The organism is Comamonas sp. Z1 (assembly GCF_008121555.1).
Classification (GTDB): domain Bacteria; phylum Pseudomonadota; class Gammaproteobacteria; order Burkholderiales; family Burkholderiaceae_C; genus Comamonas; species Comamonas thiooxydans.
This window is the reverse complement of sequence record NZ_VOQT01000006.1, coordinates 114058-226471: the sequence shown is the minus strand read 5'-3', so window position 1 is coordinate 226471 and position 112414 is coordinate 114058. Positions and strand designations below refer to the sequence as shown.

General features: G+C 63.3%; 102 protein-coding genes, 1 tRNA gene and 1 riboswitch (2 of these 104 running past the window's edge). Of the genes, 57 read left to right on the top strand and 46 right to left on the bottom strand.

The window, feature by feature from the left end:
* From FSY45_RS13825 to FSY45_RS13805, 5 genes are all read left to right on the top strand, one after another.
* On the top strand, positions 1-752 hold the 3' portion of the coding sequence (locus FSY45_RS13825; RefSeq protein WP_046461756.1) for a helix-turn-helix domain-containing protein. The gene continues 142 nt to the left of window position 1, outside the view; 752 of the gene's 894 nt are visible here — the last part of the coding sequence; the start codon falls outside the window, past its left edge; the stop codon is at positions 750-752.
* 100 nt (positions 753-852) lie between these two features.
* Positions 853-1413: an RNA polymerase sigma factor gene (locus tag FSY45_RS13820; RefSeq protein ID WP_046461755.1), complete on the top strand. Its 561-nt coding sequence runs from the start codon at positions 853-855 to the stop codon at positions 1411-1413.
* A complete protein-coding gene (locus tag FSY45_RS13815; protein ID WP_046461754.1) occupies positions 1410-1997 on the top strand; it encodes a hypothetical protein in 588 nt (195 codons plus the stop codon). The genes FSY45_RS13820 and FSY45_RS13815 overlap by 4 nt, the downstream gene beginning before the upstream one ends.
* Before the next feature lie 48 nt (positions 1998-2045).
* The gene (locus FSY45_RS13810) at positions 2046-3257 is read left to right on the top strand and encodes a sulfite oxidase (RefSeq protein ID WP_046461753.1); all 1212 of its coding nucleotides are present in this window, start codon (positions 2046-2048) and stop codon (positions 3255-3257) included.
* A gap of 91 nt (positions 3258-3348) precedes the next feature.
* The gene (locus FSY45_RS13805) at positions 3349-3684 is read left to right on the top strand and encodes a cytochrome c (protein ID WP_034362057.1); all 336 of its coding nucleotides are present in this window, start codon (positions 3349-3351) and stop codon (positions 3682-3684) included.
* Between the two features lie 6 nt (positions 3685-3690).
* On the opposite strand, the gene FSY45_RS13800 is transcribed toward FSY45_RS13805, so the two are convergent.
* Positions 3691-4443 (bottom strand): class I SAM-dependent methyltransferase, encoded by a 753-nt coding sequence (locus FSY45_RS13800; RefSeq protein ID WP_003065259.1) that lies wholly within the window; start codon positions 4441-4443, stop codon positions 3691-3693.
* 197 nt (positions 4444-4640) lie between these two features.
* Between FSY45_RS13800 and FSY45_RS13795 the strand changes: the two genes are divergently transcribed.
* Both FSY45_RS13795 and FSY45_RS13790 read left to right on the top strand, forming a co-directional pair.
* A complete protein-coding gene (locus FSY45_RS13795) occupies positions 4641-5243 on the top strand; it encodes a tetratricopeptide repeat protein (RefSeq protein ID WP_003065258.1) in 603 nt (200 codons plus the stop codon).
* A 49-nt stretch (positions 5244-5292) separates the two neighbouring features.
* On the top strand, positions 5293-6120 hold the full coding sequence (locus FSY45_RS13790; RefSeq protein ID WP_046461752.1) for a hypothetical protein: 828 nt from the start codon (positions 5293-5295) through the stop codon (positions 6118-6120).
* Positions 6121-6204: 84 nt separating this feature from the next.
* Here FSY45_RS13790 and FSY45_RS13785 read toward each other — a convergent pair whose 3' ends face one another.
* On the bottom strand, positions 6205-7632 hold the full coding sequence (locus tag FSY45_RS13785) for an FAD-binding oxidoreductase (RefSeq protein WP_046461751.1): 1428 nt from the start codon (positions 7630-7632) through the stop codon (positions 6205-6207).
* A 299-nt stretch (positions 7633-7931) separates the two neighbouring features.
* On the opposite strand from FSY45_RS13785, the gene FSY45_RS13780 reads away from it, so the two are divergent.
* Together FSY45_RS13780 and FSY45_RS13775 are read left to right on the top strand one after the other, a co-directional pair.
* Positions 7932-8930, top strand: a complete 999-nt coding sequence (locus FSY45_RS13780) for a tripartite tricarboxylate transporter substrate binding protein (protein ID WP_012836571.1) — start codon at positions 7932-7934, stop codon at positions 8928-8930.
* Positions 8931-8945: 15 nt separating this feature from the next.
* Positions 8946-9917: a BMP family protein gene (locus FSY45_RS13775; RefSeq protein ID WP_046461750.1), complete on the top strand. Its 972-nt coding sequence runs from the start codon at positions 8946-8948 to the stop codon at positions 9915-9917.
* 24 nt (positions 9918-9941) lie between these two features.
* Here FSY45_RS13775 and FSY45_RS13770 read toward each other — a convergent pair whose 3' ends face one another.
* Positions 9942-10310, bottom strand: coding sequence for an EF-hand domain-containing protein (locus FSY45_RS13770; RefSeq protein ID WP_012836573.1), 369 nt, complete (start codon positions 10308-10310; stop codon positions 9942-9944).
* A 184-nt stretch (positions 10311-10494) separates the two neighbouring features.
* Here FSY45_RS13770 and FSY45_RS13765 point away from each other — a divergent pair, with 184 nt between their 5' ends.
* Complete coding sequence (locus FSY45_RS13765) at positions 10495-11061, top strand: cob(I)yrinic acid a,c-diamide adenosyltransferase (RefSeq protein WP_046461749.1); 567 nt, start codon at positions 10495-10497, stop codon at positions 11059-11061.
* Positions 11062-11082: 21 nt separating this feature from the next.
* Positions 11083-11991 (top strand): LysR substrate-binding domain-containing protein, encoded by a 909-nt coding sequence (locus FSY45_RS13760; RefSeq protein ID WP_046461748.1) that lies wholly within the window; start codon positions 11083-11085, stop codon positions 11989-11991.
* Between the two features lie 12 nt (positions 11992-12003).
* On the opposite strand, the gene FSY45_RS13755 is transcribed toward FSY45_RS13760, so the two are convergent.
* Positions 12004-13227, bottom strand: coding sequence for a D-amino acid dehydrogenase (locus FSY45_RS13755; RefSeq protein WP_046461747.1), 1224 nt, complete (start codon positions 13225-13227; stop codon positions 12004-12006).
* 280 nt (positions 13228-13507) lie between these two features.
* Between FSY45_RS13755 and FSY45_RS13750 the strand changes: the two genes are divergently transcribed.
* The gene (locus FSY45_RS13750) at positions 13508-14389 is read left to right on the top strand and encodes an amino acid ABC transporter substrate-binding protein (RefSeq protein WP_046461746.1); all 882 of its coding nucleotides are present in this window, start codon (positions 13508-13510) and stop codon (positions 14387-14389) included.
* Between the two features lies 1 nt (position 14390).
* Positions 14391-15119, top strand: a complete 729-nt coding sequence (locus FSY45_RS13745) for an aspartate/glutamate racemase family protein (RefSeq protein WP_003065239.1) — start codon at positions 14391-14393, stop codon at positions 15117-15119.
* Between the two features lie 140 nt (positions 15120-15259).
* Here the strand turns inward: FSY45_RS13745 and FSY45_RS13740 are convergent, their stop codons facing one another.
* The 4 genes from FSY45_RS13740 to boxC all read right to left on the bottom strand — a co-directional run bounded on the left by FSY45_RS13740 (position 15260) and on the right by boxC (position 20536).
* Positions 15260-15862 carry an HD domain-containing protein gene (locus FSY45_RS13740; RefSeq protein WP_046461745.1) on the bottom strand — a complete coding sequence of 201 codons (603 nt, stop codon included), beginning with the start codon at positions 15860-15862 and terminating at the stop codon, positions 15260-15262.
* A 138-nt stretch (positions 15863-16000) separates the two neighbouring features.
* Positions 16001-17302, bottom strand: coding sequence for a benzoyl-CoA 2,3-epoxidase subunit BoxA (gene boxA / locus FSY45_RS13735; protein ID WP_046461744.1), 1302 nt, complete (start codon positions 17300-17302; stop codon positions 16001-16003).
* Between the two features lie 108 nt (positions 17303-17410).
* Entirely contained in the window at positions 17411-18835 is a 1425-nt protein-coding gene (gene boxB, locus FSY45_RS13730; RefSeq protein ID WP_046461743.1) for a benzoyl-CoA 2,3-epoxidase subunit BoxB, read from the bottom strand.
* Positions 18836-18877: 42 nt separating this feature from the next.
* Positions 18878-20536 (bottom strand): 2,3-epoxybenzoyl-CoA dihydrolase, encoded by a 1659-nt coding sequence (boxC, locus tag FSY45_RS13725; protein ID WP_046461742.1) that lies wholly within the window; start codon positions 20534-20536, stop codon positions 18878-18880.
* 303 nt (positions 20537-20839) lie between these two features.
* Between boxC and FSY45_RS13720 the strand changes: the two genes are divergently transcribed.
* Positions 20840-22039, top strand: a complete 1200-nt coding sequence (locus tag FSY45_RS13720) for a threonine ammonia-lyase (RefSeq protein WP_003065229.1) — start codon at positions 20840-20842, stop codon at positions 22037-22039.
* Positions 22040-22061: 22 nt separating this feature from the next.
* Here FSY45_RS13720 and FSY45_RS13715 read toward each other — a convergent pair whose 3' ends face one another.
* The gene (locus FSY45_RS13715; protein ID WP_003065227.1) at positions 22062-22832 is read right to left on the bottom strand and encodes a slipin family protein; all 771 of its coding nucleotides are present in this window, start codon (positions 22830-22832) and stop codon (positions 22062-22064) included.
* A 302-nt stretch (positions 22833-23134) separates the two neighbouring features.
* Here FSY45_RS13715 and FSY45_RS27835 point away from each other — a divergent pair, with 302 nt between their 5' ends.
* Positions 23135-23272 (top strand): hypothetical protein, encoded by a 138-nt coding sequence (locus FSY45_RS27835; RefSeq protein ID WP_003059912.1) that lies wholly within the window; start codon positions 23135-23137, stop codon positions 23270-23272.
* A gap of 321 nt (positions 23273-23593) precedes the next feature.
* A complete protein-coding gene (locus FSY45_RS13710) occupies positions 23594-25450 on the top strand; it encodes a phosphoenolpyruvate carboxykinase (GTP) (protein WP_034351225.1) in 1857 nt (618 codons plus the stop codon).
* Between the two features lie 194 nt (positions 25451-25644).
* On the opposite strand, the gene FSY45_RS13705 is transcribed toward FSY45_RS13710, so the two are convergent.
* A complete protein-coding gene (locus tag FSY45_RS13705; protein WP_003065220.1) occupies positions 25645-26073 on the bottom strand; it encodes a hypothetical protein in 429 nt (142 codons plus the stop codon).
* A gap of 135 nt (positions 26074-26208) precedes the next feature.
* On the opposite strand from FSY45_RS13705, the gene FSY45_RS13700 reads away from it, so the two are divergent.
* The 3 genes from FSY45_RS13700 to FSY45_RS13690 are packed head-to-tail and all read left to right on the top strand — an operon-like array spanning position 26209 to position 28533.
* On the top strand, positions 26209-27189 hold the full coding sequence (locus FSY45_RS13700) for a LysR family transcriptional regulator (protein ID WP_046461776.1): 981 nt from the start codon (positions 26209-26211) through the stop codon (positions 27187-27189).
* A gap of 13 nt (positions 27190-27202) precedes the next feature.
* Positions 27203-28081, top strand: a complete 879-nt coding sequence (locus FSY45_RS13695) for a metallophosphoesterase (protein ID WP_003065216.1) — start codon at positions 27203-27205, stop codon at positions 28079-28081.
* 29 nt (positions 28082-28110) lie between these two features.
* Entirely contained in the window at positions 28111-28533 is a 423-nt protein-coding gene (locus FSY45_RS13690; RefSeq protein ID WP_003065214.1) for a universal stress protein, read from the top strand.
* A 161-nt stretch (positions 28534-28694) separates the two neighbouring features.
* Here FSY45_RS13690 and FSY45_RS13685 read toward each other — a convergent pair whose 3' ends face one another.
* A complete protein-coding gene (locus FSY45_RS13685; protein ID WP_046461741.1) occupies positions 28695-29609 on the bottom strand; it encodes a LysR family transcriptional regulator ArgP in 915 nt (304 codons plus the stop codon).
* 42 nt (positions 29610-29651) lie between these two features.
* Between FSY45_RS13685 and FSY45_RS13680 the strand changes: the two genes are divergently transcribed.
* The 6 genes from FSY45_RS13680 to gorA all read left to right on the top strand — a co-directional run bounded on the left by FSY45_RS13680 (position 29652) and on the right by gorA (position 35560).
* Positions 29652-31028 carry a D-amino acid dehydrogenase gene (locus FSY45_RS13680; protein WP_046461740.1) on the top strand — a complete coding sequence of 459 codons (1377 nt, stop codon included), beginning with the start codon at positions 29652-29654 and terminating at the stop codon, positions 31026-31028.
* A 113-nt stretch (positions 31029-31141) separates the two neighbouring features.
* Complete coding sequence (gene hpaR / locus FSY45_RS13675; protein ID WP_003065209.1) at positions 31142-31633, top strand: homoprotocatechuate degradation operon regulator HpaR; 492 nt, start codon at positions 31142-31144, stop codon at positions 31631-31633.
* 26 nt (positions 31634-31659) lie between these two features.
* Positions 31660-32301: a PolC-type DNA polymerase III gene (locus tag FSY45_RS13670; protein ID WP_046461739.1), complete on the top strand. Its 642-nt coding sequence runs from the start codon at positions 31660-31662 to the stop codon at positions 32299-32301.
* Positions 32302-32498: 197 nt separating this feature from the next.
* Positions 32499-33023 (top strand): flavin reductase family protein, encoded by a 525-nt coding sequence (locus tag FSY45_RS13665; RefSeq protein ID WP_046461738.1) that lies wholly within the window; start codon positions 32499-32501, stop codon positions 33021-33023.
* A gap of 131 nt (positions 33024-33154) precedes the next feature.
* Positions 33155-34066 (top strand): TauD/TfdA family dioxygenase, encoded by a 912-nt coding sequence (locus tag FSY45_RS13660; protein WP_046461737.1) that lies wholly within the window; start codon positions 33155-33157, stop codon positions 34064-34066.
* A 129-nt stretch (positions 34067-34195) separates the two neighbouring features.
* Positions 34196-35560, top strand: a complete 1365-nt coding sequence (gorA, locus tag FSY45_RS13655) for a glutathione-disulfide reductase (RefSeq protein WP_046461736.1) — start codon at positions 34196-34198, stop codon at positions 35558-35560.
* A gap of 124 nt (positions 35561-35684) precedes the next feature.
* Here the strand turns inward: gorA and minE are convergent, their stop codons facing one another.
* From minE to minC, 3 genes are read right to left on the bottom strand one after another with little or no spacing between them, the layout of a single operon-like run.
* A complete protein-coding gene (gene minE, locus FSY45_RS13650; RefSeq protein ID WP_003071985.1) occupies positions 35685-35951 on the bottom strand; it encodes a cell division topological specificity factor MinE in 267 nt (88 codons plus the stop codon).
* Positions 35952-35956: 5 nt separating this feature from the next.
* The gene (gene minD, locus FSY45_RS13645) at positions 35957-36769 is read right to left on the bottom strand and encodes a septum site-determining protein MinD (RefSeq protein ID WP_003069672.1); all 813 of its coding nucleotides are present in this window, start codon (positions 36767-36769) and stop codon (positions 35957-35959) included.
* Positions 36770-36827: 58 nt separating this feature from the next.
* Positions 36828-37562, bottom strand: a complete 735-nt coding sequence (minC, locus tag FSY45_RS13640; RefSeq protein WP_003069670.1) for a septum site-determining protein MinC — start codon at positions 37560-37562, stop codon at positions 36828-36830.
* A 149-nt stretch (positions 37563-37711) separates the two neighbouring features.
* Between minC and FSY45_RS13635 the strand changes: the two genes are divergently transcribed.
* Positions 37712-38461, top strand: coding sequence for an enoyl-CoA hydratase/isomerase family protein (locus FSY45_RS13635; RefSeq protein ID WP_003069668.1), 750 nt, complete (start codon positions 37712-37714; stop codon positions 38459-38461).
* A gap of 72 nt (positions 38462-38533) precedes the next feature.
* Here FSY45_RS13635 and FSY45_RS13630 read toward each other — a convergent pair whose 3' ends face one another.
* Positions 38534-40621 (bottom strand): acetoacetate--CoA ligase, encoded by a 2088-nt coding sequence (locus tag FSY45_RS13630; protein WP_046461735.1) that lies wholly within the window; start codon positions 40619-40621, stop codon positions 38534-38536.
* Between the two features lie 173 nt (positions 40622-40794).
* Between FSY45_RS13630 and FSY45_RS13625 the strand changes: the two genes are divergently transcribed.
* From FSY45_RS13625 to FSY45_RS13610, 4 genes are all read left to right on the top strand, one after another.
* Positions 40795-42705, top strand: a complete 1911-nt coding sequence (locus FSY45_RS13625) for a B12-binding domain-containing radical SAM protein (RefSeq protein ID WP_046461734.1) — start codon at positions 40795-40797, stop codon at positions 42703-42705.
* 232 nt (positions 42706-42937) lie between these two features.
* Complete coding sequence (locus tag FSY45_RS13620; RefSeq protein ID WP_003069662.1) at positions 42938-44260, top strand: solute carrier family 23 protein; 1323 nt, start codon at positions 42938-42940, stop codon at positions 44258-44260.
* 237 nt (positions 44261-44497) lie between these two features.
* The gene (locus FSY45_RS13615) at positions 44498-46012 is read left to right on the top strand and encodes an acetyl-CoA hydrolase/transferase family protein (RefSeq protein WP_046461733.1); all 1515 of its coding nucleotides are present in this window, start codon (positions 44498-44500) and stop codon (positions 46010-46012) included.
* A gap of 223 nt (positions 46013-46235) precedes the next feature.
* A complete protein-coding gene (locus FSY45_RS13610; RefSeq protein ID WP_034382695.1) occupies positions 46236-46709 on the top strand; it encodes a PaaI family thioesterase in 474 nt (157 codons plus the stop codon).
* Between the two features lie 769 nt (positions 46710-47478).
* Here the strand turns inward: FSY45_RS13610 and FSY45_RS13605 are convergent.
* From FSY45_RS13605 to FSY45_RS13575, 7 genes are all read right to left on the bottom strand, one after another.
* Positions 47479-48180, bottom strand: coding sequence for an ABC transporter ATP-binding protein (locus FSY45_RS13605; RefSeq protein WP_046461732.1), 702 nt, complete (start codon positions 48178-48180; stop codon positions 47479-47481).
* Positions 48181-48316: 136 nt separating this feature from the next.
* On the bottom strand, positions 48317-49087 hold the full coding sequence (locus tag FSY45_RS13600; protein ID WP_046461731.1) for an ABC transporter ATP-binding protein: 771 nt from the start codon (positions 49085-49087) through the stop codon (positions 48317-48319).
* The gene (locus tag FSY45_RS13595) at positions 49080-50174 is read right to left on the bottom strand and encodes a branched-chain amino acid ABC transporter permease (protein ID WP_046461730.1); all 1095 of its coding nucleotides are present in this window, start codon (positions 50172-50174) and stop codon (positions 49080-49082) included. Before FSY45_RS13595 ends, FSY45_RS13600 begins: the two co-directional genes overlap by 8 nt.
* 159 nt (positions 50175-50333) lie before the next feature.
* A complete protein-coding gene (locus tag FSY45_RS13590) occupies positions 50334-51203 on the bottom strand; it encodes a branched-chain amino acid ABC transporter permease (RefSeq protein WP_046461729.1) in 870 nt (289 codons plus the stop codon).
* A 154-nt stretch (positions 51204-51357) separates the two neighbouring features.
* The gene (locus FSY45_RS13585) at positions 51358-52521 is read right to left on the bottom strand and encodes an ABC transporter substrate-binding protein (protein ID WP_003069648.1); all 1164 of its coding nucleotides are present in this window, start codon (positions 52519-52521) and stop codon (positions 51358-51360) included.
* A 190-nt stretch (positions 52522-52711) separates the two neighbouring features.
* Positions 52712-54274, bottom strand: coding sequence for a benzoate-CoA ligase family protein (locus tag FSY45_RS13580; RefSeq protein WP_148748107.1), 1563 nt, complete (start codon positions 54272-54274; stop codon positions 52712-52714).
* 3 nt (positions 54275-54277) lie between these two features.
* The gene (locus FSY45_RS13575; protein WP_046461775.1) at positions 54278-55840 is read right to left on the bottom strand and encodes a 3,4-dehydroadipyl-CoA semialdehyde dehydrogenase; all 1563 of its coding nucleotides are present in this window, start codon (positions 55838-55840) and stop codon (positions 54278-54280) included.
* Between the two features lie 167 nt (positions 55841-56007).
* Here FSY45_RS13575 and FSY45_RS13570 point away from each other — a divergent pair, with 167 nt between their 5' ends.
* Positions 56008-56910: a helix-turn-helix transcriptional regulator gene (locus FSY45_RS13570; RefSeq protein ID WP_046461727.1), complete on the top strand. Its 903-nt coding sequence runs from the start codon at positions 56008-56010 to the stop codon at positions 56908-56910.
* Positions 56911-56916: 6 nt separating this feature from the next.
* On the opposite strand, the gene FSY45_RS13565 is transcribed toward FSY45_RS13570, so the two are convergent.
* The 4 genes from FSY45_RS13565 to FSY45_RS13550 all read right to left on the bottom strand — a co-directional run bounded on the left by FSY45_RS13565 (position 56917) and on the right by FSY45_RS13550 (position 61241).
* Positions 56917-58593: an acyl-CoA dehydrogenase family protein gene (locus FSY45_RS13565; RefSeq protein WP_046461726.1), complete on the bottom strand. Its 1677-nt coding sequence runs from the start codon at positions 58591-58593 to the stop codon at positions 56917-56919.
* A gap of 95 nt (positions 58594-58688) precedes the next feature.
* Positions 58689-59522 carry a M48 family metallopeptidase gene (locus FSY45_RS13560; RefSeq protein ID WP_046461725.1) on the bottom strand — a complete coding sequence of 278 codons (834 nt, stop codon included), beginning with the start codon at positions 59520-59522 and terminating at the stop codon, positions 58689-58691.
* Between the two features lie 37 nt (positions 59523-59559).
* Positions 59560-60477, bottom strand: a complete 918-nt coding sequence (locus FSY45_RS13555; RefSeq protein ID WP_046461724.1) for a DMT family transporter — start codon at positions 60475-60477, stop codon at positions 59560-59562.
* Between the two features lie 68 nt (positions 60478-60545).
* Entirely contained in the window at positions 60546-61241 is a 696-nt protein-coding gene (locus FSY45_RS13550; RefSeq protein WP_003069633.1) for an AraC family transcriptional regulator, read from the bottom strand.
* A 103-nt stretch (positions 61242-61344) separates the two neighbouring features.
* On the opposite strand from FSY45_RS13550, the gene FSY45_RS13545 reads away from it, so the two are divergent.
* From FSY45_RS13545 to FSY45_RS13535, 3 genes are all read left to right on the top strand, one after another.
* Positions 61345-62703 carry an MFS transporter gene (locus FSY45_RS13545; protein WP_223305695.1) on the top strand — a complete coding sequence of 453 codons (1359 nt, stop codon included), beginning with the start codon at positions 61345-61347 and terminating at the stop codon, positions 62701-62703.
* A gap of 124 nt (positions 62704-62827) precedes the next feature.
* Positions 62828-63577 carry a response regulator gene (locus FSY45_RS13540; protein ID WP_034363143.1) on the top strand — a complete coding sequence of 250 codons (750 nt, stop codon included), beginning with the start codon at positions 62828-62830 and terminating at the stop codon, positions 63575-63577.
* Positions 63577-64797: an ATP-binding protein gene (locus FSY45_RS13535; protein ID WP_012836609.1), complete on the top strand. Its 1221-nt coding sequence runs from the start codon at positions 63577-63579 to the stop codon at positions 64795-64797. Before FSY45_RS13540 ends, FSY45_RS13535 begins: the two co-directional genes overlap by 1 nt.
* A 52-nt stretch (positions 64798-64849) precedes the next feature.
* Here FSY45_RS13535 and FSY45_RS13530 read toward each other — a convergent pair whose 3' ends face one another.
* Genes FSY45_RS13530 through FSY45_RS13520 form a run of 3 tightly spaced genes read right to left on the bottom strand, consistent with a single transcriptional unit; the run spans position 64850 to position 68570 of the window.
* Positions 64850-66187: a UDP-glucose/GDP-mannose dehydrogenase family protein gene (locus tag FSY45_RS13530; protein ID WP_003069626.1), complete on the bottom strand. Its 1338-nt coding sequence runs from the start codon at positions 66185-66187 to the stop codon at positions 64850-64852.
* Complete coding sequence (locus FSY45_RS13525; protein ID WP_003069624.1) at positions 66184-67194, bottom strand: NAD-dependent epimerase; 1011 nt, start codon at positions 67192-67194, stop codon at positions 66184-66186. Before FSY45_RS13525 ends, FSY45_RS13530 begins: the two co-directional genes overlap by 4 nt.
* Complete coding sequence (locus tag FSY45_RS13520; protein ID WP_052263520.1) at positions 67191-68570, bottom strand: glycosyltransferase family 39 protein; 1380 nt, start codon at positions 68568-68570, stop codon at positions 67191-67193. The genes FSY45_RS13525 and FSY45_RS13520 overlap by 4 nt, the downstream gene beginning before the upstream one ends.
* A gap of 265 nt (positions 68571-68835) precedes the next feature.
* On the opposite strand from FSY45_RS13520, the gene FSY45_RS13515 reads away from it, so the two are divergent.
* Together FSY45_RS13515 and FSY45_RS13510 are read left to right on the top strand one after the other, a co-directional pair.
* Entirely contained in the window at positions 68836-69852 is a 1017-nt protein-coding gene (locus FSY45_RS13515; RefSeq protein WP_039049354.1) for a glycosyltransferase family 2 protein, read from the top strand.
* A 32-nt stretch (positions 69853-69884) separates the two neighbouring features.
* A complete protein-coding gene (locus tag FSY45_RS13510) occupies positions 69885-70784 on the top strand; it encodes a lysylphosphatidylglycerol synthase transmembrane domain-containing protein (RefSeq protein WP_187427560.1) in 900 nt (299 codons plus the stop codon).
* On the opposite strand, the gene FSY45_RS13505 is transcribed toward FSY45_RS13510, so the two are convergent.
* Positions 70775-72073, bottom strand: a complete 1299-nt coding sequence (locus tag FSY45_RS13505; RefSeq protein WP_046461722.1) for an O-antigen ligase — start codon at positions 72071-72073, stop codon at positions 70775-70777. The genes FSY45_RS13510 and FSY45_RS13505 overlap by 10 nt on opposite strands.
* Before the next feature lie 76 nt (positions 72074-72149).
* On the opposite strand from FSY45_RS13505, the gene FSY45_RS13500 reads away from it, so the two are divergent.
* Positions 72150-72914, top strand: a complete 765-nt coding sequence (locus FSY45_RS13500) for a glycosyltransferase family 25 protein (RefSeq protein WP_046461721.1) — start codon at positions 72150-72152, stop codon at positions 72912-72914.
* Here FSY45_RS13500 and FSY45_RS13495 read toward each other — a convergent pair.
* The 5 genes from FSY45_RS13495 to radA form a co-directional block, all read right to left on the bottom strand.
* Positions 72904-73983: a glycosyltransferase gene (locus tag FSY45_RS13495; protein WP_046461720.1), complete on the bottom strand. Its 1080-nt coding sequence runs from the start codon at positions 73981-73983 to the stop codon at positions 72904-72906. The genes FSY45_RS13500 and FSY45_RS13495 overlap by 11 nt on opposite strands.
* An 80-nt stretch (positions 73984-74063) precedes the next feature.
* The gene (locus FSY45_RS13490) at positions 74064-74273 is read right to left on the bottom strand and encodes a zinc-finger domain-containing protein (RefSeq protein WP_003059801.1); all 210 of its coding nucleotides are present in this window, start codon (positions 74271-74273) and stop codon (positions 74064-74066) included.
* Between the two features lie 144 nt (positions 74274-74417).
* Entirely contained in the window at positions 74418-75356 is a 939-nt protein-coding gene (locus FSY45_RS13485) for a branched-chain amino acid transaminase (RefSeq protein ID WP_046461719.1), read from the bottom strand.
* 81 nt (positions 75357-75437) lie between these two features.
* Positions 75438-75893 (bottom strand): hypothetical protein, encoded by a 456-nt coding sequence (locus FSY45_RS13480; RefSeq protein WP_012836619.1) that lies wholly within the window; start codon positions 75891-75893, stop codon positions 75438-75440.
* Between the two features lie 180 nt (positions 75894-76073).
* Positions 76074-77459 carry a DNA repair protein RadA gene (gene radA, locus FSY45_RS13475; RefSeq protein ID WP_012836620.1) on the bottom strand — a complete coding sequence of 462 codons (1386 nt, stop codon included), beginning with the start codon at positions 77457-77459 and terminating at the stop codon, positions 76074-76076.
* Between the two features lie 181 nt (positions 77460-77640).
* Here radA and FSY45_RS13470 point away from each other — a divergent pair.
* Positions 77641-77717 (top strand) — tRNA-Met (locus tag FSY45_RS13470).
* A gap of 207 nt (positions 77718-77924) precedes the next feature.
* Here the strand turns inward: FSY45_RS13470 and FSY45_RS13465 are convergent.
* Positions 77925-79232 (bottom strand): Glu/Leu/Phe/Val dehydrogenase, encoded by a 1308-nt coding sequence (locus FSY45_RS13465; protein ID WP_034363165.1) that lies wholly within the window; start codon positions 79230-79232, stop codon positions 77925-77927.
* 209 nt (positions 79233-79441) lie between these two features.
* Between FSY45_RS13465 and FSY45_RS13460 the strand changes: the two genes are divergently transcribed.
* The gene (locus FSY45_RS13460; protein ID WP_052951086.1) at positions 79442-80365 is read left to right on the top strand and encodes a fumarylacetoacetate hydrolase family protein; all 924 of its coding nucleotides are present in this window, start codon (positions 79442-79444) and stop codon (positions 80363-80365) included.
* A 154-nt stretch (positions 80366-80519) separates the two neighbouring features.
* Here the strand turns inward: FSY45_RS13460 and FSY45_RS13455 are convergent, their stop codons facing one another.
* Together FSY45_RS13455 and FSY45_RS13450 are read right to left on the bottom strand one after the other, a co-directional pair.
* Positions 80520-81629: a PPK2 family polyphosphate kinase gene (locus FSY45_RS13455; RefSeq protein WP_187427558.1), complete on the bottom strand. Its 1110-nt coding sequence runs from the start codon at positions 81627-81629 to the stop codon at positions 80520-80522.
* A 126-nt stretch (positions 81630-81755) separates the two neighbouring features.
* A complete protein-coding gene (locus tag FSY45_RS13450; protein ID WP_003069589.1) occupies positions 81756-82667 on the bottom strand; it encodes a LysR family transcriptional regulator in 912 nt (303 codons plus the stop codon).
* Between the two features lie 93 nt (positions 82668-82760).
* On the opposite strand from FSY45_RS13450, the gene FSY45_RS13445 reads away from it, so the two are divergent.
* The gene (locus FSY45_RS13445; RefSeq protein ID WP_003069587.1) at positions 82761-83264 is read left to right on the top strand and encodes a PACE efflux transporter; all 504 of its coding nucleotides are present in this window, start codon (positions 82761-82763) and stop codon (positions 83262-83264) included.
* Positions 83265-83373: 109 nt separating this feature from the next.
* Here FSY45_RS13445 and gltS read toward each other — a convergent pair whose 3' ends face one another.
* A complete protein-coding gene (gltS, locus tag FSY45_RS13440) occupies positions 83374-84612 on the bottom strand; it encodes a sodium/glutamate symporter (protein WP_003069585.1) in 1239 nt (412 codons plus the stop codon).
* A gap of 417 nt (positions 84613-85029) precedes the next feature.
* A riboswitch (S-adenosyl-L-homocysteine riboswitch) is annotated at positions 85030-85139 on the top strand.
* Positions 85140-85175: 36 nt separating this feature from the next.
* On the opposite strand from gltS, the gene metH reads away from it, so the two are divergent.
* Positions 85176-87935, top strand: coding sequence for a methionine synthase (gene metH, locus FSY45_RS13435; RefSeq protein WP_003069583.1), 2760 nt, complete (start codon positions 85176-85178; stop codon positions 87933-87935).
* Between the two features lie 75 nt (positions 87936-88010).
* Here metH and FSY45_RS13430 read toward each other — a convergent pair whose 3' ends face one another.
* The 3 genes from FSY45_RS13430 to cls form a co-directional block, all read right to left on the bottom strand.
* Positions 88011-88703 carry a GntR family transcriptional regulator gene (locus tag FSY45_RS13430; protein WP_046461133.1) on the bottom strand — a complete coding sequence of 231 codons (693 nt, stop codon included), beginning with the start codon at positions 88701-88703 and terminating at the stop codon, positions 88011-88013.
* Between the two features lie 8 nt (positions 88704-88711).
* Positions 88712-90052, bottom strand: a complete 1341-nt coding sequence (locus tag FSY45_RS13425) for a C4-dicarboxylate transporter DctA (RefSeq protein WP_003069580.1) — start codon at positions 90050-90052, stop codon at positions 88712-88714.
* A gap of 245 nt (positions 90053-90297) precedes the next feature.
* Positions 90298-91752, bottom strand: a complete 1455-nt coding sequence (gene cls, locus FSY45_RS13420) for a cardiolipin synthase (RefSeq protein WP_046461134.1) — start codon at positions 91750-91752, stop codon at positions 90298-90300.
* Between the two features lie 208 nt (positions 91753-91960).
* Between cls and FSY45_RS13415 the strand changes: the two genes are divergently transcribed.
* Together FSY45_RS13415 and FSY45_RS13410 are read left to right on the top strand one after the other, a co-directional pair.
* On the top strand, positions 91961-93193 hold the full coding sequence (locus FSY45_RS13415) for an ammonium transporter (protein WP_046461192.1): 1233 nt from the start codon (positions 91961-91963) through the stop codon (positions 93191-93193).
* Between the two features lie 26 nt (positions 93194-93219).
* Positions 93220-93540: a hypothetical protein gene (locus FSY45_RS13410; protein ID WP_003069574.1), complete on the top strand. Its 321-nt coding sequence runs from the start codon at positions 93220-93222 to the stop codon at positions 93538-93540.
* Between the two features lie 66 nt (positions 93541-93606).
* Here the strand turns inward: FSY45_RS13410 and FSY45_RS13405 are convergent, their stop codons facing one another.
* Positions 93607-94983, bottom strand: a complete 1377-nt coding sequence (locus tag FSY45_RS13405; RefSeq protein ID WP_223305652.1) for a glycerophosphodiester phosphodiesterase family protein — start codon at positions 94981-94983, stop codon at positions 93607-93609.
* 120 nt (positions 94984-95103) lie between these two features.
* Positions 95104-96306, bottom strand: a complete 1203-nt coding sequence (gene trpB / locus FSY45_RS13400) for a tryptophan synthase subunit beta (RefSeq protein WP_034389931.1) — start codon at positions 96304-96306, stop codon at positions 95104-95106.
* A 187-nt stretch (positions 96307-96493) separates the two neighbouring features.
* Here trpB and FSY45_RS13395 point away from each other — a divergent pair, with 187 nt between their 5' ends.
* Together FSY45_RS13395 and FSY45_RS13390 are read left to right on the top strand one after the other, a co-directional pair.
* Positions 96494-97942, top strand: coding sequence for a DUF2868 domain-containing protein (locus tag FSY45_RS13395; RefSeq protein WP_046461135.1), 1449 nt, complete (start codon positions 96494-96496; stop codon positions 97940-97942).
* Between the two features lie 2 nt (positions 97943-97944).
* Complete coding sequence (locus FSY45_RS13390) at positions 97945-99501, top strand: DUF3482 domain-containing protein (protein WP_148748106.1); 1557 nt, start codon at positions 97945-97947, stop codon at positions 99499-99501.
* Here the strand turns inward: FSY45_RS13390 and FSY45_RS13385 are convergent.
* Complete coding sequence (locus FSY45_RS13385; RefSeq protein WP_012836634.1) at positions 99476-100648, bottom strand: cell wall metabolism sensor histidine kinase WalK; 1173 nt, start codon at positions 100646-100648, stop codon at positions 99476-99478. The genes FSY45_RS13390 and FSY45_RS13385 overlap by 26 nt on opposite strands.
* On the bottom strand, positions 100633-101382 hold the full coding sequence (locus FSY45_RS13380) for a response regulator (protein WP_003069560.1): 750 nt from the start codon (positions 101380-101382) through the stop codon (positions 100633-100635). The genes FSY45_RS13385 and FSY45_RS13380 overlap by 16 nt, the downstream gene beginning before the upstream one ends.
* A 235-nt stretch (positions 101383-101617) precedes the next feature.
* On the opposite strand from FSY45_RS13380, the gene FSY45_RS13375 reads away from it, so the two are divergent.
* From FSY45_RS13375 to FSY45_RS13315, 12 genes are all read left to right on the top strand, one after another.
* On the top strand, positions 101618-103006 hold the full coding sequence (locus FSY45_RS13375) for an efflux transporter outer membrane subunit (RefSeq protein ID WP_046461136.1): 1389 nt from the start codon (positions 101618-101620) through the stop codon (positions 103004-103006).
* Positions 103003-104151: an ABC transporter permease gene (locus FSY45_RS13370; protein ID WP_003069558.1), complete on the top strand. Its 1149-nt coding sequence runs from the start codon at positions 103003-103005 to the stop codon at positions 104149-104151. The genes FSY45_RS13375 and FSY45_RS13370 overlap by 4 nt, the downstream gene beginning before the upstream one ends.
* A 10-nt stretch (positions 104152-104161) precedes the next feature.
* On the top strand, positions 104162-104917 hold the full coding sequence (locus tag FSY45_RS13365; protein WP_003069557.1) for an ABC transporter ATP-binding protein: 756 nt from the start codon (positions 104162-104164) through the stop codon (positions 104915-104917).
* A 2-nt stretch (positions 104918-104919) separates the two neighbouring features.
* Complete coding sequence (locus FSY45_RS13360; RefSeq protein ID WP_003069556.1) at positions 104920-105855, top strand: HlyD family secretion protein; 936 nt, start codon at positions 104920-104922, stop codon at positions 105853-105855.
* Positions 105848-106561, top strand: a complete 714-nt coding sequence (locus FSY45_RS13355) for an MtnX-like HAD-IB family phosphatase (protein ID WP_003069555.1) — start codon at positions 105848-105850, stop codon at positions 106559-106561. The genes FSY45_RS13360 and FSY45_RS13355 overlap by 8 nt, the downstream gene beginning before the upstream one ends.
* On the top strand, positions 106558-107466 hold the full coding sequence (locus FSY45_RS13350; protein ID WP_003069554.1) for a carboxylesterase: 909 nt from the start codon (positions 106558-106560) through the stop codon (positions 107464-107466). Before FSY45_RS13355 ends, FSY45_RS13350 begins: the two co-directional genes overlap by 4 nt.
* Positions 107459-107827 carry an EamA family transporter gene (locus FSY45_RS13345; RefSeq protein ID WP_003069552.1) on the top strand — a complete coding sequence of 123 codons (369 nt, stop codon included), beginning with the start codon at positions 107459-107461 and terminating at the stop codon, positions 107825-107827. The genes FSY45_RS13350 and FSY45_RS13345 overlap by 8 nt, the downstream gene beginning before the upstream one ends.
* 12 nt (positions 107828-107839) lie before the next feature.
* Complete coding sequence (locus tag FSY45_RS13340; protein ID WP_003069549.1) at positions 107840-108226, top strand: multidrug efflux SMR transporter; 387 nt, start codon at positions 107840-107842, stop codon at positions 108224-108226.
* 1 nt (position 108227) lies between these two features.
* Entirely contained in the window at positions 108228-109433 is a 1206-nt protein-coding gene (locus FSY45_RS13335; protein ID WP_046461137.1) for a DegT/DnrJ/EryC1/StrS family aminotransferase, read from the top strand.
* A gap of 211 nt (positions 109434-109644) precedes the next feature.
* Positions 109645-111276 (top strand): FAD-dependent oxidoreductase, encoded by a 1632-nt coding sequence (locus tag FSY45_RS13325; protein WP_046461138.1) that lies wholly within the window; start codon positions 109645-109647, stop codon positions 111274-111276.
* The gene (locus FSY45_RS13320) at positions 111273-111602 is read left to right on the top strand and encodes a ferredoxin family protein (RefSeq protein WP_003069544.1); all 330 of its coding nucleotides are present in this window, start codon (positions 111273-111275) and stop codon (positions 111600-111602) included. Before FSY45_RS13325 ends, FSY45_RS13320 begins: the two co-directional genes overlap by 4 nt.
* A gap of 14 nt (positions 111603-111616) precedes the next feature.
* Positions 111617-112414: the 5' portion of an ABC transporter substrate-binding protein gene (locus FSY45_RS13315; protein WP_003069542.1), read on the top strand. 207 nt of this gene lie beyond the right edge of the window; only the first 798 of its 1005 coding nucleotides appear in the window; the start codon lies at positions 111617-111619; its stop codon lies off the right edge, out of view.

Sequence of the window (112414 nt, the reverse complement as noted above, 5' to 3'; positions counted from 1 at the left end):
TCAAGCCGCACCGTCATCCCTGGGGGCAGCTGGCCATCTCCACCACGGGCACCATACGCCTGACGGTAGCGCAGGGCACCTATATCGTGCCGCCCTCGCGCGTGCTGTGGGTGCCGCCGGGCATGGAGCATGCCGTGACCATGGTGGAAAGCGCCGATCTGCGCACCTTGTACTTCTATCAGACCCAGGGGCGTTGCGGCCCCGATGTGGCCCCCGGCGAAGAGGCGGCCTGGCGCCAGTGCCGGGTGCTCAATGCCTCGGATCTGCTGCGCGCCGTGGTGCGCGAGCTGCCTACGCTGCCCGATGACAGCCAGCAGCTGTGCGAGCAGGACAGGGCACGCGAGCACCATCTGAGCCAGCTGCTGCTCGACGAGCTGCGCCGTGCCAGTGCCGTGCAGCTGGGCGTGAACCTGCCCCAGGACAAGCGCTTGCGCCTGCTCTGCGAGGCCGTGCTGGCCGACCCCACGCGCAACGAAACGCTGGAGGACTGGGCGCGCGATACCGGGGCCAGTCCGCGCACGGTGGCGCGACTGTTTCGCCAGCAACTGGAATGCAGTTTTACCCAGTGGCGCCAGCAGGTGGTGCTGGCCCATGCCGTCAGCCTGGCAGCGCGCAACTGGCCGATTCAGCGCATTGCGGCCGAGCTGGACTACAGTCCCAGCGCTTTCAGCGCCATGGTGCGCCGCACGGTGGGTATGCCGCCTGCACAGTTCTTTGGCATGCACACCAAAGTCATGGCCACCAGCGATTGATTGAAAAGGGCTGCAAGCCTTATCTCTATTTTCCGGGTGGCTCCAGAAAATATTTGCAGCGGCATGGAATGAAAGCAGCAGGCCTGCGCTCTTTAGCACCATGATCTTCTCTGCCGAGTCGCGCTACAACCAGTGGGTGCGCGAGCATTACCGCTTTTTGCTGCGCAGCGCCTGGGCGCTGACGGGCTCGCGCGCCACGGCCGAGGATGTGGTGCAGGATTGCTTCACCAGCGCCTGGCGCTTTCGCCACCAGCTGCGCGACCAGAGCATGGCCAGGGCCTGGCTGTTCCAGATCATGCGCCGTCATGCCTTCAGGCACTTCGATCCTGTGCAATCGCAGACCGAGTCTCTGGATGAAGCCTGTGAGCAGGGCGTGAATCACCACGATGCACTCGATGCGCAGCTGGACGTGGTCAAGGCGCTGAGCCGCATTGCCCCCATCCATCGTGAAGTGCTGGTGCTTTACTACTTTGACGACATGCCCACGGCCCAGATGGCCGAGGCGCTGGATATTGCACCGGGCACCGTGCTCTCTCGCCTGGCGCGGGCACGTGAAGCGCTCAAGACGGCACTGCAGGAGCCTGCGCGCCGTCCCGCCGGAGCCACCACCGAATCTTCCGCTGCTGCCGGCGTGATACCGCTGAAAAAGCGCGCACCATGAAACACCAAGACCGCCCCGAAGACACCGATTTCGACCTGCGTGCCCGTGCCGAGATGGCACTGGCTTTCGAGCCTGGCGAGCCGCCACCCCATTTGCTGCGCCACACGCCCTGGTATGCCCGTCGTGGCCTGCATGCACTGTGTGCAGCCGTGATGGTCGCCAGCGTCGCTGCAGGCAGCGTGCTGAGCCTGCGCCCGCCGCAGATGGTGCGCTCGGCCATCGAGCATGAGTATTACGAACGCACGCTGCGTGGCCAGTTCATCCCCGAGGCCGAGATTGCCAGGCATATGGACTGGCCTGCCGACCAGAAGCTGCCTGGCTATACCCAGCTCATGCGGCCCTGCGATATCGACGGCAGTCGCGCCTATCACCTGACCACTTTTTTTGAAAAAGGCGGCATCGTCACCGTGCTGGCCTTTGAGCAGCCCCAGCGGATTGCCGACGGCCAGGGCTGGTGGGCCAACAGCTACTGGCAGGTGGTGCGCTCGCGCGAAGGCCGCCCGCTGGTGCTGATCTCACAGAAGAAACAGGCTCTGGCCGTGGCATCACGCGCTCTGGGGGCCCCTGAGAAAGCCGATGGCTGAACCGGATTTTTCGCGCTGAGCATTCACCACAATTACCAAGGAGACACCATGCAACAACCCACATCCCTGCCGCGTCGTCGCCTGCTCGCCGGTAGCGCCAGCGCGCTGGCTGCAGCCGGTCTGGCAAGCTTTCAGAGCCAGGCCATGGCCCAGGCGGCTGCACCCGCAGCCAAGCCTCTACCCAGCTATGCCGGCTTCAAGAATGCCGATGCCGTGATCGTGCACAGCTCCACCACCATCGAGACCAAGCGCAGCGCGTTTGGCTCCAGCGTGGTCACGCCCACCAACCAGCTCTATGTGCGCAACAACCTGCCCACGCCTTCCGAGTCCATCGTGGCCGATCGCGATGCATGGGCGGTGCAGATTGATGGCGTGAAGAAGCCCGCCAAGCTGACCGTTGGCGAGCTCAAGAAGCTGGGCCTGGAAACGGTGACCATGGTGCTGCAATGCTCTGGCAATGGCCGCGCCTTCTTCCCCACCAAGCCCAGCGGTACGCAATGGACCGTAGGCGCTGCAGGCTGCGTGGTCTGGAGCGGCGTGCCAGTGCGCGAGGTGGTCAAGGTCCTGGGCGGCGTGGCCGACGGCATGGTCTACATGACGGGAACGGGCGGAGAGGTGCTGCCCGCAGGACTGGACCCCAAGAGCGTGCTGGTGGAGCGTTCCGTGCCTCTGTCGGCCATGGAGGACGCGCTGCTGGCCTGGGAGATGAACGGCGAGCCCGTGCCTCTGGCCCATGGCGGCCCGCTGCGCCTGATTGTGCCCGGCTACACCGGCGTGAACAACATCAAGTACATCAAGCAGCTGGCCTTTACCGTCAAGGAAAGCGAAGCGCACATCATGTCCCACGGCTACCGCATCTCGCCCCCCGGCAGCAAGGGCGACCCCAGCCAGCCTTCGGTGCAGGAAATGAGTGTCAAGTCGTGGATCAACAGCCCCATCCCCGAAGACGGCAACCAGGCCTCAGGCCTGGTGCAGATTCAGGGCGTGGCCTTCGGCGGCATGAACGCCGTCAAGGGGGTGGAAGTCTCCATCGACGGCGGCAAGACCTGGAAGCAGGCGCGCCTGATTGGCCCCGATATGGGCAAGTATGCCTGGCGCCAGTTCGTGCTGCAGGCACAGCTGCCCAAGGGTACCTACACCCTGGCCAGCCGCGCTACCGACGTCAAGGGCAATGTGCAGCCCGAAACGCGTGGTGAAAACCAGAGCGGCTACAACAACACCAGTTGGGCCGACCACGCCGTCACTGTCACCGTGGCCTGAGCGCCGCACTCGCTACCCATGCCGGGTGCCGAAGAAGGGGCGCCGGGCGATGGGTATCAAAACCCCTATGTATCGCATTTCACCAAGAACAATGATGAAGACAAAACCCACCCTCGCCGCCCTCTTGCTGACCGTCCTGGCGGGTACTGCTGCCCACGCCGATCAGGCTGCCCAGATGGCGCGCGGCAAAGAGCTGTTCACCACTGCTGCAGTCCCTGCCTGCGCGGTGTGCCATACCCTCAAGGACGCTGGTGCGGAAGGTGCCATAGGCCCGGTGCTGGACGAGTTGCAGCCCGATGCGGCCCGCGTGGCACGTGCTCTGAAGGACGGCATCGGCTCCATGCCCTCCTTCAAGGCCACAATGAGCGAAGCCGATATCGCTGCCGTTTCTCTCTACGTGAGCAAGGCCAGCGGCGGAGCCAAATAAAGCGCCTCAGCTGCGTTCTGCGCCATCCAGCGGCATGGCGTAGATCCATACCTTGTGGCGGCTATTGCCTTGCAGGCATGCCGTCGCTTCCACACCAGGCAGTTGGAAATCCAGGCTCACCAGCCAGCTGCCGGGCTGCATCTCGGTGGCAGCCTTGACAGCGGCGCGGCCCATGCTTTCGGGCCGCTGGAACAGATAGACCAGCTGATAGCCGCTCCAGTCGGCCAGCCAGATATCGCCACGCCGCACGCGTGCCCAGGGGCAGCGCAGGGCGCTGGCAATCGCCAGTGGCCAGCTCCATTCCAGACCATTGAGGCGGGCCTGCGGCAGCGCACTGCGCAGTGCGCGCAAGCCATCGCCCATGCCGCAGCCGGCATCCAGCACCAGCGCCTGCCCCGGCAACTGCACGACCTCTGCCAGTCCTTTGAGCGCATTGGACGGCGTTGGAAAGACGGGGGCATCACGCCAGGCATTGAGCGGGTAGATCAGCAGCAGCAAGGCCAGAGGCAGCAGCCAGCCCCAGGCGGGCAACTGGCTGGCGCTGAGCACCAGAAACGACAGCGGAAACCCGGCCGCAATGATGAGCCTGCGCCACCAGTTGGGCCCGCAGAGACTGGCCGCCGTGCTGAAGCTGCCGGCGACCAGCAAGGCCAGCCACCAGGGCAGCAGGCGCGCCAGACCCGCAAAGATCACCCAGGCGAGCAACCAGACGAGCAATGCAGGCAGAGGCCAGGTCGAGGCAAGCCATTTTTTTGTCATGAGTTTTGAAATGTATCCGTCAATCACAGGCTCCAGGACACCGCAATGCAGACAAGGCCTTGTCGGAGTTTTGCATTTTGTGCGTGATACCCCTCTTTGGTGGGGTATGCGTGTTGTCAACTCGTCGTAAAAATTACTGATTTTTGCTTATGTATACTTTTCGGCTTTCAGCGGCTGAGAATTCAGAGGAGACATCCATGCGCCTGCTCGCCCCCACCTTTTCATTGGCGGCTCTTGCATTGACAGCATGCGCGGTACAGACACCGCAGGAGCAGTTGGCACCTGCTTCGCCCACCGTGCGCCTGTGCGAAGGCAATAACTGTTCCGAGCTGCCGCGCAATGTCGCGACTTTCCGTGGCGAGCCCGTCAATCCCGAGGCAGAGCGCCGCCTGGCGGCACTGGTGCAAAAAGCCGAGGCCGATCCTCGCGCAGCCTATGACCTGGGGCTGCGCTATCTGCGCGGCGATGGCGTGGAGCGCAACAGCTATCAGGCCATCGAGTGGATGCGCAAGGCCGGCGATGCCGGTAACGGTCAGGCCCAGTTTGCATTGGGCCGTCTGTATCTGCTGGGCTTTGAAGAAATGGGCCCGGACCCCGCCGAAGCCGAGGCCTGGCTGTCGCGTGCTGCCGCCAAGGGCTTCAAGGAAGCCAAGCGCCTGCTGCCTCAGGCGCAGGCCGCCAAACAGAATGCACATGCACGCTATCAGGCCATCGAGGACGAGCGCAAGTCCTGGAACGGCTGGTATGTGGGCGCGCCCTACTACATGGTGTGGGGCTCGTCGGGTTGGTATTACCGCTGAGGCGCTGTGAGCGCAGCAGCATTTTTTATTTTTTAGAAAGCATCACACTATGTCCAAGAAGACAACGCTGCGTCTGGCAGCCATCGCATCGGCCCTGGCACTGGGCGGCTGCGTGACCCCCGGCGGCGGTACCATCTCCACGGGTACGGCTCCCACGGCTGCCACCGGCGCAGCGGGCGGCGCAACCAGCGTGAATGCGAACCCTACGCTGGAGCGTTGCGATGCCCCTCTGGGCACCTTGGCCGTGGATGACGGTCGCGGCAAGGAGTGGTATGCCAGCTTTGGCGCTGCCACCAAGATCACGACCATCGAGCCCCTGATACGTCTGGCCGTGCAGCAGTCCAACTGCTTTGTGATCACCTCCATCGGCAACAACCGTACCGAAAGCAAGATGTCGGCGATCACCGACAAGCAGCGCAACTCCGGTGAATTCCGCGCCGGCTCCAAGCAGCAAAAGGGCCAGCGCGTGGCTGCAGACTACTACATGGAGCCTTCCATCATCATCGACAACGATGCAACCGGTCAGCTGGCAGCGGGCGTGGGCGGTCTGTTCGGCAATGTGGGGACGCTGATCGGCGGCGCCATGCAGAGCAAGGCTTCGGTGGTGACGCTGAGCATGTTCGACATCCGTTCTGGCGTGCAGATCTCCATCTCCGAAGGCAACTCCACAGCCACCAACTTCGGCGCAGCCATGGGCGCGTTCGGCGGTGGCGTGGGTGGTGGTCTGGGCGGCTTCTCGCGCTCACCCGAAGGCAAGGCCACGGTCGCTGCCTTCATGGATGCCTACAACAATATGGTGATCTCGCTGCGCAACTACAAGGCACAGGAAGTCAAGGGCGGCCTGGGTCGTGGCGGTCAGCTCAAGGTCGGCAAGTAAAGCGCCGATCCGAGAACAGAAAAGGGCCTGCAACTGCAGGCCCTTTTTCATGGTTTGCGCGTCTTCAGCAAGTGCGAGCGAGGCTCACTGCAGCTGAAAGATCTTGCCCGGGTTCAGGATGTTCTTGGGGTCCAGAGCCTGCTTGATGGCACGCATCATCTGCACCGCACCGGCTCCCGCCTCTTCGAGCAAAAAGCCCTGCTTGTGGATGCCGATGCCGTGCTCGCCCGTGCAGGTGCCGCCCAGCGCAATCGCGCGAGCCACCAGCGTGTGGTTGAGTTGCTCGGCCTGCTGGCGCTGGGCTTCGTTGTCGGGGTCGATCAGATAGCCAAAGTGGAAGTTGCCGTCGCCCACATGGCCGACCAGGAAGTAGGGGATGCCGCTGGCATCGGCTTCGGTCACGCACTCCAGCAGCGCATCGGCCAGGCGGCTGATGGGCACGCAGGCATCGGTGGTGATGCAGCGGCAGCCGGGCACGCTGGAGACGGCCGCGAAATAGGCATTGTGGCGCGCGGTGAACAAGCGCGTACGGTCTTCGGGGCGCTCGGCCCATTCAAAGGCATTGCCGCCGAATTCATGGGCAATGTCCTGAACCATCTCGGCCTGCTCCTTCACGCCCGTGGGCGAGCCGTGGAACTCCATCAGCAGCATGGGCTCCTCACGCAGGGACAGCTTGCTGTAGGCATTGACCATGCGCACTGAATTCACATCGACCAGTTCCACGCGGGCGATGGGAATGCCCATCTGAATGGTCTGGATCACCGTGTGTACGGCGTTCTCGATGCTGGAAAAAGAGCAGATGGCTGCGCTCACCGCTTCGGGCAGCGGATAGATGCGCAGCGTGATCTCGGTGAAGATGCCCAGCGTGCCTTCGCTGCCCACCAGCAGGCGGGTCAGGTCGTAGCCGGCGGCGCTCTTCTTGGCGCGGTTGCCTGTACGCACCACTTCGCCGCTGGCCGTCACTACCTCCAGGGCCAGCACGTTCTCGCGCATGGTGCCGTAGCGCACGGCATTGGTGCCGCTGGCGCGGGTCGAGGTCATGCCGCCAATCGAAGCGTCGGCGCCGGGGTCGATGGGAAAGAAGAAGCCGGTGTCCTTGATGGCCTCGTTCAATGCCTTGCGCGTGATGCCGGGCTGCACGGTGATGGTCAGGTCTTCGGTGTTGACCGAGAGCACCCGGTTCATGCGGCTGACGTCGATGGTGATGCCGCCTTGCACGGCCAGCAGATGGCCTTCCAGCGAGGATCCGGCGCCATAGGCAATCACGGGCACGCCGTACTGGTCGCAGAGCTTGACGGCATCCTGTACGTCCTGGGTGGATTCGGCAAACACCACGGCTGCCGGAGGGGGCGCGGAAATCGCGCCTTCGTCGCGGCCATGCTGCTCGCGCACGGCCAAGGCCGTGGAGCACTGGCCGCCGAAACGTGTTTGCAGAGCCTGCAGAAATTCTTCGGGGATGGGGCGCTGCACGAAATCGGGCTGCAGCGAGGTATGGGCAACAGGTGCGTTCATCGGGGTCTCCAGAGGAGAAAAAGAATACCACCTGGCCCGGTCCGGGCGTGTACGTATTGGGTACTAGGCCATGCCGCTCAAGGTCGCGATCGCTACGCATGGCGCATGCCCATTGGAGCTGGCAGAGATCGCGGTTTCGTCGTGGCGCAGCCGTCTGGCGCGGGCACATAGATAAGTTCCGCCCTAGCTAATGAGAAATCAGTGTTTAGGGTTTGTGCCGGGTGTGCCTATATTAGCAAGCCTCATGGCGTGCGCTGCAGAGCTCGCTTCAAACCAAAAGCAGTTCGGAGGGCGGAGCTATGCGCGATACGGGTCGCAGATCATTCATACAAGGGCTGGCCGGGGTGTCGGCCGCAGGCATGCTGGGCGCGGCATGGCATGTGCGTGCGGCGCAGACCCAGGCCTGGCCGGCGCGGCCCATCAAACTGGTCGTGACCTTTCCGCCCGGCGGCTCCAGCGATATCGTGGCGCGGGTGCTGGCTCCCGCGCTGGCCGAGAAGCTGGGCCAGAGCGTGGTCATAGACAACAAGCCCGGCGCGGGCTCGTCGATTGGCGCGCAGATCGTGGCGCACAGCGCCAACGACGGCTACACGCTGCTGGTATCGAATTCGGCGGCGCTGTCGATAGCACCATCGCTGCTGCAAAGCCCTGGCTACGACCCCTTGCGCAGCTTCGAACACTTGGCCTATATCGGCGCCGTGCCTACGGTGTTTGCCGTGCATCCCTCGGTGCCCGCCAACAGCCTGAGCGAGCTGGTGAGCTGGATCAAGGAGCAGCCTGCCCCCGTGGCCTTTGGCAGCGGCGGCGCTGCCTCGGTGGGGCATCTGGTGGGCGAGCAGTTTGCGCAGACGCTCAAGCTGTCCATGGAGCATGTGCCTTACCGCGGCGCCGGCCCCATGCGTGCGGATCTGCTCAGCGGCCATATCAAGCTGGCCATCGATGCGCTGCCGCAGAACATCGCGCTGCACAAGCAGGGCCGGCTCAAGCTGCTGGCACTGACATCGCCACGCCGCGTAGCCCAGGCACCGGCGGTGCCCAGCGTGGCCGAGCTGGGGCTGGCGCAGCTGGTTTCCGAAAACTTCGTCGGCATTTCGGCTCCCGCCGGCTTGCCCAGGGCGCTGGCCGAAAGAATCGCCAGCGCGGTGCGACAGATCAGCGCGCGTCCCGAGTTTGCACAGACGCTCGAAGCCCAGGGATTCGTGACCCGGGATATGGAATCCAAGGCCTTCACCCAGCTGATTGCGGACCAGCATCTGGCCTGGGGAGATATCGCGAAAAAGACAGGTGCAAAACTTTAAGCAGAAGAGACAACGATGAGCAGCGAGAAACTGTATTCACCCCGTAAGCCACGCTATGCCGTGGTGCTGTTTGGCCCCGAAGGGCAGGGCAGTTTCAACGAGTCGGGACTGCGCGGAGCCCACAAGGCAAGAGATGCCGGCCACGAGGTCGATGTGCTCTGGGTGGCCGGCCAGTCGGCGCAGCAGCGCGCCGCCGAAATGTCCGCATTGTGCGGCGGCCGCTATGCGCTGATTCTTGCGCATGGCGGTCAGGGTGACGGTCCGGTGCAGATCCTGGCCGAGCTCTGGCCCGAGCAGGCCTTTGCGGTCACGCAAGGCAGCTGGGCGGCAGCCAATGTGGCGCGTTACGAGGTGCTGCAGGAGCAATCGGCATTCCTCGCCGGCGTGCTGGCCAGCCAGTGGAGCAAGACGGGCAAGGTGGGGCATTTTTCGGGCGAGAAAGTGCCGCCGGGTCTGCGTGGCCGCGCGGCCTATGCGGACGGTCTCAGGCACGCCGGTTTTGAGGGGCAACTCGTCACCCAGTTCTGCCGTCACCAGCATCGCCCAGGCTGGGCCCGGACCTGTGTCTCGGCAATGATCGAGCAGACGGGCCTGGACATTGTGTTTGCCATGCTGGATGGCGGCCGCCCCGGCGTCACGCAGGCCTGCCGGGCGCATGGCGTGGCGCAGATCGGCAATGTGCTGAACTGGGTGGAACGTGACCCCGAGGTGTTTGTGGCCTCGGCGATCTGCGATTCTGGCGAGGCCTTGTTTCGCGCCGTCGAGGACCATGCCCGGGGTCTGCTGCCGCTGGGTGGCTATCGTGCCTTTGGCCTCGAGGAGCCGAGCCTGGTGCGGCTGGAAATGGGAGGGCGGGTGAGTGCTGCGCAGCGCAGCCTGGTCGAAGACTGGGCGCAGCGCCTGCTGCGCCGCGAGTTCGAGATTCACCTGGACTATGCCGGGGCCGAGTTTGCCTTGCCGCAGGAGGAACTCGGCACTGCGGCGTGATCAGGAAAGCGCCGCAGCAAGGCCTCAATACTGCTGAGCACCCTTGTCGAATTCGGCGCGTGACAGCTGGCCGTTGCGGTCGCTGTCGATCTCTTCAAAGCGCTGGGAGATGACAGGCAGCTGGCGTGCTTCCTGCGCACTGAGTTGACCGTCGCGATTGGCGTCGGCACGCTCGAAGGCCGCTTGCACGCTGCTTTTTGCAGTCGGCGCCTGCTGCACGCCGGTGGCGGAACCCGACTGCACGATGCGCGCAGGCTCCTTGTTGTTGCCGGCGTTGCCGCCTCCGGTTTGCGCAAAAGCCATGCCCCCGCCGAGGGTGAGTGCGGAGAACAGCACCACGCTGACGACTTCGAATGACGAGACCTTGCAATTGAGCAGATTCTTCTTGTTCATGAATGGCATTCCTTCTCTATGCGATAACAGGAGTGCATTGCACCCTGTGAGGCGGCAAAGGGCCAGCACTTTTGCCTGCTGTTGCCTCAGACTACATTTGCCTGCGGGCTGTAACGCACAATGGCGGCCGTATCTGAGGGCCGCGCCGGCCCCGAAAATTCGCAGCTTTGACAAGGGATGACCCATGGGCAACCGCCTCACGCAAATCGCCACCCGCACCGGAGATGACGGAACCACCGGCCTGGGAGACAACACCCGCGTTTCCAAGAACAGCGGTCGCCCGCATGCCATGGGGGATGTGGATGAACTGAACTCGCATATCGGCCTGCTGCTGTGCGAGCCAATGCCCCAGGAGGTGCGCGACCTGTTGATCGACATCCAGCATCAGCTGTTCAACCTGGGCGGCGAGCTGTCCATGCCGGGCTATGAGCTGCTCAAGGACGATGCGCTGCTGCAGCTCGACAACGCACTGGCCCACTACAACGCAGAGTTGCCGCGCCTGCAGGAGTTCATCCTGCCGGCCGGCACGCGTGCTGCCGCGCAGGCCCATGTATGCCGCACCGTGGCGCGCCGTGCCGAGCGCCAGGTGGTGGCGCTGGAGCAGGCCGAGGCCATGCGAGCCACGCCGCGCCAGTATCTGAACCGCCTGTCCGATCTGCTGTTTGTGCTGGCCCGCGTGCTCAACCGCCTCGACGGCGGCGACGATGTGTACTGGAAGAGCGAACGCCTGGCGCGCGCCCAGTCCGAGTGAGGCGGTGGCAGGAGGCCGGGCATGCGTCTGCGACATATCGAAGTCTTCAATGCCGTGATGCAGACCGGCAGCGTCAGCGCGGCCGCGCGCCTCATCAACGTCACCCAGCCCGCAGTCAGCCGCACGCTGCAGCATGCCGAGTTGCAGATGGGCTTTGCGCTGTTCCAGCGCGCGCGGGGGCGGCTGACGCCGACCAATGAGGCACTGGCCCTGTTTCCGCATATCGAGAAGCTGTTCGAGCAGCTCGACGAGGTGCAGCGCCTGGCCGCCAACCTGCGCCACGGCCAGTCGGCCGACCGGCTCAATGTGCTGACGGTGTTCGCGCTCAGCCGCGAGGTGCTGCCGCGCGCCGTGGCGGGCTTCAGGCGCCGCCATCCACAGGTCCAGGTGCACGTGCAGGCGCTGCACACGCCGCAGGTGGTATCGGCCCTGCTGCTGCAGGAGGCCGATGTGGGCTTTGTGATCAGCTCCGCGGGTCAGCCCGCGCTGGAGCACGAGCTGCTGGCCGAAGTGGACATGTTCTGCGTCTTGCCCAAGGGACTGCTGCCGCCTTCGCGCGTGCGCGCCGAAGGCATGGAACTCAAGGACCTGGCCGATCTGCCTGTGGTCGCGCTCGATGCGCGCGACCCGCTGGGCATGCGCCTGGGCCAGGCCTGCCGCGAGCATGGCGTTGGGCTGTCGCCCGTGGTGACGGTGCAGACCTATCATGCGGCGCTGTCCATGGCCGAATACGGGCTGGGCGCGGCCATCATGGACGGCTGCACGGCCCTGGCGGCCGACCGGCGCCGAGTGCATGTGGTGCCGCTGCTGCCGCGCATCACCGTGGGAGTGAACGCGCTGAGCCTGCCCCAGCGCCCGGGCTCGGTGCTGGCGCGCGCCATGACCCAGGAAATGCGCAAGGCCCTGCAGGAGCTTCTGAGAGAGTCCTGAGCAGGCCCGCGCTCAGGCCGCGTGCATCTGCGCGACCAGCCGCTGTGCCGAGCCGAAAGCCAGCGTCAGGCCCAGCGCGCCATGCCCGGTCTGCAGCCACAGATTGCGCGGGCCGCCGCGCTGGCGGCCGGTGATGGGCAGGCCTGTGGGCGTGGCCGGGCGCATGCCGCTCCAGGGATGCAGCGAGCCCTGCAGCGGCAGCTGGGCAAAGACCTGCTGTGTGGAGCGGCGCAGGCTGTCGATGCGGGCCGGATCGATGCGTGTGTCGCGGCCGATGATCTCCACCATGCCGGCCACGCGCAGGCGCTCGCCCAGGCGTGCGAACACCACCTTGCGCGCGGTGTCGGTCACGCTCACGCGCGGCGCGGCCTGGTTGTGGTCGGATGCTATGTCCACGGTGATGCTGTAGCCCTTGAGCGGATAGACGGGAATGCGCAGGCCCAGCTGGCGCGCGTGGGCCGGGCTTTCCCAGCCGCTGGCCAGCACGTAGTGCTCGGCCTGAAGCAGGCCTGCGGCGGTGCGCAGGCCGGTGACGGCGTCGCCCTGGCGCTCGAAGCCCAGCACCTCGGTGTCGTAGCGTAGCTCGGCGCCGCGCGCGGCCAGCAGCGCCGCCAACTGCTCGCACAGCTGGCGGCAGTCGGCAGCGCTTTCACTGGGGGTGTGAACGGCGCCTGCCATGCGGCCCGAGTAGCCGGCCAGCGCGGGCTCCAGGCGCACGGTGGCGGTGGCATCCACCACCTGCTGGCTGGCGCCGCCAAGGCGCGATTGCAGGGCCACCTGCCGGGCCGCGGCATCCAGGCCCTGCTGCGTGTGGTACAGCACCAGCTTGCCCGGCGTGTGCAATGCGCAGCTCAGGGACTCCTGCGCTTGCAGACGCTCGAAAGCCTGCCGGCTTTCGGCGGCCAGCCTCAGCAGCGCTTGCGTGCCGGCCATGGAGGCGCGTGCATTGCAGGCGCCCAGAAAGCGCAGTCCCCAGGCCCATTGGGCGGGGTCGGCGCGCAGGCGCAGGGCCAGCGGCGAGTCCTTTTCCAGCAGCAGCTGCGGCAGCATCTTCCAGATGCCGGGATCGGCCAGCGGCTGCACGTAGGAATAGCTGAGCTGCGCGCCGTTGCCGCCGCTGGCGCCCGCTGCCGGGCCGGGCCCGCGCTCCAGGACCGTGACGCGGCAGCCCGCGCGCTGCAGCGCATAGGCAGTGGCCAGGCCGACGATGCCGGCGCCCACGATGCAGACATGCATTGATCGTTTCTCCATGCTGCCGCACTGTAGGCCCGTACGGGGCTGCGCAGCCATGGCATTTGGCATGCAGGGTATGCACCCAGGTTATGGTCTGCCTGCGCGATGTCGATGTATGCGTGCGGCCGGGCGGCCCTCGGTTGCGGTGTTTACCCGGAGCATGGCGGTGCCTGCGCAGCCACCCATAAACCAGGGGCATGGATCAGCCCGATATTGTCATCCTCCGGAGCCTGGCGCGCTTTCTACACTGGCGGCACATCCACCACCGAAGAGGAGACACCGCATGCAACTTCACTCCACCGTGCTTTGTGCGGCACTGGGTCTGGGCTTTCTGGGCGCTGTCCATGCCGATACCCTGGCCAAGGTGCGCGACAGCGGGCGCATCACGCTGGCCTACCGCGAGTCCTCCGTGCCCTTCAGCTACCTGGACAACGGCAAGCCCATAGGCATGACCGTGGAGCTTTCGCAGACGGTGGCCGAAGCCGTGAAGAAGCAGTTGAACCTGCCCGCGCTAGAGGTGCGCTGGCAGGCCGTGACCTCGCAAAACCGCATGCCGCTGCTGGCCAACGGCACCATAGACCTGGAGTGCGGATCGACCACCAACAACACGGTGCGGGCCAAGGAGGTGGGCTTTGCCATCAACCACTTCTACACCGGCACGCGGCTGCTGGTGAAGAAGAGCTCGGGCATCCAGAGCTATGCAGATCTCAAGGGCAAGACGGCGGCCATCACCACCGGCACCACCAATCTGCAGGTGCTGCGCAAGGCCAATGCCGAGCAGGGCTGGGGCATGAACATCGTCATGGCCAAGGACCATGCCGACGGCTTTCTGCTGGTCGAGAACGACCGCGCCGCGGCCTTCGGCATGGACGACATCCTGCTCTACGGCCTGATCGCCAACGCCAAGAATCCCAGGGATTTCCACGTCGTGGCCGATGCGCTGCAGGTCGAGCCCTATGCCTGCATGCTGCGCAAGGACGACCCGCAGTTCAAGCAGCTGGTGGATGGCGTGATCGGCGACATGATGAAGTCTGGCGCCTTCGCCAGGCTCTACGACAAATGGTTCATGCAGCCCATTCCGCCCAAGAACGCGGCACTGGGTCTGCCCATGAGCGAGCAGCTGCAGCGCAACCTGCAGGAGCGCGGCGACAAGCCGGCGTTCTGAGATGCAGGCGGTCGGCATTCTCGGCGGCATGGGGCCTGCAGCGGGCGCGGATTTCGTGCGCCTGTTCGTGCAGGCCTGCACCCGGCACCTGCAGGACCAGGGCCTGCCCGTGCATGACCAGGCCTATCCCGAGCACTGGCTGGTGCAACTGCCCATGCCCGATCGCACACAGGCGCTGCGCCGCGATCCGCAGTCACCTGAGGGCCCGGCTGCTCATCTGCTGCAGGGCGCGGGCCGGCTCGCGGCCCTGGGCGTGCGCAGCGTGGCCCTGGCCTGCAACACGGCCCATGCCTGGCATGGGCAGATACAGGCGCTTTTCCCGCAGCTGCGCGTGCTGCACATCGCGCAGCAGACGGCGCTGTACCTGAAGGCAGGCGGCGCGCGCCAGGCCCTGGTGCTGGCCACGGACGGCACCTATGACAGCGGGCTCTACGACGCAGCGCTGGCCGATTGCGGCATTGCCGCGCTGCGCCCCGGACAGGCGGGGCGAGCCCGGCTCATGCAAGGCATATACGAGGGCGTGAAACAAGGCGACATGCCGCTGGCCGTGCAATGCTTCGGCGAGGCGCTGGCACCGCTGCTGCAGCGCCATGGCGCCGTGCCCGTGATCATGGGCTGCACCGAGATTCCGCTGGCCCTGCCGCAGGCATCGCAGGCCCGTGGCGCCGAGCTGGTGGACCCGGCCTGGATACTGGCCTGCGCGCTGGCGCAGGACGCCTACGCACATTAGCGGCGAGGGAGGGCCAGAGCCCTGTAAAAAGATGAGCTGCAATCGCTTGCTGTACAACAGATAGGTATCGAATCACGGCCAGATCTGTTGATGGGTGTACGGTGTCAGCTCATCTTTTAATGGTGGTTTGCCGGCACGTGCTAGGACTTCCGGGCGTCCCGCATCTCCGAGCCCATGGCGGCCTTGTAGATGCTTTGCCGGGGCCGCTGCATCAGGCGGCGCAGCATGGGTTCGAACTCACTCAGGGGCAAGGTCTCGGCTCGGGGATCGAAGGCCGGGTTGTCATAGAGTTCGCAGAACTCGGCCGTGCGCTGGTAGTGCGGATGTTCCCGGAACTGCTCGCGCATGTCCCTGTCCAGGCCGATGTGATGGAAGAAATAGTGACCCTGGAAGATGCCGTGATGCTGGACCATCCAGTGATTGGCCTCGCTCACAAAGGGCTGGAGAACCGCTGCGGCTATGTCGGGGTGGTTGAAGGACCCGAGGGTGTCGCCGATGTCGTGCAGCAGTGCGCACACCACATACTCCTCGTCGCGGCCGTCGCGTAACGCGCGCGTGGCGGTTTGCAGGGAGTGGGTGTAGCGGTCCACCGGAAAGCCGCCATAGTCGCCTTCCAGCAGCTTCAGATGGGCCATCACCCTGTCTGGCAGGCCGCTGGTGAAGTGTGCAAATTCGCAGCCGATCAACTGCCAGTCTTCACGCGTGCTGTCTTGCATGCGCAGAAAGTTCGCCCGTGCATTCATGCCATGTCTTTCGTGGGTTATGGTCGTTGCACTGTAGGGCGCTGGCAGGGGCTGCGCTGTCAAGGGCATGACATGCAGCCGCAGCGTTGATGCGCGAATCCTGTTTTCCGTCCACAGGATTCGCGGGGGCTCGAGGCCTCAATAGGTTTCCAGGTGCAGACGTCCTTCGCGCTTGAGTCTGGCGCCCAGTTCCTCCCAGCCCAGGCCTGCTTGCTGGGCCACGTCACGCAGGGCCAGCACGACGCCGTCCTCCATGCTTTTGAGGCCGCAGACATAGATGTGCGTGTTGTCGTCGCGCAGCAACTCCATGAGATCGGCCGAGCGCTCGCGCATGGCGTCCTGCACATAGCGCCTGGGCTGGCCGGCCACGCGCGAGAAGGCGAAGTTGATGTCGATGAAATCCTTGGGCAGGTTTTGCAGGGGGCCGAAATAGGGCAGCTCCTGAGGCGTGCGCGCACCGAAGAACAGCAGCAGTTTCCCGCTGTCGAACTTGCCGCTCTTGCGCAGGCGGCGGCGCCATTCCGTCATGGCGCGCATGGGCGCGCTGCCCGTGCCGGTGCAGATCATCACGATGTGCGAGCGCGGGTGATTGGGCATGAGAAAACTGCTGCCGAACGGGCCTATGACTTGCACCTTGTCACCCACCTGCAGATCGCAGAGATAGTTGCTGGCCACGCCGCGCACGGGTTGGCCCTGGTGATCCTCGACCACGCGTTTCACGGTCAATGCCAGATTGTTGTAGCCGGGGCGCTCGCCATTGCGGGCACTGGCAATCGAGTACTGGCGCGCCACATGGGGCTTGCCGCCGGCATCCAAACCGGGCGGGACAATGCCCAGCGACTGACCTTCGAGCACCGGGAAAGGCATGGCACCGAAGTCCAGCACGATGTGGTGGGTCTCGTTTTCGAAGCCGGCTTCCGTGCAGTTCAGATTGCCCACCACCGTGGCCGTCACCGCAGCCTTGGGACCATGCAGATTGGTGTAGGCATGGGCGGCAGACCAGGGCGGTGTGGTGGCGCCATAACTGGCTGCGCGAAAGACTTGCGCAGCGCCGCTTTCGGCCAGACCGGCAGCGGCTGCGATCACGGCCTGGGCCTGGCTCAGATCCTGCACATCGCCAGCATTCTCGGCCGTCTGCGCGGCGGCCAGTGTATCGGCAGAAAGCTCTTCGGGCAGGCTCTCCCAGCCCAGCTGCTCGGCCACGCTGTAGGGCTTGCTTGCCGATACCAGTCGCCAGTTGTCGATGGAGCCGGTCGGGCAGGGCGAGATGCAGTCCATGCAGCCGTTGCACTTGTCCGCCATGACCACATAGTTGTTGTCGTCATGCGTGATGGCGTCCACGGGGCAGGTCGCCTCGCAGGTATTGCAGCGAATGCAGATTTCCGGGTCGATCAGATGCTGCTTCAGGATGCCGTTTTCAATCAGCGTGATGGTGCTCATTTCGTTCTCCAAACCGTGGCAACCCAACTCAGTGACATCGAGCAAGGGCCGCCCCGCCGCGAGGATGTCGTCCCCCTTGGGGGAAGCGGCTCAGCCGCTCAGGGGGGATCAAAATTTCACATACTCGAAGTCCACGGGCTGGCGATTGATACCCATGACCGGCGGGGCAATCCAGCCGGCGAACTTGCCGGGCTCCAGGCATGGCTTCATCAGCGATGCGACAAAGCTGCGGTCGTCGTCGCTGGCCAGCCACTCGTTCTTCCTGGCCAACCATTCCTGCTCGCTCACGGGACGGCCGTCGGGGCTGATGCGCACGCCTGCCAGCGCGCCGATCTGCCGGTTGAAGGCCTTGTGCGGCACCGTCAGGCGGAAGTCGATTCCGGCCTTTTCCATCACCTTGTTCCAGCGGCCCACACCGGCATTGCTGTCCTTGATGTAGTCGTCGCGCAGCACCTCGTTCAAGGCGTTGAGCATGGGCACTTCCTTCTCCTGCAACTTGCCGTCCACGACCTCCAGCACCTTGTAGTTCTGGTCGTGCAGCCTGTGGTCGTCCTCGCGCTTTCCCTCTTCGTAACGGCCCTTGAGGCCCGAGCTGTAGAAGGTGGCGGCATTGCTCGACTGGTCGGCACCAAACAGGTCGATGGTCACGCTGTAGTGAAAGTTCAGATAGCGCTGAATCGTGGGCAGATCGATGACGCCCGCGCTGCGCAGCTTGTTCACATCGTCGGTCTTGAGCTCGTTCATGACCTGGCAGGTTCGGGCCAGCACGCGCGAGACGCCGGACTCGCCGACAAACATGTGGTGGGCCTCTTCGGTCAGCATGAATTTGGTGGTGCGCGCCAGCGGGTCGAACGCGGATTCGGCCAGCGCTGCGAGCTGGAATTTTCCGTCTCTGTCGGTGAAGTAGGTGAACATGAAGAACGCCAGCCAGTCCGGCGTTTTTTCGTTGAAGGCGCCCAGAATGCGAGGGTTGTTTTCATCGCCGCTCTGGCGCTCCAGCAGGGCCTCGGCCTCCTCGCGTCCATCGCGTCCGAAATGCTTGTGCAGCAGGTAGACCATGGCCCAGAGGTGGCGGCCTTCTTCCACATTGACCTGGAACAGATTGCGCAGGTCGTACATGGACGGCGCGGTCAGGCCCAGGTGGCGCTGCTGCTCCACCGATGCGGGCTCGGTATCGCCTTGCGTGACGATGATGCGGCGCAGGTTGGCGCGGTGCTCGCCGGGTACGTCCTGCCAGGCTTTCTCGCCCTTGTGATCGCCAAAGTGAATGCTGCGTTCCTGATCCGCCGGGTTCAGGAAGATGCCCCAGCGATAGTCACGCATCTTGACGTAGCCGAACTGCGCCCAGCCCTGCGGATCCACGCTCACCGCGGTGCGCAGATAGACCTCGTGGTTGGTCGATCCTTCGGGGCCCACGTCGTCCCACCAGCGGATGAAATTGGGCTGCCAGCTCTCCAGGGCGCGCTGCAACGTGCGGTCGCCGCTGAGGTCCACGTTGTTGGGAATCTTCTGGCTGTAGTCGATGCTGCTCATGGGGTGTCTCCTGTGATGTTTTGCCGATTCAGGGCCGTTGGCTCATACCCTGTTGAAATCGAAGCCGGCTTTCTGTCCGGTGCCGTAGAGCTTCAGCGCCCCTTTTTCGCCCACCGCGTTGGGGCGGTTGAAGATCCAGTTCTGCCAGGCGGACAGGCGTCCGAAGATGCGTGTGACCATGTTTTCCTGGCTGGCAAACCGCAGGTTCGCTTCCAGACCCGTGAGCGCATCGGGCGACATGGCGGCGCGCTCTTCCATGGCGATGCGGATCTCGTCTTCCCAGTCGATATCGTCAAGCGCGGCGGTGACCAGTCCGAGCTGCTGCGCCGCATCGCCGTTGAGCGGCTTGCCCACCGCTGCGCGAGCGGCTTCCAGGGGCCCGGACTCCTCATAGAAGCGACGCTGCAGACGGCTTTGATCGTTGACCAGCGGCAGCAGGCCGAAGTTGAATTCATCGAGCTCGATCACGGGCTCACGCTCGGGTTCGTCGGGCAGCACCAGCATGTAGGCGCGGTCGGCGCAGAAGACCAGCTCGGCCAGCATGCCGGCAAAGCAGGAGCCAGGCTCGATCAAGGCGAACAGTGAGCGCGACGACACATCGAGGCGTGCAAAGGTACGGCGCAGCAGGCCTGTGGTTTGCTGCACCAGCCAGTGATCGCGGTACGTCACCAGGGTCTGGCCCGCCGCCAGCACGGCGCGTGCATCGCCCTCGGTCTTGAGAATCCAGGTTCCCACATCGAGCTCGTTGGTGCGCAGATGCAGTATGGCGTCGTCGAGCTCGCGGCCCATGGCCAGTGGCCACCAGGCGGCGCCTGCGCCTTCTATGGCTTCAAGGCTGGCGGGCTGTTCGCCACGGGGGGCCTTGACCGTGATGGTTGCACTGCGTTTGCTGCGATCGATCTGCACGCTGACGTGGCGATAGTGCAGGCCGTCCGGGCTTTGCTCGCGCTGCAGCCTGGCAAGCTGTATGCCCTGTGCGGAAGCCGGGCGCGGGCTGCTCTCGCCCAGGGCCGTGGCACGTTGCTGCACCACCTCGGCAAACTGTGCGGGCTTGGCAATCGCATCCACCAGCCGCCAGTCCACGGCGCGCTGGCCGCGCACGCCTTCCACGCTGGTGCAGAAGATGTCGGCCAGGTCGTGACGCACATGGCGCTTGTCGGTCACGCGCGTCAGCCCGCCCGTGCCGGGCAGCACGCCCAGCAGCGGAACCTCGGGCAGTGACACGGAAGAAGAGCGGTCGTCGATCAGCACGATGTCATCGCAGGCCAGAGCCAGTTCGTAGCCGCCGCCCGCACAGGCGCCGTTGACGGCGGCGACGAACTTGAGTCCGTCGTGTCGGGAGCTGTCCTCCATGCCGTTGCGCGTCTCGTTGGTGAACTTGCAGAAGTTCACCTTCCAGGCGTGGGACGAGACACCGAGCATGAAGATGTTCGCGCCCGAGCAGAAGATGCGCTCCTTGCCGCTGGTGACGATCACGGAGCGCACCTGCGGGTGCTCAAAACGGATGCGGTTGAGCGCATCGTGCAGTTCCACATCCACGCCCAGGTCATAGCTGTTGAGCTTGAGCTTGTAGCCGGGGCGTATGCCGCCGTCCTCGGCAATGTCCAGCTTGAGCCGGGCGATATTGCCATCCACTTCAAACGACCAGTGCCGGTACTGGCTGGGCTCGGTGCGGTAATCGACGTTGGTTTGCTGCTGCATGCTCGGCTCCTGCTGAGATGAAAGATAGTGCAGTTACTGACTCGGTGTTAGCACAATTATGCAGATTCATTGAAAAAAAGCACGTCGATTTAGGCACTATGTTGCATGTTTTGCTAAAACAAGGGAAATCCTTAGGTGCTCACAGTTCGCAGAACGGCGCAGGATTAGAAGTGTTTTGACGGCTATTCCTTTGCTAGGAAAGGACGAGTAGCTAGCAATTACTGAGCAAGTGATCCGGATGCCCTCGATTCGCAAACCCAGCACTGGCGCGGGGTGATGAGCTGCTTGCAAAATGGATCCACCATGCTGACCTTTGCAGATATCCAAGCCGCCGCTGCGCGCCTGAATGGCGCCGTCCTTCAAACCCCTTTTGTGGAATCACGCACGCTCTCGCAGATCACGGGGGCGCAGGTCTATCTCAAGTTCGAGAACCTGCAGTTCACTGCATCCTTCAAGGAGCGTGGCGCGCTGAACAAGCTGCTCATGCTCAGCGATGCCGAGCGCGCACGCGGCGTGGTCGCCATGAGTGCGGGCAACCATGCCCAGGGCGTGGCCTATCACGCTCAAAGGCTGGGTCTGCGTGCCGTCATCGTCATGCCGCGCTTCACTCCCGGTGTGAAGGTGGAGCGCACGCGCGGCTTCGGTGCCGAGGTGGTGCTGCATGGCGACACATTGGCTGAGGCGCGAGCCCATGCCTATCAGCTGGCGCAGGAGCAGCAACTGACCTTTGTCCACCCCTATGACGACGAGGCGATTGCTGCGGGCCAGGGCACGCTGGCGCTGGAAATCCTGCAGGCACAGCCCGATCTGGATGCGCTGATCATTGCCATTGGCGGCGGCGGTCTGATTGCGGGCATTGCCACGGCAGCCAAGGCCATCAAGCCCGAGATGGAGATCGTGGGCGTGCAGACGCAGCGCTTTCCCTCCATGGTCAATGCGCTGCGCCACACAGATCTTCCCATGGGGACTTCGACGATCGCCGAGGGCATTGCGGTGACCCAGCCAGGCATCATCACCCAGGAGGTGGTGCAGCGCTGCGTGGACGATTTGTTGCTGGTGGACGAAGGAGATATAGAGCAGGCCGTGCTCATGCTGCTGGAGATCGAGAAGACCTTGGTCGAAGGCGCAGGGGCGGCGGGCCTGGCGGCCTTGCTGCGCTATCCCGCTCGCTTCAAGGGCCGGAAAATAGGCCTGGTGCTGTCGGGCGGCAATATCGACCCCATGCTGCTGGCTGCCATCATCGAGCGCGGCATGGTGCGCTCCGGTCGTCTGGCGCGTGTGCGTGTCAGTGCGCGCGACGTACCCGGCGTGTTGGCCCAGATCACGGCCACGGTGGCCGGAGCTGGCGCGAATATCGAGGAAGTCCATCACCAGCGTGCCTTCACCATGCTGGCCGCGCAGAATGTGGAGATCGAGTTCGTGCTGCAGACACGCGGCCACGCCCATGTGAGCGAGGTGCTGGAGCAATTGCGCCGCGCAGGCATGGAGGCGGCCCTGGTGTGAGGCTTGAGCCTGCAGGCCTTGCTCAGGCCTGCAGGGGCGTGATCTTCTTGATCAGCGGGGTCACCAGATCCATGGGCAAGGGGAACACCACCGTGGTGTTCCTGTCCGCGCCGATCACGGTCAGCGTCTCCAGGTAGCGCAGCAAGATGGCCTGAGGCTCCTGCGCCAGAACTTTCGCTGCCTGAGACAGTTTTTCCGAAGCCTGCAATTCGCCTTCGGCGTGAATCACCTTGGCGCGGCGTTCGCGTTCGGCCTCGGCCTGACGTGCGATCGCCCGGATCATGGATTCGGTCAGATCGACCTGCTTGATCTCCACGTTCGAGACCTTGATGCCCCAGGTGTCGGTTTGCGCATCCAGCGCCTGCTGGATGTCCAGGTTCAGCGATTCGCGCTCTGCCAGCATTTCGTCGAGCTGATGCTTGCCCAACACGGAGCGCAGCATGGTTTGCGCGAGCTGACTGGTGGCCTCCAGATAATTGACCACCTGGATCACCGCCTTTTCCGCATCCACCACGCGCAGATAGATCACGGCATTGACCTTGACCGAGACGTTGTCGCGCGAGATCACATCCTGCGCGGGGACCTCCAGGACCACGGTGCGCAGATCGACCCGTACCACCTGCTGGATGGCGGGAATGATGAAGATCAGTCCCGGCCCCTTGACCTTCCAGAAGCGCCCCAGCGTGAAGACCACGCCGCGCTCATACTCGCGAAAAATCCGGATCGACGCCGTCCCCAGGCCAATCACCAGCATCAGCAGGATCAGCCAGAACAGGAAAGAAGCGCTAACCATAGAAGCCATCCTTTCAGCGAGGGACTTCGGCGCTGCGATCTGATGTTGGACGGTGCACATCGATTTCGCAATCGGCGCCGGGTCGTCCGCAAGCCCAGCATATGCTGTTGCACTCCGAGTGTGAACTTGCCTGCGCATGGTCGACATCGAAGAAGTGCTGTTCGCCATTGGCGGACATAGGGGCGGGTCTGAGCGCAAAAGGTGGCTATGGCTTTCCCTGAGCCATGTCGCCAGGGCTGTGCCTAGAATGGCCGCAGAGCTTGCTTGTTTCACCGCCTGCTTTCAGGAGGAGCATTGATCACATGTCAGATGATTCCGCAGTGAACCACGAGGCACAGGATGCGGCTGAAGCCGTTGTGCCCTATATCCCCATCATCATTCCCGCCGCTGGCGCCGTGATGATGTTCCTGCTGGCCTTTATTGCCGTGAACATGGCCTAGGCATTCCAACCTTCTCGAGCCCAACCCCGCGACGCGGGGTTTTTTTACGTCTGTGCAGGTTATGAATGAATGCGGCATGCATATATTGATGCGCAGAATGCATAGATATTGCCGGTGATTTGCTGACAAATTCAAGGCTCCTACCTAAAATCGATCTCCCGCTGCTATTCAAAACAAGGTTGTTTTGACTATTTCAGACGGATTTCAGGCGCCAACAAGCGCTAGGGAAAGCAGGCTAGACACCTTCAAAAGCCTTTTTTCAAAGACGCAGCCGAGGATGCTTCTTTGAAAAACTGGTTTTTTAATTGAAGGACTTCCCCCATGAACGCCGCTGTGCAAAGCCTGAACATCCAGGCTCCCGACTACGTCAAGAACCCCAAGCTCATTGCCTGGGTCGCCGAAATGGCCGCGCTGTGCAAGCCTGCCCAGATCCACTGGTGCGACGGCTCGCAAGCCGAATATGACGCGCTGTGCCAGCAGCTGGTGGATGCCGGCACCTTCAAGCCCCTGGCCAAGCGCCCCGGCTCCTTCCTGGCCTGGACCGATCCTTCGGACGTGGCTCGCGTGGAAGACCGCACCTATATCTGCTCCGCCAAGAAGGAAGACGCAGGCCCCACCAACAACTGGATGGAACCTGCGGAAATGCGCGCCACGCTGAACCCGCTGTTCGACGGCTGCATGGCTGGCCGCACCATGTACGTGGTGCCTTTCTCCATGGGCCCGCTGGGTTCGCCCATCGCCCACGTGGGTATCGAGCTGTCCGACAGCCCCTATGTGGCCGTCAACATGAAGATCATGACCCGCATGGGCAAGGCCGTGTATGACGTGATCGGCACCAGCGGCGAGTTCGTGCCCTGCGTGCACACCATCGGCGCACCCCTGGCCGCAGGCCAGAAGGACGAGACCACCTGGCCTTGCAGCAAGACCAAGTACATTGTTCACTATCCCGAAACCCGCGAGATCTGGTCTTACGGCTCGGGCTACGGCGGCAATGCGCTGCTGGGCAAGAAGTGCTTTGCGCTGCGTATCGCCTCCACCATGGGCCGTGACCAGGGCTGGCTGGCCGAGCACATGCTGATCCTGGGCGTTACCAACCCCGAAGGCAAGAAGTACCACGTGGCTGCGGCCTTCCCCTCGGCCTGCGGCAAGACCAATTTCTCCATGCTGGTGCCGCCCAAGGCCTTCGACGGCTGGAAGGTCACGACCATCGGTGACGACATCGCCTGGATCAAGCCCCAGGCCGACGGCTCGCTGCGCGCCATCAACCCCGAAGCCGGTTACTTCGGTGTGGCTCCCGGCACCAATATGCTCACGAACCCGAACTGCATGTTGAGCCTGGACAAGAACGTGATCTTCACCAATGTGGCCCTGACCGATGACGGCGACGTGTGGTGGGAAGGCATGGAAAAGGACCAGGGCAAGCTGCCCGATCACCTGATCGACTGGCAAGGCAAGGACTGGACGCCCCAGATCGCCAAGGAAACCGGCGCCAAGGCCGCCCACCCCAATGCCCGCTTCACCGTGGCTGCCACCAACAACCCTGCGCTGGACGAAGCCTGGGACGATCCCGCCGGCGTGAAGATCGATGCCATGATCTTCGGCGGCCGCCGCTCCACCACCGTGCCTCTGGTGACCGAAGCCCGTGACTGGACCGAGGGCGTGTACATGGCAGCGACCATGGGCTCCGAAACCACGGCCGCCGCCTTTGGCGCGCAAGGCGTGGTGCGCCGCGACCCCTTCGCCATGCTGCCTTTTGCCGGCTACAACATGAGCGACTATTTCCAGCACTGGCTGGATCTGGGCGCCAAGATCGAAGGCCAGGGAGCAACTCTGCCCAAGATCTTCACCACCAACTGGTTCCGCAAGAATGCCGAAGGCAAGTTCGTCTGGCCCGGCTACGGTGAGAACATGCGCGTTCTGAAGTGGATGATCGACCGTCTGGAAGGCCAGGCTCAGGGTCAGGAAACCGCCTTTGGCATTGCTCCCCAGTACGCCGAAATCAACTGGAGCGGTCTGGACTTCGACGCTGCCCAGTTCGACAGCGTGACCAATATCGACAAGGCGGCCTGGGCCGAGGAAATGAAGCTGCACGGCGAGCATTTCGACAAGCTGGCCTACAACCTGCCCAAGGCCATGCTGGATACCAAGGCCAAGCTCGAAGAGCGTCTGTCCGCCTAAGCCTTTGACAGAATAAAAAAGCCCTGCAGGCCGTTGGCCGCAGGGCTTTTTGTTTTTGAGCCGTTGTGTTGATAGCTGTTGGCGCTTGTCGGACAAGGGATGGGCGTTCATTTCATGACGCATGACGCGCGAGCGGGCATGAAAAAAGCCGCGGCCTTGTGGGCAGCGGCTCTTCGGGGGAGCAGTCCGGGCGCTTAGCGGCTCTGGCGATCCATGGCACGGGCCAGATCGGCCATCAGGCGGGCATCTTGCAGCGCGGCGTTCCAGACGCGTTCATCGGCAGCAGCTTGCTGGCGGCTCTTGACCCAGGCGCGGTAGCCGGTGCGCACCAGATTGATGGCACGGCGTGCGGGAGTGGAGAAGAGGGCAATGCTGGCAAAAGCCATGGCCCACAGAACCATCCAGGCAGCCATCATATGACCGTCGCTCCAGGTTTCGGTGGCCTGGAAGACGCCGGCGGCCAGGGCGGCCAGCACTACAGCCAGCACCATCCAGTACGACCTGGACTGGGATTGCGCCTCGTGCTCGGCGGCAATGGCGGCCATGCGTTCATCGCTGGCTTGATAGATACGCACCACACCAGGGTGCTCGACACAGTAGGAGTTGTAAATAAAGTTGCTCATGGCAGTTAACCCTTTGACCCACGCTTTTGGCGAATTGCCCGGGGAATGGGTGTAACTATAGGGATTACCCTAGGTGTGTTCAAATTTATATTTTGAATCTGTAGCATTCACAGCAGTGATGTATTGGGTGATGCCATGTCTTTGAACTTTCGTTCTCTGGATCTCAATCTGCTGCGCGTCTTCGACGAGGTCATGTCCGAGCGCAGTCTCACGCGTGCGGCGCACAAGCTCAGCATCACCCAGCCGGCGGTCAGCAATGCCATGCGCCGGCTGCGCGAGGTCCTGGGCGACGAGCTGCTGGTGCGCCAGGGACAGGGTGTGGAGCCCACGCCGCGTGCCCAGGCCCTGTGGCCGGTGATACGCGAGGCCTTGCAGCATCTGGAGGGTGCACTCGCACCCGATGAGTTCGATCCCGAGACGGCCGCCACCACGTTCGTGATCGCCATGGCCGATGCCACGGCCGCCACGCTGATTCCGCCGCTGTACCCGATTCTGGAGCGCGAGGCACCGGGCCTGGGCATACGCCTGCTGCCGCTGACCACGCGCGATCCAAGGCCCTTGCTCGATGATGGCGAGGCCGATATGGCCGTGGGCTATTTCCCCGCCGTACTGGCCGATCTGACGGCGCGTGCCCAGGCTGGCGGTCTGGTGGCGTTTGACAGCCGCCGTCTGTATGAGGGCGAGTACCTGTGCGTGATGCGCAAAGGCCATCCGCTGGCGCGTGTTCCGCTGACGCTGGACAACTATTGCGCGGCACGCCATATGCTGGTCAGCTTTTCGGGCCGCTCCTTTGGCTTCATCGACGAGGCCCTGGCCTCGCTGGGGCGTTCGCGTGAAGTGGTGCTCACCGTCAACCAGTTCTTCACCGCGGCGCGCGTGGTGCTCAACTCCGATCTGCTGACCATCTTGCCGCGCCATTTTGTGCCCGTGACCGGCATGAGCGACCAGCTGGAGCTGCGCGATCTGCCCTTCGATGTCACGCCCGTGCATGTGGATGCACTGTGGCGTCGGCGCGGCCCGCACCCGCAGGCCTATGACTGGCTGCTGAAAACGCTGACGCGCTCGGCCGAGATCACCTTTGCCAACGGTTCGGCCCAGGTCACTCACCATGGTTGACTAAACTAGCCACATGAAGATCCAGCTGCTGTCCGACCTGCACCTCGAAGTCCACCCCCAATTCGTGGCCCAGCCAGCCGCGGGCGCCGATGTGCTGGTGCTGGCCGGCGACATCGGCTCCTACCAGAGCAGCACCCAGGTCGACGGCGAGAACTTCGGGCTGGAGCGTTTCTCGCCGCTGCCGCAATACGCCAACTGGCCCACACCCGTGCTGTTCGTGCCCGGCAATCACGAATACGACATGCAGGACTTCGACGAGGCAAGGCTGCGCCTGCAGCGTGTGTGCGACAGGCTGGGCCTGATCTGGCTCGATCGTGAAACCGTGGTCATGGACGGGGTGCGTTTCATCGGCACCACGCTGTGGAGCGACTTCGACGCCATGGCCATGCATGAAGGCGTGAGCGATGCCACGCGCTTGCACAAGCTGCGCGAGAAGGCCTTTCGCGCCGCCAATTTCTATCTGCAAAAGACAGGCGGCAGTCGCCAGGGCGAGCCGTTTCTGGCCGCGCCCATGCGCGAGGAAAGCCTGCTCTGCCAGGACTGGCTGCGCGCTGCGCTGCAGCAGCCTTTTGACGGACCCACGGTGGCCGTGACCCACTTTGCACCCAGCCTGCGCAGTGCCGATCCGCGCTACGGCCTGGTACCCGGCACGGCCGGTTTCTGCAATGTGATGGACGACTTTCTGCCCCATGCCCAGCTCTGGCTGCACGGCCATCTGCATTGCGCCAGCGACTACATCGCGTGCGGCCAGCGCGATGACGGCAGCGAATGGCAATGCCGTGTGGTGGCCAATCCCCTGGGCTATGCCCGCAAGGGAGAGCAGGATGACTTTCTGCCGGCATCGACAATTGACTTGAGCCAAGTCAAGATGCTGACTGTCCCCAGCCCTTAGGCTTGAGACATCAACAAGGAGAAATTGGTATGAAGATCTTGCTCGCCGTGGACGGCAGTGCCTATACCCAGAAAATGCTGGCCTATCTGACCTCGCATCAGGAGATGCTGGGCACGGGCCATGAGTACACCATCATCACCGTGCAGCCGCTGCTGCCGCCTCGTGCACGCGCTGCGCTGGGAAAGGAAGTGGTGGAGCAGTACTACGACGAAGAATCCGCCAAGATCCTGCAGCCCGTGCTGGAGTTCCTGAAGGGGCGTGGCGTCGAGGCGCAAAGCATCGCCAAGGTCGGCCCCATTGCCGACACCATCATCCATGCCGCCCAGGACGGCAAGTTCGACCTGATCGCCATGGGCACGCACGGCCACGGTGCGCTGGGCCGTCTGGTCATGGGTTCGGTCAGCTCGCAGGTGCTGGCGGGCTGCACCATTCCCGTGCTGCTGATTCGCTGATTTTCATAGCTGCTTGCGCTTGATTTACATGCGTATCAGGCTTAATTCAGCTTCAAATCAAGGCTAGATGAGCGTCCACAGCTACAAAAACCAAAGTACCTCCGTTTGACATCAAGCTCTCAAGGCCGCGCTGCAAAGCACGGCCTTTTTTCTTGTCTGCATCAAACCGCTTGCAGCACCTGGCGGGCCTTGCCCAGCAAGGCCTGGCTGACACGGGCCAGCACGCGTGACTCCAGATTCCAGCAATGCCAGAACAATGCGATGGACAGCGCATGGCCTGTTGCTACGTCGATCAGCTCACCGGCATCCAGCGCGGGCTGCACCAGCAGTTGCGGCAGCACGCCAACGCCCCAGCCGGCACGTACGGCGCGCACCTGTGCCTCGCAGCTGGGCAGCAGGATCTGGTGCTGCAGCGACACATTGCGCAGGCCCAGGCAGCGCGCCACGAATTCGGCCTGCATATCGTCCTTGCGGTTGAAGGACAGATAGGGCAGCTGGTTGAAGTTCTTGCGCGTCAGCCCCTGCGGCAGTCTTTGCCGGGCAAACTCGGCCGAGGCCACGGCCACATAGCGCATGGCGCCCAGGGGCTGCACCGTGCAGCCGCGCAGGGCCTGGCTCAGCGTGGTGACGCAGCCCATGACCTGGCCCGAGCGCAGCAGCTCCTGCGTGAAGTCCTGGTCGTCGACCACCACCTCCACCGGCAGGCCGCTCTTCACCAGCTCGTCCAGAGCCGTCATGGCCCAGGTGGCAATGCTGTCGGCATTGATGGCGATGGAGACGATTTCTCCGGCCAGACTCTGCCCGGTTTGCGGTGCCAGCTCCTGCAACTCATGAGCGAGATCGGCGCGCAGCAGGCGCAGCTGCTTGGCATGCTTGAGCAGCAGCCGCCCGGCGCTGGTGGGCTTGACGGGACGCGTGCGCTCCACCAGCACCGAGCCCACCTGAGCTTCCAGCGCCCGCAGGCGCTGGGACACCGCCGACTGGGTGATGTGCAGCCTTTGCGCCGCGCGCTCGAAGCCGCCTTCTTCCACGATGGCGGCCAGGCATTCCAGTGCAACAGGGTCCCAGGAGCTCATGGCAACTTCATTAGCATTTCTGATGAAACTGCTGAAAATTTAATGCTGCTTTTGTTTGCCCGCAAGAGTGCAGACACTGGCCGCATGAACATCATCGTCCTGGGCGCCGGCATCATCGGCATCAGCACCGCCTGGCATCTGCGCGAGCGCGGTCACCAAGTCACCGTGGTGGACCGCCAGAGCGGTCCGGCCCTGGAGACCAGCTATGCCAATGGCGGCCAGATATCGGTCAGTTATTGCGAGCCCTGGGCGAATCGCCAGGCGCCCTGGAAGGCGCTCAAATGGATGTTCGACAAAGAGGCTCCGCTGCTGCTGCGGCCCCAGGCCGACAGCGCGCAATGGCGCTGGTGCCTGCAGTTCCTGGCCCAGTGCAACGACCGTGCCTTTGCGCGCAATGTGCAGCAGATCGTGGCGCTGGGCGCCTACAGCCATCTGGCGCTCAAGGACATGGTCCAGAAGACCGGTATCGAGTTCGAGCGGCTGGAGCGCGGCATTGCCCATTTCTACAGCAGCCCGCAGGCGTTTGCCGAGGCCGCCGAAGGCGTGGAGCTGATGCGGCAATACGGCGTGCAGCGTCGTCTGGTCAGCCGCGACGAGCTGCTTGCCATCGAGCCTGCATTCACGCCCTATGCCGCGCAGATTGCGGGCGGCACCTTCACTGCCACCGATGAGTCCGGTGATGCGCGTCTGTTCACTGAAAAGCTGGCCGGTCTCTGTGCCCAGGCCGGTGTGCAATTCCTCTACGGCCACGACATCCTGAGCCTGCAGTCGGCGCGCCGGGGCAAGCCTGCCCAGGTGCAGATTCGCGACGGCAGCGATGGCGCCCCGCGTATGCTGAGCGCGGATGCCGTGGTGGTCGCCTGCGGCTCCTACACGTCGTTGCTGCTCAGGCCTCTGGGCGTGCATGTGCCTATCTATCCGGGCAAGGGTTATAGCGCCACCTTGCCGCTGCTGCGGCCCGAAAAAGCCCCCATGGTCTCCACCATCGACGACAGCCGCAAGGTCGCCATGAGCCGTTTGGGCAACCGACTGCGGGTAGCCGGCACCATAGAGTTGGGTGGCTTCGATCTGAGTCTGGACACGCCCACGGCCAGGGCGCGCTGCGAGATGCTGGTCAGGCGCGTGGAGGAGTTGATGCCCGGCGTCTGCGACACGCGCCTGCCCGAGCAGGGTGGCGATCCGCAGTTCTGGTGCGGTCTGCGGCCAGCCACGCCCAGCAATATTCCCTGCATCGGTGCGACCCAGGCTGCCGGAATCTGGGTCAATGCCGGGCATGGCACCCTGGGCTGGACGCATGGAGCAGGCTCGGGCAAGGCCATGGCGGCGCTGATGAGCGGTGAGCGCCCGGCGCTGGATTTCCGGTTCTGGGATGAGCCGGCCCCCGAGATCGCACGCGGCGCGCGGATTGCGTCGGCCTGAGACAGGGCATAGGACTGCAGGACGAGTACGGGCTGGCTGACTCTTTTGCCCGGATTGACGGTATCGCTGCGTGGGGCTCTTACATACAATCACGCCAGCAACTCGTCCATGCCATGATCCAGCACGACATCACTCCTGCCCTTGAAACCTCACGTTCCTTCGCGCGCTCATTGCCCATGGCTTTGCTCAAGGCCCGCGAGGCGGTCATGGTGCGCTTTCGTCCCTCGCTGCGTGCGCACGGCCTGACCGAGCAGCAATGGCGCGTGCTGCGCATCATGTGGGTGGCCGACAAGCGCCTGCGTCCCATGGAGCTGTCGCAGCTGACCTTCATCAGCATGCCCAGCCTCTCGCGCCTGCTCAAGACGCTGGAAGGACGCCTGCTCATCAAGCGCGGTCGCCATGTAGCCGATCTGCGGGGCTCCGAGTTCGCCCTCACGCCAGCAGGCCAGGAGATGGTGGCCCAGATCGTGCCGCACTTCGAGACCATCTACACCGAGATCGAGGAGCAACTGGGCAGCGCCGAGAGCGAGCAGCTGTTCCGCATACTCGAGCATGTGGTGCAGAGCCTGGGTCTGCCCGGCGAAGACGAGCTGGGCCAGGACTGAGGCGCCGGCCACGGCACAATGAAGTGATGAGTGCTGCGATTGCCGTCATCGACTTCGAAACCACGGGCATGACGCCCGCCCAGGGCGCCAGGGCCACCGAGGTAGCCATCGTGCTGATGGAGCAGGGCCGTGTGGTGGACCGTTTCCAGAGCCTGATGCAGACCGGGGCCTGGGTCTCGCCCTTCATCACCGAACTCACCGGCATCACCAATGCCATGCTGCGCACGGCGCCGCCCGCCGCCGAGGTGATGCGCGATGCGGCCCGCTTTGTGGGCGCTGCGCCCATGGTGGCCCACAACGCATCGTTCGACAGCAAGTTCTGGCAGGCCGAGCTGGCGCTGGCGGGCGAAGCCGCCCCCCAGCTGTTTGCCTGCACCGTGCTGCTGTCGCGCCGCATCTACCCGCAGGCGCCCAGTCACAGCCTGGGCAATCTGGCGCGCTACCTGCACCTGCCTTCCACGGGCCGCGCCCACCGGGCGCTGGCCGATGCCGAGATGGCGGCAGCCCTGTTGGCCCGCATGCAGCAGGATTTGTGCGAGCGCCATGCCTTGCCCTGGCCCGAGCACGAGCTGCTGATGCAGCTGCAACGCTGCAGCAAAGCCAAGGTCGGCGGCTGGCTGGCGCAGCAGGCCGGTCAAGGGCTGCTGGCAGCTCAGACCCAGGATTGATGAAGGTTTAGGCCTGCAGGCCTTTGCATTACTGCGCGATAAGCTATCAAAATTGATGATTCTGGCCTTAAGCCCTTACGGATTGTGACCGGCAAGGTTCAAGTTGATAATTGATCAAGTCCTGCAGATGCTCTTTGGATCTGCTGATCTTGAACCGTGGCGCACCGTTGTGGTCGCTGACCTGAGCTCTGAATTTCGTGAACTCCGCCTTGCCTACCTCCGTCTTGCGTGCGGCCTTGCCTTTCTCGCAGCGCGAATTTCGCGATGCGCTGGGGCAATTTGCCACCGGCGTGACCATCATCACGGCGCGCAGTGCAGAGGGCCATGCGGTGGGCTCCACGGTCAGCTCCTTCAACGCACTGTCGCTGGCGCCCTCGCTGGTGCTTTGGAGCCTGGGTCTGAAGGCCAACTCACTGCCCGTGTTCCGCCACAGCACGCATTACGCGATTCATGTGCTGGCGGCTTCGCAAAAGCCGCTGGCCGAGCTGTTTGCACGCAAGGGCGCGGACCGTTTCAGCCATACGCAGCACCATGACTCCGAGCATGGCGTGCCGCTGCTCGAGGGCTGCAGCGCGGTCTTCGAGTGCCGCAATCTGCGCCAGCATGAGGAAGGCGACCATCTGCTCTTCATCGGCGAGGTGGAACGCTGCGAGCACCATGCCGACCGCGCGCCGCTGCTCTACCACTCGGGCCATATGCACGCCCACGGCTTCGTCAGGTAAAGCCGGCTGCCGACTGGGAACCCTACCTAGTCGGCTTGAACGATACCGATCTCCAAGGCCCGCCCTAGATTGCCCCCAGGCCTGCTGCGTCAGGCCCGAGGACAGTGGTTGCAACGCTTTGGAGACACATCATGATCGATTGCGAAGACAGGCCGGCCCATACCCAGCTCAAGGTGGCCGCGGCAAGCAGGACGGGTATCGAGCTCAGGCGCATCTCACCCGCCATCGGCGTGGAGGTTTCGGGCATAGACCTGCGCCAGCCCATGAGCGAGGAGCAGGCGCGCGAGCTGCGCCAGGCGCTGGTGGCGCACAAGGTGCTGGTGTTTCGCGAGCAGAACATCACGCCTGCCCAGCATGTGGCGTTTGCGCGCCGCTTCGGCGAGCTGGAGCTGCATCCGGTATTTCCCCATCACCCCGACCATGCCGAACTGGTGCTGCTGGGCGGCAACAGCAAGATCCCTGGCACCGAGAACGTCTATCACACCGATGTCTCCTGGCGCGAGACGCCTTCCATGGCTTCGGTGCTGCGCTGCGTGGAATGCCCCGAGGTCGGCGGCGACACGGTCTGGATCAATATGGAGCAGGCCTACGAGCAGCTGCCCGAGACGCGCAAGCAGCAGATCGCCGGCCTGTATGCCGTGCATGACATCCTGCCCTCGTTCGGTGCGCGCATGACGCCCGCAGAGCAGGCCCAGGCGCGTGGCAAATACCCGCCCGTGGTGCACCCGGTGGTGCGCACCCACCCCGAAAGCGGCCAAAAGATTCTCTACGTCAACGAGACATTCGTCACGCATTTCGCCAACTTCAGCTCGAACTTCGACAGCTTCCGCTCGGCCAACGAAATTCATGCCCAGCAACAGGATCTGATGAACTATCTGCTGCGCCAGCCTGCGATTCTGGAATACCAGATGCGCTTGCACTGGGAGCCCAACACCATTGCCATGTGGGACAACCGCTCTACCCAGCATTACGCAATTCAGGACTATTTCCCGGCCGTGCGCCGCATGCATCGCGCCACGGTCGTGGGCGACAAACCGTTCTGAGCCTCCCGCCAATCAAACTGGGTCGTGCAGGTGGTTTAACGCTGCGTTAAACCACCTGCGGCAGTCTTGTCTTGTAGAGTTCAAAGCAGCAAGCATCTGCTTTGAACCTCCCAAACAGCGAGACAGGACATGCAGCAACAAGACTTTGATTACGATTTTCTGGTCATAGGCGGTGGCTCGGGCGGCGTGCGCGCCAGCCGTGTGGCTGCCGGCCTGGGGGCCCGTGTGGCTGTGGTGGAGGCTGCCCAGTTGGGCGGTACCTGCGTCAACGTGGGCTGCATCCCCAAGAAGCTGCTTAGCCATGCCGCGCACTTCAGCCAGCTGACCGAGGAGGCCCGAGGCTTTGGCTGGCAGCTGGAGCAGCCGCGCTTCGACTGGCCCACGCTGATTGCCAACAAGGACCGCGAAATCGAGCGCCTGAACGGTGTCTACGGCCGCATGCTGGCCGGCGCAGGCATTAGCCTTATCCATGGCCGTGCGGCGCTCTCGGGGCCGCATAGCGTGCTGGTGAACGGCCAGACCATCCATGCCCGCCATATCCTGATTGCAACGGGCGGAACGCCCAGCCTGCCCGATATTCCTGGCGTGGAGCATGCCATCAGCTCTGACGAGGCCTTCCATCTGCCGCATCTGCCCAGGCGGGTGGTGGTCGTGGGCGGAGGCTATATCGCCGTGGAGTTTGCCTCCATCTTCAACGGCCTGGGCGCCGAGACGACTCTGCTGCATCGCCGCCAGCAGTTGCTGCGCGGCTTTGATGCAGACCTGGGTCTGCATCTGGGCCAGGAAATGGCTCAGCTGGGTGTGAACTTTCGCTGGGGTGAAGAAATCCAGGCCATCAGCAAGCAGGCGGACGGCCTGCACCTGCAGCTCAAGAGCGGCGAGCAGCTGGCGGTGGACTGCGTGATGTACGCCACGGGTCGCGTTCCCCTGATAGCAGGCCTGGGGCTGGAGGCTGCGGGTGTCAAGGTCAACGACAAGGGCGCCATCGAGGTGGATCAGCATTTCTGCAGCAACGTGCCCTCCATCCATGCCGTGGGCGATGTGGTCGATCGCATGGCTCTGACACCCGTGGCGCTGGCTGAGGGGACGGTGCTCGCCCATCATCTGTTCGGCCAGGGCGGCAAGAGCGCTCCCGACTACGAGCTGGTGCCGACGGCGGTGTTTTCCCATCCGCAGGTGGGCACCGTGGGCCTGTCGGAGGAGGTGGCGCGCGAGCGCTTCGGCGCAGTGCAGGTTTTCCAGTCCGGCTTCAGGCCGCTGACCAATCGCATGGGGGCCGAGCCCGAGAACGTCTTCCTCAAGCTCATCGTCTCCAAGGCCGACCAGCGCGTGCGCGGCGTGCATATGGTGGGAGAGGGCGCGGGCGAACTGATGCAGGGCTTTGCCGTGGCGCTGCAATGCGGCGCGACCAAGCAGCAGTTCGATGCGACCATAGGCATACACCCGACCGTGGCCGAGGAGCTGGTGACCATGCGCGAGCCGGTGCGCGAATGAGGAATGACACCCCGCGCTTTCGCAGGGTGCAGGGCCGCGCGGCGGCATCGCAATGAAAAATGGGCCTTTTCAGGCCCATTTCCTTGTCCATCAAGCGCTAGCGCTATGGATAAATGAGTTGGTATCAGCCGCGCGCGGCGTCCGGCAGCTCGATCTTGACTTCCAGAACCTCAAGGTTTTCCTGGCGCTCCAGCTGTACCTTGATGTCATTGGGGTTGATGTCCACATACTTGGAAATCACGGCCATCAGCTCTTTTTGCAGGGCAGGCAGATAGTCGGGCTTGCCACTTTCGCCGCCCACGCGCTCGCGCGCGAGAATGATCTGCAGTCGCTCCTTGGCGACCGAGGCGGACTTCTTCTTCTCTCCGAGCAGAAACGACAACATGGACATCAGGCTTACCTCCCGCCAAACATGCGCTTGAAGAAACCGGGTTTGACGGCTTCGGTAAAGCGCATGGGTTTTTCTTCGCCCAGGAATCGGGCCACCACGTCCTGATAGGCCTCTGCCACATCCGTGCCTTGCATGTGCACGGCGGGAATGCCCTGGTTGGAGGCCTGGAGCACGGTTTCGGATTCGGGGATCACGCCGATCAGCTCGATGCGCAGAATGTCCTGGATATCCTCCAGCGACAGCATCTGGCCGTCTTCCACGCGATTGGGGTTGTAGCGCGTGATCAGCAGATGCTCCTTGATGCGCTCGCCCTTGACCGCACGCTCCGTCTTGGAGCTGAGCATGCCCAAGATACGGTCCGAGTCACGCACCGACGAGACTTCGGGGTTGGTCACCACCAGGGCCTCTTCGGCATAGTGCATGGCCATCAGTGCGCCGCTTTCAATGCCGGCGGGCGAGTCGCAGATGATGAACTCGAAGTCCATGGCGGACAGGTCGTCCAGCACCTTCTTCACGCCTTCCTGCGTGAGGGCTTCCTTGTCTCGGGTCTGCGAAGCGGCCAGCACGAACAGGTTTTCGCACTGCTTGTCCTTGATCAGGGCCTGGTTCAGATTGGCTTCGCCCTGGATGACATTGATGAGGTCATAGACCACGCGGCGCTCGCAGCCCATGATCAGATCGAGATTGCGCAGACCCACATCGAAGTCAATCACTGCGGTCTTGTGGCCGCGCAGTGCGAGGCCGGATGCGAAGCTGGCGCTGGTGGTGGTCTTGCCGACACCGCCTTTGCCAGAGGTCACGACGACGATTTTGGCCATGTTTGCACGATTCCTTTAAGACAAATGGGGCAGGTTGATAGGGTGTCCGGTGTGTCTCTCATACCGGTTCGATAACGATTCTTTCTCCCTCCAGGCGCACCTTGGCAGCTTTGCCGGCGACGTCCTTGGGGAGATCGGTTTCAATTGTGCGGTAGATACCTGCGATGGAAAGCAGTTGCGCCTCCATGCAAGTGCTAAAAATTCTTGCGCTGGTGTTGCCGCTGGCCCCGGCCACGGCGCGGCCGCGCAGCGGCGCATAGACATGGACGTTGCCGTCGGCAATCACCTCGGCACCATAGCTGACCATGTCCAGAACCACAATGTCGGTGCCTTTGGCATAGACGCGCTGGCCCGAGCGCAGCGGCCGGTCCACGATGACGGCATCGGCCAGCGGAGCAGGCACCTCGACCTCCACTTCGCGAATGATTTCGTGGATTTCCGGCTCGGCGCGACGCGTCGGCATGGCATCGGGGGCTGCGCTCAGACCAAGGGCCTTGGCTGCTTCCATCTGGGCCTCGCTGCCGCTGCGCACGGCAACGGGCACTGTGCGGTGGTTGCGCAGGGCCTCGATCAGGGCCGGGAAGTCGATCTCTTCCTCTGCTTCGCGCACCTGGCTGAGGTCGATCAGCACAGGGTCGTTGTCGAAGAAGTCCGGGTCGTCGGCAAGACGGCGGGCCAGATCCTGGGCCAGCGCCTGCATGTCGGTGCTGCGAAGTACCACGGAAAGCACCGGCAGTTGTGCGCTCTTGAGGTCAAAGCTGGGGCGCTCGGCGCCGGTCGATTCAACAGACATGGATGGGATCAGCGCACATCAGGTGCTCTATGAGGACGACAAAGTGTACCTGCCTACCGGCAAAAGATATGGTCACCGAGTGTTTGCACTGCAACACTTGATGCACCTCAGAGGCCTGTGTCTGTGCAGGTCTGGATGAAAATACAGTCATGTCTCCAGAGCTTTTGATCCAGGGCGCCTGTGCCAGCATCACCTTGCGCCGTCCCGAAGTTGCCAACAAACTGCTGCCCGAAGACCTGATCGTGCTGCGCCGTCAGATCGACGAGGTCAACGCCAGCCCCGCGGTGCTGGTGCTGACGCTGCAGGCGGTGGGCAGGCATTTCTGCAGCGGTTATGACATTGGCGAGATCGCCAACAGCCAGAACGAGGGCAGCTCCTTCGGCGAGATGGTGGATGCCATCGAGAACTGCCGTCCCGTCACCATTGCCGCGATTCAGGGCGGCGTGTTCGGCGGCGCCACCGATATGGCACTGGCCTGCGACTTCCGCGTGGGCGGGGCCAACAGCCAGATGTTCATGCCCGCCGCGCGGCTGGGCCTGCATTTCTACCTTTCGGGCCTGGAGCGCTATGTGACCCGCCTGGGCGTGGATACGGCCAAGCGCCTGTTCCTGAGCTGCGAGAAGCTGCAGGCCCAGGCCATGAAGGACTGCGGCTTTCTGACCGATCTGGTGGACGGCACCGATATCGGCGAGCGCGTGATGCAGCTGCAGACCACCTTGGCCGGCATGGCGCCGCTGGCCTTGCTGGGAATGAAGAAACATCTCAACGCCATTGCCCGCGGCGTGCATGACAAGGCCGGCATCGATGCTGCCGTGCAGGCCACCATCGCCTCGGCCGATCTGAAGGAAGGCGGTGCGGCCTGGCGCGAAAAGAGAGCTGCCCGCTTTCAGGGGCACTGATCCCCAAGAAGGGACGGTAATCCTTTGCAAGGCGGTGGAGGCCACCCAGGCCCTCGCACCGCGCCTGCCGCGTCAGGACACTGTGCCTGCTTCTGTCCTGGCCAGATATTCCCTGGCAAAGCCTTCGTACCAGTCCAGGCAGCCTGGGTTGGACATGGCGTCCTTGTTGACCACCTTGGCCAGCGGCTGGCCCAGCAGCAGCTTCTTGATGGGCAGCTCCTGCTTCTTGCCGCTGAGCGTGCGCGGTATCTCGGCCACGGCAAAGATATCGTCGGGCACAAAGCGGGGCGACAGCGCCGAACGGATGGCCTTGTTGATGCGCTCGCGCAGCGCCGCATCGAGCTCCACGCCCGGACGCAGGGCCACAAACAGCGGCATATAGCTGTCCTTGCCCAGATATTCGAGATCCACCACCATGCTGTCCAGCACCTCGGGCAGGGCCTCGACGGCGCTGTAGATCTCGCTGGTGCCCATGCGCAGGCCATGGCGGTTGATGGTCGCATCGCTGCGACCGTAGATGATGCAGCCGCCCTCGCCAAGCAGCTTGATCCAGTCGCCATGACGCCAAACAGGCCCCATTTCGGCGTCACCATCGCCGCCGCCCGGTTGGCGGCCATGGCCGGCCGGGTACATATCGAAGTAACTCGACAAATAGCGCTTGCCGTCCGCATCGCCCCAGAGAAACAGCGGCATGGAGGGAATGGGCTGGGTGCAGACCAGCTCGCCGACCTCGTCCATCACGGGCTGGCCCTGCTCGTTCCAGGCCTCGACGGCGGCGCCCAGCTGGCGGCATTGCATGACGCCGGGCACCAGCGGCAGATCGCGGTTGCCGCCGATAAAGGCGCCCGCGAAGTCGGTGCCGCCGGATAAGTTATTCCACCAAATATTGGCGCGGCCCAGTTTCTCGAATTGGTCTGTACCCCATTGCTGAACTTCAGCAGACAGCGGCGAGCCCGTGCTGCCCAGCCCGCGTATGCGCGACAGGTCGCCGCAGCTGGACAGCTCAAGGCCGGCCTTCATGCAGTTGGCATAAAAGGCCGCGCCCGAACCAAAGCTGGTTACGCCGGTCTCGGCCGCAAAGCGCCACAGCGTGCCCCAGTCGGGCTTGTCCTTGCTGCCGCCGGGGCTGCCGTCGAAGATCACGCAGCTCGTGCCGCCCAGCAGGCCCGAGACCTGGGCATTCCACATCACCCAGCCCGTGGAGCTGTACCAGTGGTAGCGCTCGCCCCAGCTATTGGGCTCGTAGCTGCAGCCGATGTCGTTGTGCAGGGCCTTGAGCTGCAAGGCCACCAGCACCATGCCGCCATGGCCGTGGACTATGGGCTTGGGCAGGCCCGTTGTGCCGCTGGAGTAGACGATCCACAGTGGGTGGTCGAAGGGCAGCCACTCTGCCGTGAAGGCTGCCGTCTCCGCATCATTTCGTGCGGTAACGTTGGTGTAGTCTGCGGTGTCGGCTATCTTTATCGAGGTATCCAGATTGGGCACCAGCACCACGTGCTGCACGCTGGGCAGGCCCTGGCGCAGCTCCTGCAGGACCTCGCGGCGGTCTATGTCCTTGCCTGCGTAATGCACGCCGTCCACGGCGATCAGCGCCTTGGGCGCTATCTGCTTGAAGCGGTCGAGCACGGCATGGGTGCCCATGTCGGGCGCGCAGATGCTCCAGATGGCGCCCAGACTGGCGCAGGCCAGAAAGGCGACGATGGCCTCGGGAATATTGGGCAGATAGGCCGCGACGCGGTCGCCCTTGGCGACGCCCTGGGCACGCAGATGCAGGGCCAGGGCCGCCACCTGGCGCTGCAGCTCGGGCCAGCTCAGCTCGCGCTGCAGACCCTGCTCGTTGCGGCTGATGACGGCCGGCATGCCGGCGGCATGGGCCGGCTGGACATGGCGCAGCACCTGCTGCACATAGTTCACTTGCGCGCCCGGGAACCACTGCGCACCGGGCATGGTGTTCCCGGCCAGCACCGCGCTGTGCGGCGTGGGCGACTGCAGATCGAAGTAGTCCCAGATGCTTTGCCAGAAGGCATCGAGATCGCTGGTCGACCAGCGCCACAGCGAGTCATAGTCGGCAAAGCTCAGGCCGCGCGTTTCATGCAGCCAGTTCTGGTACAGCCGGATCTGAGGGATATAGGGAGCGGGGTGTTGCGGTGCGGAAGACATGGGTCCAGCCTAGCGCTGCAGCCCTTGCAAGTCATTGGTGGTGGCCCCGCCAGATGTCACCTGTGCAGCAGCGCGGTCGGCTGTATGGGCGCACACGAGCACAGCTGAGCGGTCAAACCGATAATCGGGGCCTGTTTACACCGTCAACGGCGCATGCCGGCGACCCGCACCCCATGTCCGCTTTGCCCACCCGCGTGCTGGCCGTCATTCCGCCGATGACGCAGCTCAACACTCCCTACCCCTCCACGGCCTATCTGACCGGCTTTCTGCGCTCGCGCGGCATCACCGCCATGCAGGAAGACCTGGCACTGGCCCTGGTGCTGCAACTGCTCTCGCCCGATGGCCTGCGCGCAGTGGCCGAGCGCATCCAGAGTCTGCCTGCCAGGCAGCACACGCCTGCCGTCCAGTCCTTTGTCGCGCAGCAGGAGCGCTATCTGGCCACGATCGCGCCCACGATTGCGTTTTTGCAGGGGCGAGACTCCACGCTGGCCCATCGCATCGTGGGGCGCCACTTTCTGCCCGAAGGCCCACGCTTTGCCACGCTCGATGTGTATGAGGACGAGGAAGGCGGCGATCCGCTGGGCTGGGCCTTTGGCGCTTTAGGCCTGCAAGACAAGGCCAAGCATCTGGCCACGCTATACCTCAACGATCTGGCCGATGTGCTGCGCGATGCCGTGGACGAGCGCTTCGAGTTCGTGCGCTATGCCGAATCGCTGGCCGGCAGCCAGCCCAGCTTCGATCCGCTGGCCAGCGCACTGGCGGCAGAGCCGAATCTGGTGGACGAAGTGCTGGAGCGCCTGACGCTGGAGGCCGTGGAGCGCCACCAGCCCACGGTGGTGCTGCTGTCCGTGCCCTTTCCGGGCTCGGCCTATGCGGCGTTTCGCATTGCCCAGACCATCAAGCGGCGCTTCCCGCAGATCGCCACCGTGCTGGGCGGCGGCTTTGTCAACACCGAGCTGCGCGAGCTGGCCGAGCCGCGCGTGTTCGACTACTTCGACTTCGTGACCCTGGATGCGGGCGAACGCCCGCTGCTGGCGCTGCTCGAGCATCTGCGCGGCGAGCGCGGCAGATCGCGCCTGGTGCGCAGCTTTGTGCGCGGCGACGATGGCAAGGTGCAGTACGTGAACATGATGGAGTCCGACATCGCGTTTGCCGAGGTCGGAACGCCCACCTGGGACGGCCTGCCGCTGGACCGATACCTGTCGCTGCTGGACATGCTCAACCCCATGCACCGTCTGTGGAGTGATGGGCGCTGGAACAAGCTCACCGTGGCCCATGGCTGCTACTGGAAGAAATGCAGCTTCTGCGATGTGAGCCTGGACTATATCGGCCGCTACGAAGGCGCCAGCGCCGCCGTGCTGGCCGACCGCATCGAGGCCATCGTCGCCGAGACCGGCCAGACCGGCTTTCACTTTGTCGATGAAGCCGCGCCGCCCAAGGCGCTCAAGGCGCTGTCGCAGGAGCTGATTGCGCGCAACGCCGGCATCTCCTGGTGGGGCAATGTGCGCTTCGAGAAGACCTTCACGCCCGAGCTGGCCGAGCTGATGGCCGACAGCGGCTGCATCGCCATCTCCGGCGGCCTGGAAGTGGCATCCGACCGGCTGTTGGCGCTGATGAAAAAAGGCGTGACCGTGGACCAGGTGGCACGTGTGACCAAGGCGTTTTCGGAGGCAGGCATCCTGGTCCATGCCTATCTGATGTACGGCTTTCCGACGCAGACCGTGCAGGACACGGTGGACGCGCTCGAGTATGTGCGCCAGCTGTTCCTCAACGGCTGTATCCAAAGCGGCTTCTTTCACCGCTTCAGCTGCACCGTGCACTCGCCCGTGGGCCTCAACCCCGAGGAATACGGCATCGAGCTGCCGCCGCTGCCCGAGGGCAACTTTGCCAAGAACGACCGTCCCTTCATCGACCCCACGGGCGTCGATCACGACGCACTGGGCGCGGCGCTCAAGAAGGCCATCTACAACTTCATGCACGGCATCGCGCTGGAGGAGGATGTGCGCATGTGGTTCCCGTTCAAGGTGCCCAAGCCTACGGTCAAGCGCGATCGCATTGCGCACGCGCTGCAGCAGAAGCAATGAATTTGATAGCTTCTTGCGCTTGCTGATCAATCACTTCATATCTATTTATTAATGAAATCATTGATGGGTTGGCGCTGGAAGCTATGTATTTGATAGTCTGACGTTCTGCCGCCGTTTTCCCGCGTGTGCAAGAGACCACAGTCCCTGGTTTACCAGTGCTTGCACGACCCCAGCGGGCAAGCACTGCTTGCCATAATCTGCTCCGTTTTTGATATCTCCAAGGAGCGATGGGATGGGAATGTTTCAATGGACGGAGCGATCGTCCGATGTCTTGCAGGGCGGTGGCGTCATCGGCCCCGATGAGCGACTGCCCTGGACGCAGACCGGTTTGATGGGTATCCAGCACGTGATCGCCATGTTCGGCTCCACGGTGCTGGCTCCCATCCTCATGGGGTTCGATCCCAATCTGGCGGTGTTGATGAGCGGCATCGGCACGCTGATCTTCTTTCTCATCACCGGCGGCAAGGTGCCCAGCTATCTGGGCTCTTCCTTTGCCTTCATCGGCGTGGTCAACATCGCCACCGGCTATGTGGCCAGCCAGGGACCTGCCAACGCCAATATCGGCGTGGCGCTGGGCGGCATCATTGCCTGCGGCTTTGTCTACATGCTGGTCGGCCTGCTGGTGCAGATGGTGGGAACGGCCTGGATCGAACGCTTCATGCCGCCCGTGGTGACGGGCGCCGTGGTGGCCATCATCGGCCTGAACCTGGCCTCGATTCCCATCAAGAACATGGCGTCCAACAACTTCGAGTCCTGGATGCAGGCGCTGACCTTTGTCTCCGTGGCGCTGGTGGCGGTGTTCACGCGCGGCATGCTGCAGCGCCTGCTGATTCTGATCGGCCTGATCATTGCCAGCGTGCTCTACGCCGTCTTCACCAACGGCCTGGGCTGGGGCAAGCCCGTGGATCTGAGCGGCGTGCTCAATGCCGCCTGGTTCGGCATTCCCAGCTTCCATGCGCCGGTGTTCACCAGCAATGCCATGCTGCTGATCGTGCCCGTGGTCATCATCCTGGTGGCCGAGAACCTGGGCCATATCAAGGCGGTGACCGCCATGACGGGCAAGAACCTGGACCAGTACATGGGTCGTGCCTTCATCGGTGACGGCGTGGCCACCATGGTCTCCGGCGCAGCCGGCGGCACGGGCGTGACCACCTATGCCGAAAACATCGGCGTGATGGCGGCGACTCGCATCTACTCCACGGCCGTGTTCTTTGTGGCGGCCCTGCTGGCCGTGCTGCTGGGCTTCTCGCCCAAGTTCGGTGCGCTGATCCAGGCCATTCCCCTGCCCGTGATGGGCGGTGTCTCCATCGTGGTGTTCGGCCTGATCGCCATTGCCGGCGCCAAGATCTGGGTGGACAACAAGGTGGACTTCTCCGACACCAAGAATCTGATCGTGGCTGCCATCACCCTGATCCTGGGCACCGGAGAATTCACGCTGAGGTTCGGCGAATTCGCGCTGGGCGGCATCGGCTGCGCCACCTTTGGCGCCATCATCCTGTATGCGCTGCTGACCATGGGCGAGCGCAAATCTGAAACCAAGGTACAGGCCAAGTGAGTGCCAACATGTAATCGGGGGAACATTCCCCTGACAGCAGCGCGGGGCCTTTGCCGAGAATTCCGGTGTTAATGTTCCGCGCTGGTAACATTTCTCTCTGGAGATATGCCGCCCTACCCGGGCGGTTTTTTTTGGAGGTGCCAGCCTGAGCGCCGAGCATGAGCCGCAAGAATGCCAGCGCGTTGGCGCCGGTCAGGCTCGCGTGCCGGGCCGGGGCCTCTGAGTTTGGAGCATGCAATGTCCATCGCAGATCGCGTACGTTACCCAGAATTCCTCTCGCGCGTCATGACGGCCGAAGAGGCCGCCGCCCTGATTCCCCACGGTGTCAATGTCGGCATGAGCGGCTTTACCGGAGCCGGTTATCCCAAGGCCTTGCCACAGGCCATAGCGGCCCGTGCCAAGGCAGAGCATGCCCAGGGCAAGCCCTACAAGATCAATGTCTGGACCGGCGCGTCCACCGCCGCCGAATGCGACGGCGTGATGGCCGAAGCCCACGCACTGGGTCAGCGCCTGCCCTTCAACACCGATCCCATCGCGCGCAAGGCCGTGAACTCGGGTGAGATCGACTTCATCGACATGCACCTGTCCCATGTGGCGCAGCATGCCTGGTTCGGCTTTCTGGGCCATATGAATATCGCCGTGATCGAGGTGCTGGGCGTGACCGCCGATGGTCTGCTGATCCCGTCGACGGCCGTGGGCAACAACAAGACCTGGCTGGAGATCGCCGACAAGGTGATTCTGGAAGTCAACACCAAGCCGCCCGCCCGGATGGAGGGCATGCACGACATCTACTACGGCACGGCCATCCCGCCGCGCCGCATGCCCATCAACATGACGCATGCCGATGACCGCATCGGCGATGCCTACCTGAAGGTGGACCCCGCCAAGGTCGTGGCCGTGGTCGAGACCCACAAGGGCGACCGCGACAATGTGTTTGCCACACCGGACGAAAACTCCCAGAAAATAGCCGGCTACATCATCGACTTCCTGGCCCACGAGATGAAGATGGGCCGCCTGCCCAAGGAAATGCTGCCCATCCAGTCGGGTGTGGGCAATGTGGCCAATGCCGTGCTGGCAGGCTTGCTGACCGGCCCATTCGAGAACCTGCTGGGCTTTACCGAAGTGCTGCAGGACGGCATGCTGGATCTGCTGCGCGCGGGCAAGATGAGCAAGGCCTCGGCCACCTCCATCTCGCTGTCTGCTGCGGCCTACAAGGACTTCGAGGACAACATCGACTTCTACCGCGAGCGCATCATCCTGCGCCCGCAGGAAATCTCCAACCACCCCGAGCTGGTGCGCCGCCTGGGCATCATCGCCATGAACTCGATGATCGAGGCCGACATCTACGGCAACATCAACTCCACCCATGTCATGGGCACGGGCATGATGAACGGCATCGGCGGATCGGGCGACTTTGCACGTAACGGCTATCTGTCCTTCTTTGTCACGCCCTCGGTGGCCAAGGACGGCAAGATCAGCTGCATCGTGCCCATGTGCTCGCATGTGGACCACACCGAGCATGACACCCAGATCATCGTCACCGAGCAGGGTCTGGCCGATCTGCGCGGCCTGTCGCCCAAGCAGCGTGCGCAAGTCATCATCGACAGGTGTGCCCATCCGGACTACCGCGCCCAGTTGCAGGACTATTTCGACCGCTCGCGCCAGCAGGGTGCACAGCACACGCCGCATCTCCTGACCGAGGCACTGTCCTGGCATCAGCGCTTCATGGACAAGGGCGATATGCGGGGCTGAGTTACCCCCTGAGCCGCTTTGCGGCTTCCCCCAAGGGGGACGACACCATTGCTGCGGGGCGGCGGGGCCGCCTAGGCTCTTGCTTGGTGTCTCTGATCTGGTAGCTGGTGAACTGGTCGCCGTGTACTAGTCCGCTTGGTGCTGGCGTCTGCTGCTCCAAGTCCTTAGCATCGAAGGACGCTCTGCAAAGAGCGTCCTTTTTTCATGCACCACAAGGACTGGTATGGCGATCTGGACCCGAGAGCTCGATCTGAAAGCGCTGAACGCAGGCAGCGCAAACACTGCAATTTCCCACCTGGGCATTGAGTTCACCGAATACGGCGACGACTATGTACGCGCCCGCATCCATGTGGATGAACGCACCTGCCAGCCCTATGGCATTTTGCACGGCGGTGTCAGCGTGGTGCTGGCCGAGACGCTGGGCTCCATGGCCGCGGCCTGCAGCATTCCCGAAGGCTACCGCTGCGTGGGCCTGGGCGTGACTGCCAATCATGTGCGAGCAGGCCGCAAGGGCAGCTGGATCACCGCCACGGCGCGGCCCACGCACCTGGGGCGCACCACGCATGTCTGGGCGGTGGAGCTGCGCGATGAAGAGGGCAAGCTGACCTGCAACTGCAGCCTGACGATGGCGATCCTGCCGCCAGAGGCGGCGAAGAATGTGCGACTGGATGCGGCTTCGTTGGGTGGGGTTCAGTAGGTTTTTTGTTTGCGAAACTGCTTTGTTTTGAGGATATAGGCCGGGTTTCGCCCGGCTGGCGACCTACTTTCTTCGCAAGAAAGTAGGCAAAGAGCAGGCCCCTACTGCCCACGTCCCTCCGGCTTCGCCTGTGGGCAACCTGCGCCGACAACCTCTTGTTGCTGTCCGGCAAAACTCACTTCGAGCTTCGCTCTTCGTTCAAACACATTGCCGTAAAAGTGATGACGATGCGTCTGCACTCTACGGTGCAGCCGCGCGCCACAAGAGGCTGCCGTCGCAGGCGTGGGCACAAGGGGCAATACCGGAGACAGGATAGCTCCGAGATAAATTTGATAGCTGCCACCGCAATTCATATAAGCGATTGAGCCTGATTTCGCCACAAGTCTTGCAGGCTGTCCGCTCCCACCCGTCTGGCTGTGCCTGCGGCACGCGGTTCAGGCTGCGGGCAATGCTGCCGCAGGACAACATTGCTTTGTGAACTGGCTTGCCGCCGTTTGTCTGAGCGCAGCGGCATGCCGCGCAGCGAGTTGGGCGGCACCGTAGGCTGAATTGTGTGACGCAGGTTTACCCGGAGCGAAGCGCAGGGACACAGGCAATCGGATAGCGCTCTTTGCCTACTTTCTAGCGCGCTAGAAAGTAGGTCGCCAGCCGGGGCGAGTCCCGGCCTCTGTCCATAAATCAGGTACCCAGTTTCACTCCAAACATCAAACAGAGGAAGTCTCAAAAGCTTATCTATCAGGCGTGAACAGCTATCAAAACAAGACGACAGTCAAACTCCCAACAACACCGACAACTTCTCCGGCTGCTGCAGCAGATCCGCGGACTCAGCCTGCAGCGCAAGCCGGCCCTTCTCCATCACCGCCGCATAGTCGGTATGTGCCAGCACCTTTTTGTAATCGCGGTCCACGATCAACGTGGAGATGCCGGTTTCACGAATCTGTGCAATCACGCGCCAGATTTCGGCTACCACCAGCGGAGCCAGTCCTTCGGTGGCCTCGTCCAGAATCATGAGGCGCGGATTGGTCATCAGTGCGCGGCCGATGGAGACCATCTGCTGCTCGCCGCCCGAGAGTTGATCGCCGCCGTTGGACAGTCGCTCCTTGAGGCGTGGAAAGGTTTCCAGCACACGCTCGTAGGTCCAGCCCCGGCTGCCGTCCAGGCCGGCTCTGGCGCTCATCAAGAGGTTTTCCTTGACGGAGAGATTGGGGAAAACGCCGCGCCCTTCGGGGACGTAGCCAATGCCGAGACGCGCCATTTTCTCGGGGGCGGAATTCGTTACCTCCTTGCCGTCGGCAAACACCCGGCCCGAACGTGCCGCCACATAGCCCATCAGCGTGCGGATCAGCGTGGTCTTGCCCATGCCGTTGCGGCCCAGCAGGCCCACGGCCTGGCCCTGAGGAAGGTCCAGCGAGATGCCGTGCAGGATATGGCTGTCGCCGTAAAAGCTGTGCACCTCTTGCAGGCTGAACATGGCATGGTTCGAAGCCCCGGAAAGTGGGCGCGTGCCAGAGGCAGCAAGCAAGGGCTGCCCCGCAGCGATGGTGCCGTCCCGCTCCCGCGCAGCGAGAGAGGGGGAAGCGGCAGAGCCGCTCAGGGGGTGCCTTGTTTCAAGCATGCTCTTCTTCTCCCAGATAGGCGGTGCGCACGACCGGGTCGTTGCGAATCTGATCGGGCGTGCCCGTGGCGACCACGCTGCCGTTGACCATGACGGTGATGCGATCGGCGATGCGGAAAACGGCATCCATATCGTGCTCCACCAGCAGCACGGCATGCGCGGATTTGAGCTCCTGCAGCAGCTCCAGCATGCGTTCTGTCTCTTCGGCGCCCATGCCTGCCAGAGGTTCGTCCAGCAGCAGCACGCGCGGCGCCGTGGCCAGACACATGGCGACCTCCAACTGGCGCTTGGCACCATGGCTCAGGCTGCCGGCGATGCGCCCGGCATGCTGGTCAAGACCTGCGCGCTGCAGTGCAGATTGCGCCCGCTGCATGCTCGTTGCGCAATGCTGGGCCGATTCCCAGATGCGCCAGGGCCTGGGCAGCGCCTGGGCCTGGGCCGTGAGGCGACAGTTCTCCAGCACCGTGAACTCGGGAAAGATGGTGGTGCGCTGATAGCTGCGCCCGATGCCGGCCTTGGCGCGCTGCGGCTGCGGCATCTGCGTGACGTCCCGGCCTTCAAGCGCAATGCTGCCGCTGCTGGCCGCTATCTCGCCCGAGAGCATGTTGATCAGCGTGGACTTGCCTGCGCCGTTGGTGCCGATGACGGCATGGACCTCGCCCTGGTGCAGATCCAGGTCCACATTGTTCACGGCCACCAGCCCGCCAAAGCGCCGCGTCAGGCCGCGCACCGACATCTGGGGAGCATTGTCCGCATTAGCCATGATCTGCTCCTTGCTGGCCGGCGCTTGCCGACTGAGACTTCTGCGCTGCTGCCTTCTTCTGCCATTTGTCGTTGATGCCTACCAGCCCCTTGGGCAGCAGCGCGACCAGCGCGATGATGGAGATGCCCAGCGTCAGCTGCCAGTGATCTGCGGCATTGCCAACGATGGCATGCGTGCTCAGCAGCTCCTTGAGCAGCACAAAGGTGATGGTGCCCAGTACGGCACCGCGCAGCGAGCCCACGCCACCCAGAATCAGCATCAGCAATACCTCGCCGGAGTGGTGCCAGGCCAGCAGCTCGGGGTTGACCACGGCATCGCGTGCGGCCAGCAGAAAGCCCGCCAGACCCGCCAGCGCACCGGCAATCACAAAGCCGGCGAGCTTGTAGCCGTAGGTGGCAAAGCCGGCAGCGCGCATGCGCTGCTCGTTGACGCGAATGCCGGCCAGCGCATGGCCGAAGCGAGAGTGGCGCAGCATGGCGATGAAGGCATAGACCAGCACCAGCGCGGCCAGTACCACGAAGTACTGCGTGCTGCTGCTTTCCATGTCCAGTGCTCCGATGGCCGGGCGCTGCATCAGGTAGATGCCGTCGCTGCCGCCAAAGTAGCCCACGTCGTGCACGACAAAGAAAGCCAGTTGCGCGAATGCCAGCGTGACCATGATGAAGTACACGCCCTTGGTGCGCAGACTCAGGGCCCCCACCACCAGCGCATACAGACCCGAGACGCCGACGGCGGCGCCCAGCATGACGAGAAAGTTGCTGCCGTCCTGGCCGGCAGCCTTCACCGCCGCATAGGCACCCAGGCCGAAGTAGGCGGCGTGGCCCAGACTGACCAGCCCTGCGCCGCCCACCAGAATATGCAGGCTCAGAGCAAAGATGGACAGGATCATGATCTTGACGACCAGATCGGAGAGATAGGCCGACCAGAAGGGCTGTGCGGCAGCCAGCAGCGCTGCAACAGCCAGCGGCAGCACCACAGCTACCCACACGCTTTTGGCGCGAATGGGGCGGCTCTGGTTGGTGACGGCCGGTGCTTCTGCATAGGCCTGATTGGATTGCGGCAGCGGCGTATAGGAGGTGTCGCTCATATCAGTGATCCTTGACACTGCTTGCAGAATTGGCGTGAACCAAGCAGGGGACATGGGGCAAGGGCCTGACCGGCCGCGCTGCCCAGCAGCGAAGGTGTTGTCCCCGTCTCGCGTGGCGAGCAAGGGGGGAAGGCGCGAAGCGACTCAGGAGGAGCTTCATCATCTCTTGCCCATCAGGCCTTCCGGGCGCCATACAAGGATCACGGCCATCAGCAGATAGATGCTCATGCCGCTGAGTTCCTGGAAGAACACCTTGCCGAAGGTATCCACAAAGCCCACCAGCAGCGAGGCAATCAGCGCTCCGGTGATCGAGCCTATGCCGCCGATGACCACCACCACAAAGCAGATGATGAGAACGCTGGAGCCCATGTTCGGATAGACCGAACTCATGGGCGCGGCGATCATGCCGGCCAGGGCCGCCAGGGCCACGCCCACGGCGAACACGATGCGGTAGAGGCGCTTGATGTTGATGCCCAGGCCGCGCACCATGTCGCGGTTGCTGGCACCGGCGCGAATCATCATGCCCAGGCGCGTGCGGTTGACGGTGTAGTACATCAGCAGTGCCACCAGCAGGCAGGCGGCGGCGGCAAACACGTTGTACCAGGGGTATTGCATCATGCCCATGAGAGGGAAGCTGCCGGCCAGCCAGGCCGGCTTTTCCACGCCATGCACATCGTTGCCCACGAGGATGGCGCGCAGGCCTTCAAACACCAGAATCAGGCCATAGGTCATCAGCACCTGCTGCAGGTGATCGCGTTCGTAGAGAAAGCTGAAGAATGCCCATTCGAGAAAATAGCCCAGCACCACGGCCAGCACCACGCCGACCAGCAGCATGGCGATGAAATGCTGGCCCAGATAAGGTGCCAGCGAGAACGCCACGTAGGCTCCGATCATGTAGAAGCTGCCATGGGCGAGGTTGATCACCCCCATGATGCCGAAGATCAGCGTCAGGCCGGAGGCCAGCAGAAACAGCAGCAGTCCGTACTGAATCGAGTTCAGGCACTGCACCAGAAAAGTGGCGAGATCCACGGCAATCCTTGTTGAAGCAGGAGGCTGCAAAGCGGGGCATACAGCCCGGCGAATCGTCGATTCGCGCTGGAGACGAGGTGCTCTGTCGCAGGCGGCACCGAAGGTGCGGCAGGACAGAGCAAGCAGGTATCGAGGGCGGTATGGCTCGCGTCTATTACATGCGGCAGCCGCGGGCCGGGTCCGCTAGCGCCTTCACCGCCACGCTGATCTTCTTGTTTTCCTTGCCGTCGACCTTGCGCAGATAGATGTCCTGCACGGGGTTGTGGGCCTTGCTCAAGGTGAAGTCGCCGCGCGGGCTGGCAATCGTGGCTTTTTCGATGGCAGTGCGGAAGACATCCTTCTTGCCAATGTCGCCGCCGGCGGCCTTCAGGCCCACGGCCAGCATCTGTGCGGCGTCATAGCCTTGCACGGCATAGACATCGGGCTGCAGCTTGTAGTTCTTGGCGTAATTGGTGCGGAAGGCCTGATCGCGCGCCGTACCCAGTTCGTCGGCATAGTGCAGCGTGGTCAGCATGCCCTGGGCGGCCTCGCCCTGAGCGTCCAGCGTGCCGTCGGTCAGAAAGCCCGGTCCGTAGAGCGGAATGGTTTTGGACAGGCCCGAGGCGTGATAGTCCTTGACGAATTTCACGGCACCTGCGCCCGCGAAGAAGGAGAACACGGCATCGGGCTTGGCCGCTGCGATCTCGGTCAGCAGAGCCTGGAATTCAACGTTGGGAAACGGCAGCGTCAGCTGCTTGCTGACCTTGCCGCCGCTTTTCTCGAAGCCTTCCTTGAAGCCGTTGACGGCCTCTTCACCGGCAGCGTACTTCCAGGTCAGGGTCATGGCATTTTTCTTGCCTTCCTTGGCTGCGACCACGCCCATGGGGTAGGCCGTCTGCCAGTTGGAGAAGGAGCTGCGGAAGATATTGGGAGCGCACATGGGGCCGGTGACTGCATCGGCTCCCGCATTGGGCACGATGAGCACGGTGCCGCTTTCCTTGGCGGCCTTGGCCATGGCCATGGCCACGCCGGAGTGCACGGTGCCGATGATCACATCGACCTTGTCGCGCTTGATGAGGCGGTTGACGTTGTCCGTTGCCTTGGCGGGATCTGACTCATCGTCGACCTTGAAGTATTCGATCTCGCGCCCGCCCAGCTTGCCGCCTTGCTCGGCTACCTGCATGCGAAAGCCGTTCTCGATCGCCACGCCCAGGGCTGCATAAGTGCCGCTGAAAGGCAGCATGAAGCCGACCTTGATCTTCTCCTGCGCGATGGCGCTGCTGCCGCTTGCGGCGGCAGCCAGTGCGATTGCGCTCCATATTGCCCATTGCTTGCTCATGCTTGTCTCCTGCTGGTTGATGGACGAATGCCGGCTTACTCTCAGATCAACGGTTATGACTGGCTGTGGTGCTGGGGTTGGCACTGATGCACGAGCGCACTCTAACAACTTTAGGTTTAAAGCAATACCAGCGATTGCCCTAGTTTGTGACTACTGTTTTGATAGCTTCTTGCAACCTTGCGATAAGCAATTAGCGCGGCTTGGATTCCAGCTCACGCAAACGAAAGCGCTGGATCTTTCCTGTCGCGGTCTTTGGCAGCTCATCGACAAATTCAATGAAGCGCGGGTATTTGTAGGCGGCCAGCCGATTCTTCACAAAGGCCTTGAGTTCAGCCTCGCTGGCGCTCTGTCCGGGCTTGCACACCACATAGGATTTGGTCTTGGTCAGGCCCTGTTCGTCGGTCACGCCGATCACGGCCGCCTCAAGTACGGCAGGGTGCTGCTGCAGCGTGGATTCGACCTCGAAGGGCGAGACATAGATGCCGCTGACCTTGAGCATGTCGTCGCTGCGGCCTGCATAGGTGTAGTAGCCGTCGGCATCGCGCACATATTTGTCGCCGCTCTTGAGCCAGGCACCCTGGAAGGTGTCGCGCGTCTTGTCGCGGTTGGCCCAGTACATCAGGGCCGCGCTCGGGCCCTTGATGTAGAGGTCGCCGATCTCGCCATCGGCCACGGGCTGTCCGTCCTCGCCGCGCAGCTCCACCGCATAGCCGGGCACAGGTTTGCCGGTGCTGCCGTAGCGTATATCGTCCGGGCGGTTGGAGAGGAAGATATGCAGCATTTCGGTGGAGCCGATGCCGTCCACGATATCGGCGCCGAAGTGGGTCTTGAAGCGCTGGGCAGTCTCGGCCGGCAGGGCTTCGCCTGCCGACGAGCACATGCGTAGGCTGACCTGTTCGCGTGCCGGCAGGGTGGGGTGAGCCAGCATGCCCGCAAAGCCCGTAGGCGCTCCGAAAAACACTGTGGGCTGGTGCTCGGTCCAGCGCCTGAAAGTGGCTTCCGGCGTGGGTCGCTCGGCCATCAGCACCACGCTGGCTCCCACGCTCAGGGGGAAGGTCAGGGCATTGCCAAGGCCGTAGGCGAAGTAGAGCTTGGCGGCGGAAAAGCAGACATCGTTTTCGTTCAGGCCCAGCACCGGTTTGCCATACAGCTCGGCCGTCCAGTAGGGGTTGGCGTGGGTATGCACCGCCCCCTTGGGTTTGCCGGTGGAGCCCGAGGAATACAGCCAGAAGCCGGGGTCGTCGCCCATGGTTCTGGCGGCATGAGCGAGCGGCATTTGCTGCTGCAGCCAGGGCTGCAGCGGCTCGAAGGCCGGCGGCAGGCCTTGCGGTGCTTCATCGGGCCTGGCGACCCAGATATGGTTGACCTCATGCTGCGCCTGCTCCAGGGCCTGCTGCACCACGGCAACCAGCGCGCCATTGGTCACGATCGCCTGAGCACGGCAATGCTCGAGCATATAGGCGTAGTCGGCAGCAGTGAGCAAGGTATTCACCGCCACCGGCACCACGCCTGCGTACATGGCTCCCAGAAATGAGATCACCCACTCGCGCATATCGTGCATGACCAGCAGCACGCGCTCCTCGCGATGGATGCCGGCAGCGAGCAGGCCATGGGCCAGGCGGCGCGCCTGCTCCTGCAACTGAGCATAGCTGAGCGTGCCCTGGTCATCGGTGTAGGCGTTCTTGTCACCGCGCCCCTGGTTGAGATCGAACAGATGCTGGGCAAAGTTGAAGGCTTGGCTGAAGTCGGTCATGGCTCATGCTCCCGTCGTTTCGGCCAGTGCCTGCAGAAGCTGTGGTGCGGCTTGTATGGCGCTTTTGCGATGATAGAAATCCAGTGCCCGCAGGCCGCCGAGTTCGGAGCCGCCGCCGGCGCGGCCCGGACCGCCATGCAGGGACTGGGGCATGACATTGCCGTGGCCCGTATGCAGCCTGGCGACAGCGGGCGTGACCACGTGCACGCGGCCGTGGCTGGCTGCGAGATCGGTGGCGGCTGCGGCCAGGGCCTGGTCGTCATCGCCGTAGATCGAGCAGACCAGCGAGCCCTGGCCGCGATGCGCCAGTGCCAGGCCATGTGCCAGGTCACGGTAGGGCATGAGCGTGGCCACCGGGCCAAAGACTTCCATGTCATGCACGAGTGCACTGCCATCGGGGTCCTGTGTTCCCAGCAGCACGGGCTGGGCGCAGGCGGCAATCGCCGGGTCGGCATCGATCAGCGCATTACGCCGGCCGTCATACAGGGCCGTGGTGTGCTCCAGCAACCGGCCCAGGCCCTGCTGCACGCTGTCGTACTGCTCGCGGCTGACCAGAGATCCCATGCGTACGGCGTCGTTGCGCGGGTTGCCCACGGCGATCTTTGCCAGTTGCGCACCGAGGGCCTGGGCCACATCGTCGTACAGAGCTTGTGGTACCAGCACGCGGCGTATGGCCGTGCATTTCTGGCCGGATTTGACCGTCATTTCGCGCACCACCTCACGCGCCAGCAAGGCGGCAGCTTCGCTGTCCGGGCCATGGCCGGGCAGCAGCAGCGCGCAGTTCACGCTGTCGGCCTCGATATTGCTGCGCACCGAGTGGCGGGCTATGGCCGCGTGAGAACGTATGGTCGAAGCCGTCTCCGCAGACCCCGTGAACGAGACCACATCCATGGGGTGCAGCTGATCCAGCAATCCGGCAGCGCTGCCGCAGACGATGGACAAAGCGCCCGGCGGCAATATGCCGGCATCGATCACATCCTTGACCATGCGCTGGGTCAGCCAGGCGGTGGCCGTGGCCGGCTTGACGATGACGGGCACGCCCGAGAGCAGGGCCGGTGCCGCCTTCTCCCACAGCCCCCAGGCAGGGAAGTTGAAGGCGTTGATGAACAGCGCCACGCCGCGTGTCGGGACCTGGATATGCCGGGACAGAAAGGCACCGTCTTTGGCCAGCGCCACGGCTTCGCCGTCGCTCAGATGCCTCGCATCGCCGAGCGCCGCGCCCCATCTGGCGTATTGGTTCAGGGTGTAGATGCCACCATCCACATCGACGGCGGTGTCGTTTCTGACGGTGCCGCTGTTGGCGGTGGATATCTCGTAATACACGTCGCGGCGGCTTTGCAGCACGGCGGCAATATCGGCCAGCAGGCTGACGCGCCGGGCGTAGCTGAGGGCTCGCAAGGCCTTGCCTCCTGTGTCGCGTGCGAAGGCAAAGGCGGCGCCCAGATCAAGCCCTGTGGCATCGACACGCACCAGCTCTGCTCCCAGTACCGGGTCGCGTAACAAACTGCCCGGGCCGCTGCCGGTTTGCCAGCGGCCAGCCACATGGTTGGCCAGTAACTCGGTCATGGGGGTCTCCTGAAGTGCTGTTCTGATCAGCATCAAATCTTTGATGAAACATGCAATATTGTGCGTACAATCAAAAGATAAATACGAGACAATGCAGTGTCAAGCAATATATTGCATGATTCGCGTTAACCCCGACTGTTTATCATTCACGGCCTCTGAGGAGCTTTATGGATCAGTTAGACATGGCATCCGCGTCGGTTGCGGAAGGGGATGAAGCGGGCAAAAGCCCGTTGCTGCAGGCCTTGGGCGAGAGGGTGCGCAATCTGCGTGCGCGCCGCGGTCTCACGCGCCGCGGGCTGGCTTCGGCGGCCGTGGTGTCCGAGCGCCATCTGGCCAATCTCGAATACGGCACGGGCAATGTCTCCATCCTGGTGCTGCAGCAGATCGCACATGCACTTCAGTGCAGCATGGCCGAGCTGCTGGGCGATGTGACGACGGCCAGTGCCGAATGGCTGTTGCTGCGCGAATTGCTGGAAGGCCGCAGCGAGGCCGATTTGCAGCGCGTGCGACTGGCCGCCGGAGAGATTCTGGGTACCGCACCCATCGGCGATCCGCACCGGGCTTCGCGCATTGCCCTGATCGGCCTGCGCGGCGCGGGCAAGTCCACGCTGGGGCGCATGCTGGCGGAGCAGCTGAATGTGCCGTTTCTGGAACTGAACCAGGAAATCGAGCGCGTCGCGGGTTGCAGCGTGCGCGAGATCTATGACCTCTATGGCGCTGGAGCCTATCGCCGCTACGAGCGCCGCGCGCTGGAAGAGGCCGTGCAGATCTACAGCGACGTGGTGATTGCCACCCCGGGCGGCATCGTGTCAGACCCCGCAACCTTCAACGAACTGCTCAGCCATTGCACCACGGTCTGGTTGCAGGCCCAGCCCGATGAGCATATGAGCCGTGTCGTGGCCCAGGGCGACACGCGGCCCATGGCGGCCAACCCCGAGGCCATGGATGATTTGCGCCGTATTCTGGACGGCCGATCGGCTTTCTATTCCAAGGCCGATCATGTCTTGGACACCAGCGGAAAGAGCGTGGCGCAAAGCCTCAAGCAGCTGAAAGTGCTGGTCGCAGCCTGACGGTATTCACAGGGGCAGGGCACGCTCCAGCACGGCGGCGATGTCAAGTCCTGCGGGGTCAAATGCCCCTACCACCATGGCTCCGTTCTGTGCGCCCAGGCGGGTGTGGATGAAGCCATCGGCCATGTGCTCGGGCGCATGCCTGTGCAGCAGGCAGGCCTGGGCCAGCAGACACAAGTCCTGCACCAGTCGGCGGGCCTGCGGCTCCAGTGCCTCGGGGGAACCGGACAGGCGTTTGGCCAGCGATTGCGCCATCGCCGCCAGAAGGGGCTGGTCGGCAGCCATATCGCCGAGATCCTGCAACAGCAGGCGCGTGGCTTCAGGCTCGCGGCCCATGGCGCGCAGAACGTCGAGACACATCACATTGCCAGAGCCTTCCCAGATGGAGTTGACCGGCGCTTCACGGAACAGGCGCGAGACGATGCTGTCCTGTACATAGCCGTTGCCGCCAAAGACCTCCATGGCTTCGCCCGTGATCTCCACCGAGCGCTTGCAGACCCAGAACTTGGCGGCCGGAGTCATGATGCGCTTCCAGGCGCGGGCCAGCAGATCGCCTTCGGCCTCCGACTCATAGGCCTGAGCCAGATGCATGGCGAGCTGCATGGAGGCTTCGCTTTCGAGTGCCAGGTCCGCGAGCACGGTGGCCATCAGCGGCTGATCCGCGAGATGTCTGCCAAAGGCCGAGCGCTGGCGCGCATAGGCAATCGACTGCACGGTGGCGCTGCGCAAAATGGCCGCGCTGCCCAGCACGCAGTTCAGCCGCGTGTAGCTGGCCATTTCGATGATGGTGGGAATGCCTCGGCCTTCCTCGCCCATGAGAATGCCCCAGGCGTCCTGCAGCTCCACTTCCGAGCTGGAGTTGCTGCGGTTGCCTACCTTGTCCTTGAGGCGCTGCACACGCACGGGGTTCTTGCTTCCGTCGGGACGCCAGCGCGGCACGAAAAAACAGGCATGACCGCCGAGCTCACCGCTTGCCGTGGCCATGCGAGCCACCACCAGATGGGCGTCGCACATGGGGGCCGAGAAAAACCATTTGTGGCCGCGCAGCAGATACTCGCCGCCGCGACCACCCTCATGCACGGGGCGGGCCACCGTGGTGTTGGCACGCACGTCCGAGCCGCCCTGTTTCTCTGTCATGCCCATGCCTATCCAGATGGATTTTTTCTGGTCCAAGGGCAGATCGCGTGCGTCATACTCATGGCTGAACAACCGGGCCTGCAACTGGCTCCATAGCTGGGGCTCTTTTTGCAGCACGGGGATGGCCGCGGTGGTCATGGTGGCCGGGCATAACGTGCCTTGCTCCACCTGGCCGTGCAGGTAGAAGCCGGCGGCCCAGGCGCTCCAGCGGCCGCGGCTTGGACTCTCGAAGGGCAAGGAGATCAGGCCCTGTTTGCGATACAGCTCCATGAGGCGATGCCAGCTGGGGTGGAATTCCACGGCATCTAGCACACGCCCGCGCGCGTCGAAGCGCTGCAGCTCGGGCGTATGGCGGTTGGCGAGCTCGGCATGCTCCCAGTTGTGCTTCTCGCCAAGCTGCTGCGCAAAGCGGCTCAGGGCCGGAACAAAGCCCTGGGCCTGCTGGCGTTGCAGCACTTCCTGCAAGGCCGTGTCGGCCTGCAGCAGATTGATGTCGGTCAGCTCATCGAACTGGTTGAAGACGTCATGGGTGTCCAGGGCCTGCATGCGATCACTCCTGTAGCTGTGCGCTTGTCACAGCCCAATATAGAGCGCCGCATGGCTGACGCAAAGCGGGTTTTCAGCTGCCTGGTCGCTGGTGTTCAGCGCCTGCGTGCCTGCTCGTACAAGCCCATGACGCGCGGCACGTTACCCTCCAGCTGGCGTATGCGATCGGGGCCCGTCGGATGCGTGGAGAGAAAGCCTATGCCGCCTTCGCCCGTGGCCTGACCCATCTTGCGCCACAGACTCACGGCGGCCTGCGGGTTGTAGCCGGCGCGTGCGGCCAGTTCCAGCCCGACCAGGTCGGCATCGCTTTCGTCATTGCGGCTGAACTTGAGGCTGAGCAATTGCCCGCCCAGGCGTGCAGCGGCATTGCCGATATCGCCCAGACCCAGCAATTGCGCGCCCAGCGATATGCCTATGCTGGTGGCCTGGTTCTTGGCCAGTTGCTCGCGCGAATGCTCGCGCAGGGCATGGGCCATCTCGTGGCCCATGATCATGGCGATCTCGTCGTCCGTGAGCTTGAGCTGGTCGATGATGCCGGTGTAGAAGGCGATCTTGCCGCCGGGCATGCAGAACGCGTTGATCTGCTTGCTGCCTATGAGATTGACCTCCCAGCGCCACTGGTTGGCGCGCGGGTTCCACTGCGCGGCATAGGGAATGAGGCGTTGGGCAATGCCGCGCAGGCGTTGCAGCTGCGGGTTGCCGGCGTCTGCCAGTGCGCCCTGGGCCTTGGCCTTTTGCAGCAGCTCCTGGTACTGCTGGGTCGCAGAGCTTTCCAGCGTCTCGGCCGGTACCAGCTGGCGCATCACCGAGGCCTTGCCTACCTCCACCTGAGCCTGCGCTGGCGCGTGCATCAGCGCAGCACAGACCAGTGCGGGCAGCAGGCAGTTGCGGGTGGCGGGCAGGCGCAGGGATGAGATGAGGGCGTGCATAAGCGCCAAGTCTATGCGAGCTGCAGCCTGCCTCGGGTCAGACGGTTTCTGCAGTCTTGCGCTCTGCCTGTACTACCAGCCACAGACCGCCGATCACGCCGAGCAGACCGATCACGGACCACCAGGCGGGGCGCTCGCCAACCACCAACAGCGACAGCGCAAAAGCGGTGATCGGCTCGGCCTTGCTCAGTGCCACGCCGGTCGCGGCAGACATGCCGCGCAGGCCCACGGAGAACAGCAGATAGGCAAAGCCCGTGGCGAACATGCCCAGATAGATCACCACGGCCCAGCCGCCGGCGCTGATCTGCAGCGGCCCGCCCAGCCAGGCCGAAACGGGCAGTGACAGCAGGGCCGCGCAGGCAAACACCCAGGCATTGACCGTGGCCACACGCGATTGCAGCACCAGTGCCTGGTTGACCAGCGCGTAGGCGGCATAGGACAGACCGGCCAGCAGACACAGGGCCATGCCAGCCCATGGCAGATGCTGTCTGTCGGTGGCGGCCAGCGCCATGACAATGCCTCCGCCAACGCCGGTGCAGGTGCCCAGCCACCATTGAGGGCTGGGCATGCGCTTTTGCACCACGGCCTGCATCAGGCCGGCCCAGATGGGGCCGCTGCCTATGGCCAGCGCCGTACCCAGGGCCACGCCGCTGGCCTTGACGCCGGCAAAGAAGCTGAGGTTGTAGATGGCCATGCAGAGGCCGCAGAACACGATGCGCGCCCAGCGCATGGGTTGGCGCGCATGGCCTCGGTCCAGCAGCAGCGCCAGCGCGCCAAAGAACAGCGCGGCCATGACCATGCGCAGGCCGCCCACCCAATAGGGCGAGAGCTGTGCAGGCGCGAAATGCTGTGCCGTGCCCGTGGTGCCCCAGAGCATGGCGGCGGCCAGCACCAGGCCGACAGGGCCCAAGGCGCTGCGGGGCGAGGGAGAAGAGATAGCGGAAGTGACAGACATGAGTGAGTCATCATGCGCGGGCCAGGGCCGCTCATCTGTCGAGAAACGCTTGAAGTGCGAGGGGTGGCTCAGCGGCGCTCGCGCAGCTGGCGCGATGTCAGGCCGCGCTCGCGCCGCAGTGCATAGGCCAGGGCGCTGGCCGATGCGTAGCCGCAGCGCAGCGCGGTCGCTTCGAGTGCCGCCCCCTTTCTGAGCTGCAGCACGGCAGCGTCCAGACGCAGGCCACGAAGCCAGTCCTGCGGCGTGCGATCCGTCAGCTCCACGAAACGGGCGTGGAACTGGGCCACGCTCAGATGCACCAGGTCCGCCAGCCGGGCCGTGGGCCAGCTTTCATGCAAAGCCGCCTGTACTTGGCGCTGCAGCCACAGCAGATCCATGCCGCGACGTTGCAGCAAGGTGGGAGCCTGCAGCACCAGCGCCATCTGCGCGGCGGCTGACAGGCTTGATTGCGGAAAGCGCAACGCCGGGGGCACGGCAAAGCGGCGCAGCTTGTCCAGCCCCTGGGTCATGGGCGCGTCGATCACCAGCACCTGGGTTTGCGGTGCTGCCAGATAGCCGTGGCCGGTACCTGCGGGTATGACCATGCCGCAGGCGCTGTCCACAAAGCTGGGTCTGCCACCCACCTCCAGCTCCATGCGGCCCTGCAGCGCAAACAGAATCTGGGCATGGTCATGGGCATGGGCCTGATGCTCGCCGCTGTAGCTGCGCACCGAGGTCTGTGCCTGGTCAAGCACAGGGCGCGGAGATGCGGTGTCACGGCTCATGGGGCAATCCTGCTTACAGAAAGAGACGACGGTCGCGGTAATGGTAGCGCCCGGCGACTGGCGTGGGCAACCGATAATGCCCTCTGCCTCAGAGAACCAGACCATGACCGAGTCGTCCCAAACAAGTCGCAACCCCTCCTCCGCAGATGTCGTCATCAAGCCCAAGCGCAGCTGGAGCCAGGCCTTCAAGGTCTATGCCCAGCCCACCAGCCTGCGCATGCTGGCTTTGGGTTTTTCGGCCGGCCTGCCGCTGTTGCTGGTGCTGGGTACCTTGAGCTTCTGGTTGCGCGAGGCCGATATCGATCGCACGACGATCGGCTTCCTGAGCTGGGTGGGTCTGGCTTATGCCTTCAAATGGGTGTGGTCTCCGCTGGTGGACCGCTTGCCCTTGCCGGCACTGACGCGGATGCTGGGGCGTCGCCGCAGTTGGCTGTTGTTTTCGCAGCTGCTGATCGTGGCGGGCCTGCTCGGCATGTCCTTCATGGACCCCAAGCAATCCCTGCAGCCGCTGGTGCTGTGCGCGGTGCTGGTGGCTTTCGGCTCGGCTACGCAGGATATCGCGCTGGATGCCTATCGCATCGAGTCCGCCAAGGTCGACGATCAGGCGGCTCTGGCGGCCACCTACCAGACCGGCTATCGCCTGGCCATGATCTGGGCTGGCGCCGGCGTGCTGTGGGTAGCGGCCCAGGTTCAAGGTGATGTGCAGGGCTATATGGTGCAGGCCTGGCATGTGGCCTACACGGCCATGGCGGCGAGCATGCTGGTGGGCATGATCACAGTGCTGCTCTCGCCCGAGCCTGAAGCTCGTCCCATGGCACCGGCACGCAATGCGGCCGAGTGGATCAAGGGCGCGCTGATCGCTCCGTTTGCCGACTTCATAGGCCGCTACCGCTGGCAGGCGTTGCTGCTGCTGGCGCTGATCGGCCTGTATCGCGTGAGCGACGTGGTCATGGGCATCATGGCCAATCCGTTCTATGTGGACATGGGCTATACCAAGGAAGAGGTGGCTGCCGTGACCAAGGTGTTCGGCGTCATCATGACGCTGCTGGGGGGCTTTGTGGGCGGCACCATGGCAGTGCGCTGGGGCGTGATGCGCGTGCTGATGCTGGGCGCCGTGCTGTCGGCCTGCACCAATATTCTGTTTGCCTGGCTGGCTACGCGCGGCCACGATGTCTCGGCGCTGGTCTGGGTGGTCAGCGCCGACAATCTCGCCGGGGGAATCGCCTCGGCGGCCTTCATCGCCTATCTCTCGGGCCTGACCAATGTGCAGTACTCGGCCACGCAATATGCGCTGTTCAGTTCGATGATGCTGCTGGCCCCCAAGTGGCTGGCGGGCTTCTCGGGGGCGTTTGTCGATGCTTATGGTTACGAGGCGTTTTTCCACACCACGGCGCTGATGGGCTTCCCCGTGCTGCTGCTGATTTTCCTGGCATCCAGAGTAAAAATTGGCTCTGACGATTGATGGGTAAGCACTGACAGCTATTGTTTTTGAGTGACTCGGCGTTTACCCAACTTTACGCACCAGACAAGAGCAGGTCACCTGCGTGCTGCAGCATGACGTCTTGAAGAAATACCGAGGCGCGAGCATGACTACACTGCCCCCTATGAGCACGCACCAACTTCTGATGATTGAGGACGACGTTCGCCTGGCGCAAATGGTGAGCGATTACCTGGGCAATAACGGCCTGGAAGTGACCCATATGGCTGACGGCAAAAGCGGCCTCGAACAGCTGCAGCCCAGCGATGGTGGCTCGGTCGAGCTGCCCGACCTGGTGATCCTTGACCTGATGCTGCCCGACATGGACGGTCTCGAGGTCTGCCGTCGCATACGCTCCATGCCCGGCACTCCGGCACAGGTCCCCGTGCTGATGCTGACCGCCAAGGGCGATCCCATGGACCGCATCATCGGTCTGGAACTGGGCGCCGACGACTATCTGCCCAAGCCTTTCGAGCCGCGCGAGCTGCTGGCCCGCATTCGCGCCATCCTGCGCCGTAAAGGCAGCGAGAGCCAGGCGACCCCCGCCAATGCCGTCATGCGCTTCGGCAGCCTGGAAATCGATCGCGATGCCCGTACCGTGTCGGTGGGCGAGCAGCAGGCCGACCTCACCTCCTACCAGTTCGACCTGCTCGTGGCACTGGCCGAGCGCGCCGGTCGCGTTCTGACGCGCGACCAGATCATGGAAGCCGTGCGCGGCCGCGAACTGGAGGCCTTCGACCGCTCCATCGACGTGCATATGGGCCGCATCCGCGCCGCTATTGAAGCCGACCCCAAGGCTCCCAAGCGCATTCTCACGGTGCGCGGTGTGGGCTACGTTTTTGCCAAGCAACAAGACTGATGAAGCTGCTGCATGCTTTCTCCCAGCGCCTGTATCTGCGCATCTGGCTGGCGGTGGTAGTCGGCGTGGCCGTGCTCACGCTGTGCGTGGCCTGGGCCTGGAATATTGCCGAAGAGCAGCGCGCTCAGAACAGCACCACGCCGCCCTCGCGCGAGATGGTGCTCAAAGGCCCCGAGGGCGAGGTGCTGGTGGAGGGGCGCGGCAACCGCATCTCCGGCTCGCCCGTAGATGGCGTGCGTTTTGAAATTGCCGCCCGGGACGGGCAGGTCTATGAGCTATGGATGGCGCCACGTGAGTGGCGTGAGGGCCGCCCTCCCCCGCGTGATGGTGCCGTCGCCTTTTGGCTGCGGCCGCCGTTCGGCTTTTTGTGGATGCTGGGCCTGGTCGGCGTGGCAGTGGTTGTGGGCGTGTTCCCCATCATTCGCCGTCTGCTCAAGCGTCTGGAAAACCTGCAGCGCGGCGTCAAGCGCTTTGGCGAGGGTGATCTGTCGGTGCGTGTCCCCGAGCATGGGCATGACGAGGTGGCGGATCTGGCGCACCAGTTCAACGCTGCTGCAGCGCGCATAGAGACCTTGATGACCTCTCACAAATCTCTGTTGGCCAACGCCTCGCATGAACTGCGCTCGCCGTTGACGCGCATCCGCATGGGCCTGGAGTTCATGGGTGACGACCCGGCCAGCGCACGCGCCAAGGCCGAGATCCAGCGCAATATTGGCGAGCTTGACCAACTGGTCGACGAGATCCTGCTGGCCAGCCGCCTGGACTCCAGCGAGGTCGATGTGGGCACGGTGGAGTCGGTCGATCTGATCGGTCTGGCGGCCGAGGAATGCGCGCGCATCGATGCCGATCTGGAGATGCAGACCGATGGTCCGCTTGAGGTGCAGGGGATCGCGAAACTGCTGCGCCGTGCCGTGCGCAATCTGCTGGAGAATGCGCGCCGCTACAGCGAGGGCGAGATCACTCTGTCCCTGTCCAAACAGGATGGCATGGCGTTGATCCGTGTCGAGGATCACGGCCCCGGGGTTCCCAAGGCGCAGCGCGAGCGTATCTTCGAGAAGTTCTATCGCCTGCCCGGGGCCAGCGAGCGCTCCGGCGGCGTGGGCCTGGGCCTGTCGCTGGTGCGTTCGATCGCCGAGCGCCATGGCGGCACCGTGCACTGCGAGGCGCGCCAGGACGGCCGCAGCGGTGCGAGCTTTGTGATCTGCCTGCCGCTGTCCTGAGCCGCTGCCCGGAAAAAAGCCCTGCAGGTTTCTGCCTGCGGGGCTTTTTGTTTCAGCGCGGCTGCTGGGCGGGGCGGCCTATGGAGACATAGCCCAGGCCATGGCTGGCAGGTAGGGCAGGCTCGTAGAGGTTGCGGCCGTCAAAAATCATTCTGTCGTTCAGTGTTGCGGCCAGCAGGTCGAAGTCCGGCGCACGGAATATCTGCCATTCGGTCACGATGGCCAGACTGTCTGCATCCTGCACGGCAGCCAGGGGGCTATCCACCAGCTCCAGGTCGGCACGCTCGCCGTAGATGCGACGGGCTTCCTTCATGGCAACGGGATCGTAGGCCTTCACCTTGGCACCGGCGGCCCAGAGAGACTCCAGAAGATTGCGGCTGGGCGCTTCGCGCATATCGTCGGTATTGGGCTTGAAAGCCAGGCCCCAGACGGCGATGGTCTTGCCCTCAAGCTGGCCGCTGTAGAAGGCGCTGATGCGCTCGAACAGCACATTGCGCTGGGCATGGTTGCGGTCCTCTACGGCATTGAGCAGCAGAGGCTCAAACTCGACCTCTCTGGCGGTGTGGATCAGCGCCTTCACGTCCTTGGGAAAGCAGCTGCCGCCATAGCCCACGCCCGGGTAGATGAAGTGATAGCCGATGCGCGGATCGCTGCCAATGCCGCGGCGCACGGCCTCCACGTTGGCCCCCAGCTTTTCCGCCAGGTTGGCAATCTCGTTCATGAAGCTGATCTTGGTCGCCAGCATGGCATTGGCCGCATATTTGGTCAGCTCGGCGCTTCGGACATCCATCATCACGATCTTGTCGCGATTGCGGTTGAAGGGAGCGTAGAGCTCGCGCAGCTTGGCTTCGGAAGCCGGGTTGCCGGTGCCGATGATGATGCGGTCCGGGCGCTGGCAATCGCCCACTGCCGCGCCTTCCTTGAGGAACTCGGGGTTGGACACCACATCGAAAGGGTGCTGCAGATTGCGCTGTGCAAGGCCTTCGGCAATCACGGCCGAGACCTTGTCCGCCGTGCCCACGGGCACGGTCGATTTGTTGATGACGATGCGCGGTCCGTCCATGTGCTGGGCGATGGTGCGGGCCACGGCCAGCACATATTGCAGGTCGGCGCTGCCGTCTTCGTCGGGCGGCGTGCCCACGGCCAGAAAGATCAGCTCGCTGTGCGCCACGCCTTCGGCGGCATTGGTGGTGAACTGCAAACGTCCCAGTTGCTGGTTGTTGATGACGAGTGCATCGAGGCCTGGTTCATGGATGGGAATCTGTCCGGCCTTGAGTGCCGCGACTTTCTTCTCATCCACATCCACGCAAAGCACCTGGTGGCCGACATCGGCCAGCACGGCACCTTGCACAAGACCGACATAGCCGGTACCAAAGACAGTAACTTTCATACGCGATAAAAAGAGCGATACCAATCCACAAAATGCTGCACGCCGGTGGCCACGGGCATGGCCGGCGAGAAGCCGACCCAGGCTTGCAGGGCACGCGTGTCGGCCGAGGTGCTGTGCATGTCGCCGGGCTGTATGGGCAGCATTTGCTTGCGGGCGGTAATTTTCAGGGCGCCCTCCAGTGCCGCGATGTAGTCCATCAGCACGGTGGGCGAGTTGTTGCCTATATTGAAGATGCGATAGGGCGCGGTGCTGGTGCCGGGATTGGGGTTCCGGCTGTCATAGCCGGCGTCGGGCGTGGCGGGCTTGTCCAGCACGCGCATGATGCCTTCGACGATATCGTCGATATAGGTGAAGTCGCGCACCAGCTTGCCTTCGCCATAGACATCGATGCTCTCGCCCGCCAGCATGGCCTTGGTGAACTTGAACAAGGCCATGTCGGGGCGGCCCCAGGGGCCGTACACCGTGAAGAAGCGCAGGCCTGTGGTGGGAATGCCGTAGAGGTGCGCATAGCTATGGGCCATCAGCTCATTGGCCTTCTTGGTGGCTGCGTAGTAGCTGATGGGGTGGTCCACCGCATCGCTTTCGGCAAACGGCATCCTGGTGTTGCCGCCATAGACGCTGGAGCTGCTGGCATAGACCAGATGCTCGACCTGGTGCTTGCGGCAGCCTTGCAAGATATTGCCAAAGCCCAGCAGATTCGAATCGGTGTAGTCGTCGGGCTGATCGATGGAGTAGCGCACACCGGCTTGTGCGGCCAGGTGCAGAACTTTGCTGGGGGCTGCCTCGGCAAACAGGTCGGCCATGCCTTGCCGGTCCGCCAGATCGAGTTCCACAAAGCGGAAGTGGGCGTGTGGGCGCAACTCGGCGAGGCGGGCATGCTTGAGCGCCACGTCGTAGTAGTTGTTGAGGTTGTCGATACCAAGCACGGGCACGCCTTGCTCAAGCAGTCGCTTGGCGCAATGCATGCCGATAAAGCCGGCACAGCCGGTGATCAGGACGGGATTCATGGGGCAATCCAGAGATATTGGTATTGCGCAGGTGTTGCGCTGGCAGGCATTTTCTCGAAAGGCATGCTCAGTGTCTGCAGCGCGGTTTTTGCCTGGGTGGTGAAGATGCCGTCCCACCAGCCCGCGACGGGCTTGTCGGCGCGTGTGATCAGCAGCAGGCCGCCTGTGGTATCGGCGCCGGCCTGAGATAGACATTGCCTCAGCAGTGCGCCATCAGAGCAGCCCAGGGCGTATGTTTGCGGGAACTGCGAATGCAGCATGGCCGCCAGCATATGGTCCGAGCCGACGATGACTCCCTTGCCGCTGTAGCCGGCCTGGCGCAGTTCCTGGGCCAGCGTCTTGACCGGGTGGTTGAGTTCGTCGGGATCGTTCTTGCGGCCGCCCTGCCAAGGGCGCAGCGTGGCCATGATCAGAAAGATCAGGGCAAAGACGATGACGAAGACGGTGAACAGGCGGCCCACGCCTTGTTCCAGCAGTGCCGGGCGCCAGACATAAAGGGCCAAGGGGGCAACAGCCGTCAGAGGCAGCATCCAGCGCTGCTTGAAGTCCGTGACATCGGCAGCCAGCACCATGGCCAGCAGGCAGACGGCAATGATGAGCAGGTAGTTGCGCAGCAAAGGCCTGGCCCAGACCTGGGCCGGCAAAGACGCATTGATGCCTGGTCTCCAGAGTCTGGAGCGGTAGCTGATCAGAGCGGCAATCAGCCACAGGCCCAAGGTCGAAAGCAGGGCCTTGAGCAGATTGCCCAGACCTTTCAGATGCGAGGCCTCGGTGGAGATGGACATCTTCTGTACGGTCTCGGTGGTTGCCATGCCCCAGTGCGAAGCCAGCCAGAAGCCATGGGGCGCAAACACCAGCAAGCCCACCAGCGGAGCCAGCCACCAGCCCCTGGCGAAGATGGCCGAGCGGACCTGTGCCACCGTCATGGAGGCCAGAAACAAGGCGCCAATAAGCATGGCATAGCTGTATTTGGACAGCATGCCCAGACCGCAGAAGAGGCCGATCAAAACAAAATTGACGGCCTGCGGCTTTTGAACCTGGCGCAGTACGGCCCACCACAAGCCCATGGTCATGGCCGTCACCATCACCGTATGCGTCTGGTCGCGCAGCGAGTCCCAGCCGAAGGGCGGCATCAGCAGCAGACCTGCGGCAACCCACCAGGCACCTTTCTGACCCAGCAACTGCCGGCCAGCCAGCCATGCCAGGCAATAGGCCAGGGCAATCAGCAGATGTTTGAGCAGGGCCAGTGCCAGCACCGAAGGGCCGAGAAGCTGACAGACCGCCCATTGCATCCAGGTATACAGAGGCGGCTGCGGGCCATAACCCAGCTGCAATTGCTGGGCCCAGAGAATCTGTTCGGACTCATCCCATTTCATGCCTGCTGAAATGCTGATACGGGAAACGATATGGGCAAAAACTAAAAGAGCCAGCCATATCCATGGCTTGGCATAAAGGGTCTGTTGCCAGTCTGGGCGAATAGAAGTCGAGGAGTTTGATGCCATAGGATTTGGCGGGTGCACATGTTTTGATAGTGCGCACTTACGATTGCGCTTGGCTTTGCAGGCCAAACAATGGGCCTGGCGCAAATGGCACCTAGGGTATTCAGTTAGTATAGGTGACTGTTATCCAAAATCATTGAGCATGACGTCCGTGCACGATTCCAATCCCGAAGTTTCCATCGTTGTTCCTGTTTATAACGAGTTCGATAATCTGCCCGACCTGGTGGCCCGCATTGACGAGGCCATGCGCACCCAGCCGCTGAGCTACGAACTGATTGCGGTGGACGATGGCTCGACGGATGGCAGTGCCAGGCGTCTGCGCGAGCTGGCCGAGCAGCACCCCTGGGTGCGTGCCGTCTGTCTGGTGCGCAACTACGGCCAGTCCAGCGCCCTGCAGGCCGGCTTTGACCGGGTGCGCGGCCGGTATGTGGTCACGCTGGATGCCGACCTGCAAAACGAACCCGGCGATATTCCGCTGTTGCTGGAGCGTCTGGAAAACGATCCCGATGTGGACATGATCTCGGGCTGGCGCAAGAACCGCCAGGACAAGGCGCTGTCGCGCCGCCTGCCCTCGGTGCTGGCCAACCGCCTGATTTCCAAATTCACCAATGTGCAGCTGCACGACTATGGCTGTGCATTGAAGGCCTATCGCCGCGAGATCATCGACCGCATTCGCCTCTATGGCGAGATGCATCGCTTCATCCCTTCACTGGCGCGTGATGCCGGCGCGCGTATCACTGAGATTCCGGTGCGTCACCATGCACGCACGCGCGGTGTTTCCAAATACGGCATAGATCGCACCTTCCGGGTGATTCTGGATCTGATCTTCATTGTATTTTTCATGCGCTTTCGTCAGCGTCCCCTGCATGCCTTCGGCGGCATGGGGCTGTGGATGGCAACGCCTGGCGTGCTGATCCTGCTGTGGCTGCTGGCACAGAAGATCATGGGTGAATCGATTGGCGGCCGGCCCCTCTTGATGGCAGGGGTCATGCTGGTGCTGATGGGCATGCAGTTCATCGCGGCGGGCCTGATCGGCGAGCTGCTGACGCGTATCTATTACGAGTCGGGCAGCGGCCTGCAGTACTACGCCAAGGATTACGGCGCTGTCGAACACAAGCCTGCAGACAAGGCCGCGAAAACCGAGACCGCGGTTCTGTGAGCAAGGCGCGAAAGGCGTTTGTCCGGGCCCTGATGGGCATCGCTTTGCTGGCAGCCGTTGTCTATCTCGCCAACCCTGTGCAACTGTGGGGCCGGCTGCAACAGGCCAGCCCCTGGTGGTTGCTGGGGGGCCTGGGGATTTCCATTGCCTCGAACGCAGTGTCGGCATGGCGCTGGCGCGCCATGGCGCGGTGGCTCGGGGCCGAGATGTCGCTGGCCTCAGGTATGCGCTGGTATTTTCAGGCGATTGGCCTGAATGTGTTGCTGCCTGGCGCTGTTGTGGGCGGTGATGTCTATCGTGCGATTGCGCTGCAGAAGACCGGGCAGACCAAGGCGGCCAGCAATCTCTCGGTGATTCTGGATAGGGTCAGCGGTCTGTGGATGCTGTGCGCGATCGGCGGTCTGGGTGCGGTGGCTTGCGCTTCCACGCTGGCCCCCTGGGTGCGCCTGAATACCGCTCTCTTCATCACGCTGCTGCTTGCCGTCACCGTGATCTGGCTGCTGCTGCCCTGGGCCTTGCTGCAGGGTCTGCGCAGCCACTGGTTCAAGTTGCCTGGTGCATGGCTGGAGCCTGTGCGTACGGCGGCCAACCGCCCTGACTTTCTTTCGCAGCTTTGGCTGCAGGCGGCATCCTCGGCACTCGTGCAACTGCTGTCTGCTGCTGCGCTGGCCTGCGGCGCGATCGCTCTGGGCCTGCATTTGCCGCTGGTCGTCTGGGCCTTTGTCATCGCCCCCGTGTTCCTGATGGCGGCATTGCCGGTGAGTGTGGGCGGCTGGGGCACCCGTGAAGCCGCTGCAGTGGCAGCCCTGGCTCCCTTCGGAGTACCTGCGGTACTAGCGGTTGGGGTTGGGCTCTTGTATGGTGTCTTTGCCCTGGGCCAGGGGGCTCTGGGAGCTCTGGCCCTGGGTTTGCCGGGCAGGTCTCAGGACTGAGTTTTGGTGACTGCAGACTGGGTTTCCATTCTGCAAATACCGCCCCAGAGCACGGCGAGGCTGAAAATATAGAACATGTTTCCGCTGTTGTGCGCGAAGAACACCTGGGTCCAGCCAAAGCCGAAGTAGGCCAGCGGCAGCAGCGTGGCGGCCGCGCGCAGAGCCAGCAGCTTGGAGCGCTGCGCCGCATCGGCGTGGGCCAGACGGCGCTGCGTGGGCCAGAAAATGGCTGCAGGCACGGCATAGAACGCCAGCAGCAGGATCAGACCCGGCAGCCCGCGCTTGACCCACATGTCCAGGATTTCATTGTGCGCATGCCCATATTCCATGACCGAAGGGTGGGCCAGGCCTTGATCGACCATTTGCTGCTTGGCCGCAGGGTAGCCGGCCAGTCCCCAGCCGCTGAAGGGGCGCTGCTCGATCAGATGAATCGCAAGCCGCCATTGCTCCAGGCGCTGGCCGACCGAGGTCACCGCATATTTCTGGGGATCCTGCAGATACTGTGAGACTTCACGCGCGGCTTCGGCGCTGCGCTGCTCGAGCTTTGGGTAGGCCGGCACTGCCACGATCAGCCCGAGCAGCAGCATGGCTCCCGCCGTCATGCTGGCCAGACGCTTGTAGCCATTGAGCCATGCCATCAGCCAGATGGCCGCAATCAGCAGTGGGATCACGACCCAGGAGCCGCGGGAGTCGGAAAGAAAGGACGCATAAATACCGCATGCAGCCATTAGCCCCAGAGCTGCTGCTTGAGACTTGCTCCAGCGGCCCAGCAAAGCCAGGGACAAGGTGGCAAAACCCATATACATGGCGATGCCACCATACTGGATGGCATTGGTAAAGCCCGAAACACGCGGCATCTTGAGCACGCCGGCCTGATAGGCGGCAATCGCCAGAGCACCCACACTACCCAGAGCCAGGCCCCAGACAATGGCCGTGAGCCGGAGACCGGTTTTGCTCAGATACCAGAGGCAGAGAGCGGCCAGCGCGTATTTCGCGCCATAACCCCAGCCCGCCGCCGAGAACCAGTGGTCGAAGGACAGGCTCCAGAGCAGGCCCAGCACCAGCAGCAGGCCCACCAGCACGAAAGTCTCGCGCCTGGCAAGGCCTTGGGGGCGGGCCGCGATACAACCGGCGAGAGTCAAAAGGGCCAGGGCCGTGGATCCGTAGGAGTAGCCAGAGGGGACGCAAAGACTCAGCGCAAAGAATGCAAAGCAGGCGGCATCGAGGGCATGAGCAAGAGCAGCGGTCCGCTTGCCGGTTCGAGGTGTGGCTTGTGTAGGCACATTCATAGTTGTCAATCAGGTTCTCCTGCGTGGCGGTTGGCTTCAACCTACACTGCAGGTCTTGTATTCGGTGCAGAAGTGTATGTCGTCATTACCCATTGTCTTTATCAATTTGTCCAAGGATGCGGAGCGTCGCGAGCGCATGACGGCCCAGTTCGCACAAATGGGGCTGACGGCGTCGCGCTTGCCTGCCGTGTGGTGGGCGGATCTGTCCGAGGCCGAGCAAAAGGCCTTCTTTTGCGCGCCGCAAAGCCATGGCCGCTATTTCAAGCCCCTGAGCAACGGCGAGAAGGGCTGTTACGCCAGTCATCTGAGGTCATGGCAGCAGCTGCTGGGCAGCGATGCGCCGGCCATGGTGGTCTTTGAAGATGATGTGCGGCTGCTGCCGCAGCTGCCGCAGGCGCTGGCTGCGATAGAGGCACTTCCCGCAGATGGCAGCTGGGACATGATCAAGCTCTACGGGCGCGAGCCGGAAAAGATCGCCAACCAAGGCCCGCTGGTCGCGGGTGCCCTGCAGCTGATCTCCTATCAGCGGGTGCCCAGCTTTGCCGCCGGCTATGTCATCAGCCGCAGCGGCGCGCGCAAGATGCTGGAAACGCGCATGCCGTTCGACAGGCCGGTGGATGTGGATATCCGCTTCTGGTTTGAAAACGATTTGCGCGTTTACGGGGTCTATCCCTCGGTCATCGCCCTGGACGACACCAGCGAGATCAGCAGCATCTGGGCCCAGCAGGCGGCGCCTGCGAGTCGCCTGCAGAAATTGCGCAAGTTCAAGATGAAGCTGGCATTGAACTGGGGCAATCTGCGAGCCTCAAAACCCCAGGTAGCGGCGGTTCTCAGGCCTTGAGCAGGCCCTGATACTGGCTCCACATCTGCTCGCGCCCGTAGTGGGCGAGTGCATGCGCCCGCGCGGCCGAGCCCAGACGCTGGGCCAGGGCCGTATCCTGCAGCAGTCTTTGCAATGCATCGGCCATGGCGCCGGGATCGGATTGCGGCACACGCAGGCCGTTCACCTCGGGGCTCACGACTTCTCGGGCGCCTATGACATCGGAGACCACACAGGCACAGCCTGCGGCCATGCCCTCCACCAGGGCCAGAGGCATGCCTTCCCAATGCGTGGCCAGAACAAAGATCTGCGTTCTCGACAGCCGCTGGGGCAGATCCGAGACATTGCCGAGGAAGCACACCTGCTGCTCAAGTCCGAGCTCGGCCACCAGTCGCTCGGCCTTGGTCCTGAGCGAGCTCTTGCCCGCGCCGGCCAGATAGAGTGTGGGCCTTAGGCCGCGTTGCCTGAGAGTGGCCATAGCCCTGATCAGCGTGTCGTGATCCTTCTGGCGGGCAAAGCGCGAGGCCATGTAAATCGCGGGTTCGCGCTCCAGCCATAGCGGGGGCATGGCCTCCTGGGGAAAGCGCGTCAGGTCGATGCCGTTGCAGATTGCAATGCATTTTTCGGCCGGGAAACCGCGCTCCACCAGGCTGGTCCTGACGCCTTCGGAGACGCCGATATGGGCCTGGGTGAAGGGCTCCAGCGCCAGGGCCTGGCGCAGACGACGCGGCGTGTAGCGCTCGCGCGAGTTGTGCTCCACATGAAAGATATGCGCCACACCCTCGGCTGCAGCAGCGCGCCTGCCCCAGATATGGTCGCTGAAGCCGTGGGCGAACACCGCATCGGGCCTGAAGCCGCGAATGATCTTGCGCAGCTCCCAGACAGTCAGTGCATGCAGCCAGTTGGAGACCACGATGACCTGCAGGCCTTGCTGGCGCAGGGCCTCGATCTTGCGCTCGTCCGTGCTGGGCTTGCGGCGCAGCACCAGCAGAACCTCATGGCCGGGCGTGCGCAGCGCGGCCAGGCTCAGGTCCACGGCGACCTGGGTGGCACCGGAGAAGCCTCCGGTAACAAAGTGAAGAATGCGCATGGCTCGCTATCGTGGCTCGCAAATGAAAAAAGCATCTGGTCGTCCGCTGGAGCGACCAGATGCCTTGGGGATCGAAGGAATCAATGTCCGCCGGCAAACACCTCACCGGCCTTGAGGCGGTAGGTCGTGCCGCAATAAGGGCATTTGGCGTCGCCGGTTTTGGCCACGTCCAGATAGACCTTGGGGTGGCTGTTCCACAGCTTCATGTCGGCCTTGGGGCTTGGGCAGAACACGCCACCTTGTGCGTTGAGGTCTTTGGCGGCCAGTTCGACGACGGCATTCGTGGTCATTTCTCGTATCTTTCGTGTTTTCAATAATGAAGCATGGCCGGAAATACTGGCGCAATTGAGGTCAGAAGCACCAATCAAGGGCCGTCCCGCAGCGACGGTGCTGTCCCCCGAGGGGGAAGCGGCAAAGCCGCCCAGGGGGGTGATTTATACCAAGGTCAGCCAGTGTGCGTACTTGGGATTGCGGCCGTTGACGATGTCAAAGTAGGCCGCCTGGATTTTCTCGGTGATCGGGCCGCGGCGGCCTTCGCCGATCTGCACGCGGTCCACTTCGCGGATGGGCGTGACTTCTGCGGCGGTGCCGGTGAAGAACAGCTCGTCCGAGATGTAAAGCTCATCACGGGTGATGCGCTTTTGCACCACTTCCAGGCCCAGGTCCTTGCAGATGTGCAGCACGGTGTTGCGCGTGATGCCGTTGAGTGCGCCGGCGGATAGATCGGGTGTGTAGATCACGCCATCCTTGATCACAAAGATGTTCTCGCCCGATCCTTCGGAGACAAAGCCCGATGCGTCCAGCAGGATGGCCTCGTCGTAGCCGTCGTCCAGAGCCTCGGTATTGGCCAGGATGGAATTGGTGTAGTTGCTCACCGCCTTCGCCTGGCTCATGGTGATGTTCACATGGTGGCGGGTGTAGCTGGAAATCTTGGTGCGGATGCCGCGCTGCATGCCTTCCTCGCCCAGATAGGCGCCCCAGGCCCAGGCAGCCACCATCAGGTGGATGGTATTGCCCTTGGGCGAGACACCCAGCTTGCGGTCGCCGATCCAGGTCAGCGGGCGCAGATAGCAGGATTTGAGGCCGTTGGCCTTGACCACCTCGACCTGAGCCTGGTTGACCTGCTCCTGGCTGAATGGGATCTGCATGCGCAGGATCTTGGCGCTGTTGAACAGGCGCTTGGTGTGCTCTTCGAGGCGGAAGATGGCCGTGCCCTGTGCGGTTTCATAGGCGCGCACGCCTTCAAAGGCGCCGCAGCCATAGTGCAGCGTATGGGTCAGCACGTGGATCTTGGCATCGCGCCACTCCACCAGCTGACCATCCATCCAGATCTTGCCGTCGCGGTCGGACATCGAGGGAACAACAGGGCTCATAAAACCATCCTCTATGGGTTGTGTGTTCGGCGGGCGCTGCTGCCGGGTCGGCGGCAGCGCTTGTCTCCTGAAGCTGCCATTTTAGGGGGAGGTGGGCTCCGATGTCCGGTCTGTTGCTTGCGCATCAGCCGCCGCCGAGTCTTCCTTTTGCTCGGGACGCTGCAGCTCCCACTTCATGAGACGGCCGGCGACAAACTCGCAGGTCACATGGGACTGTGTGCCGTCGGTCCAGCGGTAGATCTCGGGGCTCTGGCCCTCTTCGGACAGACGCTGGCCCAGAGAACGGGTCATGGCCACCACATGGACCAGAGGGGCCTTGGGCTTGAGCTTGGCATTGAGCATCACGGCGCTGCCCACATAGCCGATAGGCCGGTCCGACGCCTTCTTCATGATGGACATCAGGCGAGTGAAGTGCAGCAGCACCCACATGATGATGCCGCCTGCCACGGCCGCCACGCCGGGCCAGCCCGCAGAGTTGTAGGCTGCGATCACCAGCACGATCAAGCCCAGGGGAACCAAAATATTGCGCAAATTCATGGGCTTATTGTCTTACGAGGGTATGGGTTTGAGTGTGCGGACAGTGCGTATGCCCGTACAGGCCGCTGTGACCAAGGGGTTTTCAAAAACAGGAGCTGCATGCGTATTTAGAGCAACGATTTCAGATCACTTATTGCCTGATACCGATGATTCAAAAGCGCAAGCAGCTATCAAAGTACATCAGCCAATGCCGCGCACGATGTTGATGGCTTCATCAACGCGCTCCACGGCATGGATGGTCAGGCCGGCGATGGGCTTCTTTGGGGCATTGGCCTTGGGAACCACGGCGATAGTGAATCCCAACTTTGCTGCTTCCTTGAGACGCTCCTGACCGCGAGGGGCGGGGCGCACCTCGCCGGCCAGACCGACCTCGCCAAACGCGATAAAGCCCTTGGGCAACGACTTTCCACGTAGACTGGAAGTGATTGCCAACATCACCGCCAGGTCAGCTGCAGGCTCATTGATGCGCACGCCACCCACGGCATTGACGAAGACATCCTGGTCGGCGCAGGCCACGCCCGCATGGCGGTTGAGCACGGCCAGCAGCATGGCCAGCCGGTCGCGGTCCAGGCCGACCGAGAGACGACGCGCAGCTGGTCCGCCCTGGTCCACCAGGGCCTGGATTTCCACCAGCATGGGGCGTGTGCCCTCCAGCGTCACCAGCACGCAGCTGCCGGGCACGGGTTCGCTGTGCTGGCTCAGGAAGATGGCGCTGGGGTTGGTCACGCCCTTGAGACCTTTTTCCGTCATCGCGAAGACGCCGATCTCGTTGACGGCGCCAAAGCGGTTCTTGATGGCGCGCACCAGACGGAAGTTGCTGTGTGTGTCGCCTTCGAAGTAGAGCACCGTGTCCACCATGTGCTCAAGCACGCGTGGGCCGGCCAGCGCACCGTCCTTGGTCACATGGCCCACCAAAATGATGGTGATGCCCGTGGTCTTGGCCGCGCGCGTCAGATGGGCCGCGCATTCGCGTACCTGGGCCACGGATCCCGGTGCCGAGGAAAGCTGGTCCGAATACACGGTCTGAATCGAGTCGATCACCACCACGGCGGGCTGGGTGGCCTCCACGGTGGCGAGGATTTTCTCGAGCTGGATCTCGGCCAGCACATTGACCTGGCTGTTGTCCAACCCCAGCCGGCGCGAGCGCAGCGCCACCTGGGCGCCGCTTTCCTCGCCCGTCACATAGAGCGTGGGCAGGCCGATACGATGCAATGCATCCATGGCCTGTAAAAGAAGTGTGGACTTACCAATTCCAGGGTCTCCGCCAATCAGCACCACGCCGCCTTCGACCACGCCGCCGCCCAGCACGCGGTCCAGCTCCTCGATGCCGCTGGGCGTGCGCGCCACATCCTGGGCCTCGATGGCCGACAACGGGGTGACGGGCTGGGCATTGGCCAGACCTGCATAGCCCTGGGGCTGGCTCAGGCGGTTCTTGCCGCCCGAGGCGGAGTCGGCCACGGTCTCGACCAGGGTGTTCCAGGCGCCGCAGCCAGGGCATTTGCCCAGCCAGCGCGGGCTGGTGCCGCCACAGGCGTTGCAGGTGAAAGTGGTTTTCTCTTTGGCCATGGGCGGCAACTATACCGACTGGCATGGGCGGCAATTGCTGCTGCCCATGCGGAGCTGGCGACAAATCTCAGAGCCAGTAACCATAAAAAGCGCGTGTTTATATAACTGCTCCGCATGACAGGCCGATTTAGGCTACAATTGCGCCTATCGACACAGCGACTGCTGTTGAGAAACAAATTACCGCGCGATGGAGCAGTCTGGTAGCTCGTTGGGCTCATAACCCAAAGGTCGGAGGTTCAAATCCTTCTCGCGCAACCAAACAAAAAGCCTTCTGAAAACAGAAGGCTTTTTTCGTTGTGCTCGCGCTGAAAAAGGCACATCCCGACAAAGAGATGCCGAGCAAGAGCCGCCTCGCGGCCCCGGCGAAGCCGCCGACCCCTCTCTTAGCGCGAAGCGCGTAGAGAGGGGCGCCCGGCCAGGGGCGTCCCTCTCGGGAGAAGGCGCGCGTAGCGCCTCGAGGGGTTCTTATGGATACAGGCCGCGTGCCTCGCGGGCGTGGAGAATGCGCTTGCAGGCCACGATGAAGGTGGCGGTGCGCAGTGTCACCTTGTGCTCCTGGGCCACGGCCCAGACGCCGGCAAAGGCTTCCTGCATGATGCGCACCAGACGGGCGTTGATTTCGTCTTCGGTCCAGAAGAAGCTGGAGAAATCCTGCACCCACTCAAAGTAGCTCACGGTCACGCCGCCGGCATTCGCAATCACGTCGGGCAGAACCAGCACGCCTTTTTCGCTGAGGATGTCGTCGGCCTCAGGAGTGGTGGGGCCGTTGGCACCTTCGATCACGAGCTTGGCCTTGATCTGGCCGGCGTTTTCCTCGGTGATCTGGCCTTCCAGTGCCGCGGGGATCAGGATGTCGCAATCCACGCCCCAGAAGGCGGCTGCATCCATGGCTTCGCCACCGGCAAAGCCACCCACACCGCCGGTGTTGCCCACATGCTCCAGCAATGCCGTCACATCCAGGCCATTGGCGTTCTGAATGGTGCCCGTATGGTCCTGCACGGCCACAACCTTGGCTCCAGCATCGGCAAACAGTTTGCCCGCAGTGCCGCCCACATTGCCGAAGCCCTGCACGGCCACGCGTGCGCCATGCACATTCAGGCCGGTGAGCTTGGCGGCTTCCACGCCCACGGTGAACACGCCGCGGCCCGTGGCCTCGACGCGACCCAGCGATCCGCCCAGGTCCACGGGCTTGCCCGTGACCACGCCGGTGGCCGTGGCGCCCGTGTTCATGGAGTAGGTGTCCATCATCCAGGCCATGACCTGGCCGTTGGTGTTCACGTCAGGTGCCGGAATGTCCTTGGTGGGGCCGATCAGCAGACCGATTTCGCTGGTATAGCGGCGTGTCAGGCGCTCCAGCTCGGCCTTGGACAGCTTTCGCGGGTCGACACGGATGCCGCCCTTGGCGCCACCGTAGGGCACGTTCACGGCTGCATTCTTGATGCTCATCCAGGCCGATAGTGCCATCACTTCAGACAGCGTCACATCCTGGTGGAAGCGCACACCGCCCTTGCCGGGACCTCGGCTCAGGTTGTGCTGCACGCGGTAGCCCTCGAAGTGTGCGATACGGCCGTCGTCCATCTCGATGGGGACATCGACGATCAGGATGCGCTTGGGTCGCTTGAGCGTTTCAACCCAGCGGGCCAGCGAGCCCAGGTAGGGGGTGACACGGTCGACCTGTTGCAGATAAATGCCCCAGGGACCGAGATGATCGGAGTTGAGGTAGGAGGGCAGAGCATGCGCTGTGGACAGCGCTGAAGAGTCTTTGGCTTGCATGATGTAGGCCTGGTTGACTGAGTGGAGCAAGGTCGTTGTAAGCCCTTGCTGTCCGGGATTCACAGTGTGCGCGCGCCGGATTTTCCTGTCCAAGGCTTCTTGTTTGAGATACTATGCATTTTGTGCATAACCATCTGAAAGCCGCTCTGGATGTGGGCCAAGCACTGAATTGGTGACATGGAGACAGGAAATTTGCCATCATTGCCGTCATGTCTGAAAACAATGATTGCAAAAGCGGCTGGTGCGGCCCGGCACCGTTTGCCAATACCCCGCCCATTGGGCTGGCTCCCGAGCTGCAGACGCAGGATGAGGTGCTGCCCGACTGGAAGACGTTGTGGCCCGAATTGCCCGAGGACAGCTATGCCACGGCCGATGCGCTGTGGTGGTCGCGCAAACTGGGCACGGCCCAGGCTCTGGGAGCCGACGTGGCAGCGCTGATGCGCGATGCCGCCGATGCCCGTGCCGTGCAAAGCGCGCTGGCGCGTACCTGGAACTGGTGGCCCGCCGATCGCGCGCCGCGCTACTGGAAGTCCGGCGGCCCGGGCCGCAACGCCGCGCTGCTGCATGTGCCGCTGCCCGAGGACGGCATTCGCCAGGGCGTGAATCCGGTGCCCGCGCCCGACACCGTCTTCAATCTGCGCTGTGCCGAGGCCGAGATCGCCCTGCGCATAGGCCTGGATGTGAGCGCCGATCAGGCGGCAACCCTCGATTACGACAGCGCGCTGGCGCTGGTTGACGCCGCCTGCGTGGCAGTGGAATGGGTGGATGTGCGCTGGCGCGACGGCCTCAAGGCCCCGGCCCTGGCCTTGCTGGCCGACGGCCAATGCCATGGCGGACTGGCGCTGGGCGAGTGGCAGAGTGCTTCCGTCATTGCCGGCCGCGACTGGGCCCGACAGCTGTGCACGGTGACCGTAAATGACGGCCCGCCACAGCGCTTTACCGGAACGCACAGCCTGGGCGATCCGGCCTGGCTGCTCGTGGACTGGCTGCAGCATGTGGCGCGCGAATACGGCAGCGTGCCTGCCGGCACCGTGGTGACGACGGGAACCTGGTGCGGCTGCATGCCGCTTCAAGCCGGCGATCGCTTCGAGATGGAGTTCGACGGCCTGGGCGCACTGGGCTGGCAGTTCTGATCTGTCCCGGTAGTTTTCAAAAACAGGAGCTGCTAGCGCCTTTTGATGAATGACTTCAGATGCTTTTTAATCTGAAAATCATTGAGAACAAACGCCAACAGCTCTCTTTTTGAGAGCTATATGCGAGCTCTGATGGCGGCGGGAGCTGTGTGCGTCACCGGACCTTGATGTGATCCAGCGCCGGTGCCCCGGGCGGATATTTGAGCTCCAGATTGCCCAGCACCTCGCGCAACACCGTGGCCACCATCAGATTGCGGTGGGTCTTGGAGTCGGCGGGCACGATGGTCCAGGGTGCCCAGGGCGTGTGCGTGGCGCCCAGCAGCTGGCCGTAAGCCTGCTGGTAGTCGTCCCACTGGGCGCGTACCTTGAGGTCGTTCTCGTCGAACTTCCAGTGCTTGCAGGGGTCGTCCAGCCGCTGCTGCAGCCGCTCGCGCTGTTCGTCCTTGCTGATGTGCAGCATGAACTTGACGATCACCGTGCCGGTCTCGCTGAGCATGCGCTCGAAGTCGTTGATCTGCGCATAGCGTTGGGTCTGCTGCTCGGGCGTGAGCCAGCCGTTGACCACGGGCACCAGCACATCCTCGTACTGGCTGCGGTTGAAGAGCACGATCTCGCCCGCACCTGGCAACTGCTGGTGAATGCGCCACAGATAGTCATGCGCCTTCTCGGTTTCGGTGGGCGCCTTCCAGCCCACGGTGCGCACGCCCAGCGGCGACATGCGACCGAAGACTGCGCGCAGCGTGCCGTCCTTGCCCGCGGCATCCATGCCCTGCAGGATGACCAGCAGCTTGAAACGCCGGTCGGCATAGAAAATATTCTGCAGCCCGTCCAGAGCCTCGGCCAGCTGGTTCACGCTGTCCTTGTCATATTGCTTGCCCTTGTCGGAGGAGAAGGGCTTGGCGGACGGGTCGAACTTCTGCAACTCCACTGCGGGCCGAGGGTGTCCGGTGGTCAAACGACTGTCCCGTGGCTGGCCCGGTTGCCAGGGCTGCCATAGCTTGTGCAGCGCCTTGTCCTTGGACTCGAAAGGATAGACCAAGGACAAGACGGGTGCTTTTGCCGTGGGTGCAGCGGTCCGGCTCACGGTTTTGGCGGCAGGCTTTTTGCGCGACACAGGCCGGGAGGGCGATGGCTTGGCTGCCTTGGTGGCCTGTACCGATTCGCTGGTCGGAAACGGCAGGCGCTTGCGCGCTGGCTGGCGATCGGGTTCGGCCTGCGCGGCAGACGAGGTAGCGGGGGCGGCTTTGGCGGGCTGACGGGGCATGTATTGAAACTCCTGTGCAGTGCAAATTGATTCGCTATGGAATGACTAGCGGCTGGCGCTTGTACATTCTGCTCCTTAAGCTTTTTTGTCTTCAAGACCAGATGTTGGAGGCCAGCCCATGGAAGCTCAGCGCTCGCGCAGCAGTTGCACAAAGCGCCTGGCCGCCAGACCCTGGGCCCGCTCCTTGGACCAGACCCAGTCCACGAACAAGGTCGTGCCGTTGCTGATGTTGAGCACGGGAATTTCCATCAGCGCACCGCTGCCGATATGCGACTCCACCAGGCCCTTGGGCAGCCAGCCCCAGGCCAGACCTGCACTTATCAGCGAAAGCGCTGCCTGGTGGCTGTCCGTGCGCCAGAGCTGGCGCGCAAACACAAAGCGCGGGTCTGTCTGCTGCGGGTCGCGGCTGGCCACCAGTACCTGACGCGTGGCAGCCAGTTGTTCCACCGTGAGCTGTGGCCGTGTGGTGCGGCCCTGCTCATGCTCGGCCAGCGCCTGCTGCCAGAGCTCGAACTGCGGCGACATCACGGCCACCAGCGTCTCGCGGCCCATTTCCTGGAAACCCTCGCGCCCGTCAATGGCGGGCCGCTCGAACACCAGGGCCAGATGGGCGCGGCCGGCATGCAAAAGCTCCAGCGCATCTGCCTGGGGTGCTGCCAGCACCTCAATCGGCAGCGCAGGAAACTCGCGCACCAGCCGGTTCAGCGGTTCGCTCCAGTGCGTGGCCAGCAGTTCGGGGGCGATGGCCAGCGTCAGCCTTTCCTCCAGCCCGGCATGCAGCGCCTGAGCCTGCCAGTTCAGCAGCTGCAACTGCTCGGCCAGCAGGCGCGCCTGCGGCTCGAGCGCGCGGGCGGCGGCGCTGGGCACGGGCTCGCGTCCGCTGCGGTCAAACAGCTGCAGTTCCAGCTCTGCCTCCAACTGGGCAATGGCCATGCTGACGGCCGAGGGCACACGCCCCAGCTTGCGTGCAGCCGCTGAGAAAGAGCCGGCATCGAGCACGGCAAGAAACAGCGGAACCTGGTCGGCGCTAAAGGGCATGGTGTCGATCTGTCAGAAAAATTGAAAGGAACTGACTTTTATCTTCAATTTATAGAACATACACTGCAGCCCATGTCTCAACAAGCCTCAGCGATGGCATCCGCTTCTTCCTCTGCCGTTTCTCTCAAAAATACCGCCGCTTTTGCCACCCCCGCCAAGGCCAAGGGCCTTCAAGGTCCCAAACGTCGCATCCTCTATGTGGGTCTGTACGAAATCATTGCCATCATCGTCTCCAGCCTGATCTTCATGGCCATCGGCCAGAAGGCCAGCGATTCCGGCGTCATGGCCGTGGCTGCCTCGGTGATCGCGATCTGCTGGAATCTGAGCTTCAACCACCTGTTCGAGAAATGGGAATCGCGCCAGAGTGTCAAGGGCCGCTCCCTGATGCGCCGCGTGGTGCATGCCATCGGTTTCGAAGGCGGCATCGCCGCCATGCTGATCCCGCTGATGGCCTGGTGGTTCGGCATCTCGCTGTGGGAAGCTGCAGTGATGGAAGCCGGTCTGCTGGTGTTCTTCATGGTCTACACCTTTGCCTTCAACTGGGCGTTCGACCGCATCTTCGGCCTGCCGGCTTCGGCCCAGGCCGTGGCTGCATGATTTGAGCCGCACAAGCCTCTGACGCTTGCCCTGAAAGCGCAAGCAGCCATGAAAAAAGCGTGTTCCTGTCAAACAGGAACACGCTTTTTTTGGGGGGCTGATGTAGCGGTCAGCGAAGAATGCTGAGCATGGCCTGCAGCACAAAGGCGTTGATGATGTCGATGAAGAAGGCTCCGACCAGGGGCACGATCAGAAAGGCCTTGTGCGAAGGACCGTACTGGTTGGTGATGGCCTGCATATTGGCCACGGCCGTGGGCGTGGCCCCCATGCCGAAGCCGCAGTGGCCGGCGGCCAGCACGGCGGCGTCATAGTTCTTGCCCATGATGCGGAAGGTCACGAAGGCCGCATACAGCGTCATGACGATGGCTTGCGCGGCCAGAATGACCATCAGCGGGCCGGCCAGGTCGGTCAGCTCCCACAGCTTGAGCGACAGCAGCGCGATGGCCAGATACATAGACAGCGAGGCATTGCCGAAGACGTCGATGGCGCGGTCAAAGACCTTGAAGCCAAACATATAGTCCAGCACGTTGCGGATGATCACGCCTCCCCCCAGCGCCCAGACAAAGGTAGGCAGCTGGATGACCGTTCCCATGGTCAGGCCAGTCATGAATTCGGCAAAGGCCAGGCAGCCAGCGAAGAGGGCCAGTGTTTCCACTGCAGCATCGGCCGTGATCAGGCGCGGTGCCTTGTTGGGCGACTCGAAGTTGGCGACCTCGCTGCCTTCGCTGACCGTGGGCGCATCGGCGCGCAGCTGCTCGGACTCGGTCAGCGGCTGGGCCAACTGATGGCGCGTGATCAGTCGCTTGGCCAGCGGGCCGCCCACCAGGCCGCCGATGATCAGGCCGAAAGTGGCGCAGGCAATGCCCAGGGTGGTGGCTCCCGTGAGACCGTATTGGTTTTCCAGCACCGAGCCCCAGGCTCCGGCCGTACCGTGACCGCCCACCAGCGTGATGGAGCCCGCGACCAGGCCGATCAGCGGGTCCAGTCCCAGCACGGACGCCAGACTCACGCCCACGATGTTCTGCATGATGATGAAGACGGCAATCACGCCCAGGAAGAGGAACAGCGCAGAGCCGCCCTCACGCAGCTTCGCGAAGTTCGCACTCAGGCCGATGGACGAGAAGAACACCAGCATGAACGCCGACTGCAGACTGCCCTCGAAGCTCAGCGCCAGTCCCGTGGTCTGATGCAGCATGAAGATGATGGCCGCCACGACCAGGCCGCCGGAGACAGGCTCGGGAATATTGAAGTCGCGCAGAAAGCGGATATGTCTTGTCATGAGCTTGCCAAGCATGAGCACAAGCACGGCCATGATGAGGGTGTAGTACGCGCCGAAGGTCACGTTCATAGTATCTCCTGGGTGTTCCATGCGAGGGCTGAATGGCCTGCCCGGTCATGGCTGGCAATCGGCTGTGCACGGCTGAGCACATGGACCAGACATTTGCTGTCGATGGTGCCAAAGACTCAAAGATAGGGGCTGTAGGTGCTTGTCCACTCATGGCAGGCGGACCCGCCGGTGCCGGGCTGCCTGAGAGCAGGAAAGCGGTGTGCGCCATTCCTTGCGGATGCGCACCATGTCGGGAATATGCTTGAAATGAGATGGTTGCATTCGTGTTCTGCGAAATTACCTTTTGCCCTGCTCCTGTTTTTGGGGTGTGGAAAGTCGAATCTGCTATAGCCATTCGCATAGAGCTCTCCTGCACAGCCGCGGGGCAAAGCGCCTTGAAGCCCCGATTGCCCGCCCTCGCCGTAGAATGACGGGCTTCACCCCGAGGAGCGCTGCAGCCGGTCATCCCAGAGATGTTTGACCCGTCAGGCTCGGGGTCGCAGATCTGGTTGACGATCTGCTGGCACTCACAACGGCGCTCACCTGTTTTCGATTCTGTTTCTGGTTTTCACACAGGTGAGCTGATGTCCGCTGCTACCCCTTCCACTGCCATTCCTCCCATGCGCCTGTCCGGCCTGGAGCCCGTCTTCATCGGCGATGAGACGCTGTTCGTCAACGTGGGCGAGCGCACCAACGTCACCGGCTCCAAGGCCTTTGCGCGCCTGATCCTCAACGAGCAGTACGAAGAGGCTCTGGCCGTGGCGCGCCAGCAGGTGGAAAACGGCGCCCAGGTCATCGATGTGAACATGGACGAGGCCATGCTGGACAGCAAGGCCGCCATGGTGCGCTTTCTGAACCTGATTGCCTCCGAGCCCGATATCGCCAAGGTGCCGGTGATGGTGGACAGCTCCAAGTGGGACGTGATCGAGGCCGGCCTGCGCTGCCTGCAGGGCAAGGGCATCGTCAACTCGATCTCCATGAAGGAGGGCGTCGAGGAGTTCAAGAAGCACGCCAAGCTGGTCAAGCGCTATGGCGCTGCCGCCGTGGTGATGGCGTTTGACGAAAAAGGCCAGGCCGACACCTTTGCGCGCAAGATCGAGATCTGCGAACGCGCCTACCGCATTCTGGTCGACGAAGTGGGCTTCCCGCCCGAGGACATCATCTTCGACCCCAACATCTTTGCCGTGGCCACCGGCATCGAAGAGCACAACAACTACGGCGTCGATTTCATCGAGGCCGTACGCTGGATCAAGCAGAACCTGCCCGGTGCCAAGGTCTCGGGCGGCGTCTCCAATGTCTCGTTCTCGTTCCGTGGCAACGACCCCGTGCGCGAGGCCATCCACACGGTGTTCCTCTATCACGCGATTGCGGCGGGCATGGACATGGGCATCGTCAATGCCGGCATGGTCGGTGTGTACGATGACCTGGAGCCCCAGTTGCGCGAACGCGTGGAGGACGTGGTGCTCAACCGCCGCCCCGATGCGGCCGAGCGCCTGCTCGAGATCGCCGACAGCGCCAAGGGCGCGGCCAAGGACGACAGCAAGAAGCTCGAGTGGCGCGGCACGCCGGAGGCACCGAAGACCGTGGGTGAGCGTCTGTCGCACGCCTTGGTGCACGGCATCACCGACTTCATCACCGAAGACACCGAAGAGGCCTACCAGCAGATCGTGGTGCAGGGCGGCGGTCGCCCGCTGCACGTGATCGAAGGCCCGCTGATGGACGGCATGAATATCGTCGGCGACCTGTTCGGCGCCGGCAAGATGTTCCTGCCCCAGGTGGTCAAGTCCGCACGCGTGATGAAGCAGGCCGTGGCCCACCTGGTGCCCTATATCGAGGAAGAGAAGCGCCAGCAGGAAGCGGCGGGCATGGACGTGACCAGCAAGGGCAAGATCGTCATCGCCACCGTCAAGGGCGATGTGCACGACATCGGCAAGAACATCGTCACCGTGGTCCTGCAGTGCAACAACTTCGAGGTCATCAACATGGGCGTGATGGTGCCCTGCCACGAGATCCTGGCGCGTGCCAAGGCCGAGGGCGCGGACATCATCGGCCTGTCGGGACTGATCACTCCCAGTCTCGAAGAGATGCAGTATGTGGCCGGCGAGATGGACAAGGACGACTACTTCCGCATCAAGAAGATTCCGCTGCTGATCGGCGGCGCGACCTGCTCGCGTGTGCATACGGCCGTGAAGATTGCCCCCAAGTACGACGGCCCCGTGGTCTATGTGCCCGATGCCTCGCGCTCGGTCAGCGTGGCGCAGAGCCTGCTGGGCGACGGCAAGCAGGCCTATCTGGACGAGCTGAGCGCCGACTACGACAAGGTGCGCACCCAGCATGCCAACAAGAAGAAGACGCCGCTGTGGACGCTGGAGCAGGCCAGAGCCAATGCTGCCGTGGTGGGCCATGCGCCTGTGGTGCCGCGCACCCTGGGCCGCCGCGTGTTCAAGAACTTCGACCTGGCCGAAATTGCCCAGTACATCGACTGGGGCCCGTTCTTCCAGACCTGGGATCTGGCGGGTCCCTACCCGGCCATCCTCGACGATGAGGTCGTGGGCGTGGAGGCGCGCAAGGTGCTGGCCGATGCCAAGCTCATGCTGCAGAAGATCATCGACGGCCGCTGGCTGCAGGCCAATGGCGTGATGGGCCTGTTCCCCGCCAATCGCGTGGGCGACGACATCGTGTTCTACACCGACGAATCGCGCAGCCAGGTGCTGACCACCTGGTACGGCATGCGCCAGCAGACCGAAAAGCAGGCCGTGGACGGCCCGGATGGCCGACCCGTGATGCGCCCCAGCCGCTGCCTGGCCGATTTTGTGGCCGCCAAGGAGTCGGGCATTGCCGACTATGCCGGCCTGTTTGCCGTGACCGCCGGCATCGGTGCCGAGAAGAAGGACAAGGAATTCGAAGCCGCGCTGGACGACTACAGCGGCATCATGTTCAAGGCCTTGGCCGACCGCCTGGCCGAAGCCTTTGCCGAATGCCTGCACCAGCGCGTGCGCAAGGATCTCTGGGGCTATGCCGAAGACGAGAACCTGAGCAACGAGGAGCTCATCAAGGAAGCCTACAAGGGCATTCGCCCCGCGCCCGGCTACCCTGCCTGCCCCGATCACACGGCCAAGATCGACCTGTTCAAGGCGCTGCAGGCCGATGAGATCGGCATGACGCTGACCGAGAGCCTGGCCATGAACCCCGCATCCAGCGTGAGCGGCTTCTACATCGGCAACCCCGAGGCCAGCTACTTCAACGTGGGCCAGATCGGCGAAGACCAGCTCGCCGACATGGCCCAGCGACGTGGCATGGATGTCGAGGAGCTGCGCCGCTATCTGGCGCCGAATCTGGGCTGAACCAGCTTCGAGATCGCACTTCGCAAATGAAAAAAAGCCAGGGTCGACCCTGGCTTTTCGCTTGGGGCGCGGTGCTCAGAGGCGTTGCTTGAGCACGGGGGCGAGCGTGGCACGCAGTCGGTCGCCGGGCTCCTCGGTCTCGGTCGCACGGATTTCCAGCGAGCGTTCCACCATGCCTATATGTTCCAGCAGCAGCGCCTTGGCACCCTCGGTGTCGCCGCGTTCCAGGGCGGCCACGATGCGTTCGTGCTCGGCGCAGGACTGGCTGGCGCTGTGCGTGGATTGGTAGAGCGTGGCAGCCAGGGTGGTGCGTGCCGTCAGATCGCGCAGCGTGTCGGCCAGCAGCCTGTGGCCCATCTGTTCGGCCAGGCAGACATGGAAATCCGCAAGCAGGAAGGCGCGCGTAGCGCTGTCCGCGCCGGCAATGGCTTTCTGCTCCTGGGCGATATGGCGGCGCAGCCTGGTGATGACGCGCTGCAGTGGCTTGCCGGCCTCCTGCAATATGCCGGTCTCGATGATCCGCCGGGCAGAGAATGCATCCATGGCCTCGGCAGCTGAGGGCTGGACCACGTACCAGCCCCTGCGGGCCTGGACCTGGACAAAGCCGCGAGCCTGTAGCTGCATCAGCGCTTCGCGCACCACGGTGCGGCTGACGTCGAAATTTTTGGCAAGCTCCTGCTCTCCCAGCCGCTCCCCGGGGGCCAGTTTCTGGGCCAGGATGGCTTCGACGACGCGTTCCGCGATGTGCTGTGGAGAGGCAGGAGTCATTGCTTGGTTCAGTGGCTGGAGTGAGGGATGGGGACTACGACAGGCGGCACGATAGCAGATGCATGGTCTTCTTCTTCGGTCAGTGGCTCGGCCTTGCCGTCAAGTACCGCATGGGCACGTTCGCGGTCGATGTCTCCCTCCCAGGCAGCAATCGCCACGGTGGCCACGCAGTTGCCGATCAGATTGCCCAGGGCGCGCGCAATGCCCATGAACCAGTCCACCGACAGCACCAGCACCAGGCCGATCGCAGGGATGGCGGGAATGGCATGCAGGGTGGCTGCCAGCACCACGATGGCCGAGCCCGGTACGCCGTGTGCGCCCTTGGAGGTCACCAGCGCGATGGCCAGAATGGTCAGCAGGTCGGACATGCTGATCGGCGTGTTGGTGGCCTGGGCGATGAAGACCGCAGCCAGTGTGATGTAGATGGAAAACGCGTCCAGGTTGAACGAGTAGCCGGTGGGAATCACCAGGCCTACGGTGGAGTCGCGCACACCCATGTTGCGCAGCTTGGCCATGATCTGGGGCAGCACGCTGTCGGAGGAGGTGGTCGCGAAGACGATGGTCAGCTCCTCGCGCAGATAGCGCAGCAGCTTGATCAGGCTGAAGCCCGACAGGCGCATCACCAGACCCAGCACCACGAACACGAAGATCAGCACCGAGACGTAGAACAGCGCCACCAGCATGCCCAGCTGCTTGAGCGAGCCTATGCCGTATTGGCCCACGGTGAAGGCGATGGCGCCCAGCACGCCCAGCGGTGCCAGCTTGATGATGATGCCCATGACCTTGAACAGAGCCATGGACAAGGCGTCCACCAGCGCGGAGACGGGCTTGCCGCGTTCTCCCAGCATGGTCAGCGCGCAGCCGAACAGCACGGCGAACAGCAGTACCTGCAGCACGTCGCCCTTGGCGAAGGCTTCCACCACGGTGGTGGGAATGAGCTTCATCAGGAAATCCACCGTGCCGCCGCTGGTCAGCTTGTCGGCATTGCTGGCATAGGCCGCCATGGCCGAGGCATCGAGCTTGCTGGTGTCCACGTTCATGCCCACGCCGGGCTCGAAGACAAAGGCCAGCACCAGGCCCATACCCAGGGCGATGGTGGTCAGAACCTCGAAATAGATCAGGGCCTTGACGCCCACGCGGCCTACGCGCTTGAGGTCGCCTGCACCGGCAATGCCGTGCACGACCACGCAGAACACCAGTATGGGGATGATCATCTTGATGAGCTTGATGAAGCCATCGCCCAGGGGTTTGAGTTTCACGGCCCATTCAGGGGCCAGTAGTCCGGCGAGCACACCCAGTATGAGTGCGATCACCACCTGTCCGAACAGTGATCTGACAAAGCGGCGCATAGTCGTCTTTCGCAAGTTGTGGAATCTTGTATGCAAGTTGTCTGCAACTTGCATACAAGAATGTAGGCAAGCGAAAGGCGTGCCAGCAGAGGGTATTCCTGCAGATTTGTGTAAATTAGGGGAGGATCAGCCCTGACTTTCACGTATGAAATAAAAGGGCGTTCCGCCTTGGTGCGAGAGGGGGCGCCAGTGTGCACGCGCGTGGTGCGCGGGCTTTGGGCATGCCCAAAGCCAGGGCATGGCGCTTACAGCAGCGGGCTCAGGGCGCCCAGCAGGTTGTCCCAGATGCGCTTCCACCAGGGAGCCGAATGCACCTGTGCCAGCGTCACCACATCGGATTCGTGCAGATAGCTCTGTTGCCGATGCCGGATGGCCTCGGTGATGGCTTCGTCGTGCAGCAATACATTGTTTTCAAAGTTCAGGTCAAAGCTGCGCAGATCCAGATTCGTGGAGCCGATCAGGCTGACCGATCCGTCCAGACACAGGGTCTTGGCATGCAGCAGGCCGGGGCGGAATTCGTGGATATGGACGCCGGCGCTCAGCAGCCGCCAGTAATGGCTGCGGCTGACGGCACCGACTATCCATGAGTCATTGCGGGCGGGCAGGATCAGTGTGACCTGCACCTGGCGCAGCGCGGCGGCGCACAAGGCATCTAGCACCGTGCTGTCGGGTACGAAGTAGGGGGTGGAGATCACGACCTCGCGCTGCGCACAGGCCAGCAGGCTGGCAACCAGCTGGGGTGTAGAGCGTGCTCTTTCCGTCGGCCCTTCGGCAATCGCAACGGCATGGAAGCCGTCGTCAGCGGCAGCGCCGGCCTCGGTCTCGGCCTCGGTTGTCGGTGGTGCAAGGCACGCATCGGACTGCGCCCAGTCGCTGGCAAAAGCCTGCTGCATCTGCATGACCACCGGACCCTGCAGGCGCAGCATGATGTCCACCCAGGGGGCATAGCGAGCCTTGATGCGAAAGCCTTCGTCGGCGCAGTTCTGGCTGCCGCAATAGTTGATCCTGCCGTCTATGAGCGTGATCTTGCGGTGGTTGCGCAGGTCGATGCGGCTGGTTAGCATGACTTTGAGCAGATTGCTGATGGGCAGGGCAATCGCCAGGTGCACGCCGGCCTGCCGCATCTGCTGCCACAGTGGCGAGCGCGTCAGTGCGCGCGAGCCCAGACCGTCGACCATGGCCCGGCAGGTCACGCCGCGCTGCGCGGCACGCATCAGGGCATGGGCCACATCGGTGCCGGTGCTGTCGTCCAGCCAGATGTAGTACAGCACATTGATCTCGTGGCGCGCGGCATCCATGTCGGCCAGCATCTGCGCACGGGCATGCGCGCCATCGCGCATGAGCTCGGCCCTGTGGCCGGGCAGCGGCGCAAAGCCGTTGATGGACGAGGCATAGCGGAAGGCCGGCAGCCATTGATCGGGAATGGCGGGTCGTGCCTGCGACATGGGGCCGGGTGCGGACGCAAGGGCGCTGCCCCGGGTCTGACAGAACTCGCGCACATTGAGCCTTCTGCGGCCAGGTACACGGCCCAGGGCCACTTCCCCAAACAGGTAGTACAGCAGGCAGCTCACATAGGGCAGCAGCACGATGACCATGAGCCAGGCCAGCCGCACATCGGGCCGCATGTCTCTGCGCAGCAGAATGCGCAGGCCGAAGCCGGCAATCAGCAATACATGAAGAGTCAGCAGCAGCCAGGTCATGAATCAGTGCAGCAACGATGGACCTTGTCGAGCATAACGGGCTCAGGCCTGAGCACAAGCTGCCCGTCGTGGTTCTCATGAAACAGGCGCAAAGACCTTGATGGGTCAACGCATGCTGCTATCCATCATGAAGCATCGACAGATCGGCATGGCACTGGCATGGAACCTGCTTCCTTTTTTTGTCAAAGCAAACAAGCAGGGGGAGTGCATGGAAATGGTGCCATTGACTGCCATCGACAAGGCAGATACCGGTTGGGTCATGGTCGCGTCGGCGCTGGTCTTGCTGATGACCTTGCCGGGCATTGCCCTGTTCTATGCGGGGCTGGTGCGGCGCAAGAATGTGGTCAACACCATGGTGGCCGTGTTTGCGGTGGCCTGCGTGGTCACCCTGACCTGGTTCGGCCTGGGCTACTCGCTTGCGTTCACCGCCGAGTCTGCCTGGCTTGGCAATCTGGGACGAGCCTGGTTTGCCTCGCTGCACTTCGATGGCCGGCGCAGCGTGATCTCGGTCAGCCATCTGGCACCGCATCTGCCCGAGGCGGCCTATGCCCTGTTCCAGGCCGCATTCGCCATCATCACCACCTCGCTTATCGTGGGGGCCGTGGTAGAGCGCATGCGCTTTGCGGCCCTGCTGGTGTTTGCCGCGCTGTGGAGCGTGGTGGTCTATGCGCCGGTGGCCCACTGGGTGTGGGAGAGCGGGGGCTGGCTGAACCAGCTCGGCGCACTGGACTTTGCCGGCGGCGCCGTGGTGCATGTGAATGCGGGCGTGGCGGCACTGGTCTGTGCCTTCATGATGGGGCGCAGGCGCGGCTACGGAACCGAGCCATTCGAGCCGCACAGCCTGGGCTGGACGGCCATGGGCACGGCGCTGCTGCTGTTCGGCTGGTTTGGCTTCAACGCGGGATCGGCCCTGTCTGCCGATGGGCGTGCAGCGCTGGCCTTTGTGGTCACTCTCGTGGCGGCCTCGGCCGCCGGGCTGGCATGGATGGTGGTGGAGTGGCTGGTGCGCGGGGCTCCGACCTTGCTGGGCCTGCTCTCGGGCATGGTGGGCGGATTGGTGGCCATCACACCGGCTGCCGGCTTTGTGCAGGTGGGCAGTGCGGTGTGGATAGGCTTGATTGCGGGCGCAGTCTGTTTCTGGGGCGCAACCTGGCTCAAGCGCCGTCTCGGGGCCGACGACTCGCTCGATGTGTTCGGCGTGCATGGCGTGGGCGGCATTGCGGGCTCCATCCTCACGGCGGTGTTTGCCGACCCCCTGATTGCGGGCACAGGCGCCACGGTGATGAACCAGTTGATTGCCGTGGCAGCGGTGGCTGCCTACAGCGGTGCAGCCACGGCCGGGGTGCTGGTGCTGATCCGTCTGCTGATCCCTTTGCGTGTGGATGCCGTGCAGGAAATGGAGGGCCTGGATATCAGTCTGCATCTGGAGCGTCAGCACTAGTGATCCATCAAAGACAGGAGCGGTGTATGGAGGACAGCGATCGAGTGGCGGTGGCCGCACATCTGCATGTGGTGCTGCGGCGCAAGACGGGCCGGGTGACCGATACCGAATGGATGGCCTGCAACCAGGCCTATGCACAGGCCATGGTGGCTTTTGCGCTGGAGCATGCGCGAGAGCAACAGGACGAGGAGCTGGCGCGCCTGGCCCGGCGTCTGCAGGGCAGCTGGAGCGGCGACAAGCCCCGGCATGCAGCGCCTGCCGAGACTGCGCAGAGCGACAGCTCGGTCACCACCAAGGCCGCCGAGATACTGCGCACCTCGGCACGCTATATCGGCGGGCTGCGCTGAGGCACAAGCAGGACCTGAGGCCGGGACGGCACCGGCGCTCAGGCCGATGCCGGCAACGAGCCCGGTCTATTGCTTTTTCAGCTCGGCGATATAGGCTTCGCGAGCCTTGACGCCAGCAGCAGTGAAATCGGTGAATACGCCGTCAATGCCCAGGCGGTAGTAAGCGAGGTATTCCTGTGCAGGGTCACCCTTGAAGATGCCAGCCAGGCGGCTGGCCTCGCTGCGGAAGGTAAAGCTGTGCACCACCAGTCCTGCCTTGTGCGCATTGGCGATCAGGCCCGTGTCTTTCAAGGTGTTCACATCCTTGAGGCCTGCTCCGTCCTTGTAGGGAACGACGGAATGGGCCAGCACCTGGGGTTTCCAGGGGCCGATGCCGTCGGCATAGGTCTTGATCTCGGCCAGGCCTGCCGGCGTCTGCATGACCGCGAAGGTGCGCGCATCGCCTGCCAGCGTCCAGCTGTAGGGGCGGCCGCTGATGAAGGTCCATTCGTCGCTGGTGATGTAGCCGACCGAGCCGTCCCTGAAGTTGTAGTCATTGCCGTCGATCAGCTGCACGCCCTTGGCCTTCATGCCCGCCCTGCGCAGATACTTCAGGCTGTCGGGGTCGAAGCTCTGGATGTAGATGGGCGCGTCCTTGCGGTTGAGCTGGTTCTTCTCGAGCAGCTCCATCACGGCATCCTCGAACGGATGCTCGCCCGTGCCGCAGCTGTTGGCGATGGCCTGCTGGTTGTTCCAGTAAGGGTTCTTGGTCTCGGCGTAGACGGCAATCGTGCGGCCTGCCGCCTTGCCCTTGGCGAGCGCGATATCGATCACATCCTGTGCGCTGATCAGTGGCAGCTTGCCATTCCATTCCGTGGGGCGGTCGGCACGGTTGTCCAGTATGGTGCCGCCCAGCAGCGTGCGCAGCTCATGCAGGCTGAAGTCGGAGATGGACCAGTCGCTGGTGTGGTCCTCGCCATCGACGACCAGGGCCTGAAGCACGGATTTCTGGTTGTTGGGATCGATACGGTCGCTTAGATAGCGGGCCGGCCCGTTGTCGGGTGTCGCGGGGTATTTCACATCGACCCATACCCCGGGCGTGGTGCGCTTGCGCGCGGCCACATAGGAATTGCTCTTGGCAACGTCGGCGATGTTGGTGCTGTCGCTGAGCCAGGCGTTGTGGCGTGCCACCAGCTGGCAGTCGCGCGTCATGTGCATGTCGAGCTCGATCATGTCGGCGCCCGCATCAATGGCTTTTTCATAGGCCATCTGGGTCTGCTCGGGGTACAGACCCGAGTAGCCGCGGTGGGCGATGACCTGGGGCTGCTTGCCGTCCAGCGTCAGAAACTGCGGCGCAGGCGCTGGTGTCGGGCCGTCTCCGCCGCCACAGGCGCTCAGGGCAAAGGCTGCTAGCAAGGTCAGAGCAAAGACGGGGTGGCGGGTATGGGACATGGGTTCAGGCATGGATGGAGATCGCCTCATGCTTGCGCTTGTTGATGACGGTTGTGTGACCGTGCCCTCGGAGCATGTCACGCTCCGAAGCACAAGGCTGCCGGGGCGGCAGCCTTGTGCGGGGTGCGGCAGTTACAGTCCCAGCTTCCTGGCTACGTAATCGGCATCCTTGTCGCCGCGACCCGAGAGGTTGACCAGAATATGCTGGTCCTTGCCGAGCCCCGGCGCTTCGCGCATGGCCCAGGCCACGGCGTGCGCACTTTCCAGCGCCGGGATGATGCCCTCCACACGCGACAGCGTCATGAAGGCATTCAGGCATTCCTTGTCGTCCACGGACTGGTAGTCCACGCGGCCTATATCCTTGAGATAGCTGTGCTGCGGGCCCACGCCGGGGTAGTCCAGGCCCGAGGCAATGCTGTGCACGGCGGCCGGCGTGCCGTCGGCGTTCTCCAGCACATAGCACTTCATGCCGTGAATCTCGCCGGGCTTGCCAACCGACAGCGTGGCGGCATGGCGGCCGGGCTTGTCCACGCCCTCGCCGGCAGGTTCCACGCCCACCAGATGCACGGACTCGTCACCCAGGAAGGCCGTGAAGATGCCCATGGCATTGCTGCCCCCGCCCACGCAGGCGGCCACATGGTCGGGCAGCTTGCCGTGCCGGGTCTGGAACTGTTCGCGTGCCTCACGACCGACGATGGACTGGAAGTCCCGCACCATCATGGGAAAGGGGTGGGGGCCGACCACCGAGCCAATCGCGTAAATGGTGTTGACGGGGTCCTGCAGATAGACCTCGAAGGCGCTGTCCACTGCCTCCTTCAGCGTGGCCGCGCCACGCGTGACTGGCACCAGATTGCAGCCCAGGATGCGCATCTTGGTGACGTTGGGGTGCTCCTTCTCGATATCCACCTGGCCCATGTGAATCTCGCAGGGAATGCCCACCAGCGCACAGGCCGTGGCCAGGGCCACGCCATGCTGGCCGGCACCGGTCTCGGCAATGACTTTTTTCTTGCCCATGAACTTGGCCAGCAGTGCCTCGCCCAGGCAGTGGTTGATCTTGTGAGCCCCCGTGTGATTCAGATCCTCACGCTTGAGATGGATCTGCGCGCCGCCCAGTTGATCGGACAGGCGCCTGGCGTGAAAGATGGGGCTGGGCCGGCCCACATAGTCGGCAAACAGCGCGGCCAGCTCGTCCTGGAAGTCCTGGCGTTTGACGATCTCCTCGTAGGCCGCGGCAATCTCGTCCATGCATCGCTTGAGCTCTGGCGGCACGAGCTGGCCGCCGTAGGGGCCGAAGAAGCCTTGCGCATCGGGCATGGCCTGGGGGTTCTGGGTCATGGCTTGTCTCCTTGGTGTGTGGTGCAGCAAAGCTGCATTCATAGCACACGGCGGGCTCAAGTCGCTTGCAGGCAAGTCCGGATGGAATCAGCACAGAAATGAACGCAGCCCTCAAGATGAAAGCGCTGACAGCTATTGTTTTGATATTGGCAGGCAACCTGCTCCTGCTCTGAAACACAATAGCGACATGAAAGCCAGCTCAGCCCGCGATATTGTCTTTGCCCATGCCCTGGAAACCGCAGCTCCGCACGAGGCGCTGCCCACGACCGAACGCTGCACTGCCATCACGCAGGAGTGCCTGCATGCCCGGGGCAAGGCCAAGGGCGGCGGCCGTGCCGCGTTCGAGAGTTTTCTGCAGGAGCGGGCACAACGCGTGATTGCTGCAGCGCAGCTGCCTGCCGACATACGCGCCGTGGCCCGGCAGCGCGCCGGTATTTCACGCTGGTTGGTGCTGGCCGTGATGACAGCGGCATTTGTGCTGGGCTTTGCGGGTCATGCGATCACGGACCCGCATCGTGTGGATCTGCTCTCCGCCTCCTTGATCGGTATCGTGCTGTGGAATCTGCTGGTCTATGTGCTGTTGCTGCTGTCCTGGCTGCGCAGTCTTGTTCGGCGCAGGCAAACAGTGATTGCACCGCTGGAGCCTGAGCCGGGTCAGGGCGCTGCGCCGCAGCGGCTCGTGGCTGCACCCGGTGGCTGGCTGCAAAAGCTGCAGACGAAAAGGTGGAGTGTTTCGCGCGGCACCGGGCTGCGCAAGATGGCGCTGAACTTCGAGCGCAACTGGTGGCAGGTCAACCAGAGACCGCGCCATGCGCAATGGCTTGTGTGTCTGCATCTGGGTGCGGCAATGCTGGCACTGGGTGCGCTGGCATCACTATGGCTCACCGGCCTCACCAAGGCTTATCAAGTGGGGTGGGAGAGCACTTTCCTCTCGCCTTCTGCCGTGCAGACCTGTCTGAACATGCTGTTTGCGCCGGTGCAGCATCTGCTGGGCCAAGCACCGTGGAGTCTGGCGCAGATCCAGGCACTGCAGGGCTGGTCGGCCGGTGATGCCGCAGATGCGGGGCCGCGCTGGGTGCAGCTCTACAGCTGGTTGCTGGGATTGATGGTGGTGGCGCCGCGTCTGCTGCTGGCGCTGTGGCAGGGTGCCAGGGTCTGGTGGTTGAGCCAGCATCTGACATTGCCGCTGCAGCAGCCCTATTTCCAGAAGCTGCAGCGTGACTGGGCGGGGCGTGCAACGGCGCTGCTGGTGCAGCCCTACAGCCTGGACATCACGCCCGAGCGCGAAGCCGCCCTGCGCAGCCATGTGGCGCAGAGCTACGGCGCTGGTGCGCAGCTTGCGTTGCTGCCGGTGCTGGCCTATGGATCGCCCTTGCCGGACGCTTCGGCTGTTGACGCACAGCAGGTGCTGTTGCTCAATCTGGCTGCCACGCCCGAGGCGGAAATTCATGGCGTGCTGCTGGCGCAGGTATTGAACCGCTGGGGCGCGCATACCGATGTGTGGCTATGGGCGGCGGACTTTCGTGCGCGCAACAGCGGTGCCCCGGCGCGAGTGCAGGAGCGCGAGCAGCTGTGGCGGGAATTTGTGCGCGGCGCGGGCCTGAACGCGACCCTGGTGCCAGGCGCAGGAGTGTGATGATGAGTGAGAGCAACGAGCTGGTTCCGATTGACAGCAGCATTCAGTGGTGTCTTTTGTCGCACACCAATATCGGCAAGACCACGCTGACCCGTACGCTGATGGCCGACGATGTCGGCGAGATTGACGATGCCGCACATGTGACCACTCAGTCACAGCGCTATCTGCTTCAGAAAACGCAGCAGGGCGATGAGCTGTGGCTTTGGGATACACCGGGCTTCGGCGACTCGGTGCGGCTTTATGAACGCCTGCGGCAGCAGGGCAATCCGCTGGGCTGGTTTCTCAGCAATGTCTGGGATCGCTGGCGCGACAGGCCTTTCTATCTGAGTCAGCGTGCCTTGCTCGCTGCGCGCGATCATGCGGATGTGATGCTCTACCTCGTCAACGCGGCTGAAGACCCGGCCGATGCAGGCTACTGGAGCGCCGAGATGAACATTCTGGCCTGGATGAACAAGCCGGTCATCGTGCTTCTCAACCAGATTGGCAGCGACACCACGGCAGAGCAGACACAGGAAGATTTGCGGCGCTGGCAGCAGGCGACGCAGAGCTTTCAAAGCGTGGTGCGCGATGTGCTGGTGCTGGATGCCTTCACGCGCAGCTGGTGGCATGAGCGCAAGATGATGCAAAGCATTGCGCCTTTGTTGCCTCAGTCCAAACAGTCTGCCTATCAGCGCCTGCTGGCACAGCGAGCTTTGCTGCAGCAGCAGCGCGAGCAGGCGAGCCTGAGGGTCATGGCAGATCAGCTGATAGCTGCGGCAGGTCTGCATGAAAAGCTTGATCCCGAGCAAGGCAAACTGCTGGCGCGAGCCTGGCAAAGCCTGAGCCAGCTCACCGCCAAGTTGGGTAAATCGGCAGAGGGTGAAGAGCGGCTCGGAGCCCAGGCCAAGGCAGCCGTTCAGCGGCTGATGCAGGCTTTGCGTCAGGCCGATGTGCAGGCCACTCAGCGCTTGCTCGAGATTCATGGACTCGACGGTCAGGCGGCCAGTCAGATACAGGAGCAATTGCGCAGCCAGCTTCAGATCACCACGCCGGTCGATGCGCAGGCAGCCAGCTTGTGGGGGGCGTTGACTGCCGGCGCAGCCACAGGACTGGGGGCCGATCTGATGGCAGGAGGTTTGACGCTGGGTGCCGGTGCCCTGGTGGGGGCGCTGCTGGGGGCCATCACCTTTGGGGGCGCGGCTTGGGGAGCGAACAAGATGTTCGACCAGGAGCAGCAGAGCTTTCAACTCTCGACCGACTATCTGAACGCAGCAGCTGCTCAGGTATTGCTCAAGTACCTGCTGATCTCGCATTTCGGCCGTGGTCGCGGTCGCTACACCAGCCCTGCGGCGCCCAGTCAATGGAGTGAGCTGGCCCAAGGCACGGTGCAGACGCATGCCGCGCAATGGGCCGCACTCTGGGCGCAGCTGCGCGAAGCACATGCCGCAGGAGCGGCTACCGATGCGCAGAGAGTCGCCATGATGGAGCTGCTCTCGCAAAGCCTGCAGCAGATCATGGCCGACCTCTATCCGGGGCTGAATGCAGAGTGCGGTGTCAGAGACGGGGAAAGCGCACGGTAAAAAGCGCGCCGCCACGCTCGGAGACGCCCGTGCTGACGGTGCCGCCCTGCGAGGTCACCAGAGCCTTGACGATGGACAGGCCCAGGCCAGAGCCTTCCCGGCGGCGCTTTCCTGGGGCCTGGACAAAGCGCTGGAACGGATGGGCCTGAACTTCGTCAGCAAGGCCGGGCCCCGCATCGCCTACTTCCAGGATCACCCATGACTGGTTCTGGTGGTCGGAGCTCGCATACACCCGGATGCTCAGCCAGTGGCCGCTGCTGGCATGGCGCAGCACGTTGCTGATGAGGTTGGTGGTGATCTGGCGCAAGCGATCGGTGTCGGCCTTGATGTCGGTGCTGCCATCGCCGTCCTGCATGGGCAGATCCAGTGACAGGGCCATGTCCAGCTTCTGCAGCTGCGGGTGCAAGTCCTCGACGACATCACCGACCAGTGCGGCGAGGTCTATGCGTTCCTTGCGCAGAGACAGCTGTCCGGCGTCGGCCATGGACAGGGTGTGCAGATCGCCGACCAGCCGTCCCAGATGCTCGACCTGGGCCAGCAGCGTCTTCATCTCGGCCTGGCTGGAGTCGATGACGCCGTCGCAGATCGCGTGCAGGCGAGCCTGCAGCACCGTCAATGGGGTGCGCAGCTCGTGGGAGATGGAGGCGGCCGTGGCCAGACGCTCTGCTTCCAGCGTCTCCAGCGAATCAACCATGCCGTTGAAGGCATCGATCATCTCGGCCATCTCGCCATGGGCATTGCCCTTGACGGCTCTGGAGGCCAGATCGCCACGCTCCACGCGCGCAGCCACTTCCACCATGGAGGCCAGCGGACTGGTGATGCGTCGCGAAATCCAGAAGCCCACGGCCATGCCGAAAGGCAGGCTGACAGCCAGGCCGATGACCAGCGACCATTTCTCGCCAAACAGGCGGTCGCCTTCCCAGTACTCGGAGTAGATCTGCAGGGCTCTGGGGCTGTCCTCCAGATCCTGGGACTTCAGCGCCTCCAGCTCGGTTCTGACGGGACTTGGCAGGTGGCGGTAGAACTCGCGGTACTGCAGTTCGGAAAACGCCAGCACGCCAATGGCCAGGGAGGCAATGGCCAGCAGCACGGCCGCCGTGATCCACAGACCAAAGCGGACCCAGATGCGGTTCAGTCCCAAGGCCATAGACGATAGCCAATACCGCGCACGGTCTCGATCAGCCCGTCCTGGCCGGCCAGTTGCAGCTTGCGGCGCAGTTTGGATAGGTGGGAGTCGATCACCCGCTCCAGCGCATCGCTTTCCGGCAGGCAGTTCTCAATCAGGTAGGCACGTGAAAAGCAGCGGCGTGGCTGGGCCGCCAGGCAGGCCAGCAGACGGAATTCCGTGAGCGTCAGCGCCAGAGGCACGGCCTGGCCCGCATCGTCATAGACGGCTGCACTATGGGCTTCCACGTCGATCTCTATGGGGCCGACGCGTATGGGCGCGGCCACCGGCGCAGGCTTGGCCTGGGTGCGGCGCAGCACGGCACGCACCCGGGCCACCACCTCGGGAGGGTTGAAAGGCTTGACCACATAGTCGTCCGCCCCCAGGCGCAGTGCCAGCAGCTTGTCCACATCGTCTGCCAGGGCCGTCACCATGATGACGGGGACATCGCTGTCATTGCGAATCATGCGCAGCACATCCACTCCATCGACCTTGGGCAGATGAATGTCTAGAAGCACCAGGTCCGGGCGCAGCTGGCGAAAGCTCTGCAGGGCTTCCTCGCCGTCTTGCGCCATGCGAATGCGCAGGCCGTCGCGCTCCAGATAGGCGCTGAGAACGCCGGCAATTCCGGGTTCGTCTTCGACTACAAGCACCATGGGCGTGGAAGCGGGTTGCGTAAAAGTAGTCATGGTTTTGTGTGCAGCAAAGTCATGCATCTGCTGGACTCCCTGAAACTTGTTATCTGCACATTATGTGCGTTGCCGCTGCAATAGCCGAATGGCGGAGGCTCTCCATAATTCCTACATAAACCCTGCAATCTGGCGAAAGCTTGCTGCCGTTCAATGGCGAGGATGGAAAGCTGTCTCTGCTTTCTGCAGCTTCCCCGGGGTACAACCTAAAGCTTGAGCCAACTGCGCTGTGATATTTCCCTCTCACGTCTCGCGTCTTCGCATGGGCCGTCTGTGTCTGTGTGTCTTGTCGTTGCTGGCAGGCTGTGCTGCGCCCGAGGCAGTCAAGCTGGACCGGACCACGCCACCCCAATGGCAGCAGCAGGAGTCGGCTCAAAAGTCGGACCCCGCGGAGCTGGCTCAATGGTGGCGTGCCTGGAATGACCCTGCTCTCAATGCGCTGGTGGATGAGGCACTGGCCCAGAATCTTGATGTGGCTCAGGCCGTGCTGCGTCTGCGTCAGCAGCGCTTGCTGGCGGGTACGGCAGATGCGGCTTTTCGCCCCATAGTCAGCACCGGAGCGCGGACTCTGCAGGATATTGCAGCAGTTGATACTTACTTCCATGCCAGCATTGATGTGAGCTGGGATCTTGGTCTGTTTGGTGACTCCGAAGCGGCGCGCCGTGCAGGCGCGGCCGGCGTGCTGGATGCGCAAGCCCAGCTGCATGCAGCGCGAGTGGCGCTGGTGGCCGATGTGGTGCACCGTTATCTCGATATCCGGCTGGCCCAGGTGCAGCGCAGCCTGGTCGAGAGGCAATTGCAGCAGGCGCAGCGACAGCTGCAGCTCTTGCAGATTCGGCATGAGCAGAGACTGACAGATGCCCAGTCTCTGGAGCAGCAACAGCTGCAGCTGCGCACCGCAGAGTCTCAGCTGTCCACCCTGAACGAGGCCCAGGCGCGTGCTGCCCATGCGCTGGCTGCCCTGCTGGGACGTGAGCGTGCCGAGCCGCAGTGGCTGCAGCCCAGGACGGATGCCGCGTTGCCCGCAATGCAGGCGCTTGCCGTACTGCCGGCAGACCTGCTGCGCAACCGCCCCGATATTCAAAGTGCCGAGGCTGCGGTGGAGCAGGCTGCGGCCGAGGTCGGCGTGTCGCGCGCGGCGCTCTATCCGCGGTTGACCCTGACGGGGTCCCTGCTGTATGCATACAACCTGACGCGCAATCACCGCACGACCTCGGACTCCATTCCCATGGTCGGTCCGCAGATCGACATTCCGCTCTTTGACTGGGGTCGCCGCCGTGCCGTGGCAGACGGCAAGGAGCTGGCGCTGCAGGCCAGCATCAAGGCATACCGCCAGGCCGTGCTCAATGGCATTGCCGAGGCCGAAACTGCCCTGGCAGCGGTTGCCGCCCAGCAGCAAAGGCAGCAGCAGCTGCAGTCCCAGCAGCAGATTCATGCCGGGCGCGAGAAGGCTCAGGCAGTGCGCCAGCAACTGGGCCTGTCCAGCGAGCTTGCGGGCATCGATAGCGCCCGCGCCAGCCTGCAAAACCAGAGCGAGCTGGCAACCGCCAGGGCTGCCGAGGCGCTGGCCTATGTGGCTCTCTACAAGGCAGTGGGTGCAGCCCCTGTCGATGCCGCGCTTGTTACCCGGACCACAGAGGCTCAGCCATGATTGCCCTGGCGCGCAAGACGCTGATCCATGAGTGGAGACGCTTTGTCCCTTCGGTGTTCGCCGTGGGCTTTTCGGGCGTTCTGCTGGCCATGCAGGCCGCCTTGGTGCTGGGCATCTTCGGCTCTGCCGCGATCTACGTGACGGCTTCTTCGGCCGATCTCTGGGTGGGCTATCCGGGCACGCAAAGCGTGAACTTCGGGCGCAATATCGGTAGCGATGTGGAGATGCGTCTGCGCATGGACCCCGATGTGGCGGCCGTGGAATCCTATGTCTGGGTCGATGGCGACTGGCGCGCGCGCGCCGGTGCCCAGGGCGCGACCGGAGGCGGAGTCTCGGTCTATCTTTCGGGCGTCAGCACTGCGGACAACTCCATGATGTTCACCAAGGTGCTCACCTCCTGGCAGCGACAGCTGCTGCGCGAGCCCGGTGCCGTGATTGTGGACAGGGCGGACCTGGGGACTCTGGGCGCGCAGGAAGGCAGCACGGCCTGGATCAACAACCATGCGGTCAAGATCGTGGCTGCCGTAGACGGCTTGCGCGGCCTGGGCGGTGTCAACGTGATCGCCTCGCTCAGCACGGCCCGCGAAATTGCAGAAACCAGTGCCGAGCATGGCAGCACCTATTTCGTGGCGCGCCTCAAGCAAGGAGCCAAGGCAGGCGAGGCACAGGCGAGATTGAGTCAGTCCAGCAGCAGCTTCGGCCCGTACGAGGTCTGGACGGCGGATGCCTTTGCGCGCCGCTCTCAGCGTTACTGGATGCTCGATACCGGCGCCGGTGCCGGCGTGCTCTTCATGGCCGTCATCGTCTGCCTGGTGGGCGCCATCGTGACCAGCCAGTCGCTCAAGGCGGTGGTGGCAGGGTCCGCCCGCGAGTATGCGGTGCTCAATGCTCTGGGCGTGAGCCGAGCAGCCCTGGGCCGCGTGGTGGTCGAGCAGGCCTGCTGGATTGGCGGCCTGGGCTTTGTGCTGGCGGCACTGGCCAGCGCGGTGCTGCTCAGCATTGCATCCAGCTACCGCGTCCCTGTTGCCCTCAACCTGTCCGCGGTACTTGCGTGCGGCTTTCTGGTGGCCGTGCTGTCGCTGCTGTCGGGTCTGGGCGCCATGCGCAGCTTGCTGCGTGCCGACCCGGCAACCCTGTTGCGTTAAGGCCTGAAACATGCAAGCCGAGACCATGGAACGCATCAAAAATTCTGCTGCAGTCAAGGATGCAGCGCCCAGCCTCGAGGCCGTGCGTCTCGACAAATCCTTTGTGTCGGGCATCGTCCAGGTGCATGTGCTGCAAGGACTGTCCGTCAGCCTGTATGCGGGGGAGTTGAGCCTGATCTCCGGCCCTTCGGGCTGCGGCAAAAGCACGCTGCTGTCGCTGATGTCGGGACTGCAAAAGCCCGATGCCGGCCATGCGCTGGCACTGGGCGAGGACCTGGCCAAGCTCGGTACGGCGGCACTGGAGAAATTTCGTCTGCGTCATACGGGTTTTGTCTTCCAGGGCTTCAATCTGTTTCCGGCCTTGACGGCACTGGAGCAGGTGCAGCTGCCGCTTGGCTATATGGGCCTCAAGAACGCCGAGACATTGCGCCGTGCCAAGGAGGCTCTCGATGAAGTGGGGCTCTCGCACCGCAGTCATATGCGCCCGGCCCAGCTGTCGGGCGGCGAGAAGCAGCGTGTGGCCATCGCACGTGCCATGGCCAAGCAGCCTCGCCTGCTGTTCGCCGACGAGCCCACCAGTGCGCTGGACGCCGAGAGCGGCCAGCGTGTCATTGATTTGCTGCACCGTGCAGCGCGCACGCACGGCACCACGGTGCTCTGCGTCAGCCATGATCCGCGCCTGGTACGCCACGCCGATCGTGTGCTGGGCATGGAAGACGGCGCCATTCGCAGCGACTGGCGCCAGAACAGCCCCATCAAGGAATAAACATGAACCCAAGCCCATTTCGTCTCAGCATTGTGTCGGGCGCGCCGCTGCTGGCGGCTGCCGTGCTGATGCTGGGCGGGTGCTCTCCGTCTCAGGACGCAGCCTCCGTGATCACGCCGGCCGCAGCCCAGATCAAGCCTCAAAGCCAGGTAGCCGTTGCGCGGGGCAAGATCGATGTAGAAGGCGGTCTGCTCGATCTCTCGTCTGCCGCATCGGGCGTGGTGCAGCAATTGCTGGTCAAGGAAGGCCAGAGCGTGCAGAAAGGCCAGCCAGTGCTGCGTCTCGCCGACGATGCGGCGCGCGCCGATCTGGCGGTGGCGGAGTCCGAGCTGCAGCTGGCGCAGACCAAACTCAAGACGCGCCAGAATCGCCTGCCCGCGCTCAAGGCCACGCTGACGCGCTGGCAGTCCGCTGCCAAACAGGGGGCAGCGGACCTGCAGAGCGTGGACGAAGCCGTGCAGGCCCTGCGTGATGCGCAGTCCGAAGTGGATATTGCGGCTGCAGAAGTCACGGTCGCCAAGCGCAAGGCCGAGCAGTTGCGGGCCCTGCTGCAGCGCCACGAGCTGCGTGCGCCCGAGGCCGCAGTCGTGGTGCGTCTGCAGGCACAGGGCGGCAGCATGCTGCAAAGCGGCAGTCCGGTGGCGGTGCTGCTGCCCAAGCGCCCCTTTATCGTGCGTGCCGAAGTCAACGAAAGCTTTGTGACAGCGATTCGCGAGGGCATGAAGGCCCTGGTGACGGTGGACGCAGACGGCAGCGCTGCCCGCCAGGAGTTTCCTGCTGCGACCGTGTTGCGCATCAGTCCCGTCTATGGAGCGGCCAAGCTGCAGGACGACGCGCAGCGCGGCCCGGTAAGGGTTGTGGAATGCGTGCTGGCATTTGACCAGCCGCCCGCCAATGTCAAGGTCGGTCAGAACGTGAGGGTCAGTTTCCATGAATAAGCGCATTCAGATTTTCCCGTCGCCTGCAGGTACAGCTGCGGCCGGCTGGATGGTGCAAAGCGATTTCGACGGCACCATCAGCCTGCTGGACGTGACCGATACTCTGCTCAATCGCTTTGGCAAGCCGGGCTGGCAGGAACTGGAAGACGCCTGGGAGCGCGGCGATATCGGCTCGCGCGAATGCATGAAGGGGCAGGTGGCCCTGCTGGACATGAGCGAGGTCGAACTGCAGAACCATCTGGACAGCATCGAGATCGACGAGCACTTTGCCGGCTTCGTGGCCGAGGCCAGGCTGCATGGCATCAAGGTGCAGGTCGTCAGCGACGGCATTGACTATGCGATTCGCCATGTGCTCGCACGCCATGGCCTCGGGGATCTGGAAGTGATCGCCAACCATCTGGTGCAGACGGGCGAGCGTAGCTGGCGACTGGATTCGCCCTGGGCCAGCAATCGCTGCACACGGGCCAGCGGCAACTGCAAGTGCGAACGCTTGGCCGAGCAGCAGGCCGTTCATGGGCGGGTGCTCTATATCGGCGACAGCACGTCGGACTTCTGCGTTTCCGGCAAGGCGGATTTCGTGCTGGCCAAGTACAAGCTCATCGACTATTGCGAGAGCCAGGGGATTGCCCACGCGCGCTTCGAGCATTTTGCGCAGGCCACCCAGCTGCTGGAGCAGGTCCTGCTCGGCATGGAGCAGATTGCATGAATGCGGCCGATGGATTGGGGCTGCTGCAGCAGCCGGATTTGCAGCAGCTGTGCGTGACGCCGCATGAGTTCGTCATGCCGGGCGAAGGCCGCAATGCCCGCACGGGCGTGCTGTTGATCCATGGCCTGACCGGCACGCCCGCCGAGATGCGCCTGCTCGCTAAAGGTCTGAACAAGCAGGGCTTCACGGTCTACGGGGTGCAGCTGGCAGGACATTGCGGCAGCATGGAAGACTTGGTGGCTGCCCGCTGGACGGACTGGCTGGCAAGTGTGGAGTCGGGCCTGCAGCGCTTTTCGCTGCATGTGGACCATGTGGTGGTCGGCGGTCTTTCCATGGGGGCGCTGCTGTCGCTGGCCGTGGCCGAGCGCCATCCCGACAAGGTTGCGGGCGTCTGCGCGCTGTCCACCACCTTCCGCTATGACGGCTGGAGCATCCCTGCCTATACCAAGCTGGCGTTCCTGCTGCCGCTATTCCGCCTGCTGGGCATTGGCCGCAACAGCGTCTTCATGGAGGCGCCACCCTACGGCATCAAGGACGAGGCCTTGCGCGCGCGCGTGGTCGAGCAGATGAACAGCGGCGACAGCTCTGCCGCAGGCCTGCCCGGCAATCCCTGGTGGAGCGTCATCGAGCTGCGCGCCCTGTCCGCGAATGTGCAGGCCGGACTGGCGCAGCTGCGCTCGCCCTGTCTGGTCATTCACGCCCGGGAAGACGATATTTCCTCGGTCAGCAATGCCCACGATATCCAGCGCGGCGCGGTCAACGCCCATGTCGACCTGGTGCTGCTGGACAATTGCTATCACATGATCACCATCGACCGCGAGCGCCGCACCGTGATTGCCAAGCTCAACGAGTTCATCGCGCGCATCGCCAGCTCGGCAGCGCCTGCCAGGGGTGCGAATGGGTAGTGATCTCTCGCCCCTGGTGGTGACGCTGTGGATACTCAATGTGCTGGTGGACAGCGGGGGACAGCTGGCTTTCAAGGCCGCGGCCAGCGAGCCGGGGCATCGCAATGGCACGGAGCGTTGGCGCTTCATGCTGGCCAGGCCCTGGCTGTGGGTGGGCATTGCCTGCTATGTGGCGGAGTTTCTGGTCTGGCTGGCATTTCTGTCGCTGGTGCCGCTGTCGGACGGGGTGCTGCTGGGCTCGATCAACATCGTCGCCATCATGATTCTGGGCCGGGTGCTGTTTCGCGAAAAGCTCGCGCCCATGCGCGTAGCCGGCATCGTGCTGGTGTCCGTAGGCGTGGCCATCGTTGGATTGCACTGAGGGCCGTCGGCTATGAAGCGTTTTTACATTGTCGGCTTTCTGGTACTCATGGCCTTTGACACGCTGGCGCAGCTCAGCTTCAAGCAGGCCGGTGATTCCGCACTGCCGCTGGAGTTCTCCACCGGCTGGCTGCTGCGCGTGTTCAGCCAGCCCTGGATCTACGGTGCATTCGTTGGCTACATCGGTGCCTTTTTCACCTGGATGAGCCTGCTCAAGCACGCTCCCATCGGCCCGGCATTCGCGGCCTCGCATCTGGAGATCATCTCGGTGCTGGCGATCTCGTACTGGCTGTTCAACGAGCCCATTGGCTGGCCGCAGATCATTGGCTGTCTGTTCATCGTGGCCGGCATCATGTGCCTGGCGGTGAGCGAGAAGCCAGAGGCCGAGCAGGCCGCCTGACATGCGCCAGCCCACGGTGCCGCCAACGGCCGGCCTGCCACTACAGCTCGGCGACCTCTGGCCTTCGGGTGCGGGCAGCCTGGCAGGACAGCTGGCTGCCTGGCTGGGCGTGGAGGCGGTGCAACTCGAATGCTCGGGGACCTCGGCCCTGATGGTGGCGCTGCGCAGCCTGCAGGCCCTCAGTCCTGGGCGCAGCGAGGTCGTTGCACCGGCCTATACCTGTCCGCTGGTGGCGCTGGCGATTGCGCAGTGCGGGCTGCAACTGCGCCTGTGCGATTTGCGCGCCGATGCGCTGGACATGGACCCTGTCTGCCTGCAGCGCCTGTGCAGCGACCGGACGCTGGCCGTGCTGCCCACGCATCTGTGCGGGCGTGTGGCCGATGTGGACGCCGCCCTGCAATGCGCGCGCGCCGTGGGCGCCTATGTGATCGAGGATGCCGCCCAGGCGCTGGGAGCGCGCAGCGGCGGAGCTTCGGTGGGCCTCAAAGGCGATATCGGCTTTTTCAGCCTGGCCGTCGGCAAGGGGTTGAGCACCTTTGAAGGTGGCGTGCTGATGGCGCGCGAGCCTTCCATGCGTGCTGCGCTGAGCGCAGCCGGCGCCGCCACCCGGTTCAGCCTGTGGTGGGAGCTGCGCCGCAGCATCGAGCTGCTGGGCTATGCCATGCTCTACCGGCCCTCGGGTCTGCGCATGGCCTATGGCAAGCCGCTGGAGAAATCATTGTCGCGTGGTGACTGGGTAGAGGCCGCAGGCGATGACTTCGACGATCTCATTCCCCAGCACAGTCTGGGGCGCTGGCGCCAGAGCGTGGGGGCCAGGGCATTGCAGCGGCTGGAGGGGTTTCAGCAGCAAGCATCCGGACAGGCCCGCCTGCGCATCGCTCAGTTGCAGGCTTGCGGGCTGGAAGTGTTGCAGGATGCCGTGCCCCGGGCACAGGGCGTGTGGCCGGTGATCCTGCTGCGCATGCCGAGCCAGCAGGCCAGGGATGCCGTGCTGCGCGCGCATTGGGGCGGTGGCTGTGGTCTGTCTCTGCCCTTTGTCCATGTGCTGCCCGACTATGGCCGCTACGACCATGTACTGGGTGCTGCACGCGACGATGCGGTCAGCCAGGCGCGCGACTGGGCGCAGCGCTTGCTGGCCATCAGCAATAGCCCATGGCTGGATGACGAGCGCTTTGCGGATTTGCTGGACACGCTGGCAGCACGCTGATACGCCTACGCCTACGCCTACGCCTACGCCTACGCCTACGCCTACGCCTACGCCTACGCCTACGCCTACGCCTACGCCTACGCCTGCAATCTGTCTGCAATAACGATATAGAAATCCATTCGTTCTGTTTTCGCCGGCTCGTTTCTACACTGAACTTGAACGGACTGCATGGCCTGTTGCCCCGCAGATCAAGGCACAAGGAGTGGTGAAAATGGGAGTAGGAAAACGCTCAAGGCAAGCGCTGTCAAGCGCGGCGGGGGCCTGCCAGCACGATGTGGATGTTCTGGTTATCGGCGCTGGGCCAGCAGGGGCATGGGCTGCCATCAGTGCGGCCAGCCAGGGGGCAAACGTGCTGCTGGTCGACAAGGGATATTGCGGAACATCGGGCGCAACTGCACCTTCGGGCTGCGGCGTTTGGCATGTCGACAATACCGGGGATTTGCGTGAGAAAGCCAAAGCCAGCCGTTACACCATGGGCGGCATGCTGGCCGAGCAGGCATGGATGGATCGGGTGCTGGAGCAGACCTGGAACAACATCGAGCTGTTGACTGAATGGGGCTACCCGTTTCCTGTCGATGTGGAGGGCAAGCTGCGGCGCAACTCCCTGCAAGGCCCTGAATATATGCGTTTGATGCGCAAGCAGGTCAAGGCTGCCGGCGTACGTATTCTTGACCATAGCCCGGCGCTGGAATTGCTCGTGGATGACGCTGGCACGGTATGCGGCGCAACAGGTGTGCGCAGGCAAGCCGAAGATACCTGGGTTGTGCGTGCAAGTGCAACCATCATTGCCACCGGTGGCTGCGCTTTCCTTAGCCGCGCGCTGGGCTGCAATGTGCTGACCGGTGATGGATACCTGATGGCCGCCGAGGTGGGGGCACAGCTCTCGGGCATGGAATTCTCCAATGCCTATGGGCTGGGGCCGGCGTTCTCTTCGGTCACCAAGTCACTGTTCTACAACTGGGCCAGTTTTTACTATGCAGACGGCTCGCTGATCGATGGTGCAGGGTCTTCGCGCGGGCGCAGCATCATTGCGCAGACGTTGCAAACACAGCCTGTTTTTGCGCGCTTGGATAAAGCCGATGCGAGCATTCAGGCATGGATGCGCACGGCACAGCCCAACTTCTTTGTCTCGTTTGACCGCAAAGGCATCAACCCTTTTCATGAAATGTTCCCGGTCAGCTTGCGGCTGGAAGGAACGGTGCGTGGCACTGGCGGTCTGAATGTGGTGGATGCCGACTGTGCAACCTCCGTGGCCGGGCTGTACGCTGCAGGCGATGCAGCAACGCGCGAGCTGATCTGTGGTGGCTTTACCGGGGGCGGCAGTCATAACGCAGCCTGGGCGCTCTCTTCGGGATTCTGGGCTGGTGCCGGCGCTGCGCGCTTTGCCTTGCATAACCCGATGAAAAAACGGCAGCTTTACCGCGCAGGCAGTCCAGGTCTTGAGGAGCAGGGTCAAGCTCGGCTGGACAGCAGTCAGCTGATTCAAGCGGTACAGGCCGAAGTCTTCCCGTACGAGCGCAACTGGAATCGCCAATCCGATGAGTTGCAGCAGTCTCTGCAGAACCTTGATGCCTTGTGGCTGCGCCTGCGTACTGGTGTGCAGTTCCAGTCCATCGAAGAGCGCCTGCGCCTGAGGGAGGCAACAGCCATGCTGGCTACCTCGCGATGGATGTACCGGAGTGCCTTGCAGCGTACCGAAACCCGGGGCATGCATCGCCGTCGCGATCATCAAGAATTGGACCCAGGCCAGAGACATCGATTGATTTCTGGCGGCCTTGATGAAGTCTGGGTGCGTCGTCAGCGGGTCAAAGAAGTGCCGTCTTCCGAAGGAGTGCTCGCATGATCGAAATCATCAGCTCAGAGCGTTGCACCGGCTGCAATATCTGCGTCCATGCCTGCCCTACCAATGTGTTCGACATGGTCAAAGGGCAGGCTCCGCGCATTGCCCGGCAAAGCGATTGCCAGACTTGCTTTATGTGCGAGCTGTATTGCCCTGAGGACGCCTTGTATGTTGCCCCGGTGGCAGATGCTGCTGCCCATGTGGATGAGCTCTCGCCTGCCACGCAAGCTTTGCTGGGCAGCTATCGCGCCTCCGTTGGTTGGGGCAAAGGTCGCCAATCTACCGCGGCACTGGATGCCAGCTACGAGCTGCTGGCGCGTGCGCATTAGAAATTTTGTCATCCATGTCAGAACATGAAATCCGTTTGTCGGAAGCAGGCTCTTGTGCCGCTTTCAATCGTCGTCAATGGCTGCTTGGCGCTTTGGCGGCAAGCATTCCCATGCTGGGTGAAGCGCAGTCTCAAAGCGCGGCGCAGACCTTGCGTATCGGTTATATCGGTCCTGGAAAGAAGCCTGCTTATGCCACGGGCTGGGCGCTGCAGCAGGGCATCTTGCAGCGAGAACTGAGCACGTTGGGCTTCTCCCAGGTCGTGACCCGTGTGTTTCCCAATGGACCGGACTTGAACGAAGCATTCATTGCCGACCACCTGGACATCGGCATCTATGGCGACACACCCGCAGTGGTCGCTCATGCGCAAGGCTTTCAAGGTAAGCTGCTGGGTTTTGATTGCGTGGGCATGAACACCTGGCTGCTGACGCCCAAGGCTGGCATCAAGACGGTGGAGGAGCTCAAGGGCAAGGTCGTTGGCGTGGCTCTGGGCTCATACATGCACCGCTTTGTGCTGGGTCTGCTCAGGCAGCATGGTTTGAGCGGCAGGGTCAAGGTGGTGCATATGCTGCCGCGCGACGGTGCACCGGCGCTGGAGCGTGGGGATGTGGCTGCGTTTGCCGCACCTATCAATATGGGGCCGTTGCTGGCGCAGCAAGGCTTTCCGGTTCTGGCAGAGGCTGCGCAGTATCCGACGCTGCTGGGCACATCGGTCATTGTGATTTCTCCCAAACTGCTTGCGAGGTTGCCGCAATTTCCTGCTACCTGGGGTCGCGCACGCAGCATTGCCCTGGGGGAGATTCGTAGCGACAGC

Bases quoted from the DNA above. Each gene is read 5' to 3' on its own strand.
- FSY45_RS13510 (WP_187427560.1), top strand. From the start codon at position 69,885: ATGGGCATCGCTTTGCTGGCAGCCGTTGTCTATCTCGCCAACCCTGTG.
- cls (WP_046461134.1), bottom strand. From the start codon at position 91,752: ATGACCTGGCTGCTGCTGACTCTTCATGTATTGCTGATTGCCGGCTTC.
- FSY45_RS13630 (WP_046461735.1), bottom strand. From the start codon at position 40,621: ATGTCTTCCGCACCGCAACACCCCGCTCCCTATATCCCTCAGATCCGG.
- FSY45_RS13660 (WP_046461737.1), top strand. From the start codon at position 33,155: ATGATCGATTGCGAAGACAGGCCGGCCCATACCCAGCTCAAGGTGGCC.
- FSY45_RS13340 (WP_003069549.1), top strand. From the start codon at position 107,840: ATGAAGCGTTTTTACATTGTCGGCTTTCTGGTACTCATGGCCTTTGAC.
- minE (WP_003071985.1), bottom strand. From the start codon at position 35,951: ATGTCCATGTTGTCGTTTCTGCTCGGAGAGAAGAAGAAGTCCGCCTCG.
- FSY45_RS13635 (WP_003069668.1), top strand. From the start codon at position 37,712: ATGTCTCCAGAGCTTTTGATCCAGGGCGCCTGTGCCAGCATCACCTTG.
- FSY45_RS13425 (WP_003069580.1), bottom strand. From the start codon at position 90,052: ATGCGCCGCTTTGTCAGATCACTGTTCGGACAGGTGGTGATCGCACTC.
- FSY45_RS13505 (WP_046461722.1), bottom strand. From the start codon at position 72,073: ATGAATGTGCCTACACAAGCCACACCTCGAACCGGCAAGCGGACCGCT.
- FSY45_RS13585 (WP_003069648.1), bottom strand. From the start codon at position 52,521: ATGAGCAAGCAATGGGCAATATGGAGCGCAATCGCACTGGCTGCCGCC.
- FSY45_RS13375 (WP_046461136.1), top strand. From the start codon at position 101,618: ATGGGCCGTCTGTGTCTGTGTGTCTTGTCGTTGCTGGCAGGCTGTGCT.
- FSY45_RS13795 (WP_003065258.1), top strand. From the start codon at position 4,641: ATGCGCCTGCTCGCCCCCACCTTTTCATTGGCGGCTCTTGCATTGACA.
- FSY45_RS13335 (WP_046461137.1), top strand. From the start codon at position 108,228: ATGCGCCAGCCCACGGTGCCGCCAACGGCCGGCCTGCCACTACAGCTC.
- FSY45_RS13415 (WP_046461192.1), top strand. From the start codon at position 91,961: ATGGAAATGGTGCCATTGACTGCCATCGACAAGGCAGATACCGGTTGG.
- FSY45_RS13580 (WP_148748107.1), bottom strand. From the start codon at position 54,274: ATGACCGACTTCAGCCAAGCCTTCAACTTTGCCCAGCATCTGTTCGAT.
- FSY45_RS13615 (WP_046461733.1), top strand. From the start codon at position 44,498: ATGTCCATCGCAGATCGCGTACGTTACCCAGAATTCCTCTCGCGCGTC.
- FSY45_RS13350 (WP_003069554.1), top strand. From the start codon at position 106,558: ATGAATGCGGCCGATGGATTGGGGCTGCTGCAGCAGCCGGATTTGCAG.
- FSY45_RS13450 (WP_003069589.1), bottom strand. From the start codon at position 82,667: ATGCCCTTTAGCGCCGACCAGGTTCCGCTGTTTCTTGCCGTGCTCGAT.
- FSY45_RS13390 (WP_148748106.1), top strand. From the start codon at position 97,945: ATGAGTGAGAGCAACGAGCTGGTTCCGATTGACAGCAGCATTCAGTGG.
- FSY45_RS13695 (WP_003065216.1), top strand. From the start codon at position 27,203: ATGAAGATCCAGCTGCTGTCCGACCTGCACCTCGAAGTCCACCCCCAA.
- FSY45_RS13705 (WP_003065220.1), bottom strand. From the start codon at position 26,073: ATGAGCAACTTTATTTACAACTCCTACTGTGTCGAGCACCCTGGTGTG.
- FSY45_RS13765 (WP_046461749.1), top strand. From the start codon at position 10,495: ATGGGCAACCGCCTCACGCAAATCGCCACCCGCACCGGAGATGACGGA.
- trpB (WP_034389931.1), bottom strand. From the start codon at position 96,306: ATGACCCAGAACCCCCAGGCCATGCCCGATGCGCAAGGCTTCTTCGGC.
- FSY45_RS13380 (WP_003069560.1), bottom strand. From the start codon at position 101,382: ATGCATGACTTTGCTGCACACAAAACCATGACTACTTTTACGCAACCC.
- gltS (WP_003069585.1), bottom strand. From the start codon at position 84,612: ATGAACGTGACCTTCGGCGCGTACTACACCCTCATCATGGCCGTGCTT.
- FSY45_RS13740 (WP_046461745.1), bottom strand. From the start codon at position 15,862: ATGAATGCACGGGCGAACTTTCTGCGCATGCAAGACAGCACGCGTGAA.
- FSY45_RS13520 (WP_052263520.1), bottom strand. From the start codon at position 68,570: ATGAAATGGGATGAGTCCGAACAGATTCTCTGGGCCCAGCAATTGCAG.
- FSY45_RS13445 (WP_003069587.1), top strand. From the start codon at position 82,761: ATGGCATCCGCTTCTTCCTCTGCCGTTTCTCTCAAAAATACCGCCGCT.
- FSY45_RS13455 (WP_187427558.1), bottom strand. From the start codon at position 81,629: ATGCCCCGTCAGCCCGCCAAAGCCGCCCCCGCTACCTCGTCTGCCGCG.
- FSY45_RS13575 (WP_046461775.1), bottom strand. From the start codon at position 55,840: ATGACCGAGTTACTGGCCAACCATGTGGCTGGCCGCTGGCAAACCGGC.
- FSY45_RS13805 (WP_034362057.1), top strand. From the start codon at position 3,349: ATGATGAAGACAAAACCCACCCTCGCCGCCCTCTTGCTGACCGTCCTG.
- FSY45_RS13530 (WP_003069626.1), bottom strand. From the start codon at position 66,187: ATGAAAGTTACTGTCTTTGGTACCGGCTATGTCGGTCTTGTGCAAGGT.
- FSY45_RS13320 (WP_003069544.1), top strand. From the start codon at position 111,273: ATGATCGAAATCATCAGCTCAGAGCGTTGCACCGGCTGCAATATCTGC.
- FSY45_RS13555 (WP_046461724.1), bottom strand. From the start codon at position 60,477: ATGTCTGTCACTTCCGCTATCTCTTCTCCCTCGCCCCGCAGCGCCTTG.
- FSY45_RS13600 (WP_046461731.1), bottom strand. From the start codon at position 49,087: ATGGCTAATGCGGACAATGCTCCCCAGATGTCGGTGCGCGGCCTGACG.
- FSY45_RS13670 (WP_046461739.1), top strand. From the start codon at position 31,660: ATGAGTGCTGCGATTGCCGTCATCGACTTCGAAACCACGGGCATGACG.
- FSY45_RS13750 (WP_046461746.1), top strand. From the start codon at position 13,508: ATGCAACTTCACTCCACCGTGCTTTGTGCGGCACTGGGTCTGGGCTTT.
- FSY45_RS13485 (WP_046461719.1), bottom strand. From the start codon at position 75,356: ATGAGCCCTGTTGTTCCCTCGATGTCCGACCGCGACGGCAAGATCTGG.
- FSY45_RS13770 (WP_012836573.1), bottom strand. From the start codon at position 10,310: ATGAACAAGAAGAATCTGCTCAATTGCAAGGTCTCGTCATTCGAAGTC.
- FSY45_RS13345 (WP_003069552.1), top strand. From the start codon at position 107,459: ATGGGTAGTGATCTCTCGCCCCTGGTGGTGACGCTGTGGATACTCAAT.
- FSY45_RS13685 (WP_046461741.1), bottom strand. From the start codon at position 29,609: ATGAGCTCCTGGGACCCTGTTGCACTGGAATGCCTGGCCGCCATCGTG.
- FSY45_RS13495 (WP_046461720.1), bottom strand. From the start codon at position 73,983: ATGCGCATTCTTCACTTTGTTACCGGAGGCTTCTCCGGTGCCACCCAG.
- FSY45_RS13395 (WP_046461135.1), top strand. From the start codon at position 96,494: ATGAAAGCCAGCTCAGCCCGCGATATTGTCTTTGCCCATGCCCTGGAA.
- FSY45_RS13560 (WP_046461725.1), bottom strand. From the start codon at position 59,522: ATGCACGCCCTCATCTCATCCCTGCGCCTGCCCGCCACCCGCAACTGC.
- boxC (WP_046461742.1), bottom strand. From the start codon at position 20,536: ATGCAGCAGCAAACCAACGTCGATTACCGCACCGAGCCCAGCCAGTAC.
- FSY45_RS13690 (WP_003065214.1), top strand. From the start codon at position 28,111: ATGAAGATCTTGCTCGCCGTGGACGGCAGTGCCTATACCCAGAAAATG.
- gorA (WP_046461736.1), top strand. From the start codon at position 34,196: ATGCAGCAACAAGACTTTGATTACGATTTTCTGGTCATAGGCGGTGGC.
- FSY45_RS13700 (WP_046461776.1), top strand. From the start codon at position 26,209: ATGTCTTTGAACTTTCGTTCTCTGGATCTCAATCTGCTGCGCGTCTTC.
- FSY45_RS13790 (WP_046461752.1), top strand. From the start codon at position 5,293: ATGTCCAAGAAGACAACGCTGCGTCTGGCAGCCATCGCATCGGCCCTG.
- FSY45_RS13715 (WP_003065227.1), bottom strand. From the start codon at position 22,832: ATGGTTAGCGCTTCTTTCCTGTTCTGGCTGATCCTGCTGATGCTGGTG.
- FSY45_RS13620 (WP_003069662.1), top strand. From the start codon at position 42,938: ATGGGAATGTTTCAATGGACGGAGCGATCGTCCGATGTCTTGCAGGGC.
- FSY45_RS13405 (WP_223305652.1), bottom strand. From the start codon at position 94,983: ATGCCTGAACCCATGTCCCATACCCGCCACCCCGTCTTTGCTCTGACC.
- FSY45_RS13535 (WP_012836609.1), top strand. From the start codon at position 63,577: ATGAAGCTGCTGCATGCTTTCTCCCAGCGCCTGTATCTGCGCATCTGG.
- FSY45_RS13360 (WP_003069556.1), top strand. From the start codon at position 104,920: ATGAACCCAAGCCCATTTCGTCTCAGCATTGTGTCGGGCGCGCCGCTG.
- FSY45_RS13540 (WP_034363143.1), top strand. From the start codon at position 62,828: ATGACTACACTGCCCCCTATGAGCACGCACCAACTTCTGATGATTGAG.
- FSY45_RS13480 (WP_012836619.1), bottom strand. From the start codon at position 75,893: ATGAATTTGCGCAATATTTTGGTTCCCCTGGGCTTGATCGTGCTGGTG.
- FSY45_RS13610 (WP_034382695.1), top strand. From the start codon at position 46,236: ATGGCGATCTGGACCCGAGAGCTCGATCTGAAAGCGCTGAACGCAGGC.
- FSY45_RS13490 (WP_003059801.1), bottom strand. From the start codon at position 74,273: ATGACCACGAATGCCGTCGTCGAACTGGCCGCCAAAGACCTCAACGCA.
- FSY45_RS13460 (WP_052951086.1), top strand. From the start codon at position 79,442: ATGTCTGAAAACAATGATTGCAAAAGCGGCTGGTGCGGCCCGGCACCG.
- FSY45_RS13800 (WP_003065259.1), bottom strand. From the start codon at position 4,443: ATGACAAAAAAATGGCTTGCCTCGACCTGGCCTCTGCCTGCATTGCTC.
- FSY45_RS13565 (WP_046461726.1), bottom strand. From the start codon at position 58,593: ATGCAGGCCCTGGACACCCATGACGTCTTCAACCAGTTCGATGAGCTG.
- FSY45_RS27835 (WP_003059912.1), top strand. From the start codon at position 23,135: ATGTCAGATGATTCCGCAGTGAACCACGAGGCACAGGATGCGGCTGAA.
- FSY45_RS13680 (WP_046461740.1), top strand. From the start codon at position 29,652: ATGCTGCTTTTGTTTGCCCGCAAGAGTGCAGACACTGGCCGCATGAAC.
- boxA (WP_046461744.1), bottom strand. From the start codon at position 17,302: ATGAGCACCATCACGCTGATTGAAAACGGCATCCTGAAGCAGCATCTG.
- FSY45_RS13745 (WP_003065239.1), top strand. From the start codon at position 14,391: ATGCAGGCGGTCGGCATTCTCGGCGGCATGGGGCCTGCAGCGGGCGCG.
- FSY45_RS13525 (WP_003069624.1), bottom strand. From the start codon at position 67,194: ATGAATCCCGTCCTGATCACCGGCTGTGCCGGCTTTATCGGCATGCAT.
- FSY45_RS13550 (WP_003069633.1), bottom strand. From the start codon at position 61,241: ATGAGCCGTGACACCGCATCTCCGCGCCCTGTGCTTGACCAGGCACAG.
- FSY45_RS13760 (WP_046461748.1), top strand. From the start codon at position 11,083: ATGCGTCTGCGACATATCGAAGTCTTCAATGCCGTGATGCAGACCGGC.
- FSY45_RS13810 (WP_046461753.1), top strand. From the start codon at position 2,046: ATGCAACAACCCACATCCCTGCCGCGTCGTCGCCTGCTCGCCGGTAGC.
- FSY45_RS13515 (WP_039049354.1), top strand. From the start codon at position 68,836: ATGACGTCCGTGCACGATTCCAATCCCGAAGTTTCCATCGTTGTTCCT.
- minD (WP_003069672.1), bottom strand. From the start codon at position 36,769: ATGGCCAAAATCGTCGTCGTGACCTCTGGCAAAGGCGGTGTCGGCAAG.
- FSY45_RS13595 (WP_046461730.1), bottom strand. From the start codon at position 50,174: ATGAGCGACACCTCCTATACGCCGCTGCCGCAATCCAATCAGGCCTAT.
- FSY45_RS13775 (WP_046461750.1), top strand. From the start codon at position 8,946: ATGAGCAGCGAGAAACTGTATTCACCCCGTAAGCCACGCTATGCCGTG.
- FSY45_RS13625 (WP_046461734.1), top strand. From the start codon at position 40,795: ATGTCCGCTTTGCCCACCCGCGTGCTGGCCGTCATTCCGCCGATGACG.
- boxB (WP_046461743.1), bottom strand. From the start codon at position 18,835: ATGAGCAGCATCGACTACAGCCAGAAGATTCCCAACAACGTGGACCTC.
- FSY45_RS13815 (WP_046461754.1), top strand. From the start codon at position 1,410: ATGAAACACCAAGACCGCCCCGAAGACACCGATTTCGACCTGCGTGCC.
- FSY45_RS13385 (WP_012836634.1), bottom strand. From the start codon at position 100,648: ATGGCCTTGGGACTGAACCGCATCTGGGTCCGCTTTGGTCTGTGGATC.
- FSY45_RS13710 (WP_034351225.1), top strand. From the start codon at position 23,594: ATGAACGCCGCTGTGCAAAGCCTGAACATCCAGGCTCCCGACTACGTC.
- FSY45_RS13365 (WP_003069557.1), top strand. From the start codon at position 104,162: ATGCAAGCCGAGACCATGGAACGCATCAAAAATTCTGCTGCAGTCAAG.
- FSY45_RS13785 (WP_046461751.1), bottom strand. From the start codon at position 7,632: ATGAACGCACCTGTTGCCCATACCTCGCTGCAGCCCGATTTCGTGCAG.
- FSY45_RS13570 (WP_046461727.1), top strand. From the start codon at position 56,008: ATGGATCAGTTAGACATGGCATCCGCGTCGGTTGCGGAAGGGGATGAA.
- metH (WP_003069583.1), top strand. From the start codon at position 85,176: ATGTCCGCTGCTACCCCTTCCACTGCCATTCCTCCCATGCGCCTGTCC.
- minC (WP_003069670.1), bottom strand. From the start codon at position 37,562: ATGTCTGTTGAATCGACCGGCGCCGAGCGCCCCAGCTTTGACCTCAAG.
- radA (WP_012836620.1), bottom strand. From the start codon at position 77,459: ATGGCCAAAGAGAAAACCACTTTCACCTGCAACGCCTGTGGCGGCACC.
- FSY45_RS13500 (WP_046461721.1), top strand. From the start codon at position 72,150: ATGTCGTCATTACCCATTGTCTTTATCAATTTGTCCAAGGATGCGGAG.
- FSY45_RS13720 (WP_003065229.1), top strand. From the start codon at position 20,840: ATGCTGACCTTTGCAGATATCCAAGCCGCCGCTGCGCGCCTGAATGGC.
- FSY45_RS13355 (WP_003069555.1), top strand. From the start codon at position 105,848: ATGAATAAGCGCATTCAGATTTTCCCGTCGCCTGCAGGTACAGCTGCG.
- FSY45_RS13755 (WP_046461747.1), bottom strand. From the start codon at position 13,227: ATGCATGTCTGCATCGTGGGCGCCGGCATCGTCGGCCTGGCCACTGCC.
- FSY45_RS13325 (WP_046461138.1), top strand. From the start codon at position 109,645: ATGGGAGTAGGAAAACGCTCAAGGCAAGCGCTGTCAAGCGCGGCGGGG.
- FSY45_RS13370 (WP_003069558.1), top strand. From the start codon at position 103,003: ATGATTGCCCTGGCGCGCAAGACGCTGATCCATGAGTGGAGACGCTTT.
- FSY45_RS13780 (WP_012836571.1), top strand. From the start codon at position 7,932: ATGCGCGATACGGGTCGCAGATCATTCATACAAGGGCTGGCCGGGGTG.
- FSY45_RS13605 (WP_046461732.1), bottom strand. From the start codon at position 48,180: ATGTTCAGCCTGCAAGAGGTGCACAGCTTTTACGGCGACAGCCATATC.
- FSY45_RS13545 (WP_223305695.1), top strand. From the start codon at position 61,345: ATGACCGAGTCGTCCCAAACAAGTCGCAACCCCTCCTCCGCAGATGTC.
- hpaR (WP_003065209.1), top strand. From the start codon at position 31,142: ATGATCCAGCACGACATCACTCCTGCCCTTGAAACCTCACGTTCCTTC.
- FSY45_RS13410 (WP_003069574.1), top strand. From the start codon at position 93,220: ATGGAGGACAGCGATCGAGTGGCGGTGGCCGCACATCTGCATGTGGTG.
- FSY45_RS13465 (WP_034363165.1), bottom strand. From the start codon at position 79,232: ATGCAAGCCAAAGACTCTTCAGCGCTGTCCACAGCGCATGCTCTGCCC.
- FSY45_RS13430 (WP_046461133.1), bottom strand. From the start codon at position 88,703: ATGACTCCTGCCTCTCCACAGCACATCGCGGAACGCGTCGTCGAAGCC.
- FSY45_RS13820 (WP_046461755.1), top strand. From the start codon at position 853: ATGATCTTCTCTGCCGAGTCGCGCTACAACCAGTGGGTGCGCGAGCAT.